The following is a 113,148-nucleotide window of genomic DNA, read 5'->3' as shown; positions in this document are numbered from 1 at the left end:
GATCTTGGGGAGTGGATCCGTCAGAGCCGATGTCGCCGTTGAGGTTTCGGTTGTTCAGCACATCGAGGGTGTGTCGTTGGGCGGCGTATTGCAGCTGCGCATTGATCCTGACGTCGTTGGTGCAGCCGGCCTGGTGCTGGACGGTGAAGACGTTGGCGACCACGCTGTCGTTGAGCCGCTTGTTGTCGGCGTGTGCGGGTGGCGGCACTGCCGTCGACAGTAGCAGGGCGGTCGTCAAAGCCAGGCCTGCGAGCGGTTTTTCGGCTATGTGGCGAGTCGTTTGCATGGTTGCGCGCTCAGACCGGGTCGAATTGCGAGATCAGCCAACGCCCGCCGATCCTGTCGAGGGTGACGCGCACGCTTGATGCGGTGCTGGTCGGTGCGTCCTGGCCGACGACGATGGTCTGGTTGACGAAGAGCAGCACGACGGCGTGGTTGGTGGCGGCCGAAACCGACGCCGCGCACGCGTACCGCGGTCCGGATCTCCTCGGCCGGGTCCGCGCCGCGCCGGCCGCCTCGGATTCGGAGACGTCGGCCTCCACCGCCGGTTCGGAATCAGTGAGTATCGACATACCGTCCTCCATCGACGTCGCGCTTGGTCATCGTCAGCTCCCCGGCGGCAGCAACATCGTTTGCCATGTCTTGTCTTTCGGTGCACTTTGCGCCAGGTCCGTTCGCGTGTATTGACGGCCGTCGGGCCCGGTGTACATGCCGGTGGCCGGGTCGTACTGGGCCGCGGCGATGGGCGGCGGCGCCCCGGCGGGACCCGTCGCGCCTGGCGGTGATCCCGGCGGCAGCTGCGGGATGTCCTGGCCGGACAGGGTGGCGTTGGGGTCGCCCTTCCAGTTGTAGCCGTCGTTGAGCGGCACGTACCGTTCGTCGCTCTCGCACATCTTCACGGTTGGTGCGCGCTTGCCGGGCACGGTTTCACACGGAATATTGCGGGCGCCGCGAACATTGAGTTGCGAGTCCTGCGGCACCCGGCAGTACAGGTCGCCGGCCGGGCGGCCGGGGTAGTCCTCGGCCGAGGCGACGCGTTGCTGTTGGGCCGGAAGGAATCCCGTCGTGCACGGTGGCGGCAGGTTGAGGTTGAGGTTGAAACTCAGATACTGACCGCGGTATGCCTGTTTGGTGTTCAGGTTGGCAAGAATGCCGGCCTGTTCGGCGCCGATGGCCATCGGGAACACCACCAGCAACTGCTCGATGTCGTTCTGGTAGGTAAGCGCGACCTGGCCGACGCTGACCAGGTTGGCCAGCAGGATCGGCAAGGTCGGTTGCACGCGATCGATCAGTTGACGCATCTCCCCCAGCGCGGGACCACCCCGATCGATCACGTCGCCGACAGTTGGGTCGTGCGTTTGCAATTCGGTGGTGACCGTTGCCAGGTGGGATGCCCACCCGGCAATCGCGTCCGAGGTATGGCTCTGCGAATCGAGTACCGGTCTGGCTTGGTCGATCAGCGCCACCAGCGGGTCCAGATTCTTCCGGGCATCGCTGGCCAGATCCGACGTGCCGACGATCAGCCGGGACAGCTCCGGGCCCAGCCCGCCCACGGCGGTATACGACTCGTCGACGACGGTCTTCAGGTTCTCGTGTGGGATAGCCCCCAACGCGGTATTCGCGGCGCTGAGAAGGGCGTTGATGTCGGGCGGCACCGAGGTATCGGCCAGCGGAATGACGTCACCGTCCTTCAGCGGTCGCGACGTGGCGTTGCGGGGCAACAACTCGACATACGATTCGCCGATCGCCGTGTGGCTGTGCACCTCGGCCTTGAGGTCCGACGGAATGTCGATGCCGGACTTCAGGGACAGCACCGCTTGCACGCCGGTGTCGGTCAGGCCCACCGATTCCACCCGGCCCACTTCGAAGCCGCGATAGGTGACGTTGCCGGTGCCATACAGCCCGCCGGATTCGGGTAGCTGCACCTTGACCGTGTAGCGACCGACGCCGAACAACATGGCCGGCAGCTTGACGAAGTGCAGGAAGGTGATCGCCAGCACGGCCAGTGCGATCACCGTGAAGACGGCCAGCTGCACGATGATTCGTCGCGGCAGATGCAGCATTAGGGCCCCTGATCCCACCGGTACGGCGTCGTCAGCGGATTGCCGGGGGTGCCCCGATAGCCCGCCGTGCAGGGACTGGGGAACTGGCCGATGGTGCGACCCCACTGCAACTCGAGCTGGGTCAGGTGGCACTCCCATCGCGTCCCGGTCAACAGGCCCTGGTCGATTCGGCTGAGCGTGAGATCGACGATCGCGGTCAGGTTGGCGTAGTCGCCGCGCTGGAAGTTCTGGAATGTCTCGTTCGGAAACGGGAAGGTCGCCAGCAGGGACAGCGACCGGGTCAGGGCGGGTCCCGCGTTGGCCAGCGATTCCAATACCGGTCCGACTTGCCGCAGTTCCCTGATCAGGTTCGCTTTGGTCTTGTTGACCGAATCGACGGTCAGGGCACTGAATTTGCTCAACTGATCCGCCGCTTCGACGAGCTTGTACCGTTCCTCGTTGAGCACCGCGAGGGCGTCGGGGACGGTGGCCAAAGCGCGGTCCAAGACCGGCTGCTGGGCGGCGAACTTCCCGACGACGTGGTTGAGGCTTTCCGTGGCCGCGATGATGTCACCCGACTGGTCGTTGAGGTAGGCGGAGAACTTGTCCAGCTGGGAGATCAGGCTGCGCACATCGCGCTCGCGGCCGCGGAACGCCGTGCTCAACGCCTCGGTGATGTCCTGTACCTGACCCAGTCCGCCGCCGTTGAGCACCAACGACAGTGCCGCCAACGTCTGCTCGGTGCTGGGGTAGGCGCCGCCGCGCGCCAGCGTAATCACGGCGCCCGCACTCAATTTCCCTTGCGGTGCTTCGCCTTTGGGCGGGGTCAGCTCGATGTGGTAGGAGCCCAGCAGGCTGGTGGTGCCGATCTTGGCCGTCGCGTTGGCGGGCAGGGTGACGCCACCGTCGAGTTGCATGGTCACCAGCGCATGCCAGCCCTGACGTTCGATTTTCGTGACATGGCCGATCGTCACGTCGGCAACGCGGACCCGCGAGTTCGGTTGAATGTTGTTGACGTCGGGCATCTGCGCCTGGATGACAAACGACCCCGGCCCCTCGCCCCGGGTTCCCGGTAGCGGCAACGAATTCAGCCCGCGCCAGCCGCAGCCGGAGATCCCGGCCACCACCGCGAGCGTCACCAAACTCAGCGCCGAGCGGCGCAAAAGTCGCATCAGCCGCCTCCCGGTGGCATCATCATGCCGCGCAGCCCCGCAGCGGGGTCGGTCGGCATCGTCTCGGTCACCGGCGGCGGCGCGCTGGTGGCGGGCGGAACGTGGTCGGGCCGCATCGAATCCTCGCTGTAGGTGATCTCATTGGGCCGCGCCTGCGCACCGACGAAGAGGTTCTCCCCGATCGGCGGGTAGTTGTATTGGCGGTTCTTGACGATCGGCGCCAGGTACTGCGCGCAGAGTTTCGCCGCCTGCTCGCCGCCCAGCCGGGAAGCGGCCTGAATTGCGCCGCACAGGAACGCGATCGGGTTCGCCATGTTGTTGCCGGCCAGGGCTCCGGTCAGCGCACCGTTGGCCGGCTCGAAGATGTTGTTGAAGTTCTGCAACACCGTCGGGCTGATGTGCAGTGTCTGCTTGATGTCGTCGAGGCTGTCCACCAGCACCTTGCTGATCGACGTGAGCTTGTCCGAGGCGGTGCCGATCGCCTCGCGGTTGTCGGCAACGAAGCCCTGCACGTCACCCACCACCGCGTTGAGGTCCTCGGCGGCCTGTGCGACTTTGGTGGGATCGTCGGCCAGCAGCGAGGACACCGCGGCCAGGTTCTGGTTGAGCTGCTCGAGCAGATCGGCGCTGTCGTGCAGCGCCGTCACCAGCGTCGACAGATTCTTCAACGTGGAGAAGATGTCCTTGCTGTGGTCCCCCAGCGCCGAAATCGCCTGGGAGAGTTTGATAATGGTGTCACGGATGGTCGGGCCCTGCCCGCGCAGGTTGTCGGCGGCGGTATTGATCAGCGCGCCCAGCGTGCTCACACCACCGGGCCGGCTGGGCTTCAACAATTCGGTCAATCGCTGGACTTGCGCGCGTAGGTCATCCCACTCGACCGGTACCACGGTGTGGTCCTGGCCGATCACCGCGCCGTCGGTCATGACCGGACCGCCGGTGTAGGGCGGAGTCAGCTGGATGGCCCGGCCCGATACCAGTTGCGGCGACAGGATCGCGGCCTTGGCGTCGGCCGGAACTTTGTACTTGCGGTCGAACGAAAACGTGATCTTGGACCGCAATGGCTGCGGTTCGATCTTGAGGATGGTGCCCACCGGCACACCCCGGATGCGCACATCGTCACCGGCGAAAACGCCGTTGCTGTTGTCGAAGTAGGCGACCACCACGGTGCGGGCGGCCTCGCCCGCGGTTCGCATCGCCACGATCACACCCGCGACGAACACCAGGATGAGCGTGGTCGCCAGCACCAAACGTGAGCGTCTGAGTTTCGTTGTCACGGTTGGCCTCCCGGTGCCAACGCGGGCGGCCCGGGCGGCGGGCCACCGGGCGGCGGGGCCGGGAGCGGCGGCCGGTAGGGGTAGCAGCCGGGGCCGGGCAGCGGCACCCCGGGCGGACCGCACGGATGGTCGCCGGGATTGCCGGTGATCGCGTCGGGCAGATTCAATCGCGGCTCGCCGCCCTGGCCGGTGCGCGGATACGGGACCGGCAACGCCGGAGTTCCGGGTTGGCCGGTCGGCGGGTCCGTCAGCTGCGACGGGAGCAAGGTGGCCGGGTCCAGTCCCAGATCGGAGAACGCGGCGCTGACGAACGGCTGCACGAACTGCCCCGGCAACAGATTCACCACGTACGCCTTGAAGAAGGGGCCCGACGACAGCGACTCGCCGAGCGACATGACGTAGGAGTTGATCATCGGAATAGCCTTCTGCACCCGTTCTTTTCGGCTTTCCACGATGGCCAGCACGTCATTGAGCTTGTCCAGGGCCGGTCGCAGCTGCTGGCGGTTCTCGGCGATGAACCCTTGCAGTTGTCGCGAGACCGCCGAGATGTTCGTCCAGATCTGGTCCAGGGCCGAGCTTTGGGTGCGCAGCTGCGCCAGCACGGCATTGGTGTCACGCACCAGGGTCACGATCTGGTCGGTGCGCTTGGCCAGCACCCCGGTCGCCTTGGCCGCGTTGTCCAGCAGGCTACGCAGCTGGGCGTCGCGTTCGTCGAGGGTTTGGGCCAGGCGGGCCACACCTTTGAGTGCGCTACGGAAATCCGCCGGCGTGTCGGCGAAGGTCTGCGCCATGGTGTCCAGAGATTCGGACAGCCGGTTGGTGTTCAGCCCGCTGATCGTGGTAGCCAAATCGCCCAGTGCGTCCGGCAATTGGTAGGGCGACGTCGTCCGCTCGATGGGGATGGGTCCCTCGAGCCGGCCCTCGCCCCGCGGTGTCACGTCAAGAAACTTGCTGCCCAGCAGGCCCTTGGTTTTGATCGCCACCTCGGTGCGGTTGCCGAGCCGAATGCTGTCGTCGACCTTGAACCTCACCAGCACACCCGGCCCGTCGAGCTCGATGCTGGACACCTTGCCCACCGGGTAGCCCGACACTTCCACGGTGTTGTCGGTGCGCAGCCCGCCCGCGTCGGCGAAATACGCGGAAATGCTCCTGCCCTGGTCGAGAAGGGGCAGGTTCTGGAATTGCAGCGCGGCCACCACGATTCCGGCGATTGCGACGATGCCGATGGCGCCGATAGTGAGCCGGTTGCGTTCGCCGAACGATCTCATTTCGGTGCACACCGCCCGGTGGCCTGACCGGCGACCTTGACATACACGGGCTGGCCCCCCTTGCCGTTGACCTTGAGCACGACATCGCACAAATAGAAGGCGAAGAAGTCGCCGTACATGCCCTGGCGGGCCAGAGCCTGGTATTTGTCGGGCAACGTGTTGAGCAGATTGTCGAGGTAGTCATGGTCGGCGAGCGCGACGTCGGCGACCCGATCGGTCTCGTGAACCACCTTCGAAAACGGCGCGCGCGCTTGCGCGAGCAGGTCGGTGATCGAGCCGGTCGCCGCGTTCGTGTAGGCCACCGCGTTGGCGATATCCGTCTTGTGTTCGGCGAGCCCGTGCACCAACTGCGACAGCGAAGTCACCGCCTTGTCCAACCGATCGCTTTGGCCGCCAAGCGAACCGAGGATCACATTGAGGTTGTTGACCACCTGTCCGATGAGTTGATCCCGGTCTGCCAGGGTATTGGTCACCGCGGCGGCCTGATCGAGAAATGACGTGATGGTGGGGCCCTGCCCCTGGAACATCTGCAGCAACTGCTCGCTCAGCGCGTTGACCTGCTCGGGGTTCAGCGCGCGAAACAACGGCTTGAAGCCGCCGATCAGGGCATCGAGATCGAGTGCGGGTTTGGTGCGGGCCAGCGGAATCGTTTGGCGCGGAGCGAGTATGGCCAGCCCGCCGGCGCCTTCTTCCAGCGCCAGGTAGCGGTCGCCGAACAGGTTGTCGTATCGGATCACCGCCTCGGTCCCCTGCGTGAGGGTGACCGAATCGTCGGCGGTGAACTCAACGCGCACGGTCGCGTCCGGGTTGATGGAGATCTTTTCGACCTTGCCGACTTCGACGCCGGCGATGCGCACCAGCTTGCCCTCCCTGAGGTTGGACACGTTGGTGAATTCGGCGTAATAGGTCTTGCCGTCACCGAAGCGCACCTCCCCGAATACGGCGAAGAGCAACGCCCCGGTTAACAGGCACACCGACAGGAAGATGCCCAGACGCAGCGCGGCGCCTTTCAGGTTCTCCTGCATCGTTGTTCTCCTGCTTGGCCTTTGGTGGTTTCGTCGGGGCTCACGGTGGTGGTGTCGGGCCAGGCTCGGCGGGCGGCGGGGCGGGGGGCACCCCCGGCCACAGGGGTACTCCGTTCGGTCCGTACAGGGCCGCGCCGTACGGCGGACCCCCGGGGTTGGGCCCGATGGCCGGCCCCGGAATGCACTGGCGGACCGACGGCGGCTTGGGCTCGGCGCGGGTCACCGGGAAGTAGTCGGCCCAGCAGGGATGCCCGAGGCCCGGGTTGGGCCGGATATCGAGCCCGGTCCCCCACCCGGTGTTGGTGACGAGTTCGCGCACCGGGAAGTTCTTGCTGGCATCCGGCAGTGACCCGCACCCCGGCTTTCCGCCGGGGCCGCCCTTGGCCGCGACGAGTGGCACGTTGTCGGGAAAGACATACGGGTCGTTGCCCAACAACAGTGCGACGTCGAGTTGCAGCGTGCGGCCATCCGCACCGCCCCACGCGGAATAGCCGCCGTTGTCCAGATACCACTTGGTGCCCTGCAGGAAGCAGGTGTATTCGGGGTTGTATTTGAGCAGCAGGTTCGTCGTCGGCTCCAGGTCGTTCACGGATGCGACGAGATTGTCCCTGCTGTAGCCGAGCAGGCTGACTCCGGACTTCGATACGCCAATGACGTTGAGCAGCAGGTTATCCAGTTGATGTGAATGATTCACGACGGTCGTGCTGGTGGTGCTGGCGGCGTCGAGGATCGTCACGATGTCCTGGGCCGCAGCGCTATAGGTGTCACCGAAAGTCTTCAGGGAGCGCCAGTCCTGGCGGATGGTCTCGCTGCGCGCGTTGAGCGCCGCGAGTACCTGGTTGAGGTCCGTGGTGGCCTGCCCGATACGCTCCCCCTGGCCGCGTACGGCATCGGCCACCGCCGTCAGCACAGCGTTCAGCTTGAGTGGGTCGATCATGTTGAGCAGGTCGACGACGTTCTCGAAGACGGTGTTGATCTCGGTGCTGACATTCTTCGAACGCAGGACGGCCCCGGCGGCCAGCCGCGCACGACTTGGGTGCTGCGGCATCACCAGGTCGACGAACTTGGCGCCGAACGCGGTGGTGGCGCTGATCTGGGCGTCGACATTGGCTGGAATGTAACGGATTTGGTTGGGTTCGATCTCCAGCTGGAGGCTGGTCCCGTGCTTGTCCTGATTGCTCTGGCCGATCTGGCTGACCCGGCCTACTTGCACGCCGCGCATCATCACCTTGGCGCCGGCGTCCATCACCAGCCCCGAGCGGTCCGCGGTGAGCGTGACGGGCACATAGGACCGCAGGGTGCCGTTGAAGGACATCGCCGTCACGAGGACAACCACACCGATCGCCCCCACCAGGAACAGTGTCCACCATGCGTCATGCAGACGGCGGTTGGCTTTCCCGCGACTCATCGCACTAGCTCGCCAAGTGGAAGTTCGGGGAGTGGCCGTAGATGGCCAGCGTCATGATGACGATCGCGATAGAGGCGAGCACCATCGAGGCGCGCACCGCGCGGCCAACCGCTTCGCCGACTCCGGCGGGCCCGCCGTGCGCGGTGTACCCGTAATAGGTACACACCAGCATGATCATCAGCGCGACCACGACGACCTCGAACGACGACCAGAGCACGTCGGTCGGGCGCAGGAACGTGTTGAAGTAGTGGTCGTACACACCGGAGCCCTGCCCATAGACCGCCGTGGTTCCGATCCGGGCGGCCAGGTACGCCGTCATCAGCCCGACGCAAAATAGCGGGATCGCCACGACCACCCCGGCCAGCACCCGGGTGCTGGCCAGATAGCTGACGCTGCGGATCCCGATCACCTCGAGCGCATCGATTTCCTCGTTGATCCGCATCGCGCCCAGCTGGGCGGTGGCGCCGGCACCGACGGTGGCGGCCAGCGCGACCATGACGGTTCCCGGCTGTATCTCGCGGGTGTTGAAGAACGCGGACGCGAAGCCGGTCAAGGCCTCCACGCCCACCGAGGCGAACTGGTTGTAGCCCTGCACCGCCACGATGGCACCGGTGGTCATCGCCAAGAACCCGACGATGACGACCGTCCCGCCGATCACCGCGAGAGTTCCGACGCCCAAACCCATTTGGGCGATCACCCGCAGCAGCTCGCCGCGGTAGTGCGTGACGGCATCGGGGATCCCCGCCACGGTGCTGACGTAGAACCGGACCTGCGATCCCATCCGAGTCCATTCGCCCGCAACGGATTTCGCAACGCGCCGCACCGGTGTTCTGCTCGGAACGCTGACCGTCATCGGTTCACCTCACGACACCATGAACGGCATGCCGACCGCCGTGACGATGATGTTGATGACGAACAAGACGATGAAGGCGAACACCACGGTCTCGTTGACCGCCCTGCCGACGCCGGCCGGGCCACCGCCGACCGACATGCCCTTGTAGCAGGCGATCAGCCCCGCCATCAGCCCGAACAGCGTCGCCTTGATCATCGAAATGATCACGTCGATCGTGTGGGTAAGGGTGGTCAGACCTGCTACCCACGCACCCGCCGAGACGTGCATCAGGAAGACCGAACAGAAGAACGCGCCGATCAGACCCGTCGCCGTCACCACCGAACTCAGGGCCAAGGAGATCGTCGTGGCCGCCAGCACACGCGGAACCGCCAGCGCCTGAATCGGGTTGATGCCCATCACCCGTAGCGCGTCGAGTTCTTCCCGGATGGTGCGCGCGCCCAGGTCGGCGCACATCGCGGTGGCGCCCGCGCCCGCAACCACCAATACCGTAACTATCGGGGCGCTTTGGTCGACGGTGAAGATCGCGCAGCCGGTGCCGGAAAAATCCGCCGCGCCGATATCGGTGAGCAGGACGTTGAACAGGAAGCCCGAAATCACCGCCCACGGGATCGTCATCAACACCCCCGGCAGTGTCGATACCCGCGCCACGAACCAGCACTGAAAGAGGTACTCGCGCCAGGCGAACGGCGGCCTGAAGATGGACACGAACGTCTCCAGCGACATCACGAAGAAATCGCCCATCGCGCGGACCGGCTTCGCCGCCTGGCCGACCACCATCACCATCGCGCCATGCACCGCCTGGATCCGACGCCGTGTCGTCGGGTGGAGTTGCTCACGTTGCCCCCCGGACAGGTCGAAGTGGACGAGTGACACCCGCGAGGGTACGCGGCGCGTCGCCATCATGTCCATAGCCAATACGCATAATCATCACTAACGCATTCGTAAATAACCAAGCAAAACAGCACTTATGTGTGATGATGTATCTAGATAGTACCGTCGTCATGTCGGGCGGATAGCCGCGTGTGCGGCCGTGCCGGGCGCTGTTCGTCGGCCCGCCTCCGGGCCGTGTCACGTTGGCCGGACAGCTCACTCCAAAACCAACTGCAGCGCCCCGGACGGGCACAGTTTGACCGCGTTATGCACCCGCCGCTGGGCGCCATCCGGAACCTCGTCGGAGGCAAGTAGCACGACACCGTCGTCGTCCTGGTCGAAGAACTCGTCGGCGGTCATCACGCACATTCCGGCGGACATGCAGATCTCGCGGTCGGCGGTGACCTTCACGAGAACGCCTGCAGGGTCAGCGCCGAGTTCATGAAGTCGCGGAAGTGCAACCAGCGGCCGTCGCGCAGCGTGATGATGTGCGCGAACTCGGATTCCCATTCGTGTCCGGTGGCGGGCCGACGGAAGCGCTGTCGGCCCCAGGTGGCGAGTTCGTCGCCCTGGGCGATGAACTTCCAGGCTTCCATCTCGACGATCTCGATGTTCTGTCCGACCTTGGTGAAGAACATCGTCGCTTCGTCGATGCCGCGGTAATCGCCTGCGTAAGGGATGGATTCGGTGCCGTAGTAGGTGATCCGCACCTCGGGATCGAGATAACTCAGCGCGGTGTGCAGGTCACCGGCGGGGACGGCGGCGTAGATGGTCTTGGTGGCCGCGATATTGCGGGACTCGTTGGCGGTCATGAAAGGTGAAGGGGCAGGCGGACATAGGCGTGGGTCAGCAGGCTGGCGGTCTGCTTGGTGCCGGGATCGTCGGTCAAAGCGATCGTTTGATAGCGATCGAGCACCGCGTTGAGCACCGCCGTCACCTCCAGCCGGGCCAGCGAAGCGCCCAGGCAGAAGTGCAGCCCGTGGCCCAGCGAGAGCTGCTGGCGAATGTTTCCCCGATCGATGTCGAGCCGATCCGGATTCTTGAACACCGCGGGATCCCGGTTGGCCGAGCCGAAGAACAACGCCACCCACTCCCCTTTGCGGATCAGCTTGCCGTCGATCTCGACGTCGCGGGTGGCGATGCGGAACAGGCGTTGCGGCGGCCCGTCGAGCCGAAGTGTCTCCTCGACAAAGAGGTTCAGCAGGCTTCGGTCGGCACGCAGGCGCGCCTGCACCTCGGGCTCGCGCGCCAGCGCGTGCAGCAGATTGCCGATCAGAAAGGTGGTCGTCTCACTGCCGGCCACCACCAGGGTGACGCAGAACCGCACGATCTCCTCGGGTGTGAGACGCTGCCCGTCCACTTCGGCGCGCAGCAGCGCCGAGATCAGGTCCTCGGCGTCCTCCACTCCCTCGTTGTCCTCACCGGTCTCCCGCTCCGCCAGCCGGGCGGTGTGCTCGGCGAGTCGACTGGCGAACGTCATCACCATCTCCTCGTTGCTGGCGATGCGCTCCTCGGGCGTAAGCGACGACGAGAGCATGAAAGCGTTGGCCCACCGCCTGAACCGGACGTGGTCGCCGTCGGGCAATCCCAGCAGTCGCACCATGGCCCGGGTCGGCACCTCGGCGGCGAATCCCATCACCTCGACGGTCCCGTCGCCGCCGTCGTCGAGGGATGCGAGCAGCCGCGGGATCAGCTCGCTCAGCCAGCCCTCCAGCTTCTTGACGCGGCGCGGGGAGAACGCCTGGCCGACCAGCTTTCGTTCGACTTCGTGCTTGGGCGGGTCCGTGTTGACCAGCATCAGACTCGGTGCGGACGAGGCCTCCTGCAGGGGATCGCGCGACGAGAAGGTCGTGCTGTCCTTGGCGGCCTCGAAGACCTGGTCGTACCGGAACAGGGCCCACGCGGTGACGGGCTCGTCGGCGCCGGGAATGGTCCCCGGCGGCCAATCCCGATACCCCGCAACGGGTGAGAGCTTTCTCAGCTGCTCATACAGCGGATACGGATTGGCGACGCCAATGGGGGTGGGCAGTAATTCGATCGCGGAAACCGATTCCGAAACGGGCGCTGAGGACATGCGATCAGCCTGTGTCACTCGCGGTGGCAAATCGATCCCCCGTTGGGGAGTACTCCTGCTCCCGTACGAGGTGAATTTCCGATTTCGGCCATGCCACGGCCCGGCTCAGAGGAAAGTGAGCAACGTGATCGGTGTCAACGTTGACGATGCCGGTTCGGGCATGCCCGAACCCCCCGCGCTCGATGCGCTGGCCGACGGTAACCACCCCGGTTGGGCGTCCCGTCCGGCACGCGAATCCGACGCCGCGCGCCGCTACCGCGAGGCGTTTCAAGACGGCGAGATCGATCCGACCGACGACCCATTGGCGGTGGTGGCCGAGGCCATCGACACCAAGGCGGCGATCGTGCGTAATGCGTTGGAGGCACGCGGGGATGAGCGCGCGGCCAATGCGCTCGACGGATTGCTGGACCTGTGCTCGCTGGAACGGGAGTTGATCGAGGACGACGCCAAGCGGCGCACCTTCGCGTTGCTGGCCGTACAGGAGGCCTTGAGCAAGTTGCGCGCCGTCGACGACGTCGCGACGATCGTCGACCGGGCGCCGCGCGAGATGGTGGAATCGTGTGGATTCGACCGGGCCGTGCTCTTTCGGGTGCACGAGGGCCGAATGGTCATGGAGTCAGCGTATTTCGGCGAGGACACCGTGGGCGCCGAGAAGATGGTCGCGTTCGCCCAATCGGTCGCACCCCTGCTGGATCACATGCTGATCGAAACGCAGATGATCCGCCGGCACGCGCCCGCGATCGTGCGCGACGCCCGCAACGACCCCCGGGTCAATCGGCCGATCGTCGATTTCTCGTTGACGCACTCCTACTGCGCGGCCCCGATCATGCCGACGGGCAAGGTGATCGGGTTCCTGCACGCCGACCGGCTCTACTCCGGCCGCATTGTCGACGAGATCGACCGCGACACGGTGTGGGCGTTCGCCGAGGGTTTCGGCTATGCCTACGAGCGCACCGTCTTGCTGGAGCGAATGCGTCGTCAGCACACCGAGGTCCAGCGTGCGCTGGCGTCCGCGGACGAAGCGGTCCGCGCCCTGCAGGACGCGGATTTGGACCTGCGCAAGATCGAGCCGGTCGAACGCAGCCCCGCCGCACGGTCATTGGCCGAGGTGCAGACCCGGGTGATGACGATGCTGACCCGCCGCGAGGTCGAGGTGCTTCGGCTGATGGCGGCCGGCCGCACCAATCAGCAGATCGCCGAGGAGCTGGTGATCTCGGCGGGCACGGTGAAGTCTCACGTCAAAAGGGTGCTGCGCAAGCTGAACGCGACCAACCGCGCGGAGGCGGCGTCGGCGTATGTGCGGCTTGCCAGCGTGCCCGAAATAGGCTGATGCTCAGGCATTGCCGAGTAAAACGTCGTACGGCTTCGCCTCGCGTCCGCCGGACAGATCCAGGTGTACCGTCTTGACCTCCGTGTAGGCATCGAGAGCGTCGGGACCCAGTTCGCGTCCGATGCCGCTCTGCTTGTAGCCGCCGAACGGAAGCTTGCAATTGATCTGGTGCGCATCGTTGATCCACACGCTGCCGGCTCGAATCCGTTCGGCCATTGCCAATCCCCGGGCGTTGTCGGATGTCCAGATGCTGGCGGCCAGACCGTAGTCGCTGTCGTTGGCGATCTCGATGGCGTGTTCGTCGTCGTCGTAGCCGATGACCACGAGCACCGGGCCGAATACTTCTTCGCGCGCGATCGTCATGTCGTTGGAGACGCCGGTGAGAATCGTTGGCGCAAGCCAGAATCCTTTGTCGAACGATCCGCCGGTGATCGCTTCGCCGCCGAGCGCGACGGCGGCTCCGGCCGCCCGCGCGTCATCGATGTAGTTCAGGATGCGCTGGCGCTGCGCCGCGTCGATCACCGGACCGAGATCGGTGTCCCAGTCGCGGGTCGGGCCGACCACGATCGTCTTCGCCCGGGTGACGAGACGGTCGACGAACTCATCGTGCAATGCGGCGGGAATCAGTGCACGAGTTCCGGACTCGCAGATCTGGCCCGAGTAGGCGAAGCAGCCATAGAGCACTCCGTCGACGGCCAGATCGAGGTCGGCGTCGTCGAGAACAACCGACGGCCCCTTGCCCCCGAGCTCGAGCGTCACCTGTTTGACCGTGCCCGAGGCCAGCCGCATGATTTCGCGCCCGACCGCGGTGGAGCCGGTGAACGCGATCTTGCCCACGTCGGGATGCGACGCGAGCCGGGCCCCGGCAACGCGGCCTTCCCCCGGCACCACGTTGAGTACGCCCGGCGGCAGGCCGTTGTGTTCGGCGATGCCGGCGAACTCCAGTATCGACAGCGGGGTGTGTTCGTCGGGCTTCACCACGACACTGTTGCCGGCCGCGAGCGCCGGTCCGATCTTCCAAATAGTCAGCAGCAGAGGGAAATTCCACGGTGTGATGGCGCCGACCACACCGATGGGCTCGCGGTGCACGACGCTTTGACTGAGCACCGGGAAGGTCTCGACCGGAGCCGGCCGCTGCCACGCGTAGCTCTCGGCGAGGTCGGCGAAATAGCTGAAGTGGCTCAGCGCGTACCCGATGTGAAATCCGGTGGCCAGTCGGATGGTGGCGCCGTTGCACGCCATCTCCAATTCGATCAGCTCGTCGCTGGCCTGATGGGCCGCGGCCGCGATCCGGTGCATCACCTCGGCGCGATCGTGCGGTGTCGCGCGCGACCAGGTGCCCCGCTCGAAGGCGGTCTTGGCGGCGGCGACCGCCGCGTCGATATGTGACACATCGCCTTGCGCGACGGTCGCGACCAGCTCCTCGTCGCCGGGGTCGATGATGTGCATCCGCTGTCCGGAGTCGACCGGCCGGCCGCCGATCAACATCGGGTGATGCGGGACGCTCACCGGTCACCACTTTCCGGGGCCACCGCGCGATCTTTTTCGGCGATCTTGGCTCGGTACATCGGAAACAGCGGTTTGGTCAGCGGGATGAGCCGCAGTATCTTGCCGATCTGCCCCTTGGCCTTGACCTGGCCCTTGGCCAGGCCGACGGTGAGGTTGTAGTCACCGCGCCAGAATCGGTCCGCCACGTCGGCGGGCATCGTCATCGTGATGTCGGGGTTGAGATAGCTTGGGCCGCAGACGACTTGGAAATCGTCGCGCAGCGCCACAGTGAGTTCGTAGGCCGGATCGGTATAGATGACCCGCAGCACGATATTGGCGGCGCGGAACTTGGGCCCGGACTGCGGGTGGTCTCCCGCCTCGCGAAACACGCCCCCGATGTATCTGTCGATCTCACTGGAATCCGTGAAGAAACTCATGATTGGCATGCAATCACCGTGGCGCTGCCATGGTCAGACCCCAAACGGGAAGTCTTGGTGACCCGAAGGAGAGAGGCGCGGTGGCGCAGTGGCCGCGCGGCCGCACATATGTCTATAGCGGATACGTCAAATCATTCAATGTCAGCACATCAAATCGCATGTGGTAGCGCACTTGATGCGACAAGATGTATTTTGATAGTCCGACGAAAAGGAGCCGTCCGCATGACCGACACGAAGGAAGCCAGCGAGAAGCTTGTCCGAGACTTTCTGGGGTCGTGGCAGGCGCGCAGCCTGGACCGCATCTGCGCCGGCTTTGCCGACGACGCGGTCTACCACAATGTGCCGGTCGAGCCGATCGAGGGAATCACCGGTATCCGCGCGGTTTTTCAGGCGTTTCTGGACGCATTCTCCGACGCCAAGCTCGACATCCGCACCCTGGCCGCCGAGCCCGGTCTGGTGCTGGTCGAACGTATCGACTATTTCACGATGAACGACGGCCGGAAAGTCGAGCTCCCGGTCACCGGCGTGTTCGAGGTCAAGAATGGCAAGATCGCCCGCTTCAGCGACTACTTTGATCTCGCGGACTTTGAGGAGCAGAGCGGAATGAAGCTGTAAGGGGGTGCAGTCGATGGAGACCGTCACCCAGCCCGTGCGGCGCCGCCCGAAGGACCGAAAGCAGCAGATTCTCGACCAGGCCGTCGGGCTTTTCATCGACCGGGGTTTCCATTCGGTCAAGTTGGAGGACATCGCCGAGGCTGCGGGAGTGACCGCGCGGGCGTTGTACCGCCACTACGACAACAAGCAGGCGTTGCTGGCCGAAGCGATCCGTACCGGCCAGGATCAATACCAGAGCGCGCGTCGTCTCACCGACGGCGAGGCCGAGCCGACGCCGCGACCCCTGAACGTCGAGCTTCCGGATTTGATCGCGGCGGCCATCGCCTCGCGCTCCCTGACGGTGTTGTGGCAGCGCGAGTCCCGCTATCTCAACGAGGACGACCGGGCCGAGGTGCGGCGGCGTATCAACGCGATCGTCGCGGGAATGCGCGACAACGTCCTGCTCGAGGTGCCCGGTCTGAGCCCGCCGCATTCGGAACTGCGGGCGTGGGCGGTATCCAGCACGCTGACCAGCCTCGGCCGGCACAGCCTGACACTGCCCGCCGACGAGCTCAAAGAGCGCCTGTACCAAGCGTGTATGGCCGCGTCGAAGACCCCTGAAGTCTGCGAGTTGCGCCCGCTCGAGGCTGCGCGCGACGACGAAGCCGTACTGTTCTCCCGCTACGAGACCCTGCTCGCCGCGGGCGCCCGACTCTTCCGCGCACACGGTTATCCGGCCGTCAGCACCAGCGAAATCGGCAAGGGGGCCGGGATCGCGGGTCCCGGTCTGTATCGGTCCTTCTCGTCCAAGCAGGCCATCCTGGACGCGCTGATCCGCCGCCTCGACGAGTGGCGAAGCCTCGAGTGCATCCGTGCCATCCGCGCGAATTCCGAAGCAGTGCAACGTCTGCGCGCACTCGTCGAGGGACACGTCCGCATCAGCCTGGACGCCCCGGACCTGGTTGCCGTGTCGGTCACCGAACTGTCGCACGCTTCGGACGAAGTGCGAGACGGTTACCTGAGAAACCAGGCCGACCGCGAGGCCGTCTGGATCGAGCTCATCCGCAAGGTGGTGCCCGAGACCAGCGTCGCCGAAGCCCGGCTGCTCGTTGCGGCGGCAATCAGCTTCATCGAAGATGTCGCCCGCACCTGGCATCTCACCCGTTACGCCGGAGTCGCCGACGAAATCACCGCGATCGCGCTGTCGATTCTGACCAGCCGGTCCGAACCTGCCTGACCCCGCTCGCGACACTTAACTCACATACACGACACGCCGCGGATCGTCGCCGTGGTTTATGTCTGGCGGCATGAGATCACCACAGCGCGGCGATGGTTCCGCCGTCAGCGATCTGAGTGGTTCCGGTGATCATCGACGCATCGTCGGACAGCAGGAACGCCACGATGCCGGCCATCTCTGCCGGTGTGGCCATCCGCCCCTGCAGGCGGGCGATCATCTCGAGCGCGCCGCCTTGCCCGAGTGCTTCGTCGAACATCGTCATCGCGGTCTGTTGCATCGGGGTGTCGACGAAGGCCGGCAGCAGCGCGTTGGCGCGGATGTTGGACGAACGCAATTCCGCGGCGGTGATCCGGCTGAGATGGCTGATGCCGGCCTTGGACATGCCATACGCCCCGGTGCCGCCGACCGCGATATGACCGGCGAGCGAGGACATGTTCACGATCGCTCCCCCGCCCCGCTCGATCATTCTGGGCGCGGCATGTTTGGTGCACAGCCATGCCCCGCGCAGGTTGGTCGCGAGGACGCGATCGAAGTCCTCGACGGTGGTGTCGATCAGCGACGCCATGTGCACGATGCCGGCGTTGGAGACCAGTTTGTCCACACCGCCGAACGACGTCGCGCAGGCCTCGACCATGCCGATGACCTGTTCCTCGTCGCTGACGTCGACCCGGTGACCGATTGCGCCAGAGCCGATCTCGGCCGCGGCGGCCGCGGCGCCGTCGATGTCGGCGCACAGCACGCGACAACCCTCGGCGGCGAGCCGTTGCGCCACCGCGAGGCCGATCCCCGCGCCGGCGCCGGTGACGATCGCGGCCTTGCCGGCCAGATCCGGATGGCTCAACCCGCAGCCGCCAACGTTGTAGTTCCGATGCCGCGCTCGCGAATTGCCCCGAACATCACCAGGCCCAGTCCGGGCATGTCATCGGAGAGTTTGAGGGCATACAGCCCGAGATCGCGCAGCATCCACGCCACGGTCTCCGGCATCGGGTCGGCACGCCGGGGGAACAGCCCGCACGCCCGCGGCGGTCCGGGCGGACGCAGGTAGATCACCACGCCGCTGCCCCGGGCCGACATCTGGGCCAGCGCGCCATTGAGTTCGCCGCCGCATCGGCACGCCTTCGAGCCGAACACATCCCCGGTCAGGCATTCGACGTGGACGTGCAGCGGCACCGGCACTCCGGCCCCGGCCGAGCCGACGATCATCGCCAGATGCTCGCCACCATGGTGGGCGTCGCGGAAGCCGATAACGCGCGAATCGCCCGCCCAGGTGGGCAGGACGGTCTGCGTCAGACGTGTCACCTGAGGTTCGGTGCGCCGCCGATACGCCACCAGCTCCTCGAGCGAGACGACGGGCAGCCCGTGTTGGACAGCGAACTCCGTCAACTCGGCACCGCGCGCCATCAGCGCGGGGTTGCGCCGCGAGACGATCTCGCACAGCGCGGCCGCGCGCCGCCGTCCGGCGAGACCGGCGAGGTCGACGGCCGCCTCCGCGGCCCCACGCCGGCCCAGCACTCCATCCGTGCCGGCCCGCAGTGGGACCACGTGTCCCGGGCGATGGAAATCCGAGGGCCGCGAGGCGCCGGCCGCCAGCGCGGCGACGGTGCGGGCGCGATCCGTTGCCGAGATTCCCGTGCCCGTCCCGCGCACGTCGACCGACACGCACAGCGCGGTGTCCCGGTGACACATCGGCGGCAGATTCAGCCGCTCGCATTCGGATTCCGGCAGCGCCACCCGCACATAGCCGGAGGTGTGGCGAACCATGAACGCCAGCAGTTGTGGCGTTGCGGCGTCGGCGGCGAAGACAAGGTAGCCGTCGCCGTCCGAATCGCCTTTGACGACAACGGATTGTCCCGTCGCGATCGCCGTGATCGCGCGCAGCACGCGCACGTCGGTGGTTTTCATCCGTGCTCCCCCGCCATTCTCATCACCCCAGCCCGGCCAGGAAATCCAGCAGCAACCGGTTGGTCTGCTCGGGCGCCTCCTGTTGAATCCAGTGCCCCACATCGGCAATCATGTGGGTCCCTCGGTAATTCGGCATCACTTCGGCTGCCCGCTCGACGGCCTCGGCGCCCCAGGTGGTGCCGACGTCGTACTGCCCGCCGATGAACAATGCAGGCGGCGTCAGCGGTTTGCCTTCCTGGTCGGCCAGGTCGTGCCAGTCGTTGTCGATGTTGTGATAGAAGCTCAACGGCCCACCGAAGCCGGAGCGCTCGAACTCGGCGGCGTAGAAGTCGAGATCGGCGTCGGTGAGCCAGGCCGGCATGGTTTCCGGATAGATGAAGGCGTCCTTGAGTTTTGCGCCTTCGGCCATGCAGAGCGGGCCGGCGCGGATCACGTCGATCGGATCCATCGACGCCAAGTCGACGCCCGCATCGACTGCTGCCTTGGTGGCGGCGATCATGCCCTCGCCGGAGACCGTGTAGGTCAGCCCGAGCAGCCACCCGCGGACGTCCTCCTCGATTTCGGCGATGATGCCGTCCTGTGCGGAGAAGTAATCCTGGTACCACACCCGGCCTTCCCCGGCGAGCGCGACGTGATAGTCGTTGGGGCGGTGCTCGCCAAAGGGGCAGCCCGGCAACCCGATCACGCCACGTCCCGCGAACGGAACGCTGATCCCGACCACCCCGGCGCAGCTGTGCGGGTGCAGCCATGCGAAGGTCCACGCGACCGGCGCACCCCAGTCATGACCTATCACGACGGCACTGTCGGCACCGCAGGCGTCGATGACGCCGAGGACGTCGCCGACCAATTCCTTGATGCGGTAAGCCGATTGGACCCGGTACTTCGACGAACGCCCATAGCCGCGCTGGTCGATTGCCACCACCCGATAGCCGGCGGCGGCCAACACGGGAATCTGATTACGCCACGAGTACCAGGATTCGGGAAAGCCGTGCAGCAGCACCACCAGCGGGCCCTCGCCGTCTTCCACGGCATGAATCCGAGTGCCCCGGCAGTCCAAGAATCGGTGAACCTGCGACATCTTCGCCTTTCTTGTGGGGGATCTAACGGGTGTGGCCGGGAGTCGAACTACCAACGGCGACAAGCGGGTTCGCGTGGTCCACGGGGGGTGCCGCGCGATTTTCGTAGTTGCGGGCGATCAGCGTTTTTTGGCCCGCCAAGCGCGTCCGCGCCCACTTGCCGATGACGCGGCCGGCGATTCCGGGGGTCATCAGCGCCAGCGGTGGTTTGACGAGGTGCAGGACGGCCAAGAATTCGCGATAGGTGTCGAGGTCGTCGTGCACCAATTCCGTCAGGCGATCCATGTACCAGGTGAGTATGCGGAAATAGAAGGGACGCTTCTTGTCCACGTCTTTCATCCAGTCGAAGCGCAGATTCTGTTCGCGGATCACGAACCACGCCGTGTGGGCCATCTTGGCGATCGTCTTGTAGTAGCGGCGCGGAAGATCGTGGTGACCCGGGCCGTATTTGGCCAGCAGCACCTGCATCTCCCGAACTTCCTTGAGCGCCAGGCTCATACCCAGGCCGGACACCGGGTCGGCGCTGGTGTACGCGTCGCCGACGGCCAGCAACGCGCGCGGCAGCTGGCGCTTGCGCTCGTAGTGCAACCAGAGCATGTTCGGATAGCGGAAGTTGTAGATCGGCGACGCCGGTTCCAGCCCGTCGATGTTCTCTCCCACGATCGGGGAGGGCATCAGGTCGGCGAATTCGCGGAACTCCCGGGCGGTGCGCGGCGGCGAGTAACAGTTGTACGCCACCAGGGAGGTGGACAAGATGGTGCGCGAGCTGTCGGTGTAGTACTGCGCGGCGTAGGTGTCCTCGTAGGGGCGGTACGCGTAGCAGATCACCATGACCTTGTCCTGCCACTGCCGCTCCGGCGGAACCCGGTGCTGCATCGTCGAGTAGAAGCAGTTGATGATGTCCTGCTCGACCTCGGGGGCCCCGATGCCGATGCGGTCCAGGAATTCCGGGACGCGGGTGTTCTTGCCGGATGCGTCGACGACGAATTCGGCCGGCACCACCTCGAAATCGCCGTCCTTGCTGACGGCCACCCCGACGATGGCGTTGTTCGCCCGGTCGTAGACCAGGTCGTCGACTTGCGACTCGTAGCGGAAGTCTATCCGCGGCTCGTCGTCAAGGCGCCGTCGTACACACCACTCCAGCAACGGCCGTCCCGCACAGACGATTTCGATGTCGCTGGTGCCGGGCTTCTTCCAGCTGCCGCCCAACCGGATTCGGTACTGAGCTGCCATGTCGACCTTGAAGGCGCCCTCGCGCACCATGTCGTCGACGATGCCGGGGAAGAATCGCTCCAGCTCGATCTGGCCAGCGGTCAACAGGTGGTGCAGGTGCCAGCCCTGGGCCGCGCCCGGCCTGCCCTCGCGGCGGCGATGCGGATCGTCGGCTTCCAGAACGATGACCCGGTCGAAGGTCTCGGTGAGCACCTTCGCCGCGGCGATGCCCGCAATGCTGCCGCCGATGACGACCGCGGTCCCGCGACCACGCCTGCGCACCTCGGCGATGTCGATGCCGGCGTGATCGAGGCGAACCGGACTGCGGCGCCGCGCCGCCCCGCTGGGAACGAACTTCTCGTAGTAGAGCCCGACGCGGTGGAATCCGTTGTTGTCCAGCCAAGTTCGGGTGGCTTCGACCATCGGGGCCGGACCGCACAGATAGACGTCGGCATCGCCGCCGGACAGCATTGCTTCGTTCAGCAGATCGGTGACAAGGCCGGTCGGTCCGTTCCAGTCCGGATCCGGGTGCGCGACGATGACGCGCACCTCCACCGCGGGCACCCGGTCGGCCAGCGCCTTGAGTTCGTCGAGCTTGCACAGGTCTTCGCTGGAGGTCACGCCGTAGAGCAAGGCGACGGGATGGGCGGTATCGGCGGACAGGCTCTGCGCCATCGCCAGGATCGCCGACAGCCCGGTGCCGCCGGCGACCAAAATCACCGGCCGAACGACGGGGCGCAGACCGAAAGTGCCTTTACTGCACCGCAGGGCGATATGGTCCCCGGGCCTGGCGCGATCGCGCAGATAGTTCGACATCACGCCGTCCGGAAGCAGTCGGATGATGAATTCCAGTTCCCCGCTTCCGTCCGCGGGATGCGCGTAGGAGTAGTTGCGCCAGGTGTTGGTGCCCGGCACCTGCAGTTGGGCGAACTGGCCCGCCTGGTAGCGCAGCGCCCCGGTCTTCGACGCCACCTTTACCCGCAGCACCGCGGTGCTCGGCGACAGCAAGTCAACCCCGGTCACCGCACCGTCGCAGGCCACCAGGCGCGCCGCGTTGTCGTCGGCCGGATACTGCAGTTCGATCCGGCAATCCGAGGTGGCAAACGTCTGGCAGGTGAGGATCTTTCGTGCATCCCGTTCCACGTCGGACAGACCTTCGGTGCGGCCCATCTCGTACTGGCCGGCAGTGCAGGTGGCGACACAGGTGCCACAGATTCCGCTTTGGCATTCGCTGACGATGGCCACGCCGTGTTCCTCGGCGGCATCCAAGACGGTCTGGTCGGCCCGCACCGTCATCGCTTTGTGCGTGCCGTCCGAATACCCGACGGTGACTTCGCGATCCGCCATTGGTTCGCCCTTCCGGCCAGGTATCGCTAGACGATCGCCGCTACGGGCTTCTTGGCAATGCGCGCGTTGAGCCGGGGCATGACTTCTTCGGCCAGCAGCCGCAGTGACTCGTTCCACGGGCCCGGGTTGTCGCTGTAGTCGAATCCGAGCACCAGCAGGTGGCCGAATCCGCCGACCTGGTCGTAGGTGGCTTCGAGTTTGTCGACCACTGTGTCCACCGAGCCGACCACGAAGGTGTTCTCGGCCAGGTATTCCGCCGTCACGTCGTCGTCGGCCACCGAGGGATGGTGTTTGTAGAACTTGGTCATGCCGAACATGCGGAACGTCGGCAGCACATATTCGCGCATGGCACGTCCCATCGTTCCGTCGACGGCGTAACGGAACGCCTGCTCGTCGGTCTCGGCGACGAAAACCTCACGGACCAAGCGCCAATCACGACGGTCGGGGGTGCGGCCGCCGCGTTCGGCGCCTTCCAGCACCGCATCCCAGTGCGTCGCCACGTATTCGGTGTTGAGGTCGAGGCTCATCGGCAGGTAGCCGCGCTCGCCGGCCAGCTTCAGCGTCTCGGAGCCCGCGCTGAAGCCCGTGACCCCGATGGGGGGATGCGGCTTCTGGAACGGCTTGATGTGACGCTTCATCAGGCCCTCGAACATCGGCGCGATTCCGTTGGCGTTCCAGTACTTCCCGCGGTGTTCCCAGGGTTCGTCCTCGGTCCAGATGCGCAACATGATTTCCAGGGCTTCCCGAGTCATCTCGCGGTGCTCGCCGTTCTTTCCGTCCACGTCGTACAGTGCCCAGTCACCGGGGATTCCACTGGCTCCCACGCCCAGCATGAATCGGCCCTGCGCAAGGTGGTCGAAATAGGCCACCCGATGGGCTAATTCGACCGGGTGATGGTACGGCAGCAGATGCGCGCCGGGCGCAAGCTTGATGGACTTCGTCCGCAGCAGCGCCTGCGCCAACAGCAGGTCGGGGGCGCAGATCGGCTCCCAGGGCACGGTGAAATGCTCCCCGACCCACGCTTCGACGTACCCGAGTTGATCGGCCAGTTCGATCATGTCGAGGTCCCATTGGGTGGCGTCGTAGAGGCTCCGCTCCGGTGGATGGGCCGGCATCAGGAATATTCCGATCTCCATGGGGCAACCCTTCTGCGTTTCTCGTTAGCCGCGCGCCTGCTGCTGTAGGTATACCACAGTACTAGCAAGATACTTCGCTACACACAAGAGCCAATTTGCATGCGAATTTACCGATATTGTGCTTGTGTCAGCGCGTATTGGCTATGGACATCTTGTGGGAGTGCCGCGTAACCTCGCTCAGGTCACCCGTTCGAGCGCGCGGTTAGCGGTAAAAGGAGGCGCCATGAACGTCAACGGACTCCATCCGGTCGGTCGCCGGGAGAGTTCCGCGCCGCACTTCGACTTCATCGGATACGAGACATTCGACGACGGTCGGATCGCCGCGATCACCCTGGATCGCCCCAAACAGCGCAACGCGCAGACGCGCGGCATGCTGGTCGAGCTGGACGCCGCCTTCGCGATCGCCGAGGCTGACGACGCGGTCAGGGTCGTGATCCTGCGGGCGGCGGGGCCCGCGTTCTCGGCGGGACACGACCTCGGGTCCGCCGACGATGTGCGGGAACGCTCGCCGGGCCCGGGTCAACACCCCACCTATCAGTGCAACGGTGCGACGTTTGGTGGGGTGGAGTCCCGCAATCGTCAGGAGTGGCATTACTACTTCGAAAACACGAAGCGGTGGCGCAACCTGCGCAAGATCACCATCGCGTCGGTCCACGGCACGGTCCTGTCGGCGGGCCTGATGTTGGCCTGGTGCTGCGACCTGATCGTGGCAAGCGAGGACACCGTGTTCGCCGACGTGGTCGGCACCCGGCTGGGCATGTGCGGGGTCGAGTATTTCGGCCATCCGTGGGAGTTCGGCCCGCGCAAATCGAAGGAGCTGCTGCTGACCGGCGACTGCATCGGAGCCGACGAAGCCCACGCCCTGGGGATGGTCAGCAAGGTGTTTGCGGTGGATGAATTAGCTTCCAGCACAATCGACTTCGCGCGGCGAATTGCCAAGGTGCCCACGATGGCGGCGCTACTGATCAAGGAGTCGGTGAACCAAACCGTCGATGCGATGGGTTTCACCACAGCGTTGGACGGATGTTTCAAGATCCACCAGCTCAACCATGCCCACTGGGGTGAGGTCACCGGCGGAAAGCTGTCCTACGGAACGGTCGAGTATGGACTCGACGACTGGCGCGGGGCGCCGGAGATCTTGCCCGCATCCAAGCACCACCCCTGAGACGGCATCCGTGGACATCACCTACCCGCCCGAAGCGCAGGCTTTCCGGTACCGGATTCGCGCCTTCCTGGCCGAACACCTCCCACCCGGCTGGCCGGGGCCCGGGGCGTTGCCGGCGGCCGAGCGGGAAGCGTTCGGATTCCGCTGGCGCCGGGCCCTTTCGGCCAATGGCCTGGTCGCCGTCTCGTGGCCGACCCAGTACGGCGGGGGTGGCCTGTCCCCCATCGAGCAGGTCGTGCTGGCCGAGGAGTTCGCCCGGGCCGGTGCCCCGGAGCGGGCCGAAAACGATCTGCTGGGCATCGATCTGCTGGGCAATACGCTGATCGCGCTGGGGTCCGAAGCCCAGAAGAAGCATTTCCTGCCGCGGATCCTCACCGGCGAAGATCGGTGGTGCCAGGGCTTCTCGGAGCCCGAGGCGGGCTCCGATCTGGCGTCGGTGCGCACCCGGGCGGTGCTCGACGGCGACGAGTGGGTGATCAACGGGCAGAAGGTCTGGACGTCCGCCGGTCTGACCGCCAACTGGATCTTCGTGCTGGTGTGCACGAATCCCGGCGCGCCCAAGCACCAGGGTCTGTCCTTCCTGCTGGTGCCGATCGAACAACCCGGCGTCGAGGTCCGCCCGATCGTCAACGCGGCCGGACACTCGTCGTTCACTGAGGTCTTTTTCACCGATGCCCGCACCGGGTCCGCCAACGTCGTGGGCGGGGTGGGGAACGGATGGTCGACGGCGATGACGCTGCTCGGATTCGAACGCGGCTCGCACGTCGCCACCGCGTCCATCGAATTCGGCCGCGACCTCGAACGGCTCCGCGAGCTTGCCCGCAAGCGCGGAATGAACACCGACCCGCATATCCGGGATGGGTTGGCGTGGTGCTTTTCCCGGATACAGATCATGCGGTACCGGGGCTACCGCGGGCTTACCTTGGCGCTGAACGGGCAACTGCCCGGTGCCGACGCCGCGATCACCAAGGTCATCTGGAGCGAATACTTCCGGCGCTATACCGATCTCGCCGCCGAAATCCTGGAACTGGATGCGCTCGGTCCGGCGGGCCCCGGCAACGGCGGCGCACGCCTGGTCCCGGAAGCGGGCACGCCGAACTCTGCCGCCTGCTGGATGGACGAGCTGCTCTACGCCCGCGCCGCCACGATCTACGCCGGAAGCTCGCAAATCCAGCGAAATCTGATCGGCGAGCAACTCCTCGGGCTTCCCAAAGAGCCGCGCCGGGAAGCCAGACAAGGCTGACACCGAATGGACTTCCGTTACAGCACCGAACAAGACGACTTCCGCGCGTCGCTGCGCTGCTTCCTTAGCGAGCACACCCGCATGCGGGAAGCCCCCCACGACGAGCGGCTCTGGAAAAGGCTGTGCACCGAACTGGAACTGCCGGCGCTGCACGCGCCACCGGAATACGGGGGTATCGGCGGCACCCTTGTCGAGACCGCGATCGCGTTCGAGGAGCTGGGCCGCGCGCTGGCCCCCGTCCCCTTCGCCGCGACGACGTTCGCGGGCGAGGCGATTCTGCGGCTGGGTGATGACGAGCAACGCAAAAGCCGGTTGCCCGACCTGTTTTCCGGCGAGCAGATCGGCGCGTTGGCGGCCAGCGGCCATCGGGTGACCGATGCGTCCGCGGCGACGGTGCGCGCCCAGCGCCAGGGCGGTCGCGTCGTGCTCACCGGCGAGTGCACCCCGGTGTTGCATGGCGGCGTGGCCGATCTTTTCGTGGTGCCGGCAGTGGTCGAGGGCACCGTGCGCCTGCACGTCGTCGCCGCCGACGCTCCCGGGGTCACCGTCATTTCGCTGCCCTCCTTCGACATCACCCGGCCCGTCGCCACGCTGCACCTGGACCAGGCCCCGGCCGATGCCCTGGCCGCGGGCACGCCCGACGACGTGCAGCGGGTGCTGGACGTGGCGCGGGTGCTGCTGGCCGCGGAGATGCTCGGCGGCGCCGAGGCGTGTCTGCAGCTCTCCGTCGAATATGCCTGCAGCCGCGAGCAATTCGGCCGCCGCATCGGATCGTTTCAGGCGATCAAGCACGCGTGCGCCGAGATGCTGATCGAGATCGACGCGACGCGCGCGGCGGTGATGTTCGCCGCTATGAGCGCGGCCGGCGGCGACGAGCTACACATCGCGGCTCCGCTGGTGAAGGCCCAGGCCGCCGACACCTACGTGTCGTGCGCCGGCGCAGCGATCCAGATCCACGGCGGCATCGCCTTCACCTGGGAGCACGATCTGCACCTGTACCTGCGTCGGGCCAAAAGCACCGAGGCGCTCTTCGGCAGCAGCACGCGGAACCGGGCGCTGCTCGCCGACCGTGCGGGCATCTAGGAATCCGTGGCTCACACCGGTATCACGTTCAGCGACGTGCTGGCGCGCCACGCCCGGGTGCGGCCCGATGATCTTGCGTTCGTCGATTCGCGCCGGCGGTGTACCTTTGCCCAGCTCGACGAACGCGTGACGCGGCTGGCGAACGTGCTGTCGGTGAACGGGGTGCGGCCGGGCGACCGGGTCGCGGTGGTCGGCCTGAATTGCCTTGAGCTGATCGAAGTCTGGCTGGCCACGTTGCGCCTGGGGGGCGTTGCGGTGCCGGTGAACTTCCGTCTGGTCTCCGACGAGATCGCCTATGTGCTCGCGGACAGTGGCGCGGTCGTCGTGGTCGCGGACCGGGCCTGCGCACCGGCGGTCGCACGGGCGCGCGGCGGCGTGCCGTCGGCCCGAACCGTGCTGACGATCGGTGACGGCCTGGACGAACTCATCGCCGCGGCAGCCGGTGTCGCGCCGGACGTCACGGTCGCCGACGAGGCGCCCGCGTTCATCATGTACACCTCGGGCACCACCGGCTTTCCGAAGGGCGCGGTGATCACCCATCGCAATCTGTACCTACATGCCGTGAGTGTGATCGCCACACTCGGTCTGGGCCGGGACGACAACTGCTGGATGGCGCACGCGCCGCTGTTCCACGTCGCCGGCGTGTCGGGGATGTTCCCGACGTTCCTGACCGGCGGCACGGTCGTCGTTCCACCATCGGGCGGCTTCGACCCCGAGGCCACCATGCGTCTGATCGTCGACGAGCGGGTCACGTCGTGCTGGATGACGCCCGCGCAGTGGCAACTGGTCTGTGCGCTGCCAGACCTTCGGTCCCGCGACCCGCACCGGCTGCGCCGGGTGTGGTGGGGCGCGGCGCCGGCGTCAACGACATTGCTGCGCACGATGTTCGACACTTTCCCGCACGCCGAGGTAATCGCCGCGTTCGGGCAGACCGAGTGCAGCCCGATCACATGCCTGCTGCGCGGCGAGGACGCGCTGCGCAAAATCGGATCGGTGGGCACCCCGATGCTCGGTGTCGAGGTCCGCATCGTCGACGACGAGATGCACGACGTTGCCCCGGGCGATGTCGGCGAAATCGTCTACCTGGGACCGCTGGTGATGAAGGAATACTGGAACCGGCCCGTCGAAACCGCCGAGGCGTTTCGGGGCGGCTGGTTTCACTCCGGTGACCTGGTCCGCCAAGACGGCGACGGCTACATTTATGTCGTCGACCGCAGGAAAGACATGATCATCTCGGGCGGAGAGAACATCTACAGCGCCGAGGTCGAGAACGTCGTGGCAGCGCACGACAAGGTCGCCGAGGTCGCGGTCATCGGTGTGCCCGACCCGAAATGGGGCGAGATCCCGATGGCGGTGATCGTTCCGTGCGATCCCGCCGATCCGCCGACCGACGCCGAGATCGAGACGCACTGCCGCGCGCACCTCGCTGCATACAAGCGTCCCCGCCGCGTCGTGATCGCCGAAGCCCTGCCGCGCAACGCCAACGGCAAGGTGCTCAAGAACGAGTTGCGTCGCCGGTACGCCGCCCTGGACTCCTACGACGCCGGTCCGGTCGACACTCCCCTGCTCGAGGAAACGATCGGGACGAATCTCGAGCGCACCGTGCTGAAGTACCCCAATACCGAGGCGCTCGTCGATGTGGCCGGCCGCCGGCGGTGGACCTACGCCGAACTCAACGCCGAGATCGACTGTGTGGCACGCGCTTTGATGGCCGTCGGCATCAAACCCGGGGACAGGGTCGGCATCTGGTCGCCCAACTGCCCGGAATGGACCATCCTCCAGTACGCCACGGCCAAGATCGGGGCGATTCTCGTTTCGGTCAACCCCGCGTACCGCACCCACGAGTTGTCGCACGTGCTGCGCGATTCGCAGACTCGGCTGCTGGTGTCCGCGACGACCTTCAAGACCTCCGACTATCGCCGCATGATCGGCGAGATACGGGCCGAGCTACCCGGATTGGCGGACGTCGTGTTCCTGGGCACCGACGACTGGGAGCGACTACGGCAGCGCGCCGACGCGGTAACCGGCGACGAATTGCGCTGCCGGATGGACGGACTCGACCCCGCTGACCCGATCAACATCCAATACACCTCGGGCACAACGGGTTCCCCCAAGGGCGCGGTCCTGTCACACCGCAACATCCTCAACAACGGGTACTTCGTCACCGAATGCATCGGGCTGCGGCCCGCAGACCGGCTGTGCATCCCGGTGCCCTTCTACCACTGCTTCGGCATGGTGATGGGCAACCTCGGCTGCACGACGCACGGCGCCACGATGGTGATTCCGGCGCCCGGTTTCGATCCCGCCGCGACACTGGAAGCCATCGAGAAAGAGGGCTGCTCGGGCCTGTACGGCGTGCCCACCATGTTCATCGCCATACTCGGCCACCCCGACCTGGCTCACCGCGACGTGTCGTCACTGCGTACCGGGATCATGGCCGGCGCATCCTGCCCGGTCGAGGTGATGAAGCGGTGCGTGGCGGACCTGCACCTGTCGGAGCTCTCGATCGCCTACGGCATGACGGAGACGTCCCCGGTGTCCTGCCAGACCCGGATCGACGACGACCTCGAACACCGCACCGCCACCGTGGGCCGGGCTCATCCGCACGTCGAGATCAAGGTCATCGACGCCGGCACCGGCGAGCTCGTCCGGCGGGGGCGGCCCGGCGAGCTGTGCACCCGCGGCTACTCGGTGATGCTGGGCTACTGGCACGATGACGACCAAACCCGCGACGTGATCGACCACGACGGCTGGATGCACACCGGCGATCTCGCGGTGATGCGCGACGACGGCTATTGCGCGATCGTCGGGCGCATCAAGGACGTCGTCATCCGCGGCGGCGAGAACGTCTATCCGCGCGAGATCGAGGACTTCCTGCACACCCATCCCGACATCGATGACGTGCAGGTCGTCGGCGTTCCCGACGCCACGTACGGCGAGGAGATCTGTGCCTGGATCAAGATGCGGCCGGACCGCCGGCCGTTGGACGCCGACGCCGTCCGGGCCTTCTGCACCGGGAAGCTCGCGCACTACAAGATTCCCCGCTATGTCCACATCGCCGACGAGTTCCCGATGACCGTCACCGGGAAGGTGCGCAAAGTCGAGATGCGGGCCGAAACGGTCCGACTGCTCGGACTGTGACCCGAAGCTAGCCGCCCAGCGCCGCGAGCGCCGCGTCGTAGTCGGGCTCCTCGGCGATTTCGGGCACCAGCTGCGCGTAGGCGACGTTGCCGTCGGCGCCGATCACCACGACCGCCCGGCCCAGCAGCCCCGCCATCGGGCCGTCGGCGATCGTGATGCCGTAGTCCTCGCCGAAGCTGTCCCGGAACGCCGACGCCGTGGTCACGTTCTCGATGCCCTCCGCGCCGCAGAACCGCTTCTGCGCGAACGGCAGGTCCTTCGACACGCACACCACGGTCGCACCGCCCGCGGCGGCACGCTCGTTGAATGTCCGCACGCTGGTCGCGCATACCGGGGTGTCGACGGACGGAAAGATGTTCAGCAGCACGGGCTTACCGCCGAACTGGTCGCTGGTGACCGGGCTCAGGTCGGTGCCGGTCAAGTTGAAGGCCGGGGCTTTCGATCCGACGGCGGGAAGCTCGCCGACGGTGTTGATCGCATTTCCACGCAGGGTTATCTGTGCCATGAGCACAGTCTGCCAAGGCCGGATACGCGGCCCGGGGTCAGGTCCGATGTCCTGATTCGTGGGGTACTAGGCCTAGACGACATGCCTCGGCGCGGCCAACACTGAATCCATGGTTCGTAAGGTCGTTATCGTCGGCTTTCCGGGTGTCCAGGCACTCGACGTCGTCGGGCCGCACGACGTGTTCACCGGCGCGGCACTGCTGACCGGCGGTGGCTACGACGTCGTCGTGGCCTCGACGGACGGCCAGCCGATCACCACCGCGACCGGCCTCGCGTTCGTCGGCACGCCGCTGCCGGACCCGGACGACGGGATCGACACGATCGTGCTGCCCGGCGGTGGTGGCGTCGACGCGGCCCGGCAAGACGCGGACCTGGTCGCCTGGATCAAAGCCGCCGCGGGCAGCGCGCGCCGCGTCGTCACCGTCTGCACCGGCGCCTTCCTTGCCGCCGAGACGGGGCTGCTGGACGGCTGCCGCGTGACCACCCACTGGGCCTTCGCCGAGCGCCTGGCCAATCAGTTCCCGGCCGTCGAGGTCGATCCCGACCCGATCTTCGTGCGGAGTTCCGATCGGGTCTGGACGGCCGCGGGCGTCGCCGCGGGCATCGACCTCGCGCTGTCCCTGGTCGAGGACGACCACGGCACCGAGACCGCGCAGACCGTTGCCCGCTGGATGGTTCTCTATTTACGCCGCCCCGGCGGGCAGACCCAGTTCGCGGCGCCGGTGTGGATTCCGCGTGCCAAGCGCAGCTGCATTCGCGAGGTGCAGGAGGCCATCGAGGCGCACCCCGGCGCCGCGCACAGCATCGGCGAATTGGCCCGCCGCGCGACGATGAGTCCGCGTCATTTCACCCGGGTGTTCACCGACGAGGTCGGCGAGGCGCCCGGTCAGTATGTCGAACGCGTCCGCACCGAAGCGGCGCGCCGCCAGTTGGAAGAGACCGACGACACCGTTGTCGCGATCGCGGCCCGGTGCGGCTTCGGCACCGCGGAAACCATGCGGCGCAACTTCATTCGTCGTATCGGCGTCTCGCCGGACCAGTACCGCAAGACGTTCGCCTAGTCAGAAAGGACCGCACCGATGCCCCAGATCGCCTTCGTGGCCTACCCCGGATTCACCGCGCTGGACATGATCGGACCGTACGAGGTGCTGCGCAACCTGCCCGGCGCGGAGGTGCGATTCGTCTGGCACGAACCGGGGCCGATCACCGCCGACTCCGGTGTGCTGGTCATCGGAGCCACGCATTCGCTGGCCGAAACCCCAACGCCTGACCTCATTCTGGTGCCCGGCGGCCCGTCGACTCCGGTGCACGCACGCGACGAGGTGTTGCTGGACTGGCTGCGCGCGGCGCACCGGACCGCGAGCTGGACGGCGTCGGTGTGCTCGGGCTCGGTGATCCTGGCCGCGGCCGGCCTGCTCGCGGGTCGGCGGGCGACGTCGCACTGGCTGGCGATCCCCATGCTGAAGGGATTCGGCGCCATTCCGGTCAGCGACGAGCGGGTGGTGCGCCACGACAACGTCATCACGAGTGCCGGAGTGTCCGCGGGACTCGACCTGGCGTTTTGGCTGGCCGGTGAGATCGGCGGCGAGGGTCGCGCCAAGGCGATCCAGTTGGCGATCGAATACGACCCGCACCCGCCGTTCGACTCCGGTCACATGTCGAAGGCCTCGGCAACCACGAAAGCCGCTGCCACCGCGCTGCTTTCCAAAGACAGCGCCAAGCCGGCCAACCTCAAGGCGACGACGCTGATCGCCTGGGATCAGGCGCTGGCCGCGGTCCGGTCACGCCGCCGCAAGCGAGCGCCGGACCTCGCCGCGGTTTCTCCGAAGGCCTAGTGCGCGTTGGGTTGCAGGAACTCGGTTGACGCGAACTGACCGCCGGCCTGCATCCAGGCGGCGACCGCGCCCGGCGCATCGCGGTTCGGGTTGTAGATGTCCTCCTCGCTGGAGAACAAGCCGTTGCCGGCGTAGACCAGCCGGGTCCAGTTCGGGAACCAGAACGGCTCCCCGTTCGGGTCGGTCGGGTGGTCGAGCAGATTCTTGATCATCATGACGACGGCGTCGTTGTCGTCGTCGTAGGCGATCCAGTCGCTGGGAAAGCGCATGTGCGGGAACGGGGCCATCACGGCAACGATCCATTCCCGCACCGCTTCGCGGCCGTGAAATATCCCGTAATGGTGTTCGATGTAGACAACGTCCTCAGTGAATAAATCCGCAAAAGGCGCCCAGTCGCCGGAGGCGCTGCACCCTTCCGCCACGGCTGTGTAGTGCTCGACGGCTTGCTCGATTTCGGCCCTGCTGAACTTGCCCATAGCGGACACACTAGAACGTGTTCTGGTTTTTGGTGGCCCGTCTGGATGGGGATATCGAATGAGCGTGCTGGACTTGTTTGATCTGCGCGGCCGGACGGCCCTGGTGACCGGGGCGTCCACCGGTATCGGCAAAAAGGTGACGGAGGCGTACCTGCAAGCGGGTGCGCAAGTGGCCATCGCGGCCCGGCATTCCGAGGCCCTGGACAAGGTCGCCGCCGAGCTCGCCCCGGCCCGCGGCCGGATCTTGCCGATCCCGTGTGACGTAACCCAACCCGATCAGGTGAACCGAATGGTCGACCGGGTGATCGCGGAGCTGGGCGGCATCGACATCGCCGTCTGCAATGCCGGGATCATCAATCTCAAAGCGATGCTGGACATGTCGCCGGAGGAATTCCAGGCCATCCAGGACACGAATGTGAACGGCGTATTCCTCACCGCGCAGGCCGCGGCCCGGGCGATGGTCGACCGGGGCCGCGGCGGCGCCATCATCACCACGGCGTCGATGTCGGGCCATATCATCAACATCCCGCAGCCGGCCGGCCACTACTGCACCTCCAAGGCGGCGGTCATCCACCTGACCAAGGCGTTGGCCGTCGAACTCGCGCCGCACAACATCCGGGTGAACAGCGTCAGCCCGGGCTACATCCTCACCGAGCTCGTCGAACCGATGGCGGAGTATCACCGGCTGTGGGAGCCCAAGATCCCGCTCGGCCGCATCGGCCGGCCCGAGGAACTCGTCGGCCTCTACCTCTACCTGGCCAGCGACGCGTCCAGCTACATGACCGGTTCGGACGTCGTCATCGACGGCGGCTACACCATCCCGTAATTCATCGGACAACGCAGGGGCGGCCGAACCGGGTTCGCACACCCGGTGAATACAGGCCCCGCAATCGATCACCGGCGCGCGGTACCCCGCTGGCATCGACCAACTCGTCACGCAGCTCGAGAACGTGCGCCGCGCGCAACGGCCACGGCCCGTGCTCGTTGGGCACCCACCACGTCCGGCCCGCCCGGCGGGTGTGCGCACCCCAGCGCGCGGTGAGCCAGACCTCCAGCGGAGTCGACGCCACCGGGTCGCCGACGGCGATGGTCAGCCGACTGCACAGGCCGCGGCGCGGCCACCGGCGCACGCTGTCATAGGTGAGGTAGTCGCCATCGCGAATCAACCGCATCCTCGCCCAGCTGTAGGGCACGCCCAGACCGATCCGGGTGACGGGAACGACGGCCAGCCGCGCGGTTTCCAGCGACCGGAACAGGACGCCGTGGCGCCCGGCGTCGTCGATCGAATACAGCCGCACGTTGGTCTCGGCGAAGCGGCCGAAGTACGGAAGCGGCAGCGCGGTACCGACTTTGGTGCCGGTCATCATGAACGGGACCAACGCCACGTAGGTCAGCCCGTCGGCGAAAACGTCGGGACGCGTCCCCGGTGGGTACAGGTGCGCGACGGTGCCGGGCTCGACCGGCCAATGCAGGAACGTCAGCTCACTCCACTGCTGGTCGAACGTGACCGGGCCGGGCAGCGGTGGTGGCGTGACGGGGTAGCCGGCGAGCGCCTCATCGGGTGGGCCGGGCATCGTCATCCGGTCATCGTGACATGCCGGCGCGGCCTAACCCTCGATCTCACCGGAGATCCCGCGCTCGATGCCGGCCTGCGTGGTGGCGGGCAACACGATCAGGCCGTCGAGCTCTTTGCGGGCCGACTCGTAGGCGTTCTGACGTTCCTGCGGCGCGGCGGCCGAGTCCGACGCCATCCGCAGCAGGCTTTGGGCGCGGGCGATCCGCTGCTGTTCATCGCGGGAGAAGTCGTTGCGGCCTCGCCGTATTGCCTCCGCCTCGGCGACGTTGAACGCCGTCACGTAGTCCTCCACCGCGACCTGATAGCGCGCGGCGGCCTCGCGGTCGTCGAGCAGATCCTCGGCTTTGACGGGCCGCAACAGGTCCGCGCGCAGCTTGGCCTTGTGAAAGGCGACGGTCAGCGGATCGCGCAGGTCCGTCATCAGCGGGAAGTCGAGCAGCTTGGCGAAGTCCAGCTCGTAGGACAGCCAGCGGGTATCGGTGTGGCGGTGCTCGTCGAGGATCCGCCGCAATGATCGCCACCGCGCGGCTTGACTGGTCGCGGCGGGTTCGGGCGGCGGCGCCGCGGGCTCTGTGGCTTCCGCGGCCCGGCGCTTGTTGGCGCCGAAGGCGCGCACGGCGCCGATGGCCAGGCCCACCAACGGCAGCAGCAGGATGAGGAACTCCACCAGCCGGATGACCAGACCCATATGGCCAGAATGCCACCGCAGAATCGTTCGACCGAGTTGCTAATGCTCGTTGAGGTACTGAGCGCGGCAGGCCAGCCGCGCCAGCTTTCCACTGGTGGTGCGGGGAATGGCGCCGGCCGGCAGCAAGCGCACGTCGGAAACGGTCAGGCCGTGGCGGTGCGACACCGCGGTCTTGATCGCCTCGATCGCCGGCCGCGGATCATCGCGGCCGGTGCCCGCCGCGCGCTCGGCCATGATCACCACGCCGCCGCCGTCCGGCACCGCGAAGGCCGTCACGTAGCCGCGCCGGACCATCGGCGACGCCTCGGCGGCGGTGGCCTCGATGTCCTGCGGAAAGTGGTTGCGGCCGTCGACGATCACCAGATCCGCGACGCGGCCGGCGACGTACAGCTCGCCGTCCAGATACATCGCCAAGTCGCCGGTCCGCAGCCAGCAGCTGTCGGCGGCCGAGCCTTCGGCGTGGCTGCCCCGGGCCAGCCGCGCTTGCAGGTGCGCGTGGAATGCCCGCTCGGTTTCCTCGGGGCGCCGCCAATAGCCCCGGCCGACGTTGTCGCCCTGCAACCACACTTCGCCGACCATGCCGTCGGGCAGCTCGGCGGCGGTGTCGGGGTCGACGATCACCGCCCGCAGGCTGCGGGCGGGCCGCCCGCACGATACGTGTGCCACCGCATTGGGAGCATCCGCACCCACCCGTACCGCGCGACCCGCGCCCAGCTGGTCGCGGTCGAGGTAGGCAACCTTGGCCTCGGCGGTTGGTTCGATCGTGGAGATCAGCAGCGTCGCTTCCGCGATGCCGTACGAGGGCTTGAATGCCGTGCGCGGCAACCCATAGGGCGCGAACGCCTTGTTGAACGTCGCGATCGCCTCGATGCTGACCGGCTCGGAGCCGATGATCAACACGACGTTGCTCAGGTCGATGTCGTCTCCGGCCGCCGGCAGGCCGCGCTGGGCCGCCCACTCGTAGGCGAAGTTGGGTGCGGCGGTGACGACGTTGCCTGCCCTCGACCCCGCCGCCAGGGCCTGAATCCATCGCTGCGGCCGGCGCACGAACGCGGTGGGCGACATCAGCGTGGAATGGCCGCCGTACACCGCGGGGAAGCCGATCATCGACAGCCCCATGTCGTGATACAGCGGCAGCCAACTCACGCCGTGGGTGTTGCGGTTCAGCAGATCGATCGACAGGATCATCTGCGTCAGGTTGGTGCCCACCGCGCGGTGGGTGATCTCCACGCCGACCGGCGGCCGGGTCGACCCCGAGGTGTACTGCAAGTGCGACACCCGGTCGATGTCCAGCGTCACCGGGACGAACGACTCCCCCGCCGAATCGGGGATCTGATCGATGACGACGACGTCCGGCTTGCGCAGCTGCCCGCACCGGATCAGGAACTCGTCGACCGCGTCTTTCGCCGCGGCCGTCGTCAACACCACGGTCGGCTCGGAATCGCGAAGCGCCGTCTCCAGCCGTTCGGCATGGCCCGGCAACTCGGGGGCGAACAACGGCACCGCGATGGTTCCCGCCTTGATCGCGGCGTAGAAGCCGGCGACGTAGTCGATGCTCTGCGGCGCGAGTACCGCCACCCGGTCGCCGTCGCCCGCGAACTGCTGGACGCGCGCGGCGATGGCCTGGAGGCGGACACCCAATTGGGCCCAGGTGATTTCGAGGGCGTGTCCTTCCGAGCGGGCGTAGTCCAGATAGCGGTAGGCGATGGAATCGCCGACGCTGTTGATGTTGCGCTCGATCAGCGAAATCAGTGTGGTGCCCGGCGGCAACGAGATCTCGCCGTCGGCGTCCAGGCAATCCTCTATTCGTAGCAGGCCTCTTGGAGCCACCGAATGCTGTCGGGGACCGTCGTCCATATCCGCAGTCTAGGTGCGCGGCGATACCGCCCTCGGGATTCAGCCGTCGGCTAGAGTCCGAGTCGATACCGCCGCGGGGGTCATGAGGAGCGACCGTGGACTCTGCCGATCAGCAGCCCGGGACCCGCGCCGACGCACTGGCCCGAGTGCTCGCCTACCGCACTCGCGGGCGGGCCAGGTCGATGCCGGTTCGGGTCGGCCTGGCCGTCCTGGGCGGGGTGTTGCTCGTCGCCTCCATACCGCTGATCGTGCTGCTTCCCGAAGTCGGGATCCCCGCGCTGCTGGTGGCCTTCCGCTTGCTGGCGGTCGAAGCGCTGTGGGCCGCGCGCGCCTACGCGTGGACCGACTGGCGCTTTTCTCAACTGCGGCAGTGGTTCGGCCGCCAGTCCCGCGCGGTGCGCGGCGCCATCGTCGTGAGCCTGATTCTGCTGGCGGTGGCAATCGTCGTTGTCTTTGTCTACGAGTTCATTTAAGGCCACCCGGCGGCAACCAATCTAGAGTTACCTGAGCGTTTCTTCAACGAGAGCACAACGCGGGCACGGCAGCACGGTGAAGGGGGCCAATGACGACCACCAAAGAGGAACATGTCGGACGTCGCGGCCTCATGCAGCGACTCACCATGCTCTGCGTTCGGTACGTCGAACGGTTGATGCCGGACCCGTATTTGTTCGCGATCATTTTGACTCTGATCGTGGTCGCGCTCGTTGCGTTACTCGTCCGGGGTGCTACGCCCACCGGGGTTCTCAAAGCGTGGTACGGCGGGGTATGGGGAGCGCAGAACATCTTCACCTTCGCGTTCCAGATGGTGCTGATATTGGTCACCGGCTACACGCTGGCCGAGGCGCCAATCGTGAAAAGGGCCATCGTTCGTCTCGCGAGTAAGCCGACCACCCAGGTGCAGGGAGCGTTGTTGTGTTTCGGCGTCAGCAGCGTCTTCTCGTTGCTGAATTGGGGACTGGGCCTGGTGGCCGGTGCGCTGGTGGCGCGTCAGGTCGCAAAGCGGCTTCCCCATGTGCATTTCGGCTATTTGATCGCGACCGGGTTTATGGGCTATCTGGTGTGGACGCAGGGCTTGTCGTCGTCGATCGCGCTGGCCAACACCGATACGACCAGCCCCATCAACGTGATTCACAAGATGACCGGGATGATCGTGCCGTTGAAGTTGACGATCTTCCAGCCCTACAGCTGGCTCGCCGTCATCGCGATGGTCGCACTGGTCGCCGTCACGATCTGGCGGATGGAGCCGAGTGAAAGCCTCGAACCCGATCCCGCGGTCTTCGACGAAGAGCCCGCACCGGATCCGCCGCAGGGCCCGCGGACGTTCGCCGAGCGGCTGGAGAACCTCTGGATTCTCAACGTACTGGTATTCGCCGCGGGCATAACGTATTTCGTGCTGAGCGGCTTCGCGCTGAACATCGCGTCGATGATCATGTTGTTCACCGTCACCAGTGCGCTGCTGCACGGCACGCCGATTCGCTTTATTCGCGCGTTTTCCGGCGCGGCGAAGGTGTCCGGCCCATTGCTGCTGCAATATCCGCTGTACGGCGGGATCGCCGGCCTGCTGGGGTATCTGCCGCCGGGATCGGGCCGCGCGCTGCAGACGGTGCTCGCCGAGGCCCTGGTGCGCGGCGCGGATCAATACACGCTGCCATTCCTGACATTCGTTGGCTCCGTGATCATTTCACTATTCGTCCCGTCCGGCGGCGGGCACTGGGCGGTCCAGGGGCCGATCGCGGTCGGCTCGGCGCTGGCCATCGGCCAGCACTCGGCGGCATACCTTGGACTGATCTCGATGTCGGTGGCGGTCGGAGAGGGTGTCGCGAACATGATTCAGCCGTTCTGGCTGTTGCCCGTGCTCGCGATCGCGAAGCTCAATGTGCGCCAGGTGATGGGCTTTACGGTCATTGCGTTCCTGATCGGTTTCGCGGTGTCCGGGGCCGCGGTCCTCATCGCGCCGCACGTGTTGTGACGTCGTCAGCGCCCAGCGCGCGGGTGACGGCCGCGTACCGCACCATCACAGAGGCGGACCGGCCCGAGGTCTGGATCACGCTGAGAGAACAGGCCGATGTGCTCGCCGACGCCGCGGCCGTCGAAGAACGCCTCGCCGCGGGAGAGCGCTTGCCCCTGGCGGGGCGGGTGGTCGCGGTCAAGGACAACATCGACGTGGCACGGCTGCCGACCACCGCGGGATGCCGCGAGTTCGCCTACCGGCCGGCAGCCACCGCGGTCGCCGTCGACCGACTCCGCGACGCCGGGGCCGTCGTGCTCGGCAAGACAAACCTCGACCAGTTCGGGTGCGGATTGGCCGGTACCCGTAGTCCCTATGGCGCCGTGCGTAATTCGCGTTGCCCGGACTTGGTCTCGGGAGGGTCGAGTTCCGGTTCCGCGGTCGCCGTGGCGCTGGGCATCGTCGACATCGGCATCGGCACCGACACCGCCGGATCGGTTCGGGTGCCCGCCGCACTCAACGGTCTGGTCGGAATCAAGCCCACCCTCGGCCTCATCCCCACCCACGGCGTCGTCCCGGCCTGCGCCAGCTATGACGCCGTCGGTGTGCTGGCAGCCGACCTCACCCTGGCCGCCACCGCGGTCGCCGTGATGGCCGGACCGGATCCACGCGACCCCCGCAGCCGCCCCTGGCCCGCCGACGTTCGCCTCGCCGCCCCCGGTGTGGCACGGCTGGCGATCCCGGAAGCCGCGAATCTCGCCGCACTCACCCCTGCCTATCGCGACGCATTCGAGCAGTCCGTGCGCGCCGCGGTGGCCGCCGGCCTGCACGTCGAGGCGATCGACATCTCCGCCCTGTTGGACGCTGCGCTGCTGCTCTACGACGGCGCGATCGTTGCCGAGCGATACGCGGCCGTCGGCGAATTTCTCGACACCGCACCGGCGAGCGCGGATCCCGTTGTCGCGTGGATCATTACCGCGGCGCGCGAGGTCACCGGTCCCGCCTTCGCCGCCGACCTGGACGCGTTGGCACGCGCGCGGGCGCAGGCCGCTGGGCTGCTCGACGGTTTCGACGCATTGCTGCTGCCCACCACCACCGAACATCCCACGCTGAGCGAGGTGGGCGCCGACCCCGTCGGGATCAGCCGTCGCATGGGCACTTACACCAATTTCTGCAATCTGCTCGACATGGCCGCGGTCACCGTGCCGGTCGCGCCGACGGCGGCGGGCACTCCGTTTTCAGTGACGATCGTGGTTCCCGCCTTCCACGACCAAATCGCCGCCGACATCGGTGCGCGGTTGATCGGCACCGCGTCGGGACTGTTGGCCCGAACCGGTGTCGAGCTGGCGGTATTCGGCGCCCACCTCCGGGGTCAGCCGCTGCACTGGCAGGTCGAGCAACTCGGCGCCCGGTTTGCCGAGCAGATCTGGACGACCGACGGCCGCCGGGGCGAATTGTTCCGGATCTCCGAAGCGGGCCTTGGCCGCTTCGCCGCGGCCCTGACCGCGCCGATGGCCGTGACCACCATCGAGCTGGAGGACGGTCGCACCGTTACCGGCGCCACGGCCATCGCCTGATTCTCACCAAAAGCGGTGGCGGAGCACTACATCCAGAGCTTTGCGATCGAACCGGCCAAGGCTTCCGGGTCTTGCTCGTCGGTGTTGCAGCTGATCGCGACGGACGTCGTCCGGTCCTTGCTCACCCGAAACGCCGAGACGAATCCGCCCCATTCGCCGTCGTGGTCGAGGGTTCCGTTGGCCAGCAAAAAGATTCCCGCGCCGTACTTGTCGCCGCCGCCCGGATCGGTGGGCACCGCCCCGCGCAACTGGGCGTCGAGCAAGCTGGCGCCGCCCACCCGGCCGGTTCGATAATTGTCGGCCCAACGGACCAGTTGCGTGGGCGTGGTCTGGATGCCGCCGTCACCGACCTGCTCCCAGCCGGTCGTGGTGGCGTGGTAGTCGTCGCTGTCCGCTTCATAGTTGATGGCCTTGCCGGGAATCGGTCCGGTCGGATCCACCACCATGGCCAGGCCGAGCGGATGGAAGATCTGCTCGGCAAGAAACTGCGGCAACGGTTGTGCCGAAACCCGGCGGACGATCTCGCCGAGCAGCAGGTAATTGGAGTTCGAGTATTCGAACTGGGAGCCGGGCGGAAACGTCAGCTTCGGCATGGCGGCCACGGCTCGCACCGCTTGCTCCTGGGTGGTGCGGTCGCCGAAGGCAAACCCCTGCGCCTCGAGCAGTTCCACGTAGTCGGGGATGCCGCTGGTCTGGTGCATGAGTTGTCCAACGTTGACGCTGCCGGCCCACGCCGGCAGTTCGGCCAGATGCTGGGACAGGGGGTCGTTGAGCGTCAGCTTGCCGGCATCGACCAGCAACAGCAGCGCGGTGGCGGTGAACTGCTTGGACACCGACGCGATGTCGAAGACCGTGTCCGAGGTGAGCGGGGCGTCGGTGGTCAGATCGGCCAGGCCGCGCACCCCTGTCCAGGTGACCGTGCCCTTGACGCCCACCGCGGCCGAGCAGCCCGGAGCCCCTTCGTCGATGGCGTCATCCAGCACTTTCTGGCTGCCCGCCTTGGCGGCGTCAATGTTGACCGGACCGGCGGAGGTGGTCTTCGGCGCAGCCTGCTGATCGCAGGCGCCGAGCAACAACACGATCGCGAGAAGGAGAACCGGCAGTTTCGCCATACCGTGAATGATGGCGGCTCCAGGCGCTATCAGCTACATCCAGAGCTTCGCTATCGAGTCGGCCAGGGCTTCTGGAATCTGGTCGTCGGTGTTGCAGCTGACCGCGATCGACGTCAGCCGGTCCTTGCTGACGCGGAATGCCGTCACGAAGCCGGGCGAGGCGCCGTCGTGGTCGAGCGTGCCGTCAGCCTTGATGTAGATGCCGGCGCCGTAGCGCACCGGGACGCCGGGGCCGATTTCCACCGCCCCCGCCAGTTGCTCCTCGAGCAGTTTGGGCCCGCCCACGCGGCCGGTTCGGTAATTGTCGCCCCACCGAACCAGCTGGCTGGGCGAGGCCTGGACCGCGCCGTCGCCGACCTGCTCCCACGCCGAGGTGGTCATCCGGTACCCTTCGCTGCCGCCCGCGTACGAGACGGCCTTGTGCGGAACCTCGCCGACCGGGTCCAGCACCATCCCCAGACCCAGCGGGCCAAAGATTTCTGCGCTGAGGAACTGCGGCAGCGGCTGCCCCGACACCCGGTGCACGATCTCGCCGAGCAGCAGATAGTTGGAGTCGGAGTAGCGAAATTGGCTGCCCGGCTTGAAGTTCAGCTGCCCCACCGCGGCCACCGCCTGCAACGCCTGTTCCTGCGTGGTGCGGTCACTGACCGCGAACCCCTGCTTCACCAGCAGCCCTTCGTATTCGGGGATGCCGCTGGTTTGGTGGATCAACTGGGCGATCGTGACGGTGCCGGCCCAGTTGGGGAATTCCGGCAGGTGTTTTGCGAGCGAGTCGTCCAGCGTCAGCTTTCCTGCGTCGGCGAGCAACAGGATCGCGGTGGCGGTGAACTGCTTGGACACCGAGCCGACATCGAACACCGTGTCGGGGGTGATCTTGTCGCCGGTCGCCGTGTCAGCGATGCCACGCACTCCAGTCCAGACGACGGTTCCCTTGGAACCCACCGCGGCCGAGCAGCCGGGCGTCGAAGCGTTGACCGCGTCTTCGAGCACCCGCTGGCTGTTGGCCTTGATCAGTGAGTTGTCGTTGGTCGTGACGACGGCGCTACCGGTCGGGGTGGAGTTGGCCGCGGGAGTACCGGGTGGCCTGCCACACCCGCAGAGCGATACGACGACCGCGCACACCGCCAGCGATACTCGCGCGCGCCGACGCAGTATCGCGGCATGCCCGTCGACGTCAGAAGGCAGGCTTGAAATCATCTGTCCACCAATATTTTTCGTCACGCTTCGGAATTTCCGCCCGGAATCGGGCCTCGGTCCGCGATAACCACCCGGACCCCCACAGGGTGAGTATGCACGCGGGGTGCCCATCGTGGGCCGGATTTACCCGCCTCGTCCATCGGCCCGAGTCCATTGCTCGAGGCGGTAGGGTACGCGGCTATGTCGGGTCGCAAGTTTTCGTTCGAGATCAACCGGACCAGTAGCGCGCCTGCCGCCACGGTGTTCCGGCTGCTGGCCGATGGTGCGAGTTGGTCGAGCTGGGCCAAGCCCATGGTTGTGCACTCGAGCTGGGCGCGGCACGGCGACCCGGCGCCGGGCGGTGTCGGCGCGATCCGCAAGATCGGGATGCCCCCGATGCTGGCCCAGGAGGAGATCGTCGAGTACGAGCAGGATCGCCGACAGGTCTACAAGCTGGTCGGGCCGTCCCCCGCCAAGGATTACCTCGGCGAGGTGGTCTTGACGCCGAACGCGGCCGGCGGCACCGACATCCGGTGGTCGGGTTCGTTCGTCGAGCGAGTTCGCGGAACCGGCCCGGCGACGCGCGCAGCGCTGGGCGGTGCGGTCAAGCTTCTCGCGGATCGGTTGGTGAAGGCGGCCGACCGCGAATCGGGCGGCACCCGCTAGGAGCCATCGACCTGCCGCGCCTGATAAGCGGCTAGCGCCGCAACATGAAAACGGCCGCTGTCAGTTGAGTCGGCGTTTGTCGGCCCACTCCCCAACTACTAAGCTGGCCTAAGTGATTGACGTCGTCATCGCCGGTGGCGGTCCCAACGGGCTGATGCTGGCCAGCGAGCTCGGATTGAACGGGATCCGGCCGGTGGTGCTAGACCCGATGCCCGGGCCCAATCCCATGCGGCGAGCCAACGGCGTTATCGGCCAAGGGGTTCGGATCCTGGACCATCGCGGTTTGTACGGCACGCTGTCGGGAACCACGGAGCCGCCCCGGCTCAACCCGCGCCCGATGTTTGCGGCCTTCCCGTTGGACCTGACGTCGATGATCGACTCGCAGGTGTACTTGCTGCCCGTCCAGCAGCCCCGGCTGGTTCAGACGCTCGCCGATCGGGCCGTCGAGCTCGGCGCCGACATTCGCTGGGGCCACGCGCTCACCGGGTTCGATCAGGACGCCGACGGGCTCACGATCGATGTCGCCGGGCCGGCCGGCAACTATCGACTGCGGGCCGAGTACCTGATCGGGGCCGACGGCGGCACCAGCATGACCCGCAAGCTGGCCGGTATCGAGTTCCCCGGCATGTCGTCGTATGACCTGGTCGCCCGGATGGGCTTCGACGTGCTCCCGCCCGCGGACTGGATCGACCCGGTCAGCGGCGGACTGGACATCCCCGGGTTCGGCCGGGTGCCGCCCCTGCAGTTCCATCGGACCGATCAGGGCGTGTTCGCCTACGGCGCGCTCGGTGGCCGGGCGGCGATGATCGTCTTCGAGCTCGATGGAGCGGCCCGCGAGGAACCCCTGGACGATGCCGACGACCAACCGCCGATGAGCCTGGCCGAACTGGAGGCCAGCGCCAAGCGGGTGCTAGGTGCCGACGTGCCGCTGCGACCGGTGTCGCCCGACGCACCGCTGGATCTGCGCAGATTCTGCGGGATCAATTCGCGGATCGCATCGCGGTATCAGACGGGACGGGTGATCCTGGTCGGCGATGCCGCGCACGTCCACTCCCCGATGGGTGGGCCGGGACTCAACCTGGGGCTACAGGATGCGGTGAACCTCGGCTGGAAGCTCGCCGCGGTGTTGCGCGGACGCGTCGAGCCCGAATTGCTCGCCACCTATGAGGCGGAGCGCCGGCCGGCCGCTGAGCGGGTCATCATGCACAGCCGGGCGCAGCTGGCCCTGGTGCGCCCCGGGCCCGAGGTCACCGCGCTGCGGCAGCTCTTCTCCGAGCTGCTCACCGATTCCGGGATCGCCCGGCGTCTCAGCGACCTGATATCCGGGGCCGAAAACCGTTACGGCACAGACCTCGACGCGCATCCGCTGACCGGGTACTGGGTGCCCGACTTCGGTGTGACGAACGACGGCGCGACGAGACGGGTGGCGGAGCTGGCCCGCACCGGACGACCGCTACTTGTCGATCTCACCGATTCCGGCTGCCTGGCTGCCGCGGTTACCGATGCCGCCGAGCGGCTCACCGTCGCCGGCGGACAGCCGGACCGCCAGGTGCCGGCCACCGCGCTGCTGGTGCGCCCCGACGGTTATGTGGCGTGGGCATCCTCGGCGGCATCGCCGGATGTCGACGAACTTCGCCGCGTGCTCACACGGTGGTTCGGACTGGGCGGGACTACTTGGCGTTGAGCTCGTCCTGGTACTTCTTGGTCATGTGCTCGACGGCCTGGTTCTGTGACTCCGCCAGCCCTTCGCGCGCTTCGCTGGCGCGCGCGGCGGCATCCAGCGTGGGCTGCGCCTGACCCTGGAAGTGCGGCATCACCTCGGCGGCGAACAACTCGGCGGACCGCTTGGTGGCCGCCGGGTTGGCCCACTCGTGGCCCATCTGCAGCACGCAGCCGAACCCGCCGGATTGGTCCCACATCCGCTGCACCTGCGCGCGCGCCTGCTCGGGTGTGCCGATCACCCCGGCACCGTTGCCGTTGATGACGTCGATCATCTCGTCGATCTGCTCACCCGGCATCGTCATCTGCGGGAACGCGGCCACCTTCTGGAAGTAGCGAAACCACGGCTCCAGCCCGAATTTCACGTCTTCGCGGGCCTGCTTCTCCGTCTCGGCGATGTGGAACAGCGAGACCAGGCTCCAGTTCCTGCGGTCGACCGTGGTGCCGAACGTCGCGGCCCGCTCTTCGACGATGTCCCAGTGGTACCGCAGCGCGTTGAACCCCTCGATCGTCAGGGTCGCGCCGATCGAGAGCAGGCCGATGCCGTGCCTGCCGGCCAGCCGCGCACCGGTCGGGGACGCGACCGCGGCCACCGCCAACGGAACCCCGCCGTCGGAGTACGGGGCGAGTTGCAGCTTGGCATTGTGGAGTTCGTGCGTCGGGGTCTTGGCGCTCACCGTTTCTCCGCGCAGCAGCCGCACGACGATGTCGAGGTTGGTGTCCAGCAGCTCCCGGGTGTCGGTCGGGGTCAGGCCGATCATCGACGAGTCGCTGGGCAGTGAGCCGGGACCCACCCCGCCTATCACCCGGCCGTGGGTGAGGTGGTCCAGCATCATCAGCCGGTCGGCGACCCACAGCGGATTGTGATACGAGAGCGAGATGACCCCGGTGCAGAGCTTGATCCGCTTGGTCCGCTCCGCCGCGGCGGCGATGAAGATCTCCGGCGAGGCGATGAGTTCGCTGCCGGCCGAGTGATGCTCGCCGACCCACGCTTCGTCGAAGCCCAGGGCATCGAGGTGTTGGACGAACTCGAGATCCCGCTGCAGGGCCAGCGTCGGGTTGGTGCCGGCGCGGTGGAACGGCGCGATGAAATATCCGAACCTGAGCTTCGCCATTGAAGGTCTCCTTGCAGTCGCGTTGCGGAGAACCATAACTCAGGCTGGCGGGCCTCAGCACAGATCAACCGGCCCGACGACGCGGATTGTCTCAATCGCCGCGGTTGTGAACATGCTCAGCCGAGGGGGCCAGGTCGACATGGCCCCCTCGGCTACCGCGAGCAAGTTTTAGGGTGCGCGAGCGCGGTCAGTTGCCGCCGCAGATGTTGCCGACGCAGCCACCGCCGCCGCCGGGTCCGCCGCCGCCACCACCGACGCCGGGGATACTGCCGCTACCGCCGCCGGGCCCGCCGCCACCGGTGGGACCGCCGGGAATGCTGCCGCCTCCGCCGCCCGGTCCACCACCGCCGGTCGGGCCGCCGGGGACGGTGCCGCCTCCGCCGCCCGGGCCGCCGCTGCCCGTCGGGCTGCCCGTGCCGGGAGCCGTCGACGGCGCGACGCTGGACGTCGAGGTGTTTGTGGTCGTCGTGGTTGTGGTGCTGCTAGGCGCTTTGTTGCCGCCGCCGCCGCAGCCGACCGTCAAAGCGAGCATGGCCGCCCCGCCGAAAACCGCAACTGCCGTCCGAGCTTGCGCTCTCATCAGACTCCCCTCCCGACACTCAGCGAACTCTTTCGTTCTTACCCGCTGGTGTCTCTCGCAAACCCCACCAATGTGGGGCGGACATGACGGTGGCCCATCTCGTAGACGAGATGGGCCACCGTGGTTCGGGTGCGGGTTGGGCGCTTACCCGCAGTTGAGGCCCGAGATACAGGCGACGAGGACGGCCTTGTGCACGCTGCCGGGGGCGACTGCCACGTTTTGACTCGCCGGCGTGACGCTCGACGACGAGTGGGTCGCCGGGGCGGGCGCGGGAGTGACCGGGCTGGGCCCGACGCCGCCGACTCCGACGACGAGGGCGAGTGCGCCCGCTGCACCGAAGGTGGTGATGGTCATCTTGGTTGAAGACTTCATCGAAGTGTCCTTTCGCCGTTCTGCTAGCTCTGCTGCACGTCTGTTAAATAAACAATATACACCTATGCAACTATTGCTGGAAGCGAAAGTAGTGATGTGATCGCTTTCACGCTTTGGGCAGGCAGGGGCGCCAATCGGCGTGACAGGACGCGCGTACCCAGCAGCGGACGGCGCACGGGGGACCCCGCGGCTAGGCGGTGATGGCTAGTCTTCCTTGGTGATCAGCTTCCGCAGCGCCACCCGGTCGGCCTTGAGCAGATCGGCGATGCGCGGCTTGTTCACCTCGGCGACGATGATCTCCCCGACCTCGGGGTAGACCTCGCTGAAGATCCCGTGGGACTTCATCTTCTCGGTCTGATACAGGTTGTCCTCGGTGGGCGTGACGTAGTAGACCGCGTCGGCCTTGAAGCGGTGCACCAGCCAGAGGTGGATCAGCGTCATCAGCCGCTTCTGGCGCAGCTTCTCGCTGAAGGTGTTCTGGTCACGCACCTGCAGGATGCTGCGGCCGTGCCGGTCCTTGATCGGGTCGACGACGACGTTGGCCAGCTGCTCGTCGCCCTCGCCTCTGATCGCGAGCTCCAGCACGTCCGAACCGGCGCGGCGAGGCCGCAGCGTGACCCGAAGTTTCTCGCCCAGCTGGTAGTGCTCGCTCCACAGCGCCAGCCACTCCTCCAGCAGCTTCTTCGGCACCTCGGTCTGCACCAGATGCTGGTGCTGCGTCGAGCCCTTGCCCATCGCCTTGGTCGTCGCGGTGCGGCCCGACGACGCGGCCAGCGCGGCATCGCTACGCGGCCCGCCGACCAGGGTCTGCGGTGTCCGGTACGGCGACTCGACCAGGCGCATCTTGCGCTGCAGCCGGGCCAGCGCCAGCATCCCATCCTGGCGCAGGTTGGCGGCGAACTCCTCGGCGGCGACACCGTCGATCTGGTGCCCGCCGTAGGTGATGAAGTTGAAGACGAAGCCCATCTTGCCGAGCTCCTCGGGGAAACGCTTCATCTCCTCGTCCGTCATGCCGGTGGTGTCCCAGTTGAAGGACGGCGACAGGTTGTAGGCCAGCATCTGGTCGGGGAACTCGGCGTGGATCGCGTCGGCGAACTGCTTGGCGTCGGCCAGGTCCGCGGTCTTGGTCTCCATCCAGAGGATGTCGGCGAACGGTGCCGCCGCCAGCGATTTGGCGATCGCGTACGGAATCCCGCCGCGCACTTGGTAGTAGCCCTCGGGCGTCCTGGCCAGCTCGGGGCTCCAGTCCGGCGTGGCACCCAGCTCCCGGGCCTTCTCGCGCGCCGCGTAATGCGACGTCCGCGCGGCGAACTTGCGCCACTCGTCGGGGCTCATCGTTGCCGGTTCGTCGTGTTCGCTTTCGCCGAACGCCAGCACCTCCGCCACCGCGTCGGCGTAGGTCATCAGACCGGCATCGTCTTCCCAGGCGGCCACGAACCGCGACTCGACCTGGTCGAACAGGTCGTCGATCGAGTCTTGTCCGTTCTGCCGCCATTGGTTGACCGCGTCGGAGACCAGGCCCAGGATCCCCTGCCGCTCGAGCCAGGCGTTGGCGATGCCGTACTCGCCGTCGGCGAGTGCGTAGAGAAGGTGACCGTTCAGCTCCTTGACGCCCAGCTCGTAGAAGCGCCGCATCAGCGCCAGGAAACAGGCCTTGTAGGACGGAATGTCCAAGTTGGTCGCCCCGAGCAGGAACGCTTGGTCGCGCTCATCGGAGTTGCTGTCGATCAGGTTCGCCGCCTCGGCGTCGGTACGCGCGACGATGATGCCCGGCACCCGCATGATGTCGAGCTGGAAGCGGGCGGCGTTGAGGCGCTTGATCTGTTCGTCGGACGGGACCAGAACCTTGCCGCCCTGATGGCCGCACTTCTTGGTCCCGGGACGCTGGTCTTCGATGTGGTAGCCGGGCACGCCGGCTTCCACGAAGCGGCGCACCAGGTTGCGGACGTGCGGGTCACCGCCGTGGCCGGTGTCGGCGTCGGCGATGATGAACGGCCGGTAGTCGTACTCCTTGGCCGTCGCGCGTTGCTGCTCGCTCATGTGTAGCCGCTGGTACTGCTGGTTGCGGTCCGCGGTCAGCAGCGCGCGCACCAGCACGGCGGCGTCCTCGGGCACCTGGCTCAGCGGATAGCTGGCCAGGTCGGGCCCGGGGTCTTCGGTGGTGGACCCCTTCGCCGAGGTTGCCCAGCCGCCGAGGTAGATGCCCTCGATGCCCATTCGTTTCATGCTCACGGCCTGCCCCGGTGAGTACGGGCCGAAGGTGGTGATGCTCTTCTTCGCCGCGAACAGTTCGCGCAGGCGAGGGTAGAAGGCCGTCGCGGCTTCGCGAGCCACGGTGTAGTCGGTCGGTATCGTGCCGCGCTGCTCTACTACCTGGCGGGCCGTGTACAGGCGAATCTTTCCGGCAAAGCGTGGATCGTCGAAGTAGCGCTGCGCGGCGGCGACGTCTTCGTCGAACGGTGCGGGGACCTCGGTGTCCGCGTCGATGATGGCCATGGCCTTATGCTCCCCTTCCGGCACGATTCCGCTGATCGTGAGTCTATCCCCGGACCCGGGATTTCAATCATCGTTACTTGGCCGAGTGCCGAGCCGGGCCAAACCCGTTGCCACACGGCGTACTTTGGGCGCCTCAACCGGGCGTCGCCGCGGCGTGTGCTGAAATCATTGTGGTGCAATGAATTTCGGTAGCGCTCGCGCGGTGGCGGCGCCGCGCACAGCCGGCTGGGGACCAAGGCAGCAAATTGCGTAGACGGGTAGATGAAAAGAATTCCACCCCCGCCAGCAAACTGCGAGTAAGGTCGGTCCGGTGCACACGGAATTGCGGTACGAGCGTTGGTATGCGCTGTTGTCCACGCCGTTGGGACTCGGGCCCAAAACCAGCGAGGTGCGCGTCGTTGACGGAACGCTCCACGTGAAGATGGGATGGGCGTTCGATGCCCATATCCCGATCGCGTCGATCGCTGGCGCGGAGGCATCCTACGAGCGCACGTTCACCGCGGGCGTGCACTATTCGAATGGTCGCTGGCTGGTCAACGGTTCGGGCAAAGGGCTGGTGGCCTTGACGATGGAGCCGCCGGTAACGGCGAAGGTTCCGCTGAGGTCGGTGGTGCTGCGCTCGTTGGTGCTCAGCGTGACCGATCCGGGCGCGCTGATCGCCGCCTGCACCGTCGCGACCGCCTAGCTCGAACGCTGTTGTAACCAGGCCCGCTGGCGGCGAATGAAATCCGCGTCGACGATCTTCCCGTGGCCCGGCACGTAAATCGCGTCGTGCCCTCCGATCGCTCGCACCCGATCGAGAGTCGCGGGCCAGGCCGCCACATCGGAGTCGGCATCGATGGCCGGGTCCGCGGACTCTTCGACGAGGTCGCCGGCGAACACCACGTGACGGTCGTGATCGTCCAACCCGGGCACCACGACGATCAAGTCCGACGTGGTGTGGCCGCGACCCGGGTGGGTGACCCGCACGTCGCGGTCACCGAGGTCGATGACGGCGTCGTAAAGCCCGCGCCGCGGCGGGCGGAGCGCGGCGATTGCCCGGTCGATTTCGGCGGCGTCCGCGCCATAACCGAGCGCGTCGGCGCGAATCTGGTCGTGAGCCGTTGTCAGGTAATCGGCAACCTCGGGTGCGCAGTGGATCTCGGCGTCGGTGAAAAACGAGGAACCCAGCACATGGTCGAAGTGCTTGTGCGTCAACACAATATGGGTGACGGAGCAAGTGGTGAGCTGTCGAACGTCCTCCTCGATCGCGCCCGCCTCGGTCAGCGTGGTGGCGGTGTCGACGAGTAAAGCCCCGTCGCGTCCGCGGATCAAGCCGACGGTGACGTCGCAGAACGGAACCCGGCAGCGATACACGCTCGGGGTCAATCGTTCCCAGGCGAATCGCATAGTGAGCAACTTAGCGTTATCTGCGATAACGCGGGTCGTTGGCGTGTCGGGAATTTCCGACATATAGTGCCGGAGCGTGGCGACTTCGGATCGCTTTTTCTCGTCCTGGCGAATCCGGTGCGACGAGAGCGGTGGCAGATTTTGACGCGCCAGCAACTTTCCGCCGGGCAACTCAGCGACCGGTTCGAGCTCAGTCGCCCCGCCGTCGCCGAGCATCTCAACTCGAGTGTTGGTGGGGCACAGCCGCTTTGACCTGAGCGATACGAGAATGGCGGCGTTCGACGGGCGGGTCCCGGGTGGCGCGACGTCGTCGGCCGGGCGTAGCGGAAGGAGCGGGATGCGCGCAGTCGTAATCACCAAGCACGGGGATCCCTCGGTCCTGCAGGTGCAGCAGCGCCCGGACCCGCCCGCGCCGGGCCCGGGCCAGCTACAGGTCGCCGTTCGCGCCGCGGGGGTGAACTTCGCCGATCACCTGGCCCGCGTCGGGCTGTATCCCGATGCGCCGAAACTTCCGGCGATCGTCGGTTACGAGGTCGCCGGCACCGTCGCGGCCGTCGGCGACGGCGTCGACCCCACCCGCGTCGGCGAACGCATCTTGGCCGGAACACGATTCGGCGGCTATGCCGAGACCGTCAACGTTGCTGCCGCAGATTCGGTCGTACTTCCGGACGCACTGAGCTTCGAACAGGGTGCGGCCGTCCCGGTGAACTACGCGACCGCCTGGGCGGCGCTGCACGGCTACGGTTCACTGCGCCGTGGTGAGCGGGTGCTGATTCACGCCGCGGCCGGAGGCGTTGGGACCGCGGCCATCCAGTTCGCCAAGGCCGCCGGTGCCGAGGTGCACGGCACCGCATCGCCGGCCAAACATGACAGGCTCGCCGAGTTCGGTGTCGACCGCGCGATCGACTACCGCCGCGACGGCTGGTGGAAGGACGTCGGCCCCTATGACGTGATCCTCGACGCCCTGGGCGGAACGTCACTGCGGCGGTCGTATCGATTGCTGCGCCCCGGCGGAAGGCTTGTCGGCTATGGTGTTTCGGCCATGCAGCAGGGCGAGAAGCGCTCGCTGCGCACCGCTGCTCCGCACGCGCTGTCGATGCTGCGCGGTTTCAATCTGATGGATCAGCTCTCCGAGTCGAAGACGGTCATCGGGCTGAACATGCTGCGGTTATGGGATGACCGCGGCTCCCTCGAGCCGTGGATCACGCCGCTGAAACAGGCGCTGGACGACGGGATCGCCGTCCCGATCGTTCACGCCGCGGTGCCGTTTGCGCAGGCCCCCGAAGCGCACCGGATCCTGGCGGCGCGAGAGAACATCGGCAAGGTCGTGCTGGTTCCCTGAGTCCGTCCGTTTGGGCGGCCGCGGCGCCGCGCTATCTTCTTTGGCCGCGGTTGGCGACACTGGTGGGTATGGGATTCACGGTGGCTCGGCGCATTGGCACGGTTCTGGCGGGACTGGTGGTGGCCGGCACCGGCGTCGCGCACGCCGCGCCGCTGACGATCAGCAGCCCGGCGTTTGCCAACGGTGCGCCGATACCGGTGCAGTACACCTGCAAAGGAGCCGACGTCGCGCCGCCGTTGACCTGGTCGGCGCCGCTGGGGGCGGCCCTCGTCGTCGACGATCCCGATGCCGTCAACGGGACCTACGTCCATTGGATCGTGACCGGCATCCCGTTCGGCTCCGGCAGCAGCGCCGACGGCCAGACGCCCGGCGGTGGGACCACCCTGCCGAATACGTCGGGCCAGTCCGCATACCACGGGCCCTGCCCGCCGGCGGGCACCGGCACTCACCACTATCGGTTTACGCTCTATCAGCTCCCCAACGACTATCAACTGCCCGGCGGCCTGGCGGGCGTGCGCGCCGCGCAGGCCATCGCCGGTGCGGCTACCGCGCAGGCGCAGCTGATCGGGACGTTCGGCGGCTGACCGGCTACCGGTCCTGCAGAATCTGATACGCCGCGTTGTAGCCGGGCGTGAACGTAATGCCCGGCCCGCCATGGCATCCCGCGCTGCCTAGGTAAAGGCCATCGATCGGAATCGGCATGTCGAGGAAGCCCTTCGGGCCCGGGCGGTTGGGCCCCATCAAATCCGGGTGCAACAGGCCGTGGCAGAAGTCGCCGGCGGGTGCGCCGAACATCGTGTTCATGTGGTAGGGCGCGAACGTGATGTGCCGGATCATGATGTCCTTGAAGTTCGGCGCGAACTTGGTGATCTTGTCGATAACACGCTGTGCCATATCGTTTTTCAGGTGGCCGTGCTGGTCGCGGTCGACTTCGACCGGGAAGGCGTAGGCGAATGCGCTTGCCGCGTGCTTGCCGGGCGGCGCCATCGCGGGATCGTGCACCGACGGGATCTGCATGCCCATCGACGGGTTGTCCGGAACGAGGCCCTGCCGGCAGATCTCCCATTGTCGCTGCTGTTCTTCGGGCGAGCCGAAGATCCCGACCGACTGTTGCATGCCCTCGTCGTTGAGGAATTCATACGGTGGTGCGAACTCCGGCAGCCCGTCCAGCGCGAAATGAATCTGGACGAAGGAGGCCCGGTGGTCGCGGCCGGAGACACGAGATACCAGTTCCGCGGGAACGTGTTCGGGTGCGATGAGTTCGGTGAGGGTGACGTCGGGCGAGAGATTGGAGACCACGATCGGCGCCGAGATCGTCGATCCGTCCCGCAGACGCACTCCGGACGTCTTCCCGTTCTCGACCAGGATCTCCTCGACCTTGGTGCGGAACCGGATCTCGCCGCCATGGGCGATGAACAGCTCCCGCAGGTGTTCGGTGAGTGCGCCGATGCCGCCCTTGAGTTTGGTCATCATTGCCGTGCTGGCCCCGTCGTTCTGGGGCACGGCTACTGCGAACGCCAGACATGCGGCACTGCCGGGTGTGTAGGGGCCACGGTAGGTGGAGTTGACGGCCAGGAACGCCAGCATCCCCCGCATCACCGCGTGCTTGTCCTTGTCGGGCAGGTAGCGGTTGATCACGTCCATTGCCGAACCGAACAACATTTCGTGAATCGCGCGGCGTTCGGCGTCATTGGTTGCGCAGGCGTACATTTCGTCGATCGTCTTGGGTGGCTGGCACACGTCGAAGCGGCCGAGTGCCCGCGCGGGCGCCTGGCTCCAGCCGATCAGCTCCGCCATACCCATGACGGCCTCGATGCCGTGCTTCTCGCTCAAGTGGGTCATCAGCTGCATCGGATCGCGATAGAACACCATCGGCTCTTCCCCGTGTTCGCCGATGTTGATCGACATCACGTCGGGCTCGATCGCGGGCAGCGTGTCGAGGCCGAGGTCCTTGGTGAGTTGGCTGGCCATCGGGAACTGCACCGAGCCCGCGATCTCGTAGCGGAAGCCGTCGATCAATTCGACCGTGGCCGCCATGCCGCCGGCGTAGGTATTGGCTTCCAGGCACACGGTTTGCAGGCCGGCGCGTTGCAGGATCGCCGCGGCGGTCAGCCCGTTGTGCCCGGCGCCCACCACGATCGCGTCGTATTTCGTCTTGTTCATAATCCTGGCCCTGTCCTGGGAGTCGGTGGTCTTCGCGTGACAAGATTATGTCAGTACTGACATGATGGGAAGATGTCAGTTCTGACGCAAGTGGTGAGATACGATCGGCCTGTCATGGCCGTCCCGATGAATCGCCACGAGCTGCGCCGACGATCGACGCACGAGGCACTGCGCCAAGCCGCGCTAAAGAGCTTCGCCCGCAAGGGGTTTGCGAACGTGACGGTCACCGAGATGGCGGCAGAAGCCGGCGTCACCGAACGCACGTTCTTCCGGCACTTCCCGACCAAGGAGTCGGTGCTGTTCGGCGACTACGAGACGCAGTTGGAATGGCTGTCCGAGGCGCTCGCGCAACGACCGGCCTCCGAATCGCTCTTCGACGCGGTGCTGGCCAGTGTCGCGACCTTTCCGCACGATCTCGAGGTGGTCCGGCAGGCCGCGACTGCCCGCGCCGAGTTGATCAGCGCCGAACGCATTGCCGGCCATTTGCGGGTGGTGCAATCCTCGTTCGCCGCGGTGCTGACCGATTTCATCAAGAGCCGCAAACCGGACGCGCCCGACATCGAGCTGGGCGCGGAGGTCGCGGGGTCTGCTTTGGCCGCGGCTCTTGTTGTGGCGGTGGAGCATTGGGGCCGCAACGGCTGTACCGACGACCTCGGCGAGCTGGTGGCCGCCAGTCTGGATGTGGTTCGCTCCGGGCTGGCGTCGCTGACCTAGTCCGGCGTACGAGACGCGAGTCGCAGCAGGCCGCGACGCAACTCGTCATCACGCTGCCGGGCGTCGAGTTCGACGAGAGCGATTTCGGCGACCGCCGCAACGAGCAGGGCCGCGATCGGCGCCGGCGACGCCCATCCGAGCGCCTCCAGGTCGGGCATCATCAGCATGGCCGCGCCGTGATTGCGCGCGGCGACCAAATCGGTCAACCCGGCCTCGGTACGGGACTGGACGAGCAATGCCTTGGTGGCAGGCTCGGCCAAACACCCGTCGAGATAGGCGTTCATCCCGGCCTCGAGCCGCTCGGGGCCGGGCGGCAGATCGGCCATCGCGGTTTCGATCGACCTCACCAGCTCGTCGTGAAAGCGGATGTGCAAAGCCCGCACGTATTCGGCGCGGCTGGGCCAGTGCTGGTAGAAGCTGCCCTTGGCCATGCCGGCCTCGGCGACGATCGCGTTCACCGAGATCCGGGCCAAGTCGGCGGTGCCCAACAGGCGCTGCCCCGCGTCCAGCAGCGCATTACGTCCGGGCTCAGGCGATCTCATCGCAGTCCCGCCTTGCGCTGGCTGCGCCGTGCCAGCATCTCGCCGTATTGCTCGCAGACGTCGATGACGCCGGTGAGTTGATACGTGATCCATCCCTTGTGCGTCGACGGGAGGTTCTTCTCGAACACGCGATGGCCCAGGATTTGGACGACCCAACCGCCGATGAACATCGACGCACCGACCTTTGGCCTGGCGAACATCAGCGGCAGGCCGGCCGCGATGATCGGTACGCCGAAGCGATGGGTCGCCTTGACCCCCTTCGACGTGTGTTGCGTGCGGTAGTAGGCCATCTTGTCGGCAAACGGCGCCTCGGGAGGCGGGGCTTGTCCCATCGCGATGCCCTCCTTGTCATGACGTTCCTATCCAGGTACCGTACGCCCTGACCGACCAGTCGGTCAACCGATCGAGAGGAACCAGCATGCCGACAATCCAAACCCGGGCAGGCCGGGTGGCCTATGACGAAATGGGCAGCGGGCCAACGGTTGTACTGCTGCACGCCACACTGCACGACCGCCACGACTTCGATCCGATCCGCGAGACGCTGGCCCGGCGTTACCGCACCGTCGCGGTGGACTGGCCGGGCCACGGAGACTCCGACCCCGTCGGCTCCGCCCTCGAGTCCAGTGCCCCGCTGTTCGCCGACGTGCTCGAGGATGTCGTCGACGGCTTGGGCCTGACCGGGGCCGTGCTGATTGGGAATTCGGTCGGCGGGTTTGCGGCCGCACGGTTGGCGATCACGCGACCCGAATGCGTCGCGGGACTGATCCTGGTCAACACCGGCGGCTTCGTTCCGTTGGGCCCGATGACGCGTGGCTTCTGCCGGTTCATCGGCTCGCCGGCGTTCGTCCGTCTCGGCGCGGCGGCGTTCATCCGGGGCTACATGAAGGCCCAGTCCGACAGCGACCGTGCGATCACCACCCGCGCGATAGCGGCGGCCAGAACGGCCGAAGGCGGCCGGACGCTGACCGGCCTGTGGCGAAGCTTTGCGGCGCCCGAGCATGATTTGCGAAGCCGCGCAGCCGAATTGACCGCGCCCACGCTGATCGTGTGGGGCCGCAAGGACATCGCGATACCGCTGCGCGCCGGGCGCGCCACGCACGACGCCATCGCGGGTTCTCGCCTCGAGATCCTGGACACCGGGCACGTGGTCTTCTCGTCGGATCCGGTTGGCTTCCTGGCGGTCGCCGAGCCGTTCCTGGAATCGGTCACCAGTGGTGCGATGGATACACGACGAAAGACCGTATAACACAAGAGATTCAGTACAACGGCGACCAGTCCGACGTCCGCAGCAACCGGCTCTCCCACTGATCGCGATACTTGAGGGCCTCGTACATGTAGCTGCCCGGCGCCCGGTACTCCGGCGGCACCTCCTCGGTCAGCAGATGGACGAGCGCCGCGTAGTTGTTGGAGTCGTCAATCTTCTGCCACAGCATGGCTTCTCGCCGCCGATAGCTTCCGTGCGCGACTTGGAAACAGGCCTGGATGTCGAGTATCCGCATGCGGGCCGGTGCCGCAGACAGCGGCCGATAGTAGATGTCGTTCCACGAGCGAATGTAGTCATCGAGTGGCGCCGAGGGCCAGCCGGTGTCTTCCATGAACAGGCTCAGCCGGTGTGTTGCGGCATCGGTCGGCACGGTCGCCAGGTCGACCGATTGCAGGGGCGACCACGTCACGGGCAGCAGGAGCTTGCCCGTCACCTCGTGGCGCAGGTTGTCCAGTTCGCGCATCCACGGTCGCAAGTCGCCCTGCTGGGCGCGCCGCGCCAGACTTTCCCAGGCCGCACCGTCGGTGATGCCCGTGATCGTGACGACGGTGTATGAGGGCCCGCTGCCGTGCGCGTGGTTGGTGTACCAGAGCAGCCGGGCATCGTCGTCGTTGGCCAGCGTGGGCATCCAGCCGTCGCGGTAGGCGGCCTCGAATTCGTCTTGGCGGGTACCCACCACCTTGTGCGTCTCGTGCAGAAACAGCACTTGGACTCCTAGCTGCCATCGGCGATCAGCGTGGCGAGCTGATCGCGGTTGACCTTGCCGATTGCGCTGTACGGAATGTTGTCGACGATCGCCAATCGCTCGGGCAGCTTGAAGTGGGCGATCGACTCGCGACAGTGTGCCCGCAACTCGTCCAGTGTGACCGGCGCGCAGGCCACCACCGCGGCACCGACTCGTTGGCCCAACTCGTCGTCGGCGATCCCGGCGACCGCGACATCACTGACTGCCGGATGTGAACGCAATGCCTCTTCGACCTCGACCGGTCCGAATTTCTCACCCCCGCGATTGATTGTGTCCTTCAGTCGGCCGCTCGGGAAGAGGTAACCGTCGGCATCTTGGCGACCGAGGTCACCGGTGCGCAGCCAGCCGTCGGTGACGTTCTGGGTGGTGTTCACCCACAGCTCGCCGATTGCTCCGGGTTCGACGTCGTCGCCCGTGTCGGGGTCGACCACCCGCACCTCGACTCCGGGTAACGGCCGGCCCACCGAACCGGCGCGAGCCGGGTCGTGGTGATCGTCCGGCAGCAAAGTCGTGTAGGCGCCCAGGGTTTCGGTCTGGCCGAACACGTTGGTCAACGCCACGTGCGGCAGCGCCGCCATGGCCCTGCGCACCAGACTCGGCGGTGCGGCCGCCGCCCCGTAGGCAATGGCGATCAGCGACGACAGATCGGTGTCGGCGAAGCCGGGATGGTCGATGATCCGCTGCAGCATCGTCGGCACCACGAACGTCGTGCTGACGCGGTGCTTCGACACCAGGCGCAGCCATTCGCCGGCGTCGAAACGCGACTGCACCACCGCTGTGTTGCCCGAATACAAGCTGCCGAGCAGGCCCAGCGCGCCGCCGACATGGAACAGCGGCACGGTCAGCATGCTCACCGAGGGCTTGCCGCCGGCCCGGAATGGCCGCGACATTCCGGTGATGCGCAGGCTGAGCCGGCGGCCGGTGATGGCGACGGCCTTCGGGAGTCCCGTTGTGCCGCTGGTGAATAGGATCAACGCGTCCCGGTCGTCGTCCGCATCGACGGTGTCGCCGGCGGATGACGCCGGCTCCCGGTCGCCGACGAGATCGGCGAGCGTCAACACCGTGGGGGCACCCGCTTCCCGGACCCGGGCGACGTACCGCTCCCCCGCGACAGCCACATCGGCGCAGCCCGCGTTGTTGCGCAGCGCCCGCAACTCCGGCGGTGTCAGCGCGGGATTCATCAGCGCGGGAGCGGCGCCGATGCGCGCCGCCCCGAGCAACGCGGCGATGGACAACAGGCTGGCGTCATCGACGACGGCGATGCGCGCTCCGGGTGCGACGCCGTGCGCGGCCAGGCTCGTCGCGCACTGCCGTACCGCCGTCGCCAGCTCGCCGTAACTGACGGTGCGCCCGTGCACGATCAGCGCGGTCCGGGCGGGATCTGCGCCGGCGGCGGCCTCGAGGATCGTCCCGGTGTTCATGCCGGTGCAGTACCCCTAAAACAGCGGTGACCACTCGGAGGTGCGCAGCAACCGGCTGGTCCACTGGTCGCGCAGGTCCAGCGCGTCGTACATCCAGGTGCCCGGAGCGCGGTACTCGGCCGGTATATGGCTGCGGAGCAGGTCGAGCAGCGCGTCTGGCCGGCTGATGCGCTGCATCAGGATCACCTCGCGCCGCACGTGACTGCCCAGGGCCGGCTGGAATGCGGCGTGCATCGACAGCATGGAGGAAGGCTCCTCGAGACTGCGGGCGTACACCTCGCCGCAGCGCACGATGTACTCCTCGAACTTGTCCTCGTAGGGCCACATGGTGTCTTCCATGTAGAGCGTCATCTCGTGCTCTCGCCCGTCCACCGGCACCTGGTCGAACTGGACGTGCAGCGGCGACCAGGGCAGCGGCATCAGCAGCTTCGCTTCGACCTCGTGGCGGAGCTCGTCGAGACCGCGCATCCACTCCTGAAGGTCGCCCTTCTGCACCCGCAAGGTCAGCCGCTCCCACGCCGCGCCGTCGCGAACCGCGGTCACGGTGACGACGGTGTACGCGGGGCCGCTGCCGTGTGCCTGATTGGCGTACCACAGCAATCGAGCGTCGTCGCCGCGCGCCAGGATTCTCATCCAGCCGTCCCGGAACGCCGCCTCGAACTCGTCTTCCTTGCGGCCGCGCACCGTGTGTAGTTCGTGCATGAACAGCACGCACAGACCTCCCATTCGCGGCGCTGGGCGCAAGGCCGCTCCACGGACGGTAACCCCGGCAGTTTTTCGCGTCCAGGGCGGGTTAGTCATATGCCTAATTGCGCCTAGTCGGCGGCCTAGACAGCCGAGTTGAGAATCTGGTTTGCTCAATTCGGTACCGTCCTTACCGGGCAGGAGTTTTCGCATGGCAAGGCTCGACGTGCCGGAGGGTCCGGGTGGCGAAGCAGCGATGATCTGGACGCTGCGGCCACAGCTCGGCGGCATGGTCGAAACCATGATCCGCGGCGCCTATCAGCAGAGCATCCTGCCGGCCGACGAGCGCGAGCTGGCCAGGATGCGGATCGCGCAGATCAACGATTGCGTGGCCTGTTCGGGTTTTCGCGCGCAGTCGGTGCTCGACGCGGGTGTAGCGCCCGAGCTCTACGACAACGTCGCCGCGTACGCCGACTACCCCGGCTACACCCCACGCCAGCGCCTCGCCATCGAATACGCCGAGCGGTTCGCCAACGACCACGCGTCGATGGATGACGCGTTCTTCCAACGACTTCGAGCATCGTTCTCCGACGAGGAGATTCTGGATCTGACGTTGTGCGTCGCGGTGTTTCTGGGACTGGGACGCGCCCTGACCGTGCTGGGTGTCGACCAATCCTGCGCCATCGACCTCTGACAACCCGGAAGGAACCAATGGACATCGCCACCGTCGACGAACTGCTGAGCACTACCCGCTCGGTTCGTAAACGCCTCGATTTGACCCGGCCGGTCGGTCGCGAGGTGATTCTGGAATGCATCCAGCTGGCGATGCAGGCGCCGACGGCCAGCAACACGCAGGACTGGCGCTGGCTGGTGATCACCGACGCGGACAAGCGCGCGGCCATCGCCGAGATCTACCGCAGCATCGGCTCGCAGTACCTGGCGTACGCCGTCGACAATGCGACGGACCCGCAAACGCAGCGGGTGTACCGCAGCGCCATGAACCTGACCGAGACGCTGGGACAGGTTCCGGTGCATGTCATCCCCTGTCTGAACCAGCGCATCGACACCGCCGAGCCGGGGATCGCCGCGGCCGCATGGGCGTCGATCATTCCGGCGGGCTGGAGCTTTCTGCTGGCGCTGCGCTCGCGCGGGCTGGGCTCGGTGTGGACGACGATGCATCTGTTCAAGGAGCAGGAGGTGGCCGAGCTGCTCGGCATTCCGCCGACGGTCACGCAGGCCGCGCTGTTCCCGGTCGCCTACACGATCGGCACCGACTTCCGCCCGGCCACGCGGCCGCCCGCGGAGACCATCACGTTTTGGAACAGTTGGATACCGGCTGATGGAGATGGCTGATGCAGTCCTACACCGTGCGATTCCACGTCGACGCGCCGCCGAAAAAGGTCTGGCGCGTGCTGCATCCCCCGGCGCCACCAGACGCGCCGCGGCCGCGGGTGCTCAAGTGGCCGACCGGCAGCATGGAAATCCTGAACGAGGGCAACGAAGCCGGTGAGGGCCTGGTCCGCACCTGCATCTTCGAAGTGCCCAAATACCTGCTGACCGGTGGCCGGGCGCGGTCCTGGGAGACCGTGACCGAAGCCGAGCTCAACAAGCTGTCGCGGTATGTGGCCGTCGGCGCCCCGTTGTGGTCGCGCGCCGAGGGATATCACGAGCTCGAGGAGCAGCCCGACGGCACCACCGTGCTGACGTTCCACGAGACGTATCACGCCTACAACCCGGTGCTGCGCTTCTTCCTCGAGCGCCCGGTGCACGCGAAGATTTCGCGGGACAACCTCGAGACCTACGAGCACGCGCTCGGTTACGCCGGCAAGGTGCGTCGGCTCCCCTAGGCGCTCCGATGCTGCTCGGCGGATTTCACAGCGATGTGAATTAGGTTCTCGACCCCGGTACCCTCGATGTCTATGGGTGCAGTACCGATCGCGGCAAGGTTGGTTGCGGCGAGTCTGATGGTCGCCGGCTGGGCCGCGTCCACCGCCGTTGCCAGCGCCGATCCCGATGACACGCGCGGTCCGGCACCCGGGCCTTCGCCAAGCCAGTCGGCACCGCCCGCACCGGCTCCCGCGGCGTCGCCGTCGGCATCACCCTCACCCGCACCGCCCGGGGGCGCGCCGAAGACGGTCATGGACAAAGACGGCCTGTACGCGGTGGGCACCGACATCGTGCCGGGCATCTACAGCAGCGGCGGCCCGGTCGGCGACGGCACCTGCTACTGGAAGCGGACGGCCAACCCGGACGGCGCGCTGATCGACAACTCGCTCACCAAAAAGCCGCAGGTGGTCAAGATCGAACCGACGGACAAGGCGTTCAAGACCGACGGCTGCCAGCCCTGGCAGCTGACCCCGGACGCCCCGGTACCCGCCGCCGTCCCCGGCCCGATCGCGGGGGCCCAATTGCAGGGCACCCTGGGCACTCTCAACGGGCTGCTCGGCCCGAACGGGATGCGCGTCCCCGGCACCTGACGACGACTAGCGTGGCGTCGTGGCCAGCGCGCAGCAGATCGTCGTCGTCGGTGCCGGAGTCAGCGGACTGACCTCGGCCCTGTGTCTGGCCGAGGCCGGGTGGCCGGTGCGGGTGTGGACCGCCGCGATGCCCGCGCAGACGACGTCGGTAGTGGCCGGTGCGGTCTGGGCTCCGCCGCGACCGGCCGAACGGGCCACCAAAACCCTGGCGTGGACCGAACATTCGCTGGGGGTGTTTCGCGAACTCGCCGCCGATCCCGGCACCGGGGTGCAGCTGGCGCCGGCGCTCAGCGTCGGCGAATTGACCGCGACCGAGGCGATGTCGTCGGCGGCGCGGCTGATCCCCGAGTTGCGGCCGGCCGAGCCGGCCGAACTGCCGGGGGGCTATCGGACCGGGTTTCGCGCGACGCTGCCGATGATCGACATGCCGCACTACCTCGGCTACCTCACGCGGCGACTCGCCGCGGCGGGCTGCGAGATCGAGGAGCACCCCGTGCAGTCGCTGGCCGAGGCCGCCGAGGCGGCGCCGATCGTGATCAACTGTTCCGGACTCGGCGCCCGGGCGCTGGTGGGCGACGACACGGTGCGGCCCCTGTTCGGCCAACATGTCGTGCTCGCCAATCCTGGTCTGCGGCAACTGTTTCTAGAGATCAACAATGGCCCGGAATGGGTTTGCTACTTCCCGCACCCGCAACGGGTGGTGTGCGGCGGGATCAGCATCCCGGATCGTTGGGACACCACTGCGAAACCCGACATCACCGAGCGCATCCTGGCGCGCTGCCGCCGGATCGAGCCGAGGCTTGCCGAGGCCGAGGTGATCGAGACGATTACCGGGCTGCGGCCCGATCGTCCGTCGGTGCGGCTGGAAGCCGAGCCGCTCGGGACGGCGCGCTGCATCCACAACTACGGGCACGGCGGCAATGGCGTGACGTTGTCCTGGGGTTGCGCGCGCGACGTGGTGCGGCTGGTCAGCCCTGATCGCTGACCGGCGAGAGCGCCATCTGGACGGTCTCGTACGTCGGCAGCAGCGGATGCAGTCCGCACGCGGCGATGGTTCGGGCCACGATCGGCTGGCTGGTCACCAGTCGCAGTGTGACGCCGCGACTGCGACATTCCGCCGCCTCGTGCGCCAGCGCGGCATAGCCGCACGACCCCATGAAATCGAGGTCGCACACGTCGATCACGAACGGACCGGGTGCGACGGTTTCGGCGGCGCCGCGGCTCAGCACGTCCTGCCACGCGGTCTCGTTGCTGGCGTCGATGTCACCGCCGACGTGGACGACTACCGAGGAACCGGTGCGCCTGGTGACCGTCCGCAGGCCGCTTGGCGCATGGCCAAGATACGACCCGTTGTTGGGCCGTGCGATTCCAATCGAGGCAGTGTCCATCTCTGCGACATCCCGTCGTCGTGGGCTGTATCGGGCGACGCCGTCCTTGTCCCAATTAAGGCCGGCAGGGTTGTCGTCAAACCGACCCCCGTCGGTTTTCACGTCGTTGCTAAGCATATGTGCAATTGAGATTTACCGAGTGAAATTGCGTAAATCGGCCAGTTTGCCTGCACCCGGCTGGCAAGCGAAGGTCACTGAAACCCTTACTATTTCAGTGACGGTAGCAACGACGAACCGAAACGGTGGAACACCCGTGAGCATCGATTACGCGCTTAACGCTCACATTGCCACCATTACGATCAACCGTCCCGAGACGCGCAACTCGCTGGATATGGAACATTTCCGCGATTTGGCTCACGCGTGGGCCGACTTCCGTGACGACGACGGCGCCTGGGTTGCTGTGGTCACCGGCGTCGGGCGGGATTTCTGCACCGGCGCCGATCTGAAGAAATTCATTCCCGAACTGACCGGCGACCTTCCCAAACCCGAGGGATGGGATGCACTGGACGCCATCCATGCCGTACTGCATCGCTTCCCGATCTACAAGCCGATCGTCGCCGCGGTGAACGGCACGTGTATCGCTGGTGGCTTTGAAATGTTGGGCTGCACCGACATTCGCGTCGCGGTGCCCGAAGCGCGATTCGCGGTGATGGAGCCCAAACGCGGGCTCTTCGCCGGCGGCGGCAGCACGGTGCGGCTGCCGCGCCAGATCCCGTACACCCTGGCGATGGAACTGTTGTTGACCGCCGACATGGTGGACGCCCAGCGAGCCCTGGAAATGGGGCTGCTGAACCAGGTCGTCCCGGCGCAGCGGTTGATGGACACCGCCTACGACTATGCGGAGCGGATCGCGGCCAACGCGCCGCTGGCGGTCTTTGCGACCAAGCAGTCTGCCGTCGAAGGGTTAGCGCTCGACCTCGAGTCGGCCTATGACAACGAAACCCGGCACAGCGATCGGGTTTTCGCGACCGAGGACGCCAAGGAGGGGCCGCGCGCATTCGCCGAGAAACGCCCGCCGCGGTGGCAGGCGCGCTGATCGATCAGCGGCGCGCGTGCCGGTCGACGTCGCGGACCACCAGGGACAGCAGCCAGCTCACGATCGACAACAGGATCGCGGCCCAGATCGCCGTCCACCAGAAGTGGTCGATCGCCAGCCCCCAGTGCGTGGTGTGCTCGGTGATTCGCGCGGTCAGCCACAGCATCAACGCGTTGACGACGATGTGGAAGAGACCAAGGGTCAGGATGTACAGCGGGATCGACAAGAACTGAACGATTGGCTTGATGAACGCGTTGACCAGACCGAAGATCACGGCCACGACGAAGATGATGCCGATTCGCTCCAGCGGAGTCTTGCCGCCGACGAAGCTCAGCCCGTGCACGAAGTGGGTGACGATCCAGAGGGCAAAACCGGTCAATGCAGCGCGTAGCAGAAAAGGGCCCATGCCCGAAGATCCTGCCACCCGCGGTCGCCGTCGGCACCGAATTGAGTGCCGGGCAGGCCCGTTGGATAGGCGGGTAACTCAGTTCAGCGCGTAGAAGCGTTGTGCGTTGCGCCCGGCGATCTTCTCCCGCGCCTCTTCGCTGATGTCGGCGCGGGTGCGCAGGTGCTTGGTGCTCTCCGGCCACTCGCCGTCCCAGTGCGGGTAGTCGCTGGCGAACATGATGAAGTCGGCGCCCAGCACGTCGATCACGCCGGGCAGGATCGGTTCTTCGGGCTCACACGTCACGAAGATGTTGCCCGCGGACAGGTATTCGTGCGGATCGCGCCGCCACCCGCGCTCGACCCAATCCCCCCGCTTCTCGTAGTGCTCGTGCAGGCGGTCCATGAAGAACGGGACCCAGCCCGCGCCCGCTTCGAGGAAGGCGACCCGCAACCGAGGATGGCGCTCGAAGACGCCGCCGGAGACCATCGCGGTCATCGCCGTCATCTGGTCGAACGGAAAGCTGATGCAGTGCACCTGGATGTAGTTGGTGAAGCGGTCCACCCCGATCTTCGGCAGATGAATCCCCGGGGCGCCGTGAATGCCCAGTGGCATCTGCAGTTCCACCGCGGCGGCGTAAAACGAGTCGAGATCGGGGTGATCCAGGTTTCGGGTCTTCAACGCCGGCGGGACCAGCGTTGCCACCAGCCCGAGCTCCTTGGCTTCGGTCATCACGTCGATGGCCGGCTGTCCGTGCTCGATCGGGGTCACGGCCACGCCGCGCAACCGGCCGCCCGACGAGGCGCAGTAGTCGGCGATCCACTGGTTGTACAGCCGCGCGAAACCCGCCGCGAATTCCGGGTCTTCGAGGCTTGGCGCACACAGTCCCAGGCTCGGATACAGCACCATCGTGTCGATGTGATCGCGATCGGCATCCCCCAGCACGCCGTCGGGCGACGAGCAGTTGATGTTGGGCGACTTGCTGATCCCGTGTTCGGGCGGACAACCGGCGCCCGGGCCGCGATCCTCCGGATAGTTGCGGCCTTCGATCATCAGCCGTAGGCGCCGGTCGGTGCTGGGCTTCACGTGGTCGGGCCACCGTTTGATCGCTTCGATCGCCAGCGAGGAATTTTCCGCGACATGTCCATCGGCATCGATGATGCGCATGTGATCGCAATCTACTCGCACGTGTTGGATGGTCAAACGGCTCGCGGTGCGCCACGATGCTTGACGTGACAACTCAACGGATCACCGCCGACCAGCGAAATTCGTTCATTGCCGCGATGTTGGGCTGGACGATGGATGCCTTCGATTACTTCATCGTCGTGTTCGTCTATGCCGATATCGCAAAGACTTTCCACCACAGCAAGGCCGAGGTCGCGTTCATCACGACAGCGACTCTGGTCATGCGCCCGGTGGGCGCCTTGTTGTTCGGGCTCTGGGCCGACCGGGTCGGTCGCCGAACGCCGCTGATGGTGGACGTGATCTTCTACTCCGTCGTCGGCTTCCTGTGCGCGTTCGCGCCCAACTTCACCATCCTGGTGATCCTGCGACTGCTGTACGGCCTTGGCATGGGCGGTGAATGGGGGCTGGGGGCCGCGCTCGCGATGGAGAAGGTCCCCGTCGAGCGGCGGGGCTTTTTCTCCGGTCTGCTTCAGGAGGGCTACGCCTTCGGTTATCTGCTGGCCAGCATCGGATCGCTGGTGGTGATGGACTGGATGGGATTGTCGTGGCGCTGGTTGTTCGGCCTGTCGATCATCCCGGCACTGATCAGCCTGATCATCCGCTACCGGGTGCAGGAGTCCGAGGTGTGGGAAGCCGCCCAGGACCAGATGAAGCTCACCAACACCAAAGTCACCGACGTGCTGCGCGACGGCAAGATCGTTCGCCGGTTCTTCTACCTGGTGCTGCTGATGACGGCCTTCAACTGGATGAGCCATGGCACGCAGGACGTCTACCCGACGTTCCTGGGTTCGACGGCCAATCACGGCGCGGGCCTCGACAGCGTGACGGTCAAATGGATCGTGGTGGTCTACAACATCGGTGCCATCATCGGTGGGCTGTTCTTCGGTTCCATGTCGCAACGGTTCAGCCGCCGCTACACCGTGGTGTTCTGTGCGATCTTGGGGCTGCCGATCGTCCCGATGTTCGCCTACTCGCGGACCGCGGCGATGCTGTGTCTCGGATCGTTTTTGATGCAGGTCTGCGTGCAGGGCGCCTGGGGCGTGATCCCGGCGCACCTGACCGAGATGTCGCCCGACGCCATCCGCGGCCTCTACCCCGGCGTGACCTATCAGCTCGGAAATCTGCTCGCCGCGTTCAACCTTCCGATCCAGGAGGCGCTGGCCGAGTCCCACGGCTATCCGTTCGCGCTGACCGCCACGATCGTGCCGGTGCTGCTGACCGTGGCGATACTGACGCTGATCGGGAAGGATGCCACCGGCATTCGCTTCGGTACCGCCGAAACCGCTTTTCTCCCAACGGAAGTCAAGTGAGCTAGAGCGGCGCTTGCTCGCTCAGCGCGCGACGCAGCATGTGCATCGCGACCGTCGCCGACCGCTCACGGACGTCGGAGCGGTTGCCCGGCAGCCGTAGGGTCCGGGTGACTATCTGGTCCGCGGCGCCGGGGCCGGCCAGCCGCACGGTGAAGCAGACCGTCCCCACCGGCTTGTCCGGCGTTCCCCCGCCGGGTCCTGCGATCCCGGTGATCGCGACGGCGGTATCGGCGCCGAAGCGCTGCAGGGCGCCGGCCGCCATCGCCTCGGCCACCGGCTCGGACACCGCGCCGTGCGTATCGATCAGCGCCGCATCCACGCCGAGCAGCTGGATCTTCGCGTCGTTGGAGTAGCTGACCACGCCGCCCATCACGTACGCCGACGATCCGGGCCGGTCGGTCAGCCGCGCGGCCAGCAGCCCCGCTGTGCAGGATTCCGCGGTCGCTATCCGGCGCCCGGACAGTAACCGCGCGACGAGATCGTCCACCTGCGATCCGTCTTCGGAGTACAGCTGCGCAGAGTGCCGGTCGCGCAGCAGCCGGGTCAGGTGGGCGTAGGCCGGCGCCGCGTCCGGCTCGTAGCGGGTCACCATTTCGATCTCGCCTCGCCGAAGGCAGGTGGTGATCTCCAGCGAGGAGAATCCGGCGACGGAATGCTGGGCGTCACGCAGCGTTTCGGCCAGCCCGGACTCGGGCAGCCCGAACATCCGGATGGTCTCCTGGCGGTAGATCGTCCGGCCGGCGATCGCCCGCTGCGCCGCGGGCGTCTCGATGGCCTTGTGCCACATCGGCTGAAGCTCACGCGGCGGTCCGGGCAGCACGATCACCGCGGGCTTTCCGGGCACCACCACACCCGGGGCGGTGCCCACCGGATCGAGCACCTGCGCGCCGGCGGGCACCATGGCCTGTTTGCGGTTGGCCGCGCGCACCGCGTCGAAACTCTCCGAATCGAAGTGCGCCATAAGCTTTTTGAGGATGTTGGCGATCTTGGCTTCGACTTCTTCGTCGAGCACCAGTTCGCGCTCGCAGAACCGCGCCACCACCTCGACGGTCATGTCGTCGGCCGTCGGGCCCAGCCCACCGCTGGTCACGATCAGGTCCACACCCTGGCCGGCCATGAAGCGCAGTTGGGCCTCGATGTCGGAGGGGCGATCCCCGCAGATGGTGATGTGGGCCAGCTCCACGCCCAGCTCGAGCAGCCGGTCGGCGATCCACGGGCCGTTTCTGTCTTGGACGCGTCCGGTGAGGACTTCGGTGCCGGTGACGACGATGCCTGCGCGTGCGCTCACCGGCATGAGCCTACTGGCGCCGCCGGGTCACCATGGCGTGAGTGTGCATCCGTGGCGTGCAGTGTGCGCGGACGGCGGGGACACGCCGCTTGGGGCCACCGGGGATGCACACGAGACGCCGTGGGCGCACACCCGTCGGCTGCGGCGCTACCCGTCGGCGAGGTAGCGCTCGACCGTCGCGACCTTCCGGGTGATCGCGTCCTGGACGCCGGCTCGCATGTCTGCCTTGATCACCGTGCTGACCCTGGGGGCACGAGCGGCCACGGCCTCGACGGCACGCTGTACGACCGCCATCACTTCCTCCCAGGTGTCGCCCTCGATCACGGTGAACATCGAATCGGTCTTGTTGGGCAGTCCGGACTCGCGCACCACCCGCACCGCTTCGGCGACGATCTCGCCGACGCCCTCGCCCACGCCGAGCGGGGTAACGGAAAACGCGACTAGGACGGACACTCAGACGAGCGTACCCACCCCGCCTGGCAGCATCGACCACATGCGGGTTCTGGTGCAACGGGTCTCCTCGGCAGCGGTGGCCGTCGACGGCCGGGTGGTGGGCGCGATCCACCCCGAAAGCCAGGGGCTGCTGGCATTTGTCGGCGTCACGCACAGCGACGACCCCGACAAAGTGCGCCGGCTTGCCGAAAAGCTCTGGAACCTCCGTATTCTCGCCGACGAACGCTCCGCGGCCGATATCGATGCGCCGATCCTGGTGGTCAGTCAGTTCACGCTGTACGCCGACACGGCGAAGGGCCGCCGGCCGTCCTGGAACGCCGCGGCCCCCGGTGCGGTGGCCGAGCCACTGGTTGCGGCGTTCGCGGAAGCGTTGCGCGGGTTGGGCGCCCACGTCGAAACCGGCGTGTTCGGGGCGAACATGCAGGTCGAACTGGTCAACGATGGACCGGTAACGGTGATTCTCGAGCTGTGAGCGCACCCGCGCAGGTACCGTGGTGACATGAGTCCGGCGCCCGAATTCGGCTCGCTCCGTTCCGATGACGACCAATGGGACATCGTCAGCAGCGTCGGCTATACCGCGCTGCTGGTGGCGGGATGGCGCGCGGTGCACGCCCTGAGCCCGCAGCCACTGGTCCGCGACGAGTACGCCAAGCTGTTCATCGCGGCATCGCAGGACCCGTATCTGGCCGGTGCGCTTGCCAATCCGGGCAACACCGACGACGAGACCGCGTTTCCGCGTCTCTACGGTGTGCAGACACGCTTCTTCGACGACTTTTTCACCGCCGCGGGCGACGCGGGTATCCGGCAGGCGGTGATCGTCGCGGCGGGCTTGGACTCCCGGTCGTATCGTCTTGAATGGCCGCCCGGAACAAGCGTTTTCGAAATCGATCTGCCTAAAGTCCTGGAATTCAAGGCGCAGGTGCTGGGTGAGCATGGCGCGGTACCCAAGGCGGCGCGGATCGCGGTCGCGGCCGACCTGCGCACCGACTGGTCCGGGCCGCTGGAAGGGGCCGGTTTCGACACCGAAAGGCCCAGTGCCTGGTCGGTGGAGGGCATCCTCCCCTACCTGACCGATGAAGCCCAGAACACGCTCTTCACCCGGATCAGTGGGCTCAGCGCCCCGGGCAGCCGCATCGCCATCGGCGCACTGGGATCGCGTTTGGACCACGATCAGCTCGCAGCGCTGGAAACCAACCACCCCGGAGTCAACATGTCCGGCGATGTGGATTTCTCCTCCCTCACCTACGAGCCGAAGGGTGATCCGGCCGAATGGCTGGCCGGGCACGGCTGGAGCGTCGAGCCCGTCCGCAACATCCTCGATTTGCAGGCGGGTTACGGGATGACGCCACCCGATGTCGACGTGAAAATCGACGGTTTCATGCATTCGCAGTACATAACGGCAACCCGGTAACGGATCGCGTCGACGTGGTGATCCTGGCTAACCATGTTCGCCGCGAAACGCAGCACGGCGCGGACTAAGGCGTCAGCAGAATCTTCACGTCATCGCCCGACCGCGACTCGGCGGTCGCGTACCCCTTGGCCGCTTCATCCAAAGGCATTGTGGTGGTGAAGATGCCGTCGACGTCGAGGCGACCCGATTGCAGCAGCGGGATCAGCTCCGGCCAGGTGCGCTGCACCGGCGCCGTGGTGAAGCGCATAGTCGTGCTGCGAATCAAGCAGCCCAGGGCATTGAGCGGGAACGGATTCATGTCGTGCACACCGACAACCGAGACCGTCCCGCCGGGCCGGACGGTGTTGACCGCGTCGGTGAGGGACGAATCGGTGGCGACGGCGTCGATCACCGCATCGGCGCCACGTCCGCGGGTGGCCGCCATGATCGCCTCGAGGGCCGGCGCCTTGACCGGTGTGGCACCCCACCGAGCAGCGCGGGCCAGGCGGCCGTCGACCATATCGATCGCGAAAACCGTTGCGGCGCCCTGAAAAAACGCGCTGCGCAGCGCGCACAGTCCGACGGCGCCCAGCCCGATGACCGCCACGGTGCCGCCGAACGGAATGTCGGCACGCTGTGCTGCCGCCCATCCGGTGGCCAGGTTGTCGGTGAGCAGCAGAGCCTGTTCGGTGCTGATGCCCTCGGGAGTCTTCAGCAGCTGGAAGTCAGCGGCGGGCACCGCGAGCAGATCGGCTTGTGCACCGCCGAGGAGGCCGCCGCCGAAGATCTGAAAACCCGAGTAGCACATGACCGGATCGCGGGTGGCACACCCCGGACAATTGCCGCAGCCGGTCACCGACGACACCATGACCTGATCTCCAGCCTTGACGGTGCGCACCTCGGGTCCGACTTCCACGACGGTGCCGACCGCTTCGTGGCCCAGCGCGATCGGGTCGGGCATCGGGAAATCGGCCTCGTAGAAATGCAGGTCGGATCCGCAGATGCCGGCGGCACTGACTTCGACGATCGCGCCGTCGGCGCCGGGCAGCGTGGGATCGGGCCGGGTGTCGACCCGGATGTTGCGGGGTCCATCGACGACTACCGTGCGCATAGTGCTGTGCTCACTTTCTGGTCGAATTACGAACTGCGTTGTCGCACAATGAATTGGGACCAATCGGGTTCGCGCACCGCGGCCCAGTATTCGTTGAGGCGCCATGGGCTGACGGTGTGGATCTCCCCGTCGGCGTTCTTGAAGTAGGAGTGTTTGACGGCTGGATGCGACCACACCATTTTCTTGATCTGGGTCTGCGTCCGTTGATGCCAGTCGATCGCGGCCTCGGGCTTGGGTTCCATCGAATGCACGTCGGCGTCGGCCAGCCGCGCCAGGCACTGGTCGATGTAGCGCATCTGCAGTTCGGATTGGAAGATCAGGCTGCCGCCGTGCGCGAGGTGGGTTCCGGGCCCGTAGATGATGAAGAAGTTGGGGAAATCCGGAACCGTGATGCCCAGGTAGGCATAGGGACGGCTCCCCCACATCTGGTGCAGGTCAATTCCGTTGCGGCCAATCACTTTTAGCGGCCACAGCACCTCGGTGTGCCGGAATCCGGTGGCGTACACGATGACGTCGGCCTCGTGCTCCACACCGTCTTCGGTGACGACCCCGCGGGGGGTGATCTTCTGGATCGGCGTGCGGACCAGTTCGACGTTGTCGCGCTGCAGGGTCTTAAGCCAGCTGCCGTTGTCCTGCAGTGTCCGTTTGCCGCAGGCGGGATAGTCGGGCATCACCTTGGCCAACAGTTCGTCGTCGTCGACCTGGCTGGTGATCCACTGCGAGAACATCATGGCGGCGGCGGCGTTGATGTCGCTGACCGCGTCGTCACCCGTGTAGTTCGGGTCGCCTTCGGCGGCGTCCAGGCCCTTGTCCGATCCGGGCCACAGCACCAGGAACCGGTACCACCGTCCGTAGAACGGCAGGTTGGTCATCGCCCAGCGCACGCCGTCGCCGACTTCGTCGTGGTACATCGCGTTCGGGAACATCCACTGGGCGGTGCGCTGGAACACCGTGAGGTGCTCGACGTCCCCGGCAATGGCGGGCGCGATCTGGAATCCGCTGGCACCCGCGCCGATCAGGGCGACCCGCTTGCCGCTGATGTCGACCGAGTGATCCCAGGCCGCGGAGTGAAAGGCCGGCCCCGCGAAGCTTTCGGCGCCGTCGAATTCGGGGATCTGCGGCCGATTGAGCTGGCCGACCGCGGTGATCAGCGCGCGGACCCTAAGCTTGCTGGTCTGTCCGTCGGCATCGCGCAGCGAGACGCTCCAGATGCCCTCGTCGTCATTCCATTCGGCGGCGAGAACCTCGGTGTTCCAGCGGATGTGCTCGGCCAGGTTGTGCTTCTTCATCACTTTGGTGAAGTAGTGCTGCAGCTCGTCCTGTTCGGCGAAGAAGTGTGTCCACTCGTTGTTGGGTTCGAAGCTGTAGCAATAGAAGTGGTTGGCAACATCCACTCGGGCACCGGGATAGCTGTTCTCCCACCATGTTCCGCCCGGGCCGGCGTTCTTCTCCACGATCGTGAATCCGATGTTGGCTTGTTGCAGCCGGACACCGGCCAACAGGCCCGATTCCCCGCATCCGACTACGAGCACCGGTACCTCCCCCGCCCGCTCGGGCGGTATCGCCGCGGGCCGGCGCGGGTCGGTCCCGTCGAGGTCCAGTTCTTCGGCGACCAAGGATAGGTAGTCGTCGGGCACGTGCTCGCAGGCCGCCCAGTCGATCATTTCCCGGATCAGCGAGAGGCTCAGCGGCTCCGGCTCGGGGCAGCCGCGGTCGCGATAGTCGGTGATGACGGTCAGCGCCTCGGCACGGGCGCGGGCCTTGTCCTCCTCGGACATGAATCCCTGCACCTCGTTGAGGAAGATGCCCATCTGCTTGTAGTCGCGGATGAAGCGCGGGTCGCCGGTGATGTGGACGAGCGACAGCAGCAGCGTGGGGATGCTGACATCCTGCAAGGCCGCCGCGATTTCCGCCGTTGACGTGGTGAAAGGGCGCCCGGAGTAGGGGCTGCGCATCGAGCCGATCCTTTCGGTGGACGGGAACCCTATTACGCTACTCAACGTTTCGTAATTGGCAGCACTACGCTACCCGCTGCCGGCGGAGCGGATCAAGAGTCGTCACCGCATCGTCCGCGGATGGCAAATCTTCGCGGGTACATACCTTGTTAATATTTGCCTCGTGACTGCCTGAGCTGGCTGGTTAGTGCACCGCGGACCGCGCGGCGCCTATCCCGTTTCGTCGCGACAGATAGGAACGGAATTGAAGCGCAACCGATTTGACGCCGCGTTGAGTGTCGCGGTCAGCGGTGCACTGCTGTTATCGGGATGCGGCGGTGACGATAACGCCGGCGGGAATTCGACAACGGCGACGTCTCCGGTGACGGTGAATTGCGGCGGGAAGGCGACGCTGAAGGCGAGCGGGTCGACGGCGCAGGCCAACGCGATGACTCGGTTCATCAAGGCGTTCGAACAAGCCTGCCCCGGCCAGACCTTGGACTACACCCCGAATGGCTCGGGTGCAGGGATTAGCGAATTCATCGGCAACCTAACCGATTTCGGCGGCTCGGACTCACCGCTGGCGGGCAATGAGTACGCCGCGGCGCAGCAGCGTTGTGGCTCGCCGGCGTGGGACCTTCCGGTGGTGTTCGGGCCGATCGCGATCACCTACAACGTCAAGGGCTTGAATTCGCTGATTCTCGATGCCCAGACGGCGGCGAAGATCTTCAAAGGCGCCATTACGACGTGGAACGATGCCGCGATTCAAGCGCTCAATAAGGGCGTGATGCTGCCCGCCGAGCCAATTCGTGTCGTGTTCCGCAGTGATATGTCCGGCACCACGGACAACTTCCAGAAGTACCTCGATGCGGCCTCCGGGGGCGTGTGGGGTAAAGGCTCCGGGAAGGCTTTCAACGGTGGGGTCGGCGAGGGCGCCAAGGGCAACGACGGCACCTCGTCGGCGGTGAAGGCCACCGAGGGGGCGGTCACCTACAACGAGTGGTCGTTCGCGGAGGCGAAGAATTTGAACATGGCGAAGATCGTCACCCCGGCCGGTCCGGACCCGGTAGTGATCAGCACCGACTCGGTGAGCAAGACGATTGCGGGCGCCGCCGTGATCGGCCGGGACAACGACATGGTGCTCGACACCGTGTCGTTCTATAACCCCACGCAGTCCGGCGCCTATCCGATTGTGATGGCGACGTACGAGATCGTCTGCTCGAAGTATGCGGATCCGCAGGTCGGCACCGCTGTGCGCGCATTCCTAGAGAGCGCGCTCGGTGCCGGCCAGCACGGCTTGGCGGACAACGGATACATACCGATTCCCACCGAATGGAAGTCGTGGTTGTTGGCTTCGGTCAACGCCGTCGCGTGACACTTCCCGGCCGCAGGTCTGTGACTATTCGGCCTGCTGGGAAACAATAAAACGACTCGTCGTCCGCGAGTAGTCACGAGGGGTGAAGCGGAGGTGGTTGCGCATGGCTCCCCTACTCACGGCCTGCAGCGGGTTCCTCTTCGCCGTTGTCTGGATGGACTTGATGTTCGACGTCCAGGTGCTCGCGCATCGGTCCGCCGGCGACGAACTGCCCGAGCCCGTGCTTGCCTCCATCGCGGCGTATTACCACCGCGCCACCACCACATCACGACCGATGAGCCGGCTGATTGCTCTGGTCATGTTGATTCTGTTGGGAGCGTTCGGGTTTCAGGCGACCCTCGGGCGCGATCCCGCATGGCTACTGGTGCTGTCGGCCGGGCTTGCCGGGATCCCGATGATGCTGGCGCTGACGCAGACGGTGCCCGACGCGATTCGGCTGGGGCATCGCTCCGATAGCGCGGCCGAGCAAAGCCACCTGGCGCGATCGGTCTGTCGCGATCACCTCGTCTGCGCGGGGTGCATCCTTGCCTTCCTGGTGCTGTGGCTTTCCCGCACGCTGGTGGCCTGACCGCACAGAGCAACGCGTCGTAGTCGCGGGGCGCTGGTCAGGGGCCCCTGGCCACGTCATGGGCACGCGTACTAAACTAGAACACGTTCCAATTCGGCCAGCATCCCAGGAGTTGTAATGCACACCCCTATTTGCGACGAACTCGGTATCGAGTTCCCGATCTTCGCCTTCACGCACTGTCGCGATGTCGTGGTGGCGGTCAGCAAGGCCGGGGGGTTTGGCGTGCTCGGCGCGGTGGGCTTCACCCCGGAGCAGCTGGAGATCGAACTCAACTGGATTGACGAGAACATCGGTGACCACCCGTACGGCGTCGACATCGTGATCCCCAACAAGTACGAGGGCATGGACTCGAACCTGTCGGCCGAAGAGCTTGCCGAGACGCTGCGCAAGATGGTGCCCCAGGAACATCTTGACTTCGGGAAGAAGATCCTGGCCGATCACGGCGTGCCGGTCGAGGACAGCGACGGCGACACCCTGCAGCTGCTCGGCTGGACCGAGGCGACGGCCACGCCGCAGGTCGAGGTGGCGCTCAAGCACCCGAAGGTGAAGATGATCGCCAACGCGCTGGGCACCCCGCCGGCCGATATGATCAAGCACATCCATGAGGCCGGCCTCAAGGTCGCCGCGTTGTGCGGCTCCCCCTCGCAGGCGCGCAAGCACGCCGATGCCGGTGTCGACATCGTCATCGCCCAGGGCGGCGAGGCCGGCGGACACTGCGGCGAGGTCGGCTCGATCGTGCTGTGGCCGCAGGTCGTCAAGGAGGTGGCCCCGGTTCCCGTCCTCGGCGCCGGCGGCATCGGCAGCGGCCAGCAGATCGCCGCGGCCTTGGCGCTGGGCTGCCAGGGCGCATGGACCGGGTCGCAATGGCTGATGGTCGAGGAATCTTCGAACACGCCGGTGCAGCAGGAGGCCTACGTCAAGGCCGGCAGCCGCGACACCGTGCGGAGCCGCTCGTTCACCGGCAAGCCCGCGCGCATGCTGCGCAACGACTGGACCGAGGCATGGGAGAAACCTGAGAACCCGAAGCCGCTCGGTATGCCATTGCAGTACATGGTTTCCGGTATGGCCGTGCGCGCCACGAACCGCTACCCCAACGAATCCGTCGACGTGGCGTTCAACCCCGTCGGTCAGGTCGTCGGGCAGTTCACCAAGGTCGAGAAGACGTCGACCGTGATCGAGCGGTGGGTGCAGGAGTACTTGGAGGCGACGAACACGCTCGACGAGCTGAACGAGGCCGCCAGCGTCTGACGGCGACTTCTCGTCGGCTAGTCCTCTTCCACGTCGTACTTGCCGCCGCCGGTAAAGACTTCCCTGGTTCTTTCCACGGCGTGCGTCGCGATGTCGATCGAATTCTCGACGATGCCGCTTACCCCGCCCCTGAGGTCGCCGCGGATGATGTCGCCGGCGTTTTCGACGATGTCCGAAGCCTTTTCGACGGCGTTGGTCGCGATGTCCTTGACCGCGTCCACGGCGTCTCTGGGGTTGATCGCCACCGGAGTCTCCTATCGTTGCCGGACTTTGATGTCGACTCTAGAGGGTCAGTAATTCACCAGGGAGCGCCAATAGTCCTCGGGGATCTCGGCGCCGGAGCGCAGGATTCGCGCCAGCCCGACGGCCATCGCGATGCCGAGCAGTCCCAGCCACAGCCCCGCCAATCCGATCACCGCCCAGACGGCGGCGGTGACGGCGGGCCACGGCGACAAGACCGCGAGCACCGGGGCGAAGAAGAAGCCGGTCCCGATGTACCACGCCGAGCCGGCCCGGTCGGACGCCAGCACGAAGCGCAGCCACCGGGGAATCGGGCTTTGCGCCGGCCGACGTTCGCGCATGGTCGTTATCCGGACGGCGGGAAGAACCCTGCGCCGGTGAACCAGCCCTCTTGCCACCCTTGCGCCCCCAGGCAGAGCATGGGCAGTCCGCGATCGGACTGTGCCGCGGACTGCGGGCCCGGACACTTGGCGCCGGCCTGCTGGACGCCGTAGAGCGGATACGAGATCACCCAGTAGCCGGTGGTGGCCGCCGGGAACTGGTTAGGCGGCGGGAAATGACAAGCTTCGGCCTGGCCGCTGGGGCCGCGCCCGAAGATGAAGCGTTCGTAGTTGTCGCACGGTGCGCCCAGCGAGGCCTGATAGTTCATGTTCGGGACATCGCCCTCGTAACCGGCTGCCGCGCTGGGCGCCACGCCGATGGCGCCACCCGCAATCACAGCGACGGCGAGTACCTCGCGAATCATGCGCCTCCCACCCTTCCGTTGCCGCCACCCGCCTGTAGTGCGCGGTGACCTGGACAAAAGCATATCGATTGTGGTCCAGGCCACAAGGCCGGGGCAACCGACCGCCGTCGTTGAATCCGCCGCCGGGGGTCCGCCCCGTGCCGTCCGGCGCCCGGACGGCGCCGCCAACACTCATCGATGCTGAACATGTTGCAATTCGGTCGGTCGATGTTGTGTCAGTCCTTCCCAACGGTGGTGTTGCAGTGGTTTATTTGGCACAAGACATACGACTAGAAGACTTCGTATCGAGGAGTGGGCCTTGTCAACTAACGAGACGACCACCAAGCCGATCCCGAATCTGCCTCCGGGCTTCGATTTCACCGATCCGGACATCCACGCCGAGCGATTGCCGGTGGAGGAACTGGCCGAGTTGCGGCGCACCGCGCCGATCTGGTGGAACGAGCAGGCCGACGGCTGCGGCGGATTCGATGACGGCGGCTTCTGGGTGGTGTCCAAGCACAAGGACGTCAAAGAGGTTTCGTTGCGCAGCGACGTGTTCTCCAGCCTGGAGAACACCGCGCTGCCGCGCTACAAGGACGGCACCGTCCAACAGCAGCGGGAAACGGGCAAGTTCGTGTTGCTCAACATGGACGCACCGCAGCACACCCGGCTGCGCAAGATCATCTCCCGGGGTTTCACTCCCCGTGCCGTCGAGCGATTGCGCGACGATCTCAACGTGCGTGCCCGCCAGATCGTCGCGACGGCTGCTGCCGAGGGTTCCGGCGACTTTGTCGAGCAGGTCTCGTGCGAGCTTCCGCTGCAGGCCATCGCCGGGCTGCTCGGGGTACCGCAGGAGGACCGGATGAAGCTGTTTCACTGGTCCAACGAGATGGTCGGTGACCAGGATCCCGAATTCGCCCGCAACGACGCGATGGGCGCCTCGGTCGAACTGATCACCTACGCGATGCAGTTGGCCGCCGACCGCGCGCAAAACCCCGGCGAAGACATCGTCACCAAACTGATCGAGGCCGACATCGACGGGCACAAGCTCTCCGACGACGAGTTCGGCTTCTTCGTCATCCTGCTGGCGGTGGCCGGCAACGAGACCACCAGAAACTCCATCACCCAGGGCATGATGGCCTTCACCGACTTCCCCGATCAGTGGGAGCTGTACAAGGCCGAACGCCCGGCCACCACCGCCGACGAGATCGTCCGCTGGGCCACCCCGGTCACCTCGTTCCAGCGCACCGCCCTACAGGACTACGAGCTGTCCGGAGTGCAGATCAAAAAGGGGCAGCGGGTGGTAATGGTTTACCGCTCAGCGAATTTCGACGAGGACGTGTTCGACGACCCGTTCGCGTTCAACATCCTGCGCAACCCCAATCCGCACGTGGGATTCGGCGGCACCGGGGCGCACTACTGCATCGGGGCCAACCTGGCTCGCATGACGATCGACCTGATGTTCAACGCGATCGCCGACGCCATGCCCGATATGAAGTCCGCCGGTAAGCCGCAGCGGTTGCGGTCCGGCTGGCTCAACGGAATCAAGCACTGGCAGGTGGACTACCAAACCAACGGAAAGTGTCCTGTCGCCCACTGAGACCAGGTTTCAAGGAATCGTGAATACAGTCGGTCTGTGACCGACGTGTGGACCCTGGACGCCGCCGACGGCGAACTGCTTCTTCGTACCGGCGTCAAGGGCCGGGCCGCGCGGATGGGCCATCGCCTCACGATCGCGATGACACGCTGGCAGGCCACCGTGCGATGGGCCGGCACGCATCCGGCCGCAGTCGAACTCGCGGTCGAGGTGGACTCGTTCGAGGTGGTCGGCAGCCAGGGTGGCGTCAAAGGGCTGTCGGGTCCCGAGAAAGCGCTGGTGCGCTCCAACGCGTTGAGCTCGTTGGGTGCCGATCGCTTCCCGAAAATCCGCTTCGCCGCCGACGGCATCGAAGAAAGCGAAAACGGCTACCGTCTGAGCGGCGCACTTCAGATTCGGGGGAAACAGCGCGAGCACGTAATCGACTTGCACACAGAAGATCTCGGTGATTCCTGGCAACTGTCCGCCGAGTCCACGGTTCGTCAATCCGAGTACGGCATCAAGCCGTACTCGCTGCTGATGGGCTCGGTGCAGGTCGCAGATGAGGTGGCGCTGTCTTTCACCGCGGTTCACGCCAAGGACGATTGATCTCCACTGGCAGTACTCGTCGGCGCGGGTATCCTCGATCAGGATTCATTAACGCCGCTAAGTATCTATTGGCCCATCGGAAGGGAACAAAATGCCTCGTACAGAAGATGATTCGTGGGACCTGGCGACCAGCGTCGGTGCGACCGCCACCATGGTGGCCGCCGGCCGGGCCGTCGCCACGAAGGCCGAGAAGCCGCTGATCCACGATCCCTTCGCCGAGCCGCTGGTGCGGGCGGTGGGAATCGAATTCCTCGCGCGTTGGGTCAACGGGGATATCAACGCCGCTGATATCGACTCCCCCGACGAGGCGTGGGGGTTGCAGCGAATGGCCGACCTGATGAGTGTCCGGACGCCGTACTTCGATGCGTTTTTCCGGGATGCGATGGACGCGGGCATCCGCCAGGCGGTGATCCTGGCGTCGGGACTGGATGCGCGGGCGTTTCGGCTGTCTTGGCCGGCCGGGGTCACGGTGTTCGAGATCGACCAGCCCGATGTGATCCAGTTCAAGAACTCCACGCTGGCAGATCTGGGTGCGCAGCCGACGGCGGACCTGCGCGCGGTGCCGATCGACCTGCGGCAAGATTGGCCAACGGCGTTGCGCGAAAAGGGCTTTGATGCTTCGGCGCCCAGCGCATGGATCGCCGAGGGGCTGCTTGCGTTCCTGCCGCCGGATGCGCAGGATCGCTTGCTGGACAACATCACCGGACTCAGCTCCGCCGGAAGTCGGCTTGCTGCCGAGATCTTCGGCAACAAGCCGGACGAAAACGGTGAGCCGGCGCCGGATTTGATTGCGATCGCCGGCGAACGCTGGCGCGCACACGGATTCGACGTGGAACTCGCCGACCTGCGCTACGACGTCGAGCGCAACGACGTTGCCGCATATCTGGGTCGGCACGGCTGGCAGACGGAAGCCAAGACGCTCAACGAATTGTTCGCGGCCAACGGCCTACCTGAAATACCTGCGAGCGCAGGCAGTTTGGCCGACGGCACGTACTACTGCACCGCGATCAAGCAGTCCTAGACAGCGGGGCGTTCCAGTCGCTCAAGGCTGCGTCGGCGTCGTCGGGTCGCCGGGGATGTGTTCGAGCACTCTCGTCAAGTACGGTTGCGGACCGTTCGGGTCGGGCTGCTGCTCGGTCGGAGCGCTCTGTTCCGGTGCGCCGGCATTCGAAACCGGTTCGCCGGTGGCGGCCGACCGTGGCTCGGCCGCCGGTGGTGCTACCTCCGGTGTCCGGGCTTCGGCGATCTGCGGTGTCTGGGCGTGCTCGACATGCTTACTCCGGGCGTGTCCCGCGTCGGGAGCGAGCTGGATCCCCACGGCAACCGCCAGCGACGAGACGAACGTGATCGCACCGGCGGCCAACGCGGTCACGGCCCCCGCGTAGGACAAATGTCCGGGCCGCCGTGGCGACGGGGCGGCTGCGGGCTCGCTGACCCGAGGGATCAGTTCCTCGTCGGTGAAGTCGGTGCTGCGGGCCGCCGTCAGCGCCGCGCCACGCGCGACCGTCACCTGGGCCATGGTCTGTGCGAAGACCGGTACCGGCAAAGCCTTTTCGAGCTGCCAGGAGAATCCGTCGATGTCGCTGTCGGCGCCGACGACGACCACGCCGCCCGGACGCCAGCCGCTGCGGTCGAACATTCCGGTCAGCCAGGAACGCAGCCCGTCGAAGCCGCCGCTGATGCGCTTGACGACCGTCTGGGTGTCACCATCGTGCGTGTCGACCATGACGACCGTCGCGTAGTCATGTTCGAGCACGCAGACCGCGGTCTGCTCGTATCCGATGACGGGTGCGATCGTCTGCGCCAAAGTCTCGACAGCCTCAAGCAAGCGAACCGGCACCACGTTGTCGAACCCGGCGTCGGTCAATGCCTCCAACAGCAGCGCGGCCTGGGCGGCCGCCTCGTCGTTCCAGGTCACCCCGACGACGCGCAGATGATGATCGCTGGCGTTGGTCTGCGCGTCTACCCGCAAGACCTCTTGTGCCACCTGCTCCGCGGTACTCACGGCGGCTACGCCGTCCTCGGCGTAGAGAGCCGTTTCCTGGTGGTCCAGGATGGTGCCGTCTGCGCCGTGTCCCTCGGCAAGGACCCATCCGAAGGTGGTCGGCGTCAGTGATAGCCCTAGTACCGTGTCCAAAATTCGCACCTCAATCGTCCCCGGACTCCGCGGCCCCGCCGAGGCACCACGCACATAAAGTCCGCGGTGCGGTGATTCGAGAGGGCCGGAACGGACCGGGTTAGCGTTCGGTCTCCATCGGCTTGCTCCGAGAGAGCCTACGCGGTCGCGAAGGGTTCGGCTGCACCGATCTCAGATCCCGGGGAAACGCGCACGTCCCCCACATCGGCCCCGAAATCGAACTAATTGTCAACCGCGTCAAGTAGGGCGACCCCGGGTCATCGGAGGCGGTCCGCCGTCGTACCACGCGTCAATGCCGCTAAGCGCCGCGCCGATTGGCCGGCGCCGAAGGGCGTGTCGAAATCGGCAGACCGTCGTCAATTGACAACGTTTGTAGCCCACGTTGTCGCACGCCACTCCCCTGGCGCGTTGCTACTGCCGCAAGGCCATTCACCTGCTGTTTTGCGCGGTGACAGCGCTCGATGAGGGTGCCGAAGCGGGTACCGGCGGTCCCGATCAGTTATCGCACTCGCGCAATTTTCGGGCGGTGGCCGAAACAAAACTGGGATGACAACGCGTCCCAATCGACATTTGAGCTATTCACACGGTAAATTCTGCCGAGGGCACCACGCGACGACATACGACCGACAAGGGGCGCAGGTATGACAGACGTGAGCGAGAAGATCCGCGCCTGGGGGCGCCGGCTTGTGGTCGGTGCGGCAGCGGCTGTGACCCTGCCGGGTCTGATCAGTCTTGCCGGCGGCGCGGCGACCGCGAGTGCGTTCTCGCGACCTGGCTTGCCCGTCGAATACCTCCAAGTGCCGTCGGCCGGGATGGGCCGCAGCATCAAGGTCCAATTCCAGAGCGGCGGCGACGGATCGCCCGCGGTGTACTTGCTCGACGGTCTGCGGGCTCAGGACGACTACAACGGCTGGGACATCAACACCCCGGCGTTCGAGTGGTACTACAAATCGGGCCTATCGGTAGTGATGCCGGTCGGTGGGCAGTCCAGCTTCTACACCGACTGGTACCGCCCGGCGTGTGGAAAAGTCCGGTTGCTCGACCTACAAGTGGGAGACGTTCCTGACCAGCGAGCTGCCCGGGTACCTGTCGTCGCAGAAGGGCGTCAAGGCCAACGGCAGCGCCGCCGTCGGAATCTCGATGGCGGGTGCGTCGGCGATGAACCTGGCGATCTACCATCCCGCTCAGTTCGTCTACGCCGGTTCGCTGTCGGGCTACCTCAGCCCGTCCACCGGACAGGGCTGGATCGGGCTGGCGATGGGCGATGCCGGAGGCTACAAGAAGGAAGACATGTGGGGGCCGGACAACGACCCCGCGTGGCAGCGCAACGACCCGTTGGTCAACGTCGGCCAGCTCGTCGCCAATAACACCCGGCTCTGGGTGTACTGCGGCAACGGAACTCCGAACGAACTGGGCGGTGCCAACTTGCCGGCTACCTTCCTCGAGAGCAACTTCATGATCGGCGTCAACAAGAAGTTCCAGGACGCCTACAACGCCGCGGGCGGCCACAACGCCGTCTTCAACTTCCCTCCCTATGGCACCCACAGCTGGGAGTACTGGGGCGCACAGCTCAACGCGATGAAGCCTGACCTGCAGAGCAGCTTGGGCGCTTCCCCCGGAGGCGGCGGATAATCGCCGGGGCCGGCGGGACTTCGCTACTGCGCTTGACGACAATCGTCAGGCGCAGTAGCGCGTTAAGGGCATTTCTCACCGCGCTGCCGGCCGCCACGCTGCTGGTAGCGCCGGCACGAGCCGACACCGGCGCGCTGACCGAGCTGGTCGATGCCGCCGCGCAGCGATTGCAGGTCGCCGAGGCGGTGGCCGCCTACAAATGGAATGCGCACGCTGCCATCGAGGATCCCGATCGCGTGCAGCAACAACTGGCCAAGTTGAGCGCCGACGCCGTCGGCGAACACATCGACCCGGACTACGTCACCCGGGTATTCGGCGACCAGATCAATGCCACCGAAGCGATCGAGCACACCCGGTTCGCGCAATGGAAGCTCGACCCGTCGAGCGCGCCCGCAAATGCGCCCGAGCTGTCGGTGTCACGGTCGACGATCGACGGCCTCAACCAGACGATGCTGAACCAGATGGTGGTCCACTGGGACCTCCTGCACTCGCCGGGATGCGCCCCGCTGCTAGTCGCGACGAGAGCCGCCGTTACCCGTGCTCGCGTGTTAGACCGGCTCTATCAGCAGGCCCTGGCGCTGGCGACGCGGTCTTATTGCGCTTAACTTCCCGCCGTCGGCAGGCCGTAATCATGCGTGACATCCCGATTTCATTGCCATAGAAATGCCATAAATTTCTTATCTCGTGAATCAATCAAAACGGTAACGCTTTCTACACACATGCCGAATTGCTTGACATGAGAAACTTGGGGAAGCCTCTCGTGAAGTACGCCGTCGTCGGCGGGTTCATCGCGGCGACGCTTGGCCCGGCGACCGCCGAGGCCGGCGCGGCGCCCACACCCAACTGGGACGCGATCGCGCAGTGCGAGTCGGGCGGCAACTGGCACGCCAACACCGGAAACGGCGCCTACGGCGGGCTGCAATTCAAGCCGGCCACCTGGGCAGAATACGGCGGCGTCGGCAATCCCGCCGCGAACTCGCGTGAGCAGCAAATCGCGGTTGCCAACCGGCTTTTCGCTGACCAGGGTGTGGAGCCCTGGCCAAAGTGCGGCGCCGCGTCCGGCCTTCCCATCGGGTGGTACTCGCACCCGGCGCAGGGCATCAAAGAGATCATCAACGGCCTCATCCAGGCGGCCGTCCCGCACTGATGATCAAAACGAACGCGGCCTAGGTTCACGCCCGGGTATGTGTTTGGATCGGGCCATGGAAGGTTCGGCGACAGTACATATGGCGGCACCCGCGGACAAGATCTGGAACCTGATTTCAGACGTCCGCAATACCGGAAAGTTCTCGCCGGAGGTTTTTGAAGCCGAGTGGCTGGGTGATGCGACGGGCCCAGCCCTCGGTGCCAAATTCCGCGGGCATGTCAAGAGAAACGAGATCGGGCCGGTTTATTGGACGACCTGCAAAGTAACCGCATGTGAGCCCGGCCGGGAATTCGGCTTTGCGGTCTTTCTCGGCGACAAGCCGGTCAACAACTGGCATTATCGTCTGGCGCCGTCGGGCGCCGGTACGGACGTGACCGAGTCATTCCGGCTCAGCCCCGCGCCGTGGCTCGGCATCTACTGGCTGTTAGGCGGCTTTCTGCGCAAGCGCCGCAACGTGCGTGATATGACCAAGACGTTGAACCGCATCAAAGATGTGGTCGAGGCGGAATAGGTGAAATCCGTCTTCATCACCGGCGCCGGCAGTGGGATGGGCCGTGAAGGAGTCAGGCTCTTCCACGCCAACGGATGGCGGGTCGGTGCGGTGGATCGCAATGCCGACGGCCTGACGGCGCTCGACCAGGAGCTTGGCGGCGAGCGGCTGTGGACGCGCCCCGTCGACGTGACGGTCAAGGCGGATCTGGACGCGGCCCTGGCCGACTTTTGCGCGGGCAATCCCGGCGGCGGCCTGGACATGATGTGGAACAACGCCGGGATCGGCGAGTCCGGCTGGTTCGAGGACGTACCTTACGAGGCGACGATGCGCGTCGTCGAGGTGAACTACAAAGCCGTGCTGACCGGCGCCTACGGCGCGCTTCCCTATCTCAAGAAGACTCCTGGCAGCCTGATGTTCTCCACGTCGTCGTCGTCGGCAACCTACGGGATGCCGCGCATAGCGGTCTATTCATCGACCAAGCACGCGGTCAAGGGATTGACCGAAGCACTGAGCGTGGAATGGCAGCGCCACGGGGTCCGGGTCGCGGACGTGCTGCCCGGCCTGATCGACACCGCGATCCTGACCACGACGCCCAACCGCTCCGACGATGGCGGCGCGCCGATGACCGCCGACGAGCTGCGGGCCAACGCGCCCAAGAAGGGTTTGATGCGGCTGATGCCGGCGGCGAGCGTGGCCGAGGCCGCCTGGCAGGCCTACCACCATCCCAAGCGGCTGCATTGGTACGTGCCGCAGAGCATTCGCATCATCGACCTGCTCAAGGGCCTGAGCCCCGAGTTCGTCCGAGGCCGCATCGCCAAATCGCTGCCCCGGCTGACGGCGAAGCGGCAGTAAAGGAGCCGAATTGGTGCAGTACAGGTTGATCGCGGTCGCGGGTGTGCTGGCCGCCGGCATCGCGGGCTGCGCGGAGCCCCAGACGACACCGCGAGCCGCCGCGCACCTAACCATCGGCGGCGCCAGCCATGCGGCTCGCCCTCCTGCGTGCAGCCAGGTGCAGTCCTACCGGACCATCGACATTCCCGACCGCGACGGCCATGTCGAGGCCGTGGTGCTGCTCAGCGCCTCGCGCGCTCTCCCGCAATACGTGAAGATCCGCAATGTCGACGGATTCACCGGAAGCTTCTGGCACGGCGGGGTGGGCGAAGCGCACGTCGACGTGACCAACAACGCATACACGATCACCGGCAGCGCCTACGGCATCAACAGCAGCAACCCCAACAAGATCATCACCACGGACTTCAAGATCACCGCGGAGTGCTGAGATCCGGCATACGCTTTTCGAAGTCAGCCTGTCGGCCCCGGGAGACGCTGTGAAGGAATGGTTGCACTGGCTTGCGATGCACGGGTTCATCCGGGGCGTCGCGTCCATCGGGCTTCGTCGCGGTGATATGCAGGCCAGGCTGATCGCCGACCCGGCGGTGGCCGCGGACCCGGTGCCGTTCTGCGACGAACTGCACGCGCTGGGGCCCATGGTGCGCAGCCGCGTCGGTTATCTCGCCGTCGACCACGGCGTGATCCACAGCCTGCTGCGCTCCGACGACTTCCGGGTGCTGGTGCTGGGATCGAATCTGCCGGGTCCGGTGCGATGGCTGGAACGCCGCGCCCGCGACGATCTGCTGCATCCCCTGCGCGAACCCTCGTTGCTGGCGACCGAGCCGCCGGATCACACCCGCTACCGCAAGACGGTGTCGGCCGTGTTCACCTCGCGGGCGGTCGCCGCGCTGCGTGACCGAGTCGAGGAAACGGCGGCCAAGCTCTTGGACGAGCTGGCCGACGAGTCCGGCGTCGTGGACGTCGTGGGTCGGTACTGCTCGCAACTTCCGGTCGCCATCATCAGCGACATCCTGGGGGTGCCCGAGCGAGACCGGCCGCGCGTCCTGCAGTTCGGCGAATTGGCCGCACCGAGTCTGGACATCGGATTGCCGTGGCGCCAATACCGCACGGTGCAGCGAGGGATCGCCGGATTCAACGCCTGGCTCGTCGATCACCTGCAGCAACTCCGGCGCTCACCCGGTGAGGATTTGATGAGTCAGTTGATTCGGACGGCCGAAAGCGGCGTGAGCGAAACACGGCTGGATGAAACCGAACTCACCGCGATTGCCGCGCTGGTGTTGGCTGCCGGCTTCGAAACGACGGTGAACCTGTTGGGCAACGGGATTCGCATGCTGCTCGATGCGCCCGAGCATCTCGAGACGTTGCGCGAGCGTCCCGAGCTGTGGCCCAACGCAGTCGAAGAGATACTGCGGCTCGACTCGCCGGTGCAGCTCACCGTGCGCAAGGCCGTCAACGACGTCGAGCTCGCGGGCAGGCCGGTCAATCGCGGAGACGTGGTGCTCCTTTATCTGGCCGCGGCCAACCGGGATCCGTCCGTGTTTCCCGATCCGCACCGCTTCGACATCGAACGCGCCAATGCGGGAAGGCATCTCGCGTTCTCCGGGGGCCGGCACTTCTGCCTGGGCGCGGCACTCGCCCGCGCCGAGGGCGAGGTCGGCCTGCGGGCCTTCTTCGACCGGTTCCCCGACGTGCGGGCGGCCGGTAGCGGGACGCGCCGGGACACCCGGGTACTGCGCGGATGGTCGAGCCTGCCGGTGGCGCTCGGCCGGGCGCGGTCGATGGCTCCCGTCGACGTTTAAAGGACTCGGGTAGCGGCCGAACGGTCCTATCCGCCTGGACAGCGTGGTTGACACCCGTGCGGCGAGCGAGTTTATTTGCCGCTATGACAGAAGTTTCTATGATCGCGGTCGAAGATGTCGTACTCGGGATGTGGCAGGCGCTATCGCGGCGGGATTGGGATGCGGTGAAAACGTTCTTGGCGCAGGACGTCCTCTACGTCGACATGCCGGTGCCGGCCGTGTCGGCGCGCGGTCCCGAAGACACGGTGAAACGACTGAAAATGGGACTCGAACACCTGGCGGCTTACGAGAACCACGACGGTGTCCTGTTGTCCAACGGCACCGACGTGATGTACGAACACTCCGAAACTTGGACGTTCAGCTCGGGTGAACAGGGTGTGCTGAGATTCGTCACGGTACATAAAGTCATCGACGGCAAGATCGCGGTCTGGAAAGACTACTGGGACATGAACAGCCTGGTCAGCTTCGCGCCACCGAACCACTTCGAGGCGCTGGCAGCTGCCGATACGTCCTGGGTTTTCGATGCTACGGGTCTGATCTGACCCGTCTTTCACGGCTCGCGGATGAATAACGGGGATAGCGGTTACCCGTGAGTATCATCTAGCGGGATGCAGCAGATCTCGGTTATGATCTGCACCGGCCGAATCGGTCTGAATGCGGTGGTGGGCGCCTTCATGCCAACTATGTGTTGTTCGGAGTCTGGAGCGGCCATTTTTTGGGCCTCCTGACGCCGCGTCCCGGCTTGGCATGAGCCGGGTGATACCTGGATGAATGGAGTGCAATGTCGCGCATAACCAGCAAAGTCGGTGTCGCCTTGATCCTGGGCTTCACCGCAGTAACGGCTTCAGGATGTTCGCCGGTCCTGTCGCTTTTCTCTTTCTAATGCCCTGATTCGCGAGTAGATCCGCGACGTCTCGGGCCTGATCTGAAACGTTGCTCTCACTCGTCGAGGCACCGACGGAGAGGCCGTCAACGGCGACGACGCGCCATCGCCGCCGTGCCTACCCCGAACGACTGCGGGGGCACGGCGGGAGTTTGCTATGACCGTTATCGCACGGCGCGTTTCCGGGCGCATTTGTTGCGTTCAGCGACCGCCGTAGTTACTCGCGAATACCTGGCCAGGCAACCTGCCTCGGCTACCGTATGCACCGATTCTGGCCTGAAGACGGTGGCGGTCGCCTTCATGCCAGCTACCGCTTGTGCGAAGTTGGGAATGACCGTTTGCGTTCGCAGATGCCGCTGCCACTCCGGCTTTAGTGGGCCCGGGTAAGACCGGAGCGTTTAATGTCACGCGCAGCCAGCAAAGTCGGTGTCGCAGGGATCCTCGGGTTTGCCGCCGTCATGGCCTCGAGATGGTCGCCGACGCATTCGCTGATCTTGTTCTGGACCTCGTTCGCATCCCGGGATGCATATCGTATTTTCGGCAACGCAAATTTGAGCCGATACTCATTGTTCCGCCGTCGGCGTCCGGATAAGAGTGCATGTCAAGGCAATTTCTGGTCGACCGGGCGGGCACGGATATCGGTCGGCTCAGCGACACGGGCAGATTACTTCTTGGTAAAGCTGGCATGACTAGTAGATCTCGGGTTACTATCGGCACCGGCCGAATCGGGTCTGGATGCGGTGGTGGGCGCCTTCATGCCAGCTAATTGTTGTTCGGAGTCGGGAGCGGCCTTTTTTGGGCCTCCTGACGCCATAAGCCCGGCTCCAAGTTTGAGTCGGGCGCCAACTGAGACGAATGGAGTGCATTATGTCGGGCTTAACCAGCAAAATCAGTGTCGCGGTAATCCTTGGCTTCACCGCGGTGGCGGCGACCGGGTGCACGCCGGTGCTATCGCTCATCACCATATCGATGTAAGCCCGCGTGGCTGGTCGCATTGTGCACCGGTCCCGCGTGGGCGAACGCGAGTTGAGCTGTTTGCTACGGGTCGAGACCTTGTACACGACATGACGCCCTCGGGTCGGCATCATGTGTGTCCGCACGATGCGGATGTTCGTCAACTCATGCGCAGAAGCCAGCCGCTCCGCGTCTCGGGCCGGCGTGTGGAGCGGGCCGATCGCCTGCGGGTTGGCGAACGCATTTAGCGCGTTGAGATGTCGCATGCCGGGGTAAGTACCCGGCATGCGGCATCGGCGCGCGTGGTCCGTCCGGGCCGTAGGCGATTCGTCGTTTTCACGGGGCTTTTACCGGCTTCCGAGCGCATCGATGTGACCAATCGCTACGTCGGGCGCGGGGATCTGCGACGCTTCTATTACATCGCGACGGGGAGGACGACCTGATGCCGCGCTTCGAAACCGAAATGGAAGCCTGCCCCCATTGCCGGCGGCCGGCTGAAGCCACGGTCGAATACGTCCGTGACGACGATGGCAAGGTCATTCGCCGGCGGGTTCGCGACATTGACTGCCGATATGGCGACTGCCCGGGCAGTGAAGTTCCCCCGCACTGGGGCTAGCCATCCTTACTCGCGGCGAAAGCGGCGCGGAGACCATTCGCGGCGGGGCCTCGTTGCATCCCGGAGCGGCTCACCGTAGCCGCGAAGTGGGCCCCTTGCTGCCGCGGACACGTGGGGTATGAGGCCGGCTTTCGGCCGGGCCGGTCCTGCATCCCTTTGTGCCAGTCCATTTCCCGGTGATCTTGATTTGAAAAGTGTTGTTCCACAACATATTTAGGGTCGACATACCAGTTCCCCGAGGGGTTGCCCGGAATCGTACCGATTGAATGCAAGCCGCGAAAAAACTTTGCGGAGATTTCGGGAAAATGCTCGTGATCAAGCTCTTTCGCGTCGTATTGTACGTGTGTCTCGGGCAGCAGATCGACTCTCTGGTAACGGATTGTCCTTAGACGAACGGGGGTAACACCATGTCACGTCTCAGCAGTAAACTTGTCGTCACCTTGATCCTGGGCTTCACCGCGCTTACGGCATCTGGTTGCACGATCCCGCTCACCATCGACCCAGGTGGCTCCGGCTTGGTCTTCATGTAGTAGGCCGTTCGTCAGTCGTGGGGTGAGTCCGCGATAATCCCTGTGCGAGCGGGGATTATCGCGGATCCCTCGCTTTAAGCCGACTGGGCCGCAGCCACTCACTGCCGGCCTTATCGCGAATACGGCTCGTCCGCAACGCCTTTGGCCGCCGAGCTGGCCCCTGGGCTAAGGCAGTCCGTCTTGGGCCGCCGGGAGCTGTTGTGTCACACGGTAGTTGTACCGTCTCGCACCAGCCGAGCGCCGCTGCGCCTCGGCAACCCGAGACGCAGGGAGCTCAATAGTGCTGTAATGCAGTCGCTTTCGGCTGTGCGCCGGTCGCTAGCCCGGAATGCAGGTGAACTGACCGCAATCAATGGTGAGCGGGATAGTGCATCCCGATGTGGTAAGTGCGGTAAAGCCAAGTACCAAAGCGACGATGATTTTGCTAGTGCTACGCGACATGGCAGTTCCCCCGTCGTATTGAGCGATCTGTGCCAGATCTTAATTGACTTGTCTGATTCCAAATCCCGAGATTGCTAGTGTACGTCGTCAAGCGCTCTGAGCCAAAGGATTTCGAATTCCGGACCGCTGTATTGCCCGGCCGCACCGAGCCCAAACGAAGGTATGGTTCTCACGGCGACAACGGGTTTCGGGCCCGCCCGAACTCGATGGCTAGAACAAAAAGTATGGCAAAAGCGTGAAATACGTTGCTATAACGCCAATTCGTGCAGCACACAAAGCCGGACCGGGTCGCGCTTGCCCTTGACCTTCACCCAGCCGTGCCGGCTGACCCGGGCCGTCGTTCCGAGCGCCGCGGAGGTGCCCGGGCCAACCACTACCTGACCCGGCTCGGCCAAGTTCTGCAGACGTGCGGCGAGATTCATGGTGTCCCCGATCGCGGTGAAGCTGCGCATCTGCTCGGCCCCGATGTTGCCCACCAGGGCCGGCCCGGTGTTGATTCCAACCCGAAACCGCGGCCAGTCCGCGTGCCCGCTCGCCGCCGCTTCCACGACCGAGTGCAGCGTGAGTGCGGCACCTGCTGCCCGCACGGCGTGGTCGGCCTGCCGGGCCGGAGCGCCCCAGATCGCCATCACCGCGTCGCCGACGAACTGCAGGACGGTACCCCCCGACTCGAGAATGACGGGAACCACCGCGCCGTAATAGGTATTCAGCATGGTCACCACCTGATCCGGCGAGGTGGCTTCGGCGAACGGGGTGAAGCCATGCAGATCGGCCATCAACACGGTGACCTCGGTGATCGCGCCACCCAGCCCGGCTTGATCCGGGTCGGCGAGCAGTGCGGTCGCGACCGCGGGCGACATGTAGCTACGGAACAGGCCGTCCAGGTGGTGGTAGAGCCTTGCGTTCTCCAATGCCATCGACGATTGGGTCGCGAACGAGCGCAGCAGCGCGACGTCGGCGTCGTCGAACGCGCCGTCGGGTCGAAACGCCTCGATCACGCCGGCGACCTGCCCCTTGACCATCAGGGGCAGCTCCAGCGCGCCGGCACCGGCCGGGGCGTCGCAGAAACTGAGCTCCCCGTCGCGCATCATCCCCAGGCGAAATCGGTCACCGGGGAAGGCATCGGCGATGGAGGCCATCACCCGGCCAAGCAACGCGTCCTCGTCCTGGATGACGCTGGATTCCCGGCCCAGGGCGATCAGCGTGCCTAGCTTGCGGACGCGCTCGCGCTCGGTGCCGAGCGCCTCCGCGCCGCGCTTGAGGACGGCGACCTGTTGTTCGGACAGCTCGAAGCGATCGGCAAGCCGGGCCGCGGCGGCGCCGGGCGCCACGTGATCTCCACGCTCGCGGCGCTGCAGCACCTCGACCATCTCCTCCAGCGCGACGGCGTAGTCGCGCCGCAGATCGGCGATGGTCTGCTGGGTGGCCAACGAATCGAACAGCCCTCGGACCGAGCCCTCCCGGCGGAATTGAACCCGCGCGCTGTAGGCGATAAAGCAGAAGGCCAGAGTCATGAGCACGTGCCACAGCCACCACGACGCGTGCCAGCTCATGCCGAGGGCCAACGCCACGGACGCCTCCGCCAGCAACACGAAGGCGCTGAGCACCGACATGACCACAACGGTCGGGCGTCGCCGATAGATCGGGAAGTAGGCCAGCGCCGCCACCGAGAACAGCACGCCGCCGGCCAGCGCCCCGAGCTGCTCCATGCCCTCCAAGACCGCTTGATTCGGCAGCCGATCCAGCATGCCGCACGCGATCAACACCGCGGACGCCGTCATCAGGACCCAGACCAGCGCCGACAGGCGTCGTCGCCATGTCCAGAGGCGGGCGTTTCGTGCGGGGGTGAAGTTGATCGAGGAAACCAGGGCGATCAGGCCGGCCAAGATCAGGCCCATCCTCGTCGGCAACATGAACTCCGCGTCGGAGGTGTCCATCAGTACCCCGGGAGTGAACACCGCGTGTACGCCGAAGAAGCCGGCGGTCGTGGTAAACACCAGTGACACCAGCCAAAGGCGGGCGTCGTCGCGGGCGCGGGCCTCGCGGCCTATCAGGACGCCCAACACCACACTGACCAGGGCCGCCGACAGCACCAACACGAAGTGCGCCAGCCGGTTGTCCCATTCCAGGTCGACTTTGGGGATGTCGAGCAGAAGCCACAACGCCAGCATCGGAAGGGCCATGTGCATCAGCCAATTCGCGGTGCGCACCCGCGATCCCGGGCGTGCCGTGCCGCTGCGCATTCCCGGCCAGCCACGCCGGCCGATCCGCCGGCTCATGGCCTGCATCGAATAAGCCACCCCCTCGTTGGATTGCTCGAAGCACCCGCCGCACTCGGGTTGGTTCGATTCCAGCAAACGGCCCGTCGCAATGGGAAATTCCCACTCACCAGCATTTGGGCTGACAATCCGCGATGTCGGCGGAGCAGGTGGATCAGGACTCGGCGAGCTGCTTAAGGCACCTGAGCGTGCCGGACAGCGTGCGGCCCACCTGACGCACCGCGATCCGATCGGCAATGTAGCCCAGTATTCCGCCGGGTGCCTGATACGACAACCGGAAGGTCGCTTTCGTCTGGCCCCGGGCGCCGTCGCGCAGCCGGATCCGGCCGCGCAGCGCGACGCCGGTGATGCCCACCCACGCCAGGTCGCGGCGCTCGTCGAATTCGACCACCTCGATCAGGCCGCCAACGGGCACCGACCCGATCTTCCAATGCACGGTATAGCGGGCACCCACGCCGGCGACCTGATCGTTCGCGGATTCCCAACGCTCGAGGTTGGTCATGAACCTCGGGTAGCAGTCCGGGTCGCTGACGATTTTCCAGACCGCGTCGCGGTCGGCCTGGATGACGCAGCGGCGTTCGACGCGCATCAGCCGAGCACCGGTAAGCGACGTTTGGCGGCGAGGCGGTCGACGGCGCCCTGCAGGCTGGCGACGACCTTGTCGTGCACCGCTTCGTCGTGGTCGTCGACGTCGACGGGTTCCTGCACCTCGATCGCGATCTTGGTGGGCAGCGGAATATGGCCCGCCAGATCGCCGATGTTCAGGCCCCAGGGCAGTGCCAGCGATATCGGAATACTCTTGAGCCGCAGCAACTTATCGGCCATCAGTGCCTTGGCCAGCCACTGCCCGCGGTTGAGGAACAGCGCGCTCTCCTGGCCTCCGACGCTGGCGATTGGGACGATCGGGACCCCCGCCTCGCGGGCCAGCTTCACGTAACCCATCCGCCCGCCGAAGTCGACCTTGTGCCGCTCCCACGACGGCCGGAACACCTCGAAGTCGCCGCCGGGATAGACCAGCAGAGCTGCGCCGGAATCCAATGCCAGCCGCGCATTTTCGGGATTGGCGGCGACGGTGCCGAACTTGCGCAGCCAGCCCAGCGGCGGTGCCGAGACGACGAGGTTGTGGGCCAGCTGGTAGAACGGCCGCTCGACGCCGAAGTACGAACAGAACGCAAGGGTGAACACGAAGGTGTCCGGAGGCACATTGCCACCACTGTGGTTACCGACCATCAGCACCGGACCTTCGGTGGGGATTCGATCCAGCCCCGTTACGTCGGCGCGGAAATACAGCGACGCGAGCAACCAGGTGCCCGGCAGTTGGTCGCGGATGTAGTCGGGATCCCGCTGGTCGAGGTCGGCTTTGGGGACTCTGGACACGACCTGCCTGCGGGTCCAGTCGATCGCCTCCCCGACGAGCCCCATGTCCGTGTCCTGTCCCTCGCGTGTCTCGGGGTCGACTACCCGGATTGCGGGGCTTTCACACGAACTGTTGCGCTGTTACCGCTGCCGCTCGTCGAGGCGATAGACGCGGGCGGCGTTTTGATACGCAATCAGATCGACCACCCGGATCGCATCGGCTTCGGACCATTCGCCGTCGTCGACGAATCCGCCCAATACTCGCCGAATACCGTTGCGCCACAACGTTGCACCCAAATAGTGCAATTCGGCCGGCCCGAAGCCGTCCGACGAATACAGGATCCTGCGAAATGGTGCCATCTCCAGCAGTCGGGCGATGAACGCCGGCGCCCGAGCGCCCAGGTAGTTGATGCTCAATCCGCCGTCGAGGTAGACGTTGTTGAAGGCCTGCGCCAGGTAGCCGGCCTCCCGCTCGTAGGGGTAGCAGTGCAGCAGCATGATCGGGGTGTCGCCGGATTGACGCAGGAAGTCCAGCAGATACAGCGGATTGGTCTTATTCAGATCGCAGTCGCGGTCGCCGAAGCCGACGTGGAACTGCAGCGGCTTGCCGACCCGCAACGCCTGATGCAGCCCGAACCGCAGCAGAACTCGATCCTGTAGTCGGGTCCCACCGACCTCTCGCCACCGGTCGGCGGCCTCGGCGACTTCGACCGCGCCCGGTTCGGTCAGGTCGCCATCGAATCCGCCGCGGTAGGCCAGGATGGACTTGGTGCCGACGGCACCGGCCGCACGCTGGTGCAGGATCTCTTCGAACGCCGACGCGTAGTCGCCGGGCGCCTGTGCGGCCTGTTCGGCCACCTGCTCGAGGCGGACGATCTCGTGGGCTCGGTTGCCGGACAGCGCGGTCAGCTCCGAGATATCGGTTGTGCCGGCACCGATTCCGGTGTCCACCAGCCAGTCGCTCACCCCGGCGGCCGGCAGAAACTTCCGGGCCAGCTCGCTCTCGGTGAATTCACTGCGACGCTCCCAATAGGCCCGCGGGTCAACGTGTTCGGGCAATCCCAGAATCGGGCCGCAATGGGCACGCACCGCGAAGCCGAGCTGGGAGTCGAAGCCGGAGTCCGTCAGGGGCTCGGTGTTGGCCTCGTTGAGGGCGTTCTCGAACCGTCGCCGGTCCCCCGGTTCTGACCAGCAGCCGTGCACGTGGTGGTCGATCAAAGCCACCTCGTCGATGTGGCGCGCGAGAGCCGACGAGGCAGCCACCGCTACAGGCTCCATGCCATCCGGAATTTGTCGGCCAGCTGCTCGGGGTTGAGGTCGCCGTAGTGCTCGTGCTCCAGGCGCCGGACCGCGACGACCATGTCGACTGCGGCATCACCCAGAATGGAGCGTAGCGACGCTGAATTATCCAGTGCGCCAATCATATCCGCTTGGGATCGGGCAAGGCTTTCGATACCCGCGCTGCGGCGCTCGGAATCGGACAGTTTCGCTGGGTCGACCGTCGTCTCCGGGGGTAGTGGCGCGTTGCGCCGGACTCCGTCCAGGGCCAGCCCGAGGATCGCCGCCGACGCGAGGTAGGGATTCGCCGACGGATCGACGATCTTCACCTCGACATTGCCTCCGTGCGCGCTGCCCGGGCCTCCTTTGACGAAACGCACTGCGGCTTCCCGATTCTCGATGCCCCAGCAGGCGTAGGCCCCCGCCCAATTGCCCGGCTGCATGCGCAACCCGGACACGATCGACCCGCACAGCACGGCTTGAGCCTGGGACAGCCCCCCGATCACTCCAGCGATCGCGCTCTGCCCCGCCGGCGTCATGCCTGCGGCGCCGGGGCCCCCGGAGAACAGCGGGCCGTCCGGCTTCGTCAGCGAGAAGTGTTGGTGTGCACCGGATCCGACACTGCCCGCAAACGGTGCCGGCGACAGGCTGATACGCAGTCCATGGCGGCGTGCGGCGCGGGCGAGGATGATGCGGGTCAACACCAACTGGTCGGCCGCGGCCACCGGCGGCAGTGGCGACAACGAGATCTCGAACTGGTTGGCCCCGTATTCGGGATGAAACTGCTCGATCCCCACACCGGAGGTCGCGGCCGCGGCGATGACGTCGCGGACGAAGCCCTCGTGTTCGAGCACACCGGCCAGTCCGTACTGCGCCCACAGTCTCGCCGGTAGTCGGCCGCCGTCGGGCTCCACCAGAACGAACTCGATCTCATGGCCGACGTTGGCCTCGATGCCGTCGTCGCCGAGCGCGGCTTCGATGCGGCCCAGGGTTCCGCGGCTGCAAGCGGAAACCGGTGTGCCGTCCTGCTCGAAGAACGCGGCTGGCCCCCACGCCAGCCCGTCGCCGAGAAGCCGCAACGCCGACAGGTCGATGCGCACGCGTTGATCGCCGATCACGCCGACGTCGTCGGTGAAGGCGATGCCGGTCTGGTCGATGGCGAAGGCGTGCCAGGACGGGCTGGCACCGAGGCCGGGGTCGGCGAAGGTGCTGGTGCGCCGGATCGGCACGGCCTTGGCCTGCGTGAGCCCGGCGGGGTTCACGACGGTGCCGATCACGGTGTCGACGCCCGCTGCCTCCAGCTGGGCTACCGCCGCGGCCGCAAGAGGCGTGGCGGTCATCGTCGGCGCAGTACTAAGCCCGGCTGGGCAGGGTCAGCATGCAGGCCTGACCGATGTCGAGGGTCCGCAACATCCGCCCCATGCCGACCCACAGCGCGCATGACATGGCGAGGTCGGCGAGCAGCTCTTCGGAGAAGTGCTCCTTGGCCCGGCTCCAGAAGTCTTCGTCATCGCGCAGCTTGGTGTGCTCGGTGCCGAACCGGTGCGCGAACTCGGCCGCCAGCCGTTCCTGTTCGCTGAATCCCGGCCAGGTGCGCCATTCCAGCGCGTGCTCGTAGAGCTCTTCGTCGACACCTGCGGCGGGCCCGTCGGCGTCGCGGGTGTTCATGCACACGGTGCATTCGTTGTCGTGGGCGATCACGGCGCGGGCGATTTCACGGGTGCGCATCGGCAGCCGGTTCTTGGTGTAGACGGCCTGGCTGAAGTTAGCGATCGCGCCGCCGAGGTCCGGAGACTTCGTGGCCCAGCTGTAGATGTCGTCGTCGGCGAACGTTCCGATTCGGCTCATGGCGTGATGGTACGCCCGCGCCCGCAATTTTTGGAACACGTTCTAATATCTGCCGCCGGCACCCGCCTCCAGCCGGCCGGTGCTCGGCGCGTCGTCGTGCCAATCGCGTTGGGCCAGAACACGGTGGGCGATGTGCTGCAGCGCCGTTTCGACTTCGCGGCGGTCCGGACGGCCCTGATAGCTGGGCGATCGGGACAGCTTGTCGACGATCCAGCCCAGCAGCAACGAATACACGTAGTCGACCTGCTGCGTCCCGGCCGGGGTCAGCCACATCTGATCGCCGTTGCGCTGCACGTAGCCGCCGGAGACCAGGCGCCCGAAGGTGGGTTCGAGCACCTCGAACGGGATCCGCATCGAGTCGCCGATGTCGGACAGCCGGGCCGTTCCGTACATCTGCCCGAACCGGTAGATGCGCATCACGCCCCACAGTCCGGCCACGTCGAGGCGGCAGTCGGGCCGCATCGCGATGCTGCGCAACCGAACTCCGGGGTCGCCGCGCAGCATGCGCGCAATCGCGTTCTCCAGCAGCCGTTCCGGAGTGTCGGTGGTCGGCATGCCGAACCCGTCACCGAGATCGACTGCGCTGTTGTGGATGTCGCGCAGCGGGACCTCGCGCAGGAACAACGCGAGGACAAACCCGAGCAGGGCGACCGGCGCCGCCCAGAAAAACACCTCGCTCAGCGACTCGGAATAGGCCGCCACGATGGGGGCGGCCACGTCGTGCGGCTGGCGATGCAGCGCGCCCGGTGAACTGACCGCGTCGGGCGCTGCGCCGCTGGCCGCCAGGGCCGCGGGCATCCGGCCGTCGAGGAAGTTCGAAAACAGTGAGCCGAAGATCGCGGCGCCGAACGAACTGCCGATGGTGCGAAAGAACGTCACACCCGAGGTGGCGACGCCGAGATCGTCGAAGTTCGAGGTGTTTTGCACGATGAGCACCAGCACCTGCATCGACAATCCGATCCCGGCGCCCAGGATGACGAGGTAGACGGACTGGACCAGGGCCGAGGTGGACGGGGTCATCCGCGACATCAGCAGAAACGCCACCGCCATCAACGCGGTGCCCATCACGGGAAAGACCTTGTAGCGGCCGGTCCGGCCGACCAGGGTGCCGCTGCCCGTCGAGGTGATCAGCATCCCGACCACCATCGGCAGCGTGCGCAGGCCCGACGTCGTCGCCGAGACGCCGTTGACGTACTGCATGTAGGTGGGCAGAAACGTCATCGCGCCCAGCATCGCGAAGCCGACCACGAAGGACAGCACACAGCAGACCGTGAACACCGGACTGGCGAACAACCGGGTCGGCAGGATTGGCTGCGGGACACGGCTTTCGACCCAGACGAACGCGGCCAGGGCCACCGCGGCGCCGACGAACAGGGCGATGATCGTCGGCGAACCCCACGGATACAGGGTGCCGCCCCAGCTGGTCGCCAGGGTCAGGCCGGCGGCGCCCACGCCGACCAACACGATTCCGCCGTAGTCGATGACGGGCTTGGTCGATGACGCTAGCGCCGGAATGGCCGCGGCCGCAACGAATATGACCAGCACCGAGACCGGAACGTTCACCCAGAACGCCCACCGCCAGGTCAGGTAGTCGGTGAAGTAGCCACCCAGCAGCGGCCCGACGACCGTCGTGACGCCGAAGACCGCGCCCAGGATGCCTTGGTAGCGGCCGCGTTCGCGCAACGGCACCACCTCACCGATCAGCGCGCTGGCCGTGACGGTGATGCCGCCGCCGCCGATTCCCTGCAGCGCCCGCGACCCCACCAACATGGCCATCGACTGCGACAGCCCGCACGACACCGACCCGATGACGAAAAACACGATGGCGGCCTGAAATACACGCTTGCGCCCGAACAGGTCACCGAGCTTGCCGACCAGCGCGGTGACGATCGTCGACGCCAAGAGGTAACTGGTGACGACCCAGGATTGGTGGCCGGCGTCGCCCAGGTCGGCGACGATGGTCGGCAGCGCGGTCGCGACGATGGTCTGGTCCAGCGCCGCCAGCAGCATGCCGAGCACGATCGCGACGAAGATCAGATTTCGCCGCTGCGGGGTGATCAGCGCGCCGCCGGCCGCCGGATCCATGACGACGGGGTTGGCTTGCGTCACCGCGCTCGATGCTGCTCTCGGGCTCGTCATACCCGCCTTCCCGTCGGCGTCCGATGCTAACGGGTACCCAGGAACGACTACGCGATCGAGCCCGGCGGCCGGGAGACGCATTGCGCCAAGTACAGCGGCTCGCCCAGCTTGTCCATCAGCTCGAGCTGCGTCTCCAGGTAGTCGACGTGGTTTTCCTCGTCGGCGATGATCTTCTCCAGCAAGAAGGCGCTGGTGCTGTCTTCTTTCGTGCGGCACATGATCACGCCGGGCTTGAGTCGGGCCAACACCTCGTACTCGATTGCCAGATCGGCCTCGAATTGCTCGCGCAGCGTCTGGCCGATGCGCAGCGAGAACAGGCGCTGGTAGTTGGGCAGGCCGTCCAGCAGCAAGATGCGGTCGGTGATCGCCTCGGCGTGGCGCATCTCGTCGAAGGACTCGGCGCGGGTGTGCTCGGCTATCTCGGTAAAGCCCCAGTTCTCTTGCATTTTCGAGTGCAGGAAGTACTGGTTGATCGCGGTCAGCTCGCTGGTCAGTTGCTCGTTGAGCAGACGCAGAACGTCCGGATCCCCTTGCATGATCACTCCTCCGGTGGTCGGGGCTGTCGTGGCTGGGCTCGGCAGGTGGGCTGGGCTGGAGCTCACCGTGCCGGCCAAGCAGCACTTTGCCACGCAGATTGGAATTGTTCCAGCAAGGTATGGCTGCGCTCACTAGCCGAAATGGCGTTACGGCGCGTAGTTAGGATCGTCTAACCTACTTAGGTTAGACTGGCATAACATGAGGCCTGTTCGGGTCGCTGCGGGTGGATGGGAGGTGTGCTGATGTACGTCTGTCTGTGCGTCGGCGTCACCAACCACACCGTGGCCGAGTGCGTGGCCCGTGGTGCGGCCACCTCCAAGGAGGTGGCGGCGGCATGCGGTGCGGGCGGCGACTGCGGACGGTGCCGGCGGACGTTGCGGGCCATCATCGAGGCATCAAGGCAAGTTGAGCAGCAAGCCGATGCCGAACTGGCGCCCGCGGTATCGCTCTAGCCGGCTGGCGCTTGGTCAATTCCGTTGGCGCTCAGCGCTTTAACTATTTTTTCGTTCCGCGAATGAGGCCAGGGCCGCGGCGTTGGCCTGCGCGCCCATCAGCTCGGCGAAGTGGGCGTTCTCCCGCGCGGTCGCGGCCGCGATCCCGGGCCGGATCGGTTCTGTCATGGTGTGTTTGACGGCCATCAGGCTCGAAACCGGCCGGGACGCCAGGATTTCGGCATACCGACGGGTTTCGGGCAGCAGCTCTTCCGGGTCGCAGACCCGCCAGACCAGGCCCATCCGCAGGGCCTCCTGCGCATCAACCCACTCCGATGACATCAACAACCATGCGGCGTTCTGCCGGCCGACCAACTGCGGCAGCAGATAGGACGAGGCCGCCTCGGGGGCCACGCCGAGGCTGGTGAACGGACACTTCAGCCGCGCCGTCGACGACATGAAGGCCAGGTCGGCGTAGCCGAGGATGGTGGCGCCGATCCCCACCCCGACACCGTTGACGGCGCAGATCAACGGCTTGGGAAACGCGCTCAGCGCGTCGATCATGCCGGGGAATCCGTGTTTGCCGACGGTGAAGTCCGGGTCGGTGATGCGCGCCTGCATCTCGGCGAGATCGGTGCCGGCGGAAAAGCCGCGCCCGGTCCCGGTCAGTATGACGACCGCGATCTCCGGATCGTCGGCGGCGGCCAACAGCGCCTCGGCGGTGGCGTCGTACAACGCTTCGTTGAAAGCGTTGAGCGCCTCTGGCCGGTTCAGCGTCAGGGTGCGTACCCGGTTGGTGTCATCGATCAGCAGCGTCACCGCTGCAGCCTAACCTCGCGACGTCGCCCGCCCGAGCTCACCCGTTGCTATAGACGCGGGCGGGGGCGATCAGCACCACGGCGCGGCGTTCCAGGGCCATCACCCGGTCGTACTCGTCCCAGTCGTCATGAGTTCCGCCGGCGGCGGTGAAGACCTCGCGAAGCAGCAGCCGCAACTGGTCGGAGTCGGCAAGCCAGGGCTGCGAGTCGTCGGGGCCGACCAGCTCTGCGTATCCTTCGGCGGTCGCCCACTGCCAGCCGTTGCGGAACGTGACGGCCAGTTGCGGCCGTGCGCGAAGATTCGCGAGTTTGACTTTGCCGTAGGTGGTGAAGCCAAGGACCGGCTCACCGGTCCGCGGATGCGGTAACAGTCCGACATTGACCAGCGACGCCTGCACGGTTCCGTCGGCACGAACCGTCGAGATCACCGCCAGTCCGCTTTCGGTCGCCGCCAGCGCCACCGCGTCCTCGAGTGTTGTCATGTGCCGTCCTCACGTTCTAAATGCTGCCTTGAACACGTAGCGGCTGGTCGGCACCGTGTCGATGTTCTCGTTGGCGCCGAATGCGGTTGTGCTGGCGACCATCTGGCCCAGCCGGTCCTGCAGGTCGTCATCGTCGGCGGCTCCGAAAAACGCCCTGAGATCGGTGACCGCTTCAATCGGGAACAACTCCTCGACGATCGCGGCGATTCCCGGCGCGTCGGGAGTCAGGGCTCGCACCACCCAGTTCTGGGTGTAGCCGAAGGTCGACTGTGTCTCGATGGCCACCGAGGTGTGGTGGAGCTGCCAGCGGTCCAGCCAGGTCGCCTGGTCCAGCTCCGGGGGCCGGCGAAGCAGCGCGATGTTAGCGAAACCCGTTGTGCGGGAGCCAGGATCGCCGCCCGGAAAGGGCAGCGGGACGGACTCGGTCACCAGGTAGGCGGCCAGCTGCTCGCATTCTGCCGCCAGCAGCTTCAGCGCCGCCGTCATCTGCTCGCCGTAGCACTGCTGAGTCCACATGCTCACGACCGCACCGGCCGGTGGGTCCATGGTCGTCAACGTCATCAGCGAGTGCCGCACCGCGGCGTCTCGCACATTGACGGCCAGCCCGGGCAGGCCCAGGTCCAGTAGCTCCTCGGCGACCGGGCCTCGTTGGCGGGCACACCAATCGTCGTCGGAGTCGGCCGGCCGCAGCACCGCGATCACCTTTTCCATAGCTGGCAACCTACCGTTGGTGCCGGCCTATTTGACCAGGCGCACCTGCTGTTCGCTGCTCACCGACTCGCCGATGACGGCGGCGAGCCGCCGAAAGGGTTCGTCGCGCCCACTGGACGCGCGGAACACCAGGCCGATTCGCCGGCCCGGGCGCGGAGCAGCGAACTGCGCGAGCCCGAGCTGGCTTCGCGCCGCCTCGACCGGTGCGGCGCTCTGCGGGATCAGGGTCACCCCCAGCCCGCCGGTCACGCATTGCACCGCGGTTGCCAGCGAGGCCGCGCGGGTGTCGGCGAGTTCGGCCCGGACACCCGCCTTCTGGCAGACGTCGAGCGCCTGGTCGCGTAGGCAGTGCCCCTCGTCCAGCAACAGCAGCGGCAAGTCCGCCAACGCCGACGCGGGTACCCGGCGCTTGCCGGACAGCCGATGTCCGGGCGGTACGGCGAGCAGGAAGTCCTCCTCGTAGATCGGAACTTCCGTGATCCCGCTGGTGCCGTCGGGCAGTGCGATCAGCGCCGCGTCCAGCGACCCGCCGCGCAGCGCCGTCAGCAGGCGCTCGGTCTGGTCCTCGATCACCCGCAGGGTCAGTGCGGGAAGGCGACTGGCCAGCCCGGCCAGCACGGTGGGCAGGACGTAGGGCGCCACCGTCGGGATCATGCCGAGGCGCAGGGTGCCCTGCAGCGGATCCGAGGTGCCCGCCGCGGCAGCGGTGAACGCCTCGGCCGCCTCGACCACGGCCTGGGCCAGCGGTAGCAGTTGCGTACCTTCCCGCGTCAAGCGGACACGCCGGGTCGAGCGTTCGACGAGATGGGTGTCGAGGCCCGCCTCCAGTGCGGCCAGCGACTGCGACAGCGTGGACTGGCTGACGCCGAGAGCCGTTGCAGCACCGCCGAAATGGTGTTTCTCGGCGATCGCGGCGAACGCGCGTAGCCCGGCCAGGGTGGGCTGAAAACTCTTATCGGTCATGGCTATAAGTATAGTGTGATATATCACCTTTACTTCAGACACCGCTCCCGGCAACATAGTGGAAGGCAACTAATCTTGACTAATTCCAGATAAGGAGCGGACATGGCACTGCTTACGATCGGCGATCAGTTCCCCGCCTATGAGCTGACCGGGCTGATCGGTGGCGACCTGTCGAAGGTCGACGCCCAGCAACCCGAGGACTACTTCAAGACCTTCTCCAGCGACGGCCACGAGGGCAAGTGGCGGATCGTGTTCTTCTGGCCCAAGGACTTCACCTTCGTCTGCCCGACCGAGATCGCCGCGTTCGGCAAGCTGAACGACGAGTTCGAAGATCGCGACGCGCAGGTGCTCGGCGTCTCGGTGGACAGCGAGTTCGTGCACTTCCAGTGGCGTGCCCAGCACGAGGACCTCAAGAAGCTGCCGTTCCCGATGCTCTCTGACATCAAGCGCGAACTCGCGTTGGCCACCGGTGTGCTCAACGCCGACGGCGTCGCCGACCGGGTGACCTTCATCGTCGACCCGAACAACGAGATCCAATTCGTCTCGGCGACCGCAGGTTCCGTGGGGCGTAACGTGGACGAGGTGCTGCGGGTCCTGGACGCTCTGCAATCCGACGAGCTGTGTGCCTGCAACTGGCGCAAGGGCGACCCGACGCTGAACGCCGGCGAGCTGCTCAAGGCTTCGGCGTAGATTCCGAGGCTGTGATGAGCGTCGAGAATCTGAAGGAAGCGCTGCCCGAGTACGCCAAGGACCTCAAGCTCAACCTGGGCTCGATCGCCCGCACCACCGTGCTGAACGACGAGCAGTTGTGGGGCACGTTGCTGGCGAGTGCGGCAGCCACGCGAAACACCCAGGTACTGGCCGAGATTGGGGCCGAGGCAGCCGACAACCTGTCTGCCGAGGCGTATCAGGCGGCGCTGGGTGCCGCGTCGATCATGGGCATGAACAACGTGTTCTACCGGGGCCGCGGGTTCCTGGAGGGCAAGTACGACGACCTGCGGGCGGGATTGCGGATGAACATCATCGGCAATCCGGGCGTGGACAAGGCGAATTTCGAGCTCTGGTCGTTCGCGGTGTCGTCGATCAACGGGTGTTCGCACTGCGTTGTCGCGCACGAGCACACCCTGCGGGAGGCCGGCGTGGACCGCGAGGTGATCCTGGAAGCCCTGAAAGCCGCCGCGATCGTTTCGGGTGTGGCACAGGCGATCACCACCGCCGAGACACTGGCGGGCGTCGGTTGATCGTCAGTTCGTGACTCGCCGATGACGCCGACGTGGGTCCGACACGCGATCTGGTGGCAGGTCTATCCCTTGGGCTTCGTGGGCGCCTTTCCCACATCCGAGGGATCGACCGCGCCGGGTCCGGACGAACACCGGTTGCGGCGGCTCGTCGAATGGTTCGATCACGCCATCGAGCTGGGGGCGTCCGGAATCGCGTTGGGGCCGGTGTTCGCTTCGCGCACACACGGTTACGACACGACCGACCATTACCGGATCGACCCCCGGCTCGGTGACGACGGCGATTTCGACTATCTGATCACCGAAGCGCGGGCCCGTGGTTTGCGGGTGCTGCTCGACGGCGTCTTCAATCATGTCGGGGTGGACTTCGGCCGCTACCGCGAGGCGACGCACGACGACACGGCCGCCGCGGACTGGTTCCGTGGCAGGCACGGGCGATTTCACACCTTCGAGGGCCATTCCGAGCTCATCACCCTCGATCACGGCAACCCGGACGTCGTCGACTACGTCGTCGACGTGATGGCGCACTGGCTACAGCGCGGCGCGGACGGGTGGCGGCTGGACGCGGCTTACGCTGTGCCACCCCAATTCTGGGCTTCGGTGTTGCCCAGAGTGGGCGAGCGGCATCCCGACGCCTGGTTCGTCGGCGAACTCATCCACGGCGATTATGCGGCGATCGTCGAGCAGGCCACGTTCGACTCGGCCACCCAGTACGAGCTGTGGAAGGCGATCTGGAGCAGCCTCAACGACGGCAACTTCTTCGAGCTGGACTGGGCGCTGCAGCGGCACACCGAGTTCCTGGCCCACTTCGCGCCGCTGACGTTCGTCGGCAATCACGACGTCACGCGCATCGCCAGCCGGCTGGTCAAACCCGATCACCTGCCGCACGCGCTGGTGCTGCTGTTGACGATCGGCGGCGTGCCCAGCGTGTACGCCGGGGACGAGTTCGGCTTCCGCGCCGTCAAAGAGGAGCGCTACGGCGGTGACGACGCGGTGCGCCCGGAATTCACCTCTCCCCCACTGCAATTGGACGGCTTCGGCACCGAGATGTGGCGGCTGCACCAGTTCCTGGTGGGGCTGCGCCGTCGCCACCCCTGGCTGCATGCGGCCACCACCAGGTCGCTGCGGCTGGCCAATCGGCACTACGTCTACGAGACGCGCAGCGGCGACGATGCGCTGTTGGTTTTACTCAACATCGACGACGAGCCGCTGCGTCTGGTGCTGCCGGAGCTGGGCCAGGCGCGCGCCGAGGTGGTCGCCGGATCCGCGGCCCCACCCGGCGACACCGTCGGCGAAGTGACCCTCGAGCCGCACGGCTGGCGAATCCTGCGGCCGGTTTAGCCGCGCAGCTGGGCCAGCGTCAGGGCGTCCTGCTCGCCGCCGTAGTAATTGTCCAGCAGCGTGATGAAGTCCTGATGGTCGTCGGTCGCCAGGGCGAACAGCGTCATCGACGAGCGCAGCTTCAGATCGTCGGGTGAGCCGAAGATCTCCGTAATCGAGCGGCCTCGCACCTGATTGACCAGTTGGGTGCACTCATGCAGCCGCGGCCCCAGCACGCCATGCCCCAGATACGCGCGGGCCTCCTGAAGCGACGAAATGCCGTAGTGCACGGCCGTCGGGCTGCTGCCGAGGCCGCGCAGCTGCGGGAAGATGTACCACATCCAGTGACCCCGTTTTCTGCCGCCGCGCAACTCCTCGACGACCGAGGGGTAGACCGGGGTTTGCGCGACAACGAAGCGTGTCAGATCGAAGGGATCGTCTGGCCAGTCCATATGACTACGGTGACATACATGGTGGTCAAACGACGCATGCCCAAAGCCCGCGACCTGGCCCCGCTCCTGCAGTTCAAGCGGCCTGTCTTCGATGCGACCAGGCGCCGGCTCGACGCGGCATTCACGATCGAGGATCTGCGGCGCATCGCCAAACGCCGTACCCCCAAGGCGGCATTCGACTACACCGACGGGGCGGCCGAGGACGAGCTGTCGCTCGCGCGTGCGCGACAAGCCTTCCGCGACATCGAGTTTCACCCGACGATCCTGCGCGACGTCTCCCAAGTGACCGCCGGCTGGAACGTGCTGGGTCAGCCGGTCGTCTTGCCGTTCGGCATCGCACCGACCGGTTTCACCCGGTTGATGCAGACCGAGGGCGAGATCGCCGGCGCCGCCGCGGCGGCCAGGGCCGGCATCCCGTTCTCGCTGTCCACCCTGGGCACCTGCGCGATCGAAGACCTGGTGGCAGCGGTCCCGCAGGGCCGCAAATGGTTTCAGTTGTACATGTGGAAGGACCGCGAGCGATCGATGGCGCTGGTCAAACGTGCCGCCGATGCGGGATTCGACACCCTGCTGGCCACCGTCGACGTGCCCGTCTCCGGGGCACGGTTCCGCGACAACCGCAACGGCATGACGATCCCCCCGTCGCTGACGCTGCGCACCGTGCTGGACGCGGTGCCGCATCCGAAGTGGTGGTTCGACCTGTTGACCACCGAGCCGCTGGCATTCGCGTCGCTGGATCGCTGGCCGGGGACCGTCGCCGAGTACCTCAGCACGATGTTCGACCCGAGCCTCACCTTCGACGACCTGGCCTGGATCAAGGAGCAATGGCCGGGCAAGCTGGTGGTCAAAGGAATTCAGACGCTCGACGACGCGCGTGCCGCGGTCGACCGCGGCGTCGACGGTATCGTGCTGTCCAATCACGGTGGCCGCCAGCTGGATCGGGCGCCGGTGCCCTTCCACCTGTTGCCGGTGGTGGCGCGCGAGCTGGGTAAGGACACCGAGATCCTGGTGGATACCGGCATCATGTCCGGCGCCGACATCGTGGCGGCGATCGCGCTGGGAGCGCGGTGCACGCTGGTCGGCCGGGCCTATCTCTACGGGCTGATGGCCGGCGGCGAGGCCGGAGTCAACCGCGCGATAGACATACTCGAAAGCGGCGTGCTGCGCACCATGCGGCTACTCGGTGTGACGTGCCTCGAGGAGCTGTCCCCCGCCCACGTGACGCAGCTGCGCCGGCTCGCCCCGGTCGAGTAAGGGGTCTCCCTCGCCGACCGTGAAGCCGGCCGAACGCTCGGTCTTCGATCTCCCCCGTCGTTCCGCTAGCGCCGGGCCGTGAAACCTTTTAAGGTGGTTACGTGAAATTCGCGTATGTGTGCGGGCGGTCGTGCCTCAACTTCGCGGGCACGTTGAAGCACCGCAACACCTCACGCGAGGAGCGCTTGGTCGAACCCGCCGTGCTCTCGGAATGGGCGGTGCAGGCGGGGCTGGTGGATGCCGGCATCGACGTCAGCGCCGACGATCTCGGCACCGCGATCGAAGTGCGCGAAGCGATCTACCGGACCGCGACCGCGCTGCTGGACCGTCGCGTGCCGGAGCCGACCGATGTCGAGCTGCTCAACGAGCAGGCATCGCGACCCCGGCTGACCCCGCGGCTGCTCTCCAACGGCGACACCTGCCGCGAGGGCACCGCGGCCCAGCTGATCGCCACCTTGGCCGCGGACCTGCTTGATCTGCTCGCCGGGCGCGACTTCGGCAACGTCAAACGGTGCGCGCACCCGAACTGCTCGCTGCTCTACGTCGACTCCTCCCGGGCGAAGAACCGCCACTGGTGCGGCATGGCCACCTGCGGCAACAAGGTCAAGGTCCAGGCCTTCCGGGCCCGCCAGCGCGCATCGGCCAACTGATCTCGGGAACAAAAGCCATACGCCAAAGGTTGAGCGCAACAGACTAAACCTTTGGAGTATTGATGTCTGAACCCAAATCAGTGCCGGTGCTGTTCGTCGCCGACACGATCGTGTTGCCCGGAATGGTTGTGCCGATCGAGCTGGACGATGCCGCGCGTGCGGCCATCGACGCGGCGCGGGCCACTGAATCAGGTGACCTGCTGATCGCCCCGCGCCTCGAGGACCGGTATCCCTCGCACGGTGTCATCGCGAAGATTCTCACACTGGGCCGCATCGCCGGGGGCGGTGGCACCGCCGCCGTGGTGCGTGGCGAGCGCAGGGCGCAGATCGGTGCGGGAGCCACCGGTCCCGGCGCGGCCCTGTGGGTCGAGGTGACCGAGGTCGACGACACCGACGCCACCGACGAGGTCAAGGCCCTCGCGGCGGAGTACAAGAAGCTGCTGCTGGCCATGCTGCAACGCCGCGAGGCCTGGCAGATCATCGACTACGTCAACAGCCTGACCGATCCGTCGGCGCTGGCCGACACGTCGGGCTACGCCTCCTATCTGACCGACGTGCAGAAGCGACGGCTGCTGGAGACCACGGATGTCGCCGAGCGGCTGAAGGTCCTGATCGACTGGACCGCCGATCATTTGGCCGAAGTCGAGGTCAACGACAAGATCGCCGAAGACGTCCGCGAGGGCATGGAGAAGACGCAGAAGGAGTTCCTGCTGCGCCAACAGCTCACCGCCATCCGCAAGGAGCTGGGCGAGGGTGAACCCGACGGTTCCGACGACTACCGGGCGCGTGTGGAGGCCGCCGAGCTGCCCGAGAAGGTGCGCGAGGCCGCGCTGCGCGAGGTCGGCAAGCTCGAACGCTCCAGCGACCAGAGCCCGGAAAGCGGCTGGATCCGGACCTGGCTGGACACCGTGCTCGACCTGCCGTGGAACGTCCGCACCGAGGACTCCACGGATCTGGCGGCGGCGCGGGCCGTCCTGGACGCCGACCACCACGGCCTGAACGACGTCAAGGACCGCATCGTGGAATACCTGGCCGTGCGTGCGCGCCGAGCGGAGCGTGGGCTGCAGGTGGTCGGCGGCCGGGGATCCGGCGCGGTGATGGCGCTGGCCGGTCCACCCGGGGTCGGCAAGACGTCGCTGGGTGAGAGCGTGGCCCGGGCGCTGGGCCGCAAGTTCGTGCGCGTCGCACTGGGCGGCGTGCGCGACGAGGCCGAGATCCGTGGGCACCGGCGCACCTACGTGGGTGCGTTGCCCGGCCGGATCGTGCGCGCGATCGGCGAGGCGGGATCGATGAATCCGGTTGTGCTGCTTGACGAAATCGACAAGGTCGGTTCCGACTATCGCGGCGATCCTTCGGCTGCCTTGCTGGAGGTCCTGGACCCGGCGCAGAACCACACGTTCCGCGACCACTACCTGGATCTGGACCTCGACCTGTCCGACGTCGTGTTCCTGGCCACCGCCAACGTGATCGAGAACATCCCGTCGGCGCTGCTGGACCGCATGGAGTTGGTGCAGATCGACGGCTACACCGAAGACGACAAGGTCGCCATCGCCCGCGAATACCTGCTGCCCCGGCAGCGGGAGCGGGCGGCGCTGACCGCCGACGAGGTGACGGTGACCGACGACGCGCTGCGCAAGATCGCCGCCGACTACACCCGGGAGCCGGGGGTTCGGCAGTTCGAGCGGCTGCTGGCCAAGGCGCTGCGCAAGGTGACCACGAAGATCGCCGAGGAACCGGTGACGATCGACGAACCGGACCTGGTGGATTACCTTGGGCGCCCGCGGTTTACGCCGGAATCGGCCGAACGCACCGCGGTGCCCGGCGTGGCCACCGGCCTGGCCGTGACGGGCCTGGGCGGCGACGTGCTCTACATCGAGGCCGGGGCCACCGACGGTGAGCCGGGTCTGCAGCTGACCGGTCAGCTGGGCGACGTGATGAAGGAGTCCGCGCAGATCGCGCTGTCCTACGTCCGCTCCCACGCTGACGCGTTGGGCGTCGACCCGAAGGCGCTGGACCGGCGCATCCACGTGCACGTGCCCGCGGGCGCGGTGCCCAAGGATGGCCCGTCGGCCGGTGTCACGATGGTCACCGCGCTGGTATCGATGGCCACCGGGCGTCAGGTGCGCTCCGACGTCGGCATGACCGGGGAGGTCACGCTGAACGGACGGGTGCTACCCATCGGCGGTGTCAAGCAGAAGCTGCTGGCCGCCCAACGGGCCGGCCTGTCAACGGTTTTCATCCCGCAGCGAAACGAACCGGACCTGGACGACGTGCCGGCCGAGGTGCTCGACGCGCTGACGGTCAAACCGATGACGGACGTCGCGGAAATCGTCGCGCAGGCTCTCGAACCGGCGGCGCAGACGGCCACGGTCGCGGCCTGACCGCCTCACCAGGCAGCAGGTGTCGGTGCGAACGACTACCGTCGCCTCAGTGTCAGGGTGAGGTTGCCGCGTAGAGCGGTGGTTGGATCCTGGTCACCTGGTGTCTGGCTCGTAGCGTCGCTGCCGCCCTCGGGTTGGCGTTCATGGGTTTTGTCGGCATCAGGTGTGAAGGACCGGCCGGCGTGACTTGATAGGAGCGTGGCACCGCCCCCGACTGAGATGTGTCCGCCGACCGGCCCAACCGTCACCTCACAGTGAAGGAGGCAACCACCATGGTTGTTGTTGGAGCCGATGTCCACAAGCGCACCCACACGTTTGTCGCCGTCGACGAGGTTGGCCGAAAGCTCGGCGAGAAGGTCGTGGACGCCACAACTGCCGGCCATCGCTGGGCATTGCGGTGGGCCCGCGATCAGTTCGGTGTGGAGCTGGTCTGGGCGATCGAGGATTGTCGGCACCTGTCTGCTCGTTTGGAGCGCGACCTGTTGACTACCGGTCAGAAGGTGGTGCGGGTACCACCGAAGTTGATGGCGCTGACCCGTAAGTCGGCGCGGACCCGGGGTAAGTCCGATCCGATCGACGCGTTGGCGGTGGCGCGGGCGTTCTTACGTGAACCGGATTTGCCGGTGGCCTCTCATGACGAGACATCGCGGGAATTGAAATTGTTGGTGGATCGGCGTGAAGATCTTGTGGCACAGAGAACCTCGACGATCAACCGGCTGTTGTGGCGAGTTCACGAACTCGATCCTTCCCATGCACCCAAGGCCGCTTCGTTGGATCTGGCTAAGCACCGCGACGTGCTGCGGGCGTGGTTGGACACCGTGCCCGGCTTGGTGGCCGAATTGGCTCGTGATGAGCTGGCCGACGTCACCCGGCTCACCGAGATGATCAACGG

111 protein-coding genes and 2 pseudogenes (1 of these 113 only partly in view) are annotated in these 113,148 nt (G+C 66.2%); 51 read left to right on the top strand and 62 right to left on the bottom strand.

Annotation, left to right across the window (positions count from 1 at the left end; translation table 11 throughout):
- The 13 genes and pseudogenes from BN973_RS16230 to BN973_RS16170 form a co-directional block, all read right to left on the bottom strand.
- On the bottom strand, window positions 1–286 hold the start of the coding sequence (locus BN973_RS16230) for a CAP domain-containing protein (RefSeq protein ID WP_407067582.1). It extends 389 nt beyond the left edge of the window; 286 of the gene's 675 nt are visible here — the first part of the coding sequence; the start codon lies at window positions 284–286; its stop codon lies off the left edge, out of view.
- Between the two features lie 10 nt (window positions 287–296).
- Window positions 297–467, bottom strand: a pseudogene (locus BN973_RS31725) (hypothetical protein); the annotation flags it as partial.
- A 138-nt stretch (window positions 468–605) separates the two neighbouring features.
- Window positions 606–2,063 carry an MCE family protein gene (locus tag BN973_RS16220; protein ID WP_051641289.1) on the bottom strand — a complete coding sequence of 486 codons (1,458 nt, stop codon included), beginning with the start codon at window positions 2,061–2,063 and terminating at the stop codon, window positions 606–608.
- Window positions 2,063–3,214 (bottom strand): virulence factor Mce family protein, encoded by a 1,152-nt coding sequence (locus BN973_RS16215; RefSeq protein WP_036469363.1) that lies wholly within the window; start codon window positions 3,212–3,214, stop codon window positions 2,063–2,065. Before BN973_RS16215 ends, BN973_RS16220 begins: the two co-directional genes overlap by 1 nt.
- Window positions 3,214–4,488, bottom strand: coding sequence for a virulence factor Mce family protein (locus tag BN973_RS16210; RefSeq protein WP_036469360.1), 1,275 nt, complete (start codon window positions 4,486–4,488; stop codon window positions 3,214–3,216). The genes BN973_RS16215 and BN973_RS16210 overlap by 1 nt, the downstream gene beginning before the upstream one ends.
- The gene (locus BN973_RS16205; protein ID WP_036469357.1) at window positions 4,485–5,756 is read right to left on the bottom strand and encodes an MCE family protein; all 1,272 of its coding nucleotides are present in this window, start codon (window positions 5,754–5,756) and stop codon (window positions 4,485–4,487) included. Before BN973_RS16205 ends, BN973_RS16210 begins: the two co-directional genes overlap by 4 nt.
- Window positions 5,753–6,781 (bottom strand): virulence factor Mce family protein, encoded by a 1,029-nt coding sequence (locus BN973_RS16200; protein ID WP_036469353.1) that lies wholly within the window; start codon window positions 6,779–6,781, stop codon window positions 5,753–5,755. Before BN973_RS16200 ends, BN973_RS16205 begins: the two co-directional genes overlap by 4 nt.
- Window positions 6,782–6,821: 40 nt before the next feature.
- The gene (locus BN973_RS16195) at window positions 6,822–8,189 is read right to left on the bottom strand and encodes an MCE family protein (protein WP_036469351.1); all 1,368 of its coding nucleotides are present in this window, start codon (window positions 8,187–8,189) and stop codon (window positions 6,822–6,824) included.
- Window positions 8,190–8,193: 4 nt separating this feature from the next.
- Window positions 8,194–9,042, bottom strand: a complete 849-nt coding sequence (locus tag BN973_RS16190; RefSeq protein ID WP_036469349.1) for an ABC transporter permease — start codon at window positions 9,040–9,042, stop codon at window positions 8,194–8,196.
- 9 nt (window positions 9,043–9,051) lie between these two features.
- Window positions 9,052–9,825 (bottom strand): MlaE family ABC transporter permease, encoded by a 774-nt coding sequence (locus tag BN973_RS16185; protein WP_036472536.1) that lies wholly within the window; start codon window positions 9,823–9,825, stop codon window positions 9,052–9,054.
- A 303-nt stretch (window positions 9,826–10,128) separates the two neighbouring features.
- Complete coding sequence (locus tag BN973_RS16180; RefSeq protein ID WP_084163419.1) at window positions 10,129–10,323, bottom strand: ferredoxin; 195 nt, start codon at window positions 10,321–10,323, stop codon at window positions 10,129–10,131.
- Window positions 10,320–10,724: a nuclear transport factor 2 family protein gene (locus BN973_RS16175; protein WP_036469348.1), complete on the bottom strand. Its 405-nt coding sequence runs from the start codon at window positions 10,722–10,724 to the stop codon at window positions 10,320–10,322. Before BN973_RS16175 ends, BN973_RS16180 begins: the two co-directional genes overlap by 4 nt.
- Complete coding sequence (locus BN973_RS16170) at window positions 10,721–11,986, bottom strand: cytochrome P450 (RefSeq protein WP_036469347.1); 1,266 nt, start codon at window positions 11,984–11,986, stop codon at window positions 10,721–10,723. The genes BN973_RS16175 and BN973_RS16170 overlap by 4 nt, the downstream gene beginning before the upstream one ends.
- Before the next feature lie 160 nt (window positions 11,987–12,146).
- On the opposite strand from BN973_RS16170, the gene BN973_RS16165 reads away from it, so the two are divergent.
- Window positions 12,147–13,316 carry a LuxR C-terminal-related transcriptional regulator gene (locus BN973_RS16165; RefSeq protein WP_036472534.1) on the top strand — a complete coding sequence of 390 codons (1,170 nt, stop codon included), beginning with the start codon at window positions 12,147–12,149 and terminating at the stop codon, window positions 13,314–13,316.
- A 3-nt stretch (window positions 13,317–13,319) separates the two neighbouring features.
- Here the strand turns inward: BN973_RS16165 and BN973_RS16160 are convergent, their stop codons facing one another.
- Both BN973_RS16160 and BN973_RS16155 read right to left on the bottom strand, forming a co-directional pair.
- Window positions 13,320–14,804 (bottom strand): aldehyde dehydrogenase family protein, encoded by a 1,485-nt coding sequence (locus BN973_RS16160; protein WP_036472533.1) that lies wholly within the window; start codon window positions 14,802–14,804, stop codon window positions 13,320–13,322.
- Window positions 14,805–14,821: 17 nt separating this feature from the next.
- A complete protein-coding gene (locus tag BN973_RS16155; protein WP_036469346.1) occupies window positions 14,822–15,241 on the bottom strand; it encodes a hypothetical protein in 420 nt (139 codons plus the stop codon).
- Window positions 15,242–15,463: 222 nt separating this feature from the next.
- Here BN973_RS16155 and BN973_RS16150 point away from each other — a divergent pair, with 222 nt between their 5' ends.
- Window positions 15,464–15,856 carry a limonene-1,2-epoxide hydrolase family protein gene (locus BN973_RS16150; RefSeq protein WP_051641288.1) on the top strand — a complete coding sequence of 131 codons (393 nt, stop codon included), beginning with the start codon at window positions 15,464–15,466 and terminating at the stop codon, window positions 15,854–15,856.
- 13 nt (window positions 15,857–15,869) lie between these two features.
- Complete coding sequence (locus BN973_RS16145; RefSeq protein WP_036472527.1) at window positions 15,870–17,072, top strand: TetR/AcrR family transcriptional regulator; 1,203 nt, start codon at window positions 15,870–15,872, stop codon at window positions 17,070–17,072.
- A 76-nt stretch (window positions 17,073–17,148) separates the two neighbouring features.
- On the opposite strand, the gene BN973_RS16140 is transcribed toward BN973_RS16145, so the two are convergent.
- Genes BN973_RS16140 through BN973_RS16120 form a run of 5 tightly spaced genes read right to left on the bottom strand, consistent with a single transcriptional unit; the run spans window position 17,149 to window position 23,745 of the window.
- Window positions 17,149–17,913, bottom strand: coding sequence for an SDR family oxidoreductase (locus BN973_RS16140; protein WP_036469345.1), 765 nt, complete (start codon window positions 17,911–17,913; stop codon window positions 17,149–17,151).
- A complete protein-coding gene (locus BN973_RS16135; protein ID WP_036469344.1) occupies window positions 17,910–18,974 on the bottom strand; it encodes a 3,4-dihydroxy-2-butanone-4-phosphate synthase in 1,065 nt (354 codons plus the stop codon). Before BN973_RS16135 ends, BN973_RS16140 begins: the two co-directional genes overlap by 4 nt.
- A 22-nt stretch (window positions 18,975–18,996) precedes the next feature.
- Window positions 18,997–20,052: an alpha/beta fold hydrolase gene (locus BN973_RS16130; RefSeq protein ID WP_036469343.1), complete on the bottom strand. Its 1,056-nt coding sequence runs from the start codon at window positions 20,050–20,052 to the stop codon at window positions 18,997–18,999.
- Window positions 20,053–20,074: 22 nt separating this feature from the next.
- Window positions 20,075–22,609 carry an FAD-binding oxidoreductase gene (locus BN973_RS16125; protein WP_036469342.1) on the bottom strand — a complete coding sequence of 845 codons (2,535 nt, stop codon included), beginning with the start codon at window positions 22,607–22,609 and terminating at the stop codon, window positions 20,075–20,077.
- Between the two features lie 26 nt (window positions 22,610–22,635).
- Window positions 22,636–23,745, bottom strand: a complete 1,110-nt coding sequence (locus BN973_RS16120; RefSeq protein WP_036469341.1) for an LLM class flavin-dependent oxidoreductase — start codon at window positions 23,743–23,745, stop codon at window positions 22,636–22,638.
- Between the two features lie 223 nt (window positions 23,746–23,968).
- Here BN973_RS16120 and BN973_RS16115 point away from each other — a divergent pair, with 223 nt between their 5' ends.
- The 4 genes from BN973_RS16115 to BN973_RS32195 are packed head-to-tail and all read left to right on the top strand — an operon-like array spanning window position 23,969 to window position 30,377.
- Entirely contained in the window at window positions 23,969–24,910 is a 942-nt protein-coding gene (locus BN973_RS16115; RefSeq protein ID WP_036469340.1) for an enoyl-CoA hydratase, read from the top strand.
- A gap of 10 nt (window positions 24,911–24,920) precedes the next feature.
- Window positions 24,921–26,153 (top strand): acyl-CoA dehydrogenase, encoded by a 1,233-nt coding sequence (locus BN973_RS16110; protein WP_036469336.1) that lies wholly within the window; start codon window positions 24,921–24,923, stop codon window positions 26,151–26,153.
- Window positions 26,154–26,159: 6 nt separating this feature from the next.
- On the top strand, window positions 26,160–27,236 hold the full coding sequence (locus BN973_RS16105) for an acyl-CoA dehydrogenase family protein (RefSeq protein WP_036469335.1): 1,077 nt from the start codon (window positions 26,160–26,162) through the stop codon (window positions 27,234–27,236).
- 6 nt (window positions 27,237–27,242) lie between these two features.
- Window positions 27,243–30,377: a long-chain-fatty-acid--CoA ligase gene (locus BN973_RS32195; RefSeq protein ID WP_084163418.1), complete on the top strand. Its 3,135-nt coding sequence runs from the start codon at window positions 27,243–27,245 to the stop codon at window positions 30,375–30,377.
- Between the two features lie 7 nt (window positions 30,378–30,384).
- Here BN973_RS32195 and tpx read toward each other — a convergent pair whose 3' ends face one another.
- Entirely contained in the window at window positions 30,385–30,882 is a 498-nt protein-coding gene (gene tpx, locus BN973_RS16095; protein WP_036469333.1) for a thiol peroxidase, read from the bottom strand.
- Between the two features lie 109 nt (window positions 30,883–30,991).
- Between tpx and BN973_RS16090 the strand changes: the two genes are divergently transcribed.
- The gene (locus tag BN973_RS16090; RefSeq protein ID WP_036469331.1) at window positions 30,992–31,942 is read left to right on the top strand and encodes a GlxA family transcriptional regulator; all 951 of its coding nucleotides are present in this window, start codon (window positions 30,992–30,994) and stop codon (window positions 31,940–31,942) included.
- 18 nt (window positions 31,943–31,960) lie between these two features.
- Window positions 31,961–32,716: a DJ-1/PfpI family protein gene (locus BN973_RS16085; RefSeq protein WP_036469329.1), complete on the top strand. Its 756-nt coding sequence runs from the start codon at window positions 31,961–31,963 to the stop codon at window positions 32,714–32,716.
- Here the strand turns inward: BN973_RS16085 and BN973_RS16080 are convergent.
- Window positions 32,713–33,192, bottom strand: a complete 480-nt coding sequence (locus BN973_RS16080; protein WP_036469328.1) for a nuclear transport factor 2 family protein — start codon at window positions 33,190–33,192, stop codon at window positions 32,713–32,715. The two genes, BN973_RS16085 and BN973_RS16080, sit on opposite strands and share 4 nt — an antisense overlap.
- Before the next feature lie 58 nt (window positions 33,193–33,250).
- Between BN973_RS16080 and BN973_RS16075 the strand changes: the two genes are divergently transcribed.
- The gene (locus tag BN973_RS16075) at window positions 33,251–34,018 is read left to right on the top strand and encodes an SDR family oxidoreductase (RefSeq protein WP_036469327.1); all 768 of its coding nucleotides are present in this window, start codon (window positions 33,251–33,253) and stop codon (window positions 34,016–34,018) included.
- Window position 34,019: 1 nt separating this feature from the next.
- On the opposite strand, the gene BN973_RS16070 is transcribed toward BN973_RS16075, so the two are convergent.
- From BN973_RS16070 to BN973_RS16060, 3 genes are read right to left on the bottom strand one after another with little or no spacing between them, the layout of a single operon-like run.
- Window positions 34,020–34,772, bottom strand: coding sequence for a YqjF family protein (locus BN973_RS16070; protein WP_036469326.1), 753 nt, complete (start codon window positions 34,770–34,772; stop codon window positions 34,020–34,022).
- A gap of 27 nt (window positions 34,773–34,799) precedes the next feature.
- On the bottom strand, window positions 34,800–35,456 hold the full coding sequence (locus BN973_RS16065) for a hypothetical protein (protein WP_036469325.1): 657 nt from the start codon (window positions 35,454–35,456) through the stop codon (window positions 34,800–34,802).
- 39 nt (window positions 35,457–35,495) lie between these two features.
- Window positions 35,496–37,313, bottom strand: coding sequence for a fatty acyl-AMP ligase (locus tag BN973_RS16060; RefSeq protein ID WP_036469324.1), 1,818 nt, complete (start codon window positions 37,311–37,313; stop codon window positions 35,496–35,498).
- Between the two features lie 95 nt (window positions 37,314–37,408).
- Here BN973_RS16060 and BN973_RS16055 point away from each other — a divergent pair, with 95 nt between their 5' ends.
- The 3 genes from BN973_RS16055 to BN973_RS16045 all read left to right on the top strand — a co-directional run bounded on the left by BN973_RS16055 (window position 37,409) and on the right by BN973_RS16045 (window position 40,838).
- The gene (locus BN973_RS16055) at window positions 37,409–37,786 is read left to right on the top strand and encodes a hypothetical protein (RefSeq protein ID WP_036469322.1); all 378 of its coding nucleotides are present in this window, start codon (window positions 37,409–37,411) and stop codon (window positions 37,784–37,786) included.
- A gap of 89 nt (window positions 37,787–37,875) precedes the next feature.
- A complete protein-coding gene (locus BN973_RS16050; protein ID WP_036469321.1) occupies window positions 37,876–39,282 on the top strand; it encodes a TIGR00366 family protein in 1,407 nt (468 codons plus the stop codon).
- Window positions 39,279–40,838: an allophanate hydrolase gene (locus BN973_RS16045; protein WP_084163417.1), complete on the top strand. Its 1,560-nt coding sequence runs from the start codon at window positions 39,279–39,281 to the stop codon at window positions 40,836–40,838. The genes BN973_RS16050 and BN973_RS16045 overlap by 4 nt, the downstream gene beginning before the upstream one ends.
- Window positions 40,839–40,864: 26 nt before the next feature.
- On the opposite strand, the gene BN973_RS16040 is transcribed toward BN973_RS16045, so the two are convergent.
- Window positions 40,865–41,950 carry a serine hydrolase domain-containing protein gene (locus BN973_RS16040; RefSeq protein WP_036469320.1) on the bottom strand — a complete coding sequence of 362 codons (1,086 nt, stop codon included), beginning with the start codon at window positions 41,948–41,950 and terminating at the stop codon, window positions 40,865–40,867.
- A 33-nt stretch (window positions 41,951–41,983) separates the two neighbouring features.
- Window positions 41,984–43,147, bottom strand: a complete 1,164-nt coding sequence (locus tag BN973_RS16035; protein ID WP_084163416.1) for a serine hydrolase domain-containing protein — start codon at window positions 43,145–43,147, stop codon at window positions 41,984–41,986.
- A gap of 180 nt (window positions 43,148–43,327) precedes the next feature.
- On the opposite strand from BN973_RS16035, the gene BN973_RS16030 reads away from it, so the two are divergent.
- Together BN973_RS16030 and BN973_RS16025 are read left to right on the top strand one after the other, a co-directional pair.
- Window positions 43,328–43,792, top strand: coding sequence for an SRPBCC family protein (locus BN973_RS16030; RefSeq protein WP_036469319.1), 465 nt, complete (start codon window positions 43,328–43,330; stop codon window positions 43,790–43,792).
- Window positions 43,793–43,904: 112 nt separating this feature from the next.
- A complete protein-coding gene (locus BN973_RS16025; RefSeq protein WP_036469318.1) occupies window positions 43,905–45,476 on the top strand; it encodes an FAD-dependent monooxygenase in 1,572 nt (523 codons plus the stop codon).
- On the opposite strand, the gene BN973_RS16020 is transcribed toward BN973_RS16025, so the two are convergent.
- The 4 genes from BN973_RS16020 to aceA all read right to left on the bottom strand — a co-directional run bounded on the left by BN973_RS16020 (window position 45,463) and on the right by aceA (window position 50,074).
- Window positions 45,463–46,626 (bottom strand): LLM class flavin-dependent oxidoreductase, encoded by a 1,164-nt coding sequence (locus BN973_RS16020; protein ID WP_036469317.1) that lies wholly within the window; start codon window positions 46,624–46,626, stop codon window positions 45,463–45,465. The two genes, BN973_RS16025 and BN973_RS16020, sit on opposite strands and share 14 nt — an antisense overlap.
- 187 nt (window positions 46,627–46,813) lie before the next feature.
- Window positions 46,814–47,206 (bottom strand): hypothetical protein, encoded by a 393-nt coding sequence (locus BN973_RS31070; RefSeq protein ID WP_036469315.1) that lies wholly within the window; start codon window positions 47,204–47,206, stop codon window positions 46,814–46,816.
- Between the two features lie 144 nt (window positions 47,207–47,350).
- Complete coding sequence (locus BN973_RS31065; protein WP_156959178.1) at window positions 47,351–47,578, bottom strand: hypothetical protein; 228 nt, start codon at window positions 47,576–47,578, stop codon at window positions 47,351–47,353.
- Window positions 47,579–47,782: 204 nt separating this feature from the next.
- A complete protein-coding gene (aceA, locus tag BN973_RS16005; RefSeq protein WP_036469309.1) occupies window positions 47,783–50,074 on the bottom strand; it encodes an isocitrate lyase ICL2 in 2,292 nt (763 codons plus the stop codon).
- A gap of 310 nt (window positions 50,075–50,384) precedes the next feature.
- Here aceA and BN973_RS16000 point away from each other — a divergent pair, with 310 nt between their 5' ends.
- Window positions 50,385–50,759, top strand: coding sequence for a hypothetical protein (locus BN973_RS16000; RefSeq protein ID WP_036469307.1), 375 nt, complete (start codon window positions 50,385–50,387; stop codon window positions 50,757–50,759).
- Here BN973_RS16000 and BN973_RS15995 read toward each other — a convergent pair.
- Window positions 50,756–51,463: an MBL fold metallo-hydrolase gene (locus BN973_RS15995; protein ID WP_036472516.1), complete on the bottom strand. Its 708-nt coding sequence runs from the start codon at window positions 51,461–51,463 to the stop codon at window positions 50,756–50,758. The genes BN973_RS16000 and BN973_RS15995 overlap by 4 nt on opposite strands.
- 337 nt (window positions 51,464–51,800) lie before the next feature.
- Here BN973_RS15995 and BN973_RS15990 point away from each other — a divergent pair, with 337 nt between their 5' ends.
- Both BN973_RS15990 and BN973_RS15985 read left to right on the top strand, forming a co-directional pair.
- Window positions 51,801–52,805: a synaptic vesicle VAT-1 family membrane protein gene (locus BN973_RS15990; RefSeq protein WP_036469304.1), complete on the top strand. Its 1,005-nt coding sequence runs from the start codon at window positions 51,801–51,803 to the stop codon at window positions 52,803–52,805.
- A 68-nt stretch (window positions 52,806–52,873) separates the two neighbouring features.
- Entirely contained in the window at window positions 52,874–53,389 is a 516-nt protein-coding gene (locus tag BN973_RS15985) for a YbhB/YbcL family Raf kinase inhibitor-like protein (protein WP_036469302.1), read from the top strand.
- 4 nt (window positions 53,390–53,393) lie between these two features.
- On the opposite strand, the gene BN973_RS15980 is transcribed toward BN973_RS15985, so the two are convergent.
- On the bottom strand, window positions 53,394–54,968 hold the full coding sequence (locus BN973_RS15980; RefSeq protein WP_036469300.1) for a phytoene desaturase family protein: 1,575 nt from the start codon (window positions 54,966–54,968) through the stop codon (window positions 53,394–53,396).
- Window positions 54,969–55,082: 114 nt separating this feature from the next.
- Between BN973_RS15980 and BN973_RS15975 the strand changes: the two genes are divergently transcribed.
- Window positions 55,083–55,682, top strand: a complete 600-nt coding sequence (locus tag BN973_RS15975) for a TetR/AcrR family transcriptional regulator (RefSeq protein WP_036469298.1) — start codon at window positions 55,083–55,085, stop codon at window positions 55,680–55,682.
- On the opposite strand, the gene BN973_RS15970 is transcribed toward BN973_RS15975, so the two are convergent.
- A complete protein-coding gene (locus BN973_RS15970) occupies window positions 55,679–56,224 on the bottom strand; it encodes a TetR/AcrR family transcriptional regulator (RefSeq protein ID WP_036469297.1) in 546 nt (181 codons plus the stop codon). The genes BN973_RS15975 and BN973_RS15970 overlap by 4 nt on opposite strands.
- Window positions 56,221–56,556, bottom strand: coding sequence for a DUF962 domain-containing protein (locus BN973_RS15965; protein ID WP_051641286.1), 336 nt, complete (start codon window positions 56,554–56,556; stop codon window positions 56,221–56,223). The genes BN973_RS15970 and BN973_RS15965 overlap by 4 nt, the downstream gene beginning before the upstream one ends.
- Before the next feature lie 86 nt (window positions 56,557–56,642).
- On the opposite strand from BN973_RS15965, the gene BN973_RS15960 reads away from it, so the two are divergent.
- The gene (locus tag BN973_RS15960) at window positions 56,643–57,470 is read left to right on the top strand and encodes an alpha/beta fold hydrolase (RefSeq protein WP_036469295.1); all 828 of its coding nucleotides are present in this window, start codon (window positions 56,643–56,645) and stop codon (window positions 57,468–57,470) included.
- Window positions 57,471–57,480: 10 nt separating this feature from the next.
- Here the strand turns inward: BN973_RS15960 and BN973_RS15955 are convergent, their stop codons facing one another.
- Genes BN973_RS15955 through BN973_RS15945 form a run of 3 tightly spaced genes read right to left on the bottom strand, consistent with a single transcriptional unit; the run spans window position 57,481 to window position 60,356 of the window.
- Window positions 57,481–58,194 carry a hypothetical protein gene (locus BN973_RS15955; protein ID WP_036469292.1) on the bottom strand — a complete coding sequence of 238 codons (714 nt, stop codon included), beginning with the start codon at window positions 58,192–58,194 and terminating at the stop codon, window positions 57,481–57,483.
- A gap of 8 nt (window positions 58,195–58,202) precedes the next feature.
- Window positions 58,203–59,654 carry a class I adenylate-forming enzyme family protein gene (locus BN973_RS15950; RefSeq protein WP_036469290.1) on the bottom strand — a complete coding sequence of 484 codons (1,452 nt, stop codon included), beginning with the start codon at window positions 59,652–59,654 and terminating at the stop codon, window positions 58,203–58,205.
- A 15-nt stretch (window positions 59,655–59,669) separates the two neighbouring features.
- Complete coding sequence (locus BN973_RS15945) at window positions 59,670–60,356, bottom strand: hypothetical protein (protein ID WP_232232210.1); 687 nt, start codon at window positions 60,354–60,356, stop codon at window positions 59,670–59,672.
- Window positions 60,357–60,549: 193 nt separating this feature from the next.
- Between BN973_RS15945 and BN973_RS15940 the strand changes: the two genes are divergently transcribed.
- From BN973_RS15940 to BN973_RS15920, 5 genes are all read left to right on the top strand, one after another.
- Window positions 60,550–61,032, top strand: coding sequence for a carboxymuconolactone decarboxylase family protein (locus tag BN973_RS15940; RefSeq protein WP_036469289.1), 483 nt, complete (start codon window positions 60,550–60,552; stop codon window positions 61,030–61,032).
- Between the two features lie 17 nt (window positions 61,033–61,049).
- Window positions 61,050–61,691 (top strand): nitroreductase family protein, encoded by a 642-nt coding sequence (locus BN973_RS15935; RefSeq protein WP_036469287.1) that lies wholly within the window; start codon window positions 61,050–61,052, stop codon window positions 61,689–61,691.
- The gene (locus BN973_RS15930; RefSeq protein ID WP_036469284.1) at window positions 61,691–62,185 is read left to right on the top strand and encodes an SRPBCC family protein; all 495 of its coding nucleotides are present in this window, start codon (window positions 61,691–61,693) and stop codon (window positions 62,183–62,185) included. The genes BN973_RS15935 and BN973_RS15930 overlap by 1 nt, the downstream gene beginning before the upstream one ends.
- Before the next feature lie 72 nt (window positions 62,186–62,257).
- Window positions 62,258–62,815: a hypothetical protein gene (locus BN973_RS31380; RefSeq protein ID WP_051641285.1), complete on the top strand. Its 558-nt coding sequence runs from the start codon at window positions 62,258–62,260 to the stop codon at window positions 62,813–62,815.
- A gap of 19 nt (window positions 62,816–62,834) precedes the next feature.
- On the top strand, window positions 62,835–63,800 hold the full coding sequence (locus BN973_RS15920) for an FAD-dependent oxidoreductase (protein WP_036469280.1): 966 nt from the start codon (window positions 62,835–62,837) through the stop codon (window positions 63,798–63,800).
- On the opposite strand, the gene BN973_RS15915 is transcribed toward BN973_RS15920, so the two are convergent.
- On the bottom strand, window positions 63,784–64,203 hold the full coding sequence (locus BN973_RS15915) for an anti-sigma factor antagonist (protein WP_036469279.1): 420 nt from the start codon (window positions 64,201–64,203) through the stop codon (window positions 63,784–63,786). The genes BN973_RS15920 and BN973_RS15915 overlap by 17 nt on opposite strands.
- A gap of 70 nt (window positions 64,204–64,273) precedes the next feature.
- On the opposite strand from BN973_RS15915, the gene BN973_RS15910 reads away from it, so the two are divergent.
- A complete protein-coding gene (locus BN973_RS15910; RefSeq protein WP_232232092.1) occupies window positions 64,274–65,239 on the top strand; it encodes an enoyl-CoA hydratase/isomerase family protein in 966 nt (321 codons plus the stop codon).
- Between the two features lie 4 nt (window positions 65,240–65,243).
- Here the strand turns inward: BN973_RS15910 and BN973_RS15905 are convergent, their stop codons facing one another.
- Together BN973_RS15905 and BN973_RS15900 are read right to left on the bottom strand one after the other, a co-directional pair.
- The gene (locus BN973_RS15905; protein WP_036469275.1) at window positions 65,244–65,645 is read right to left on the bottom strand and encodes a phage holin family protein; all 402 of its coding nucleotides are present in this window, start codon (window positions 65,643–65,645) and stop codon (window positions 65,244–65,246) included.
- Between the two features lie 78 nt (window positions 65,646–65,723).
- Window positions 65,724–66,791 carry an amidohydrolase family protein gene (locus tag BN973_RS15900; RefSeq protein ID WP_036469273.1) on the bottom strand — a complete coding sequence of 356 codons (1,068 nt, stop codon included), beginning with the start codon at window positions 66,789–66,791 and terminating at the stop codon, window positions 65,724–65,726.
- A gap of 56 nt (window positions 66,792–66,847) precedes the next feature.
- On the opposite strand from BN973_RS15900, the gene BN973_RS15895 reads away from it, so the two are divergent.
- A complete protein-coding gene (locus BN973_RS15895) occupies window positions 66,848–68,119 on the top strand; it encodes an MFS transporter (RefSeq protein WP_407067583.1) in 1,272 nt (423 codons plus the stop codon).
- Window position 68,120: 1 nt separating this feature from the next.
- Here the strand turns inward: BN973_RS15895 and BN973_RS15890 are convergent, their stop codons facing one another.
- Both BN973_RS15890 and BN973_RS15885 read right to left on the bottom strand, forming a co-directional pair.
- A complete protein-coding gene (locus BN973_RS15890; RefSeq protein WP_455429685.1) occupies window positions 68,121–69,407 on the bottom strand; it encodes a competence/damage-inducible protein A in 1,287 nt (428 codons plus the stop codon).
- Window positions 69,408–69,554: 147 nt separating this feature from the next.
- Complete coding sequence (locus BN973_RS15885) at window positions 69,555–69,860, bottom strand: MTH1187 family thiamine-binding protein (protein ID WP_036469269.1); 306 nt, start codon at window positions 69,858–69,860, stop codon at window positions 69,555–69,557.
- Window positions 69,861–69,900: 40 nt separating this feature from the next.
- On the opposite strand from BN973_RS15885, the gene dtd reads away from it, so the two are divergent.
- A complete protein-coding gene (gene dtd, locus BN973_RS15880) occupies window positions 69,901–70,332 on the top strand; it encodes a D-aminoacyl-tRNA deacylase (RefSeq protein WP_036469268.1) in 432 nt (143 codons plus the stop codon).
- Window positions 70,333–70,359: 27 nt separating this feature from the next.
- A complete protein-coding gene (locus BN973_RS15875) occupies window positions 70,360–71,271 on the top strand; it encodes a class I SAM-dependent methyltransferase (protein ID WP_036469266.1) in 912 nt (303 codons plus the stop codon).
- A gap of 64 nt (window positions 71,272–71,335) precedes the next feature.
- On the opposite strand, the gene BN973_RS15870 is transcribed toward BN973_RS15875, so the two are convergent.
- Both BN973_RS15870 and BN973_RS15865 read right to left on the bottom strand, forming a co-directional pair.
- Window positions 71,336–72,361, bottom strand: coding sequence for an alcohol dehydrogenase catalytic domain-containing protein (locus tag BN973_RS15870; protein ID WP_036469265.1), 1,026 nt, complete (start codon window positions 72,359–72,361; stop codon window positions 71,336–71,338).
- A 26-nt stretch (window positions 72,362–72,387) separates the two neighbouring features.
- Window positions 72,388–74,316, bottom strand: coding sequence for a flavin-containing monooxygenase (locus BN973_RS15865; RefSeq protein WP_036469262.1), 1,929 nt, complete (start codon window positions 74,314–74,316; stop codon window positions 72,388–72,390).
- Window positions 74,317–74,560: 244 nt separating this feature from the next.
- Here BN973_RS15865 and pstS point away from each other — a divergent pair, with 244 nt between their 5' ends.
- From pstS to BN973_RS15850, 3 genes are all read left to right on the top strand, one after another.
- Window positions 74,561–75,670: a phosphate ABC transporter substrate-binding protein PstS gene (gene pstS / locus BN973_RS15860; RefSeq protein ID WP_036469260.1), complete on the top strand. Its 1,110-nt coding sequence runs from the start codon at window positions 74,561–74,563 to the stop codon at window positions 75,668–75,670.
- A 103-nt stretch (window positions 75,671–75,773) separates the two neighbouring features.
- Window positions 75,774–76,238: a hypothetical protein gene (locus BN973_RS15855; protein ID WP_036469258.1), complete on the top strand. Its 465-nt coding sequence runs from the start codon at window positions 75,774–75,776 to the stop codon at window positions 76,236–76,238.
- 117 nt (window positions 76,239–76,355) lie between these two features.
- Window positions 76,356–77,486, top strand: a complete 1,131-nt coding sequence (locus tag BN973_RS15850) for a nitronate monooxygenase (protein ID WP_036469256.1) — start codon at window positions 76,356–76,358, stop codon at window positions 77,484–77,486.
- A 17-nt stretch (window positions 77,487–77,503) separates the two neighbouring features.
- Here BN973_RS15850 and BN973_RS15845 read toward each other — a convergent pair whose 3' ends face one another.
- The 3 genes from BN973_RS15845 to BN973_RS15835 are packed head-to-tail and all read right to left on the bottom strand — an operon-like array spanning window position 77,504 to window position 78,471.
- On the bottom strand, window positions 77,504–77,731 hold the full coding sequence (locus BN973_RS15845) for an Rv1893 family protein (RefSeq protein ID WP_036469254.1): 228 nt from the start codon (window positions 77,729–77,731) through the stop codon (window positions 77,504–77,506).
- Window positions 77,732–77,776: 45 nt separating this feature from the next.
- A complete protein-coding gene (locus BN973_RS15840; RefSeq protein ID WP_036469252.1) occupies window positions 77,777–78,067 on the bottom strand; it encodes a hypothetical protein in 291 nt (96 codons plus the stop codon).
- A 5-nt stretch (window positions 78,068–78,072) separates the two neighbouring features.
- Window positions 78,073–78,471, bottom strand: coding sequence for a hypothetical protein (locus BN973_RS15835; protein WP_036469251.1), 399 nt, complete (start codon window positions 78,469–78,471; stop codon window positions 78,073–78,075).
- 298 nt (window positions 78,472–78,769) lie between these two features.
- Here BN973_RS15835 and BN973_RS15830 point away from each other — a divergent pair, with 298 nt between their 5' ends.
- The 3 genes from BN973_RS15830 (at window position 78,770) to BN973_RS15820 (ending at window position 81,656) form a co-directional block, all read left to right on the top strand.
- Window positions 78,770–80,050 carry a cytochrome P450 gene (locus BN973_RS15830; protein ID WP_036469248.1) on the top strand — a complete coding sequence of 427 codons (1,281 nt, stop codon included), beginning with the start codon at window positions 78,770–78,772 and terminating at the stop codon, window positions 80,048–80,050.
- 45 nt (window positions 80,051–80,095) lie between these two features.
- Window positions 80,096–80,635 (top strand): YceI family protein, encoded by a 540-nt coding sequence (locus BN973_RS15825; protein ID WP_036472507.1) that lies wholly within the window; start codon window positions 80,096–80,098, stop codon window positions 80,633–80,635.
- Between the two features lie 91 nt (window positions 80,636–80,726).
- On the top strand, window positions 80,727–81,656 hold the full coding sequence (locus tag BN973_RS15820; protein ID WP_036469247.1) for a class I SAM-dependent methyltransferase: 930 nt from the start codon (window positions 80,727–80,729) through the stop codon (window positions 81,654–81,656).
- A gap of 21 nt (window positions 81,657–81,677) precedes the next feature.
- Here BN973_RS15820 and BN973_RS15815 read toward each other — a convergent pair whose 3' ends face one another.
- Entirely contained in the window at window positions 81,678–82,772 is a 1,095-nt protein-coding gene (locus BN973_RS15815; RefSeq protein ID WP_036472506.1) for a DUF7159 family protein, read from the bottom strand.
- 641 nt (window positions 82,773–83,413) lie between these two features.
- On the opposite strand from BN973_RS15815, the pseudogene BN973_RS15810 reads away from it, so the two are divergent.
- The 8 genes and pseudogenes from BN973_RS15810 to BN973_RS15775 all read left to right on the top strand — a co-directional run bounded on the left by BN973_RS15810 (window position 83,414) and on the right by BN973_RS15775 (window position 89,237).
- Window positions 83,414–84,404: pseudogene (locus tag BN973_RS15810) on the top strand (esterase family protein).
- 32 nt (window positions 84,405–84,436) lie between these two features.
- A complete protein-coding gene (locus BN973_RS15805) occupies window positions 84,437–85,009 on the top strand; it encodes a chorismate mutase (RefSeq protein ID WP_084163414.1) in 573 nt (190 codons plus the stop codon).
- Window positions 85,010–85,140: 131 nt separating this feature from the next.
- Window positions 85,141–85,551 carry a resuscitation-promoting factor RpfC gene (rpfC, locus tag BN973_RS15800; RefSeq protein ID WP_036469244.1) on the top strand — a complete coding sequence of 137 codons (411 nt, stop codon included), beginning with the start codon at window positions 85,141–85,143 and terminating at the stop codon, window positions 85,549–85,551.
- Between the two features lie 37 nt (window positions 85,552–85,588).
- Complete coding sequence (locus tag BN973_RS15795) at window positions 85,589–86,062, top strand: SRPBCC family protein (RefSeq protein WP_169718224.1); 474 nt, start codon at window positions 85,589–85,591, stop codon at window positions 86,060–86,062.
- Window positions 86,063–86,896 (top strand): SDR family oxidoreductase, encoded by an 834-nt coding sequence (locus BN973_RS15790; protein ID WP_036469242.1) that lies wholly within the window; start codon window positions 86,063–86,065, stop codon window positions 86,894–86,896. It abuts the gene before it with no gap.
- A gap of 13 nt (window positions 86,897–86,909) precedes the next feature.
- Window positions 86,910–87,323 (top strand): lipoprotein LpqH, encoded by a 414-nt coding sequence (locus BN973_RS15785; protein WP_036469241.1) that lies wholly within the window; start codon window positions 86,910–86,912, stop codon window positions 87,321–87,323.
- 49 nt (window positions 87,324–87,372) lie between these two features.
- The gene (locus BN973_RS15780; RefSeq protein ID WP_036469240.1) at window positions 87,373–88,695 is read left to right on the top strand and encodes a cytochrome P450; all 1,323 of its coding nucleotides are present in this window, start codon (window positions 87,373–87,375) and stop codon (window positions 88,693–88,695) included.
- Between the two features lie 98 nt (window positions 88,696–88,793).
- Window positions 88,794–89,237 carry a limonene-1,2-epoxide hydrolase family protein gene (locus BN973_RS15775; protein ID WP_036469239.1) on the top strand — a complete coding sequence of 148 codons (444 nt, stop codon included), beginning with the start codon at window positions 88,794–88,796 and terminating at the stop codon, window positions 89,235–89,237.
- A 3,130-nt stretch (window positions 89,238–92,367) separates the two neighbouring features.
- Here the strand turns inward: BN973_RS15775 and BN973_RS29945 are convergent.
- From BN973_RS29945 to bfr, 8 genes are all read right to left on the bottom strand, one after another.
- The gene (locus tag BN973_RS29945; protein WP_198048937.1) at window positions 92,368–94,398 is read right to left on the bottom strand and encodes an adenylate/guanylate cyclase domain-containing protein; all 2,031 of its coding nucleotides are present in this window, start codon (window positions 94,396–94,398) and stop codon (window positions 92,368–92,370) included.
- Between the two features lie 154 nt (window positions 94,399–94,552).
- Window positions 94,553–94,987, bottom strand: a complete 435-nt coding sequence (locus tag BN973_RS15755; protein WP_036469230.1) for an SRPBCC family protein — start codon at window positions 94,985–94,987, stop codon at window positions 94,553–94,555.
- A complete protein-coding gene (locus BN973_RS15750) occupies window positions 94,987–95,820 on the bottom strand; it encodes a lysophospholipid acyltransferase family protein (RefSeq protein ID WP_036469227.1) in 834 nt (277 codons plus the stop codon). The genes BN973_RS15755 and BN973_RS15750 overlap by 1 nt, the downstream gene beginning before the upstream one ends.
- Window positions 95,821–95,895: 75 nt before the next feature.
- Window positions 95,896–97,032 (bottom strand): amidohydrolase family protein, encoded by a 1,137-nt coding sequence (locus BN973_RS15745; RefSeq protein WP_036469225.1) that lies wholly within the window; start codon window positions 97,030–97,032, stop codon window positions 95,896–95,898.
- Window positions 97,020–98,372: a type I glutamate--ammonia ligase gene (locus BN973_RS15740; protein WP_036469223.1), complete on the bottom strand. Its 1,353-nt coding sequence runs from the start codon at window positions 98,370–98,372 to the stop codon at window positions 97,020–97,022. Before BN973_RS15740 ends, BN973_RS15745 begins: the two co-directional genes overlap by 13 nt.
- A 13-nt stretch (window positions 98,373–98,385) precedes the next feature.
- On the bottom strand, window positions 98,386–98,880 hold the full coding sequence (locus BN973_RS15735; protein WP_036469222.1) for a carboxymuconolactone decarboxylase family protein: 495 nt from the start codon (window positions 98,878–98,880) through the stop codon (window positions 98,386–98,388).
- A 42-nt stretch (window positions 98,881–98,922) separates the two neighbouring features.
- Window positions 98,923–100,965, bottom strand: coding sequence for an MDR family MFS transporter (locus BN973_RS15730; protein ID WP_036472498.1), 2,043 nt, complete (start codon window positions 100,963–100,965; stop codon window positions 98,923–98,925).
- Window positions 100,966–101,066: 101 nt separating this feature from the next.
- Window positions 101,067–101,555, bottom strand: a complete 489-nt coding sequence (bfr, locus tag BN973_RS15725; protein WP_036472497.1) for a bacterioferritin — start codon at window positions 101,553–101,555, stop codon at window positions 101,067–101,069.
- Window positions 101,556–101,798: 243 nt separating this feature from the next.
- Between bfr and BN973_RS15720 the strand changes: the two genes are divergently transcribed.
- Window positions 101,799–102,008, top strand: coding sequence for a (2Fe-2S)-binding protein (locus BN973_RS15720; RefSeq protein WP_036472496.1), 210 nt, complete (start codon window positions 101,799–101,801; stop codon window positions 102,006–102,008).
- A 39-nt stretch (window positions 102,009–102,047) separates the two neighbouring features.
- On the opposite strand, the gene BN973_RS15715 is transcribed toward BN973_RS15720, so the two are convergent.
- The 4 genes from BN973_RS15715 to BN973_RS15700 are packed head-to-tail and all read right to left on the bottom strand — an operon-like array spanning window position 102,048 to window position 104,961.
- Window positions 102,048–102,806 carry an enoyl-CoA hydratase/isomerase family protein gene (locus tag BN973_RS15715; RefSeq protein ID WP_036469220.1) on the bottom strand — a complete coding sequence of 253 codons (759 nt, stop codon included), beginning with the start codon at window positions 102,804–102,806 and terminating at the stop codon, window positions 102,048–102,050.
- A 37-nt stretch (window positions 102,807–102,843) separates the two neighbouring features.
- The gene (locus BN973_RS15710) at window positions 102,844–103,287 is read right to left on the bottom strand and encodes a TIGR03618 family F420-dependent PPOX class oxidoreductase (protein ID WP_036469219.1); all 444 of its coding nucleotides are present in this window, start codon (window positions 103,285–103,287) and stop codon (window positions 102,844–102,846) included.
- Between the two features lie 9 nt (window positions 103,288–103,296).
- A complete protein-coding gene (locus BN973_RS15705) occupies window positions 103,297–103,998 on the bottom strand; it encodes an EthD domain-containing protein (protein WP_036469218.1) in 702 nt (233 codons plus the stop codon).
- Between the two features lie 27 nt (window positions 103,999–104,025).
- Complete coding sequence (locus tag BN973_RS15700; RefSeq protein ID WP_036469217.1) at window positions 104,026–104,961, bottom strand: hydrogen peroxide-inducible genes activator; 936 nt, start codon at window positions 104,959–104,961, stop codon at window positions 104,026–104,028.
- 102 nt (window positions 104,962–105,063) lie between these two features.
- Between BN973_RS15700 and BN973_RS15695 the strand changes: the two genes are divergently transcribed.
- Genes BN973_RS15695 through BN973_RS15685 form a run of 3 tightly spaced genes read left to right on the top strand, consistent with a single transcriptional unit; the run spans window position 105,064 to window position 107,540 of the window.
- On the top strand, window positions 105,064–105,651 hold the full coding sequence (locus BN973_RS15695; RefSeq protein WP_036469215.1) for a peroxiredoxin: 588 nt from the start codon (window positions 105,064–105,066) through the stop codon (window positions 105,649–105,651).
- A 14-nt stretch (window positions 105,652–105,665) separates the two neighbouring features.
- Complete coding sequence (locus BN973_RS15690; protein WP_036469213.1) at window positions 105,666–106,202, top strand: alkyl hydroperoxide reductase; 537 nt, start codon at window positions 105,666–105,668, stop codon at window positions 106,200–106,202.
- Window positions 106,203–106,223: 21 nt separating this feature from the next.
- On the top strand, window positions 106,224–107,540 hold the full coding sequence (locus BN973_RS15685; protein WP_036469210.1) for an alpha-amylase family glycosyl hydrolase: 1,317 nt from the start codon (window positions 106,224–106,226) through the stop codon (window positions 107,538–107,540).
- Here the strand turns inward: BN973_RS15685 and BN973_RS15680 are convergent.
- Window positions 107,537–107,971, bottom strand: a complete 435-nt coding sequence (locus BN973_RS15680; protein WP_036469207.1) for a DUF1810 domain-containing protein — start codon at window positions 107,969–107,971, stop codon at window positions 107,537–107,539. The genes BN973_RS15685 and BN973_RS15680 overlap by 4 nt on opposite strands.
- A gap of 18 nt (window positions 107,972–107,989) precedes the next feature.
- Between BN973_RS15680 and BN973_RS15675 the strand changes: the two genes are divergently transcribed.
- The 4 genes from BN973_RS15675 to BN973_RS15660 all read left to right on the top strand — a co-directional run.
- Window positions 107,990–109,225 (top strand): alpha-hydroxy acid oxidase, encoded by a 1,236-nt coding sequence (locus BN973_RS15675; protein WP_036472494.1) that lies wholly within the window; start codon window positions 107,990–107,992, stop codon window positions 109,223–109,225.
- Between the two features lie 101 nt (window positions 109,226–109,326).
- Window positions 109,327–109,875 (top strand): CGNR zinc finger domain-containing protein, encoded by a 549-nt coding sequence (locus BN973_RS15670; RefSeq protein ID WP_036469201.1) that lies wholly within the window; start codon window positions 109,327–109,329, stop codon window positions 109,873–109,875.
- A gap of 62 nt (window positions 109,876–109,937) precedes the next feature.
- Window positions 109,938–112,256: an endopeptidase La gene (gene lon / locus BN973_RS15665; protein ID WP_036469200.1), complete on the top strand. Its 2,319-nt coding sequence runs from the start codon at window positions 109,938–109,940 to the stop codon at window positions 112,254–112,256.
- Between the two features lie 272 nt (window positions 112,257–112,528).
- Window positions 112,529–113,148, top strand: a 620-nt coding sequence (locus tag BN973_RS15660) for an IS110 family transposase (protein WP_036472492.1), incomplete at its 3' end; no start/stop codon positions are given.

The organism is Mycobacterium triplex, from assembly GCF_000689255.1.
GTDB lineage: Bacteria > Actinomycetota > Actinomycetes > Mycobacteriales > Mycobacteriaceae > Mycobacterium > Mycobacterium triplex.
Note: the sequence above shows the minus strand (reverse complement) of the source record. Positions and strands in the feature narration are given on the sequence as shown.

Bases quoted from the DNA above. Each gene is read 5' to 3' on its own strand.
- BN973_RS16220 (WP_051641289.1), bottom strand. From the start codon at position 2,063: ATGCTGCATCTGCCGCGACGAATCATCGTGCAGCTGGCCGTCTTCACG.
- BN973_RS16215 (WP_036469363.1), bottom strand. From the start codon at position 3,214: ATGCGACTTTTGCGCCGCTCGGCGCTGAGTTTGGTGACGCTCGCGGTG.
- BN973_RS16205 (WP_036469357.1), bottom strand. From the start codon at position 5,756: ATGAGATCGTTCGGCGAACGCAACCGGCTCACTATCGGCGCCATCGGC.
- BN973_RS16200 (WP_036469353.1), bottom strand. From the start codon at position 6,781: ATGCAGGAGAACCTGAAAGGCGCCGCGCTGCGTCTGGGCATCTTCCTG.
- BN973_RS16195 (WP_036469351.1), bottom strand. From the start codon at position 8,189: ATGAGTCGCGGGAAAGCCAACCGCCGTCTGCATGACGCATGGTGGACA.
- BN973_RS16190 (WP_036469349.1), bottom strand. From the start codon at position 9,042: ATGACGGTCAGCGTTCCGAGCAGAACACCGGTGCGGCGCGTTGCGAAA.
- BN973_RS16185 (WP_036472536.1), bottom strand. From the start codon at position 9,825: ATGGTGATGGTGGTCGGCCAGGCGGCGAAGCCGGTCCGCGCGATGGGC.
- BN973_RS16175 (WP_036469348.1), bottom strand. From the start codon at position 10,724: ATGACCGCCAACGAGTCCCGCAATATCGCGGCCACCAAGACCATCTAC.
- BN973_RS16170 (WP_036469347.1), bottom strand. From the start codon at position 11,986: ATGTCCTCAGCGCCCGTTTCGGAATCGGTTTCCGCGATCGAATTACTG.
- BN973_RS16165 (WP_036472534.1), top strand. From the start codon at position 12,147: ATGCCCGAACCCCCCGCGCTCGATGCGCTGGCCGACGGTAACCACCCC.
- BN973_RS16160 (WP_036472533.1), bottom strand. From the start codon at position 14,804: ATGTTGATCGGCGGCCGGCCGGTCGACTCCGGACAGCGGATGCACATC.
- BN973_RS16155 (WP_036469346.1), bottom strand. From the start codon at position 15,241: ATGAGTTTCTTCACGGATTCCAGTGAGATCGACAGATACATCGGGGGC.
- BN973_RS16150 (WP_051641288.1), top strand. From the start codon at position 15,464: ATGACCGACACGAAGGAAGCCAGCGAGAAGCTTGTCCGAGACTTTCTG.
- BN973_RS16145 (WP_036472527.1), top strand. From the start codon at position 15,870: ATGGAGACCGTCACCCAGCCCGTGCGGCGCCGCCCGAAGGACCGAAAG.
- BN973_RS16135 (WP_036469344.1), bottom strand. From the start codon at position 18,974: ATGAAAACCACCGACGTGCGCGTGCTGCGCGCGATCACGGCGATCGCG.
- BN973_RS16130 (WP_036469343.1), bottom strand. From the start codon at position 20,052: ATGTCGCAGGTTCACCGATTCTTGGACTGCCGGGGCACTCGGATTCAT.
- BN973_RS16125 (WP_036469342.1), bottom strand. From the start codon at position 22,609: ATGGCGGATCGCGAAGTCACCGTCGGGTATTCGGACGGCACGCACAAA.
- BN973_RS16120 (WP_036469341.1), bottom strand. From the start codon at position 23,745: ATGGAGATCGGAATATTCCTGATGCCGGCCCATCCACCGGAGCGGAGC.
- BN973_RS16115 (WP_036469340.1), top strand. From the start codon at position 23,969: ATGAACGTCAACGGACTCCATCCGGTCGGTCGCCGGGAGAGTTCCGCG.
- BN973_RS16105 (WP_036469335.1), top strand. From the start codon at position 26,160: ATGGACTTCCGTTACAGCACCGAACAAGACGACTTCCGCGCGTCGCTG.
- tpx (WP_036469333.1), bottom strand. From the start codon at position 30,882: ATGGCACAGATAACCCTGCGTGGAAATGCGATCAACACCGTCGGCGAG.
- BN973_RS16090 (WP_036469331.1), top strand. From the start codon at position 30,992: ATGGTTCGTAAGGTCGTTATCGTCGGCTTTCCGGGTGTCCAGGCACTC.
- BN973_RS16085 (WP_036469329.1), top strand. From the start codon at position 31,961: ATGCCCCAGATCGCCTTCGTGGCCTACCCCGGATTCACCGCGCTGGAC.
- BN973_RS16080 (WP_036469328.1), bottom strand. From the start codon at position 33,192: ATGGGCAAGTTCAGCAGGGCCGAAATCGAGCAAGCCGTCGAGCACTAC.
- BN973_RS16075 (WP_036469327.1), top strand. From the start codon at position 33,251: ATGAGCGTGCTGGACTTGTTTGATCTGCGCGGCCGGACGGCCCTGGTG.
- BN973_RS16070 (WP_036469326.1), bottom strand. From the start codon at position 34,772: ATGACGATGCCCGGCCCACCCGATGAGGCGCTCGCCGGCTACCCCGTC.
- BN973_RS16065 (WP_036469325.1), bottom strand. From the start codon at position 35,456: ATGGGTCTGGTCATCCGGCTGGTGGAGTTCCTCATCCTGCTGCTGCCG.
- BN973_RS16060 (WP_036469324.1), bottom strand. From the start codon at position 37,313: ATGGACGACGGTCCCCGACAGCATTCGGTGGCTCCAAGAGGCCTGCTA.
- BN973_RS16050 (WP_036469321.1), top strand. From the start codon at position 37,876: ATGACGACCACCAAAGAGGAACATGTCGGACGTCGCGGCCTCATGCAG.
- BN973_RS16040 (WP_036469320.1), bottom strand. From the start codon at position 41,950: ATGGCGAAACTGCCGGTTCTCCTTCTCGCGATCGTGTTGTTGCTCGGC.
- BN973_RS16035 (WP_084163416.1), bottom strand. From the start codon at position 43,147: ATGATTTCAAGCCTGCCTTCTGACGTCGACGGGCATGCCGCGATACTG.
- BN973_RS16030 (WP_036469319.1), top strand. From the start codon at position 43,328: ATGTCGGGTCGCAAGTTTTCGTTCGAGATCAACCGGACCAGTAGCGCG.
- BN973_RS16020 (WP_036469317.1), bottom strand. From the start codon at position 46,626: ATGGCGAAGCTCAGGTTCGGATATTTCATCGCGCCGTTCCACCGCGCC.
- BN973_RS31070 (WP_036469315.1), bottom strand. From the start codon at position 47,206: ATGAGAGCGCAAGCTCGGACGGCAGTTGCGGTTTTCGGCGGGGCGGCC.
- BN973_RS31065 (WP_156959178.1), bottom strand. From the start codon at position 47,578: ATGAAGTCTTCAACCAAGATGACCATCACCACCTTCGGTGCAGCGGGC.
- aceA (WP_036469309.1), bottom strand. From the start codon at position 50,074: ATGGCCATCATCGACGCGGACACCGAGGTCCCCGCACCGTTCGACGAA.
- BN973_RS15995 (WP_036472516.1), bottom strand. From the start codon at position 51,463: ATGCGATTCGCCTGGGAACGATTGACCCCGAGCGTGTATCGCTGCCGG.
- BN973_RS15990 (WP_036469304.1), top strand. From the start codon at position 51,801: ATGCGCGCAGTCGTAATCACCAAGCACGGGGATCCCTCGGTCCTGCAG.
- BN973_RS15985 (WP_036469302.1), top strand. From the start codon at position 52,874: ATGGGATTCACGGTGGCTCGGCGCATTGGCACGGTTCTGGCGGGACTG.
- BN973_RS15980 (WP_036469300.1), bottom strand. From the start codon at position 54,968: ATGAACAAGACGAAATACGACGCGATCGTGGTGGGCGCCGGGCACAAC.
- BN973_RS15975 (WP_036469298.1), top strand. From the start codon at position 55,083: ATGGCCGTCCCGATGAATCGCCACGAGCTGCGCCGACGATCGACGCAC.
- BN973_RS15970 (WP_036469297.1), bottom strand. From the start codon at position 56,224: ATGAGATCGCCTGAGCCCGGACGTAATGCGCTGCTGGACGCGGGGCAG.
- BN973_RS15965 (WP_051641286.1), bottom strand. From the start codon at position 56,556: ATGGGACAAGCCCCGCCTCCCGAGGCGCCGTTTGCCGACAAGATGGCC.
- BN973_RS15960 (WP_036469295.1), top strand. From the start codon at position 56,643: ATGCCGACAATCCAAACCCGGGCAGGCCGGGTGGCCTATGACGAAATG.
- BN973_RS15950 (WP_036469290.1), bottom strand. From the start codon at position 59,654: ATGAACACCGGGACGATCCTCGAGGCCGCCGCCGGCGCAGATCCCGCC.
- BN973_RS15945 (WP_232232210.1), bottom strand. From the start codon at position 60,356: ATGCACGAACTACACACGGTGCGCGGCCGCAAGGAAGACGAGTTCGAG.
- BN973_RS15940 (WP_036469289.1), top strand. From the start codon at position 60,550: ATGGCAAGGCTCGACGTGCCGGAGGGTCCGGGTGGCGAAGCAGCGATG.
- BN973_RS15935 (WP_036469287.1), top strand. From the start codon at position 61,050: ATGGACATCGCCACCGTCGACGAACTGCTGAGCACTACCCGCTCGGTT.
- BN973_RS15930 (WP_036469284.1), top strand. From the start codon at position 61,691: ATGCAGTCCTACACCGTGCGATTCCACGTCGACGCGCCGCCGAAAAAG.
- BN973_RS31380 (WP_051641285.1), top strand. From the start codon at position 62,258: ATGGGTGCAGTACCGATCGCGGCAAGGTTGGTTGCGGCGAGTCTGATG.
- BN973_RS15915 (WP_036469279.1), bottom strand. From the start codon at position 64,203: ATGGACACTGCCTCGATTGGAATCGCACGGCCCAACAACGGGTCGTAT.
- BN973_RS15905 (WP_036469275.1), bottom strand. From the start codon at position 65,645: ATGGGCCCTTTTCTGCTACGCGCTGCATTGACCGGTTTTGCCCTCTGG.
- BN973_RS15900 (WP_036469273.1), bottom strand. From the start codon at position 66,791: ATGCGCATCATCGATGCCGATGGACATGTCGCGGAAAATTCCTCGCTG.
- BN973_RS15895 (WP_407067583.1), top strand. From the start codon at position 66,848: ATGCTTGACGTGACAACTCAACGGATCACCGCCGACCAGCGAAATTCG.
- dtd (WP_036469268.1), top strand. From the start codon at position 69,901: ATGCGGGTTCTGGTGCAACGGGTCTCCTCGGCAGCGGTGGCCGTCGAC.
- BN973_RS15875 (WP_036469266.1), top strand. From the start codon at position 70,360: ATGAGTCCGGCGCCCGAATTCGGCTCGCTCCGTTCCGATGACGACCAA.
- BN973_RS15870 (WP_036469265.1), bottom strand. From the start codon at position 72,361: ATGCGCACGGTAGTCGTCGATGGACCCCGCAACATCCGGGTCGACACC.
- BN973_RS15865 (WP_036469262.1), bottom strand. From the start codon at position 74,316: ATGCGCAGCCCCTACTCCGGGCGCCCTTTCACCACGTCAACGGCGGAA.
- BN973_RS15855 (WP_036469258.1), top strand. From the start codon at position 75,774: ATGGCTCCCCTACTCACGGCCTGCAGCGGGTTCCTCTTCGCCGTTGTC.
- BN973_RS15850 (WP_036469256.1), top strand. From the start codon at position 76,356: ATGCACACCCCTATTTGCGACGAACTCGGTATCGAGTTCCCGATCTTC.
- BN973_RS15840 (WP_036469252.1), bottom strand. From the start codon at position 78,067: ATGCGCGAACGTCGGCCGGCGCAAAGCCCGATTCCCCGGTGGCTGCGC.
- BN973_RS15835 (WP_036469251.1), bottom strand. From the start codon at position 78,471: ATGATTCGCGAGGTACTCGCCGTCGCTGTGATTGCGGGTGGCGCCATC.
- BN973_RS15820 (WP_036469247.1), top strand. From the start codon at position 80,727: ATGCCTCGTACAGAAGATGATTCGTGGGACCTGGCGACCAGCGTCGGT.
- rpfC (WP_036469244.1), top strand. From the start codon at position 85,141: ATGAGAAACTTGGGGAAGCCTCTCGTGAAGTACGCCGTCGTCGGCGGG.
- BN973_RS15795 (WP_169718224.1), top strand. From the start codon at position 85,589: ATGTGTTTGGATCGGGCCATGGAAGGTTCGGCGACAGTACATATGGCG.
- BN973_RS15775 (WP_036469239.1), top strand. From the start codon at position 88,794: ATGATCGCGGTCGAAGATGTCGTACTCGGGATGTGGCAGGCGCTATCG.
- BN973_RS29945 (WP_198048937.1), bottom strand. From the start codon at position 94,398: ATGAGCCGGCGGATCGGCCGGCGTGGCTGGCCGGGAATGCGCAGCGGC.
- BN973_RS15755 (WP_036469230.1), bottom strand. From the start codon at position 94,987: ATGCGCGTCGAACGCCGCTGCGTCATCCAGGCCGACCGCGACGCGGTC.
- BN973_RS15750 (WP_036469227.1), bottom strand. From the start codon at position 95,820: ATGGGGCTCGTCGGGGAGGCGATCGACTGGACCCGCAGGCAGGTCGTG.
- BN973_RS15745 (WP_036469225.1), bottom strand. From the start codon at position 97,032: ATGGAGCCTGTAGCGGTGGCTGCCTCGTCGGCTCTCGCGCGCCACATC.
- BN973_RS15740 (WP_036469223.1), bottom strand. From the start codon at position 98,372: ATGACCGCCACGCCTCTTGCGGCCGCGGCGGTAGCCCAGCTGGAGGCA.
- BN973_RS15735 (WP_036469222.1), bottom strand. From the start codon at position 98,880: ATGAGCCGAATCGGAACGTTCGCCGACGACGACATCTACAGCTGGGCC.
- BN973_RS15730 (WP_036472498.1), bottom strand. From the start codon at position 100,965: ATGGATCCGGCGGCCGGCGGCGCGCTGATCACCCCGCAGCGGCGAAAT.
- bfr (WP_036472497.1), bottom strand. From the start codon at position 101,555: ATGCAAGGGGATCCGGACGTTCTGCGTCTGCTCAACGAGCAACTGACC.
- BN973_RS15720 (WP_036472496.1), top strand. From the start codon at position 101,799: ATGTACGTCTGTCTGTGCGTCGGCGTCACCAACCACACCGTGGCCGAG.
- BN973_RS15710 (WP_036469219.1), bottom strand. From the start codon at position 103,287: ATGACAACACTCGAGGACGCGGTGGCGCTGGCGGCGACCGAAAGCGGA.
- BN973_RS15705 (WP_036469218.1), bottom strand. From the start codon at position 103,998: ATGGAAAAGGTGATCGCGGTGCTGCGGCCGGCCGACTCCGACGACGAT.
- BN973_RS15700 (WP_036469217.1), bottom strand. From the start codon at position 104,961: ATGACCGATAAGAGTTTTCAGCCCACCCTGGCCGGGCTACGCGCGTTC.
- BN973_RS15695 (WP_036469215.1), top strand. From the start codon at position 105,064: ATGGCACTGCTTACGATCGGCGATCAGTTCCCCGCCTATGAGCTGACC.
- BN973_RS15690 (WP_036469213.1), top strand. From the start codon at position 105,666: ATGAGCGTCGAGAATCTGAAGGAAGCGCTGCCCGAGTACGCCAAGGAC.
- BN973_RS15685 (WP_036469210.1), top strand. From the start codon at position 106,224: ATGACGCCGACGTGGGTCCGACACGCGATCTGGTGGCAGGTCTATCCC.
- BN973_RS15680 (WP_036469207.1), bottom strand. From the start codon at position 107,971: ATGGACTGGCCAGACGATCCCTTCGATCTGACACGCTTCGTTGTCGCG.
- BN973_RS15675 (WP_036472494.1), top strand. From the start codon at position 107,990: ATGGTGGTCAAACGACGCATGCCCAAAGCCCGCGACCTGGCCCCGCTC.
- lon (WP_036469200.1), top strand. From the start codon at position 109,938: ATGTCTGAACCCAAATCAGTGCCGGTGCTGTTCGTCGCCGACACGATC.